General features: G+C 74.0%; 108 protein-coding genes (2 of these 108 cut by a window edge). 63 read left to right on the forward strand and 45 right to left on the reverse strand.

Annotated features, from left to right (window positions below; translation table 11 throughout):
- On the forward strand, positions 1-909 hold the end of the coding sequence (locus PP1_RS21160; RefSeq protein ID WP_075314697.1) for an error-prone DNA polymerase. Its footprint begins 2448 nt before the window's first position; 909 of the gene's 3357 nt are visible here — the last part of the coding sequence; the start codon falls outside the window, past its left edge; its stop codon occupies positions 907-909.
- A gap of 81 nt (positions 910-990) precedes the next feature.
- Here PP1_RS21160 and PP1_RS21165 read toward each other — a convergent pair whose 3' ends face one another.
- Positions 991-1650 carry a GPR1/FUN34/YaaH family transporter gene (locus PP1_RS21165; protein WP_033200406.1) on the reverse strand — a complete coding sequence of 220 codons (660 nt, stop codon included), beginning with the start codon at positions 1648-1650 and terminating at the stop codon, positions 991-993.
- Between the two features lie 231 nt (positions 1651-1881).
- Between PP1_RS21165 and PP1_RS21170 the strand changes: the two genes are divergently transcribed.
- Both PP1_RS21170 and PP1_RS21175 read left to right on the forward strand, forming a co-directional pair.
- Positions 1882-2733, forward strand: a complete 852-nt coding sequence (locus tag PP1_RS21170; protein WP_029239886.1) for a bifunctional methylenetetrahydrofolate dehydrogenase/methenyltetrahydrofolate cyclohydrolase — start codon at positions 1882-1884, stop codon at positions 2731-2733.
- 34 nt (positions 2734-2767) lie between these two features.
- Positions 2768-3076 (forward strand): DUF3017 domain-containing protein, encoded by a 309-nt coding sequence (locus PP1_RS21175; RefSeq protein ID WP_060574872.1) that lies wholly within the window; start codon positions 2768-2770, stop codon positions 3074-3076.
- Positions 3077-3502: 426 nt separating this feature from the next.
- Here PP1_RS21175 and PP1_RS21180 read toward each other — a convergent pair whose 3' ends face one another.
- The gene (locus PP1_RS21180; RefSeq protein WP_010234095.1) at positions 3503-5734 is read right to left on the reverse strand and encodes an NADP-dependent isocitrate dehydrogenase; all 2232 of its coding nucleotides are present in this window, start codon (positions 5732-5734) and stop codon (positions 3503-3505) included.
- A gap of 252 nt (positions 5735-5986) precedes the next feature.
- On the opposite strand from PP1_RS21180, the gene PP1_RS21185 reads away from it, so the two are divergent.
- From PP1_RS21185 to yhjD, 9 genes are all read left to right on the forward strand, one after another.
- Positions 5987-6319 carry a hypothetical protein gene (locus tag PP1_RS21185; RefSeq protein WP_010234099.1) on the forward strand — a complete coding sequence of 111 codons (333 nt, stop codon included), beginning with the start codon at positions 5987-5989 and terminating at the stop codon, positions 6317-6319.
- Positions 6320-6361: 42 nt separating this feature from the next.
- Positions 6362-7207, forward strand: a complete 846-nt coding sequence (locus tag PP1_RS21190) for an exodeoxyribonuclease III (RefSeq protein WP_010234102.1) — start codon at positions 6362-6364, stop codon at positions 7205-7207.
- Positions 7204-8037 carry a protein kinase domain-containing protein gene (locus PP1_RS21195; protein ID WP_060574875.1) on the forward strand — a complete coding sequence of 278 codons (834 nt, stop codon included), beginning with the start codon at positions 7204-7206 and terminating at the stop codon, positions 8035-8037. Before PP1_RS21190 ends, PP1_RS21195 begins: the two co-directional genes overlap by 4 nt.
- A gap of 41 nt (positions 8038-8078) precedes the next feature.
- The gene (locus PP1_RS21200) at positions 8079-8588 is read left to right on the forward strand and encodes a YbaK/EbsC family protein (protein ID WP_010229365.1); all 510 of its coding nucleotides are present in this window, start codon (positions 8079-8081) and stop codon (positions 8586-8588) included.
- 81 nt (positions 8589-8669) lie between these two features.
- Positions 8670-11258: a bifunctional FO biosynthesis protein CofGH gene (locus PP1_RS21205; protein ID WP_010229368.1), complete on the forward strand. Its 2589-nt coding sequence runs from the start codon at positions 8670-8672 to the stop codon at positions 11256-11258.
- Between the two features lie 50 nt (positions 11259-11308).
- Positions 11309-11542 (forward strand): hypothetical protein, encoded by a 234-nt coding sequence (locus tag PP1_RS21210; protein ID WP_033199464.1) that lies wholly within the window; start codon positions 11309-11311, stop codon positions 11540-11542.
- 204 nt (positions 11543-11746) lie between these two features.
- Positions 11747-12649 (forward strand): winged helix-turn-helix transcriptional regulator, encoded by a 903-nt coding sequence (locus PP1_RS21215; protein WP_010229374.1) that lies wholly within the window; start codon positions 11747-11749, stop codon positions 12647-12649.
- 21 nt (positions 12650-12670) lie between these two features.
- On the forward strand, positions 12671-13687 hold the full coding sequence (gene trpS, locus PP1_RS21220) for a tryptophan--tRNA ligase (protein WP_010229375.1): 1017 nt from the start codon (positions 12671-12673) through the stop codon (positions 13685-13687).
- Positions 13688-13730: 43 nt separating this feature from the next.
- On the forward strand, positions 13731-14795 hold the full coding sequence (yhjD, locus tag PP1_RS21225) for an inner membrane protein YhjD (protein WP_010229378.1): 1065 nt from the start codon (positions 13731-13733) through the stop codon (positions 14793-14795).
- A gap of 214 nt (positions 14796-15009) precedes the next feature.
- On the opposite strand, the gene PP1_RS21230 is transcribed toward yhjD, so the two are convergent.
- Positions 15010-16332, reverse strand: a complete 1323-nt coding sequence (locus tag PP1_RS21230; protein WP_249266048.1) for a D-alanyl-D-alanine carboxypeptidase family protein — start codon at positions 16330-16332, stop codon at positions 15010-15012.
- Positions 16333-16358: 26 nt separating this feature from the next.
- The gene (locus PP1_RS21235) at positions 16359-16811 is read right to left on the reverse strand and encodes an SRPBCC family protein (protein WP_010230155.1); all 453 of its coding nucleotides are present in this window, start codon (positions 16809-16811) and stop codon (positions 16359-16361) included.
- Positions 16812-17014: 203 nt separating this feature from the next.
- On the opposite strand from PP1_RS21235, the gene PP1_RS21240 reads away from it, so the two are divergent.
- The 8 genes from PP1_RS21240 to PP1_RS21275 all read left to right on the forward strand — a co-directional run bounded on the left by PP1_RS21240 (position 17015) and on the right by PP1_RS21275 (position 26866).
- A complete protein-coding gene (locus PP1_RS21240; protein ID WP_010230153.1) occupies positions 17015-18166 on the forward strand; it encodes a BMP family lipoprotein in 1152 nt (383 codons plus the stop codon).
- On the forward strand, positions 18163-19674 hold the full coding sequence (locus PP1_RS21245) for an ABC transporter ATP-binding protein (RefSeq protein ID WP_010230151.1): 1512 nt from the start codon (positions 18163-18165) through the stop codon (positions 19672-19674). The genes PP1_RS21240 and PP1_RS21245 overlap by 4 nt, the downstream gene beginning before the upstream one ends.
- On the forward strand, positions 19671-20750 hold the full coding sequence (locus PP1_RS21250) for an ABC transporter permease (RefSeq protein WP_010230148.1): 1080 nt from the start codon (positions 19671-19673) through the stop codon (positions 20748-20750). Before PP1_RS21245 ends, PP1_RS21250 begins: the two co-directional genes overlap by 4 nt.
- A complete protein-coding gene (locus PP1_RS21255; protein WP_010230145.1) occupies positions 20747-21985 on the forward strand; it encodes an ABC transporter permease in 1239 nt (412 codons plus the stop codon). The genes PP1_RS21250 and PP1_RS21255 overlap by 4 nt, the downstream gene beginning before the upstream one ends.
- 36 nt (positions 21986-22021) lie before the next feature.
- Positions 22022-22426, forward strand: coding sequence for a cytidine deaminase (locus PP1_RS21260; RefSeq protein WP_033199552.1), 405 nt, complete (start codon positions 22022-22024; stop codon positions 22424-22426).
- Positions 22427-22454: 28 nt separating this feature from the next.
- Positions 22455-23783, forward strand: coding sequence for a thymidine phosphorylase (locus tag PP1_RS21265; RefSeq protein ID WP_010230140.1), 1329 nt, complete (start codon positions 22455-22457; stop codon positions 23781-23783).
- Between the two features lie 85 nt (positions 23784-23868).
- Complete coding sequence (gene murJ, locus PP1_RS21270; RefSeq protein ID WP_075314691.1) at positions 23869-25719, forward strand: murein biosynthesis integral membrane protein MurJ; 1851 nt, start codon at positions 23869-23871, stop codon at positions 25717-25719.
- 22 nt (positions 25720-25741) lie between these two features.
- Entirely contained in the window at positions 25742-26866 is a 1125-nt protein-coding gene (locus PP1_RS21275; RefSeq protein WP_010230134.1) for a MalY/PatB family protein, read from the forward strand.
- Positions 26867-26943: 77 nt separating this feature from the next.
- On the opposite strand, the gene PP1_RS21280 is transcribed toward PP1_RS21275, so the two are convergent.
- On the reverse strand, positions 26944-28281 hold the full coding sequence (locus PP1_RS21280) for a hypothetical protein (RefSeq protein WP_010230131.1): 1338 nt from the start codon (positions 28279-28281) through the stop codon (positions 26944-26946).
- Positions 28282-28545: 264 nt separating this feature from the next.
- Here PP1_RS21280 and PP1_RS21285 point away from each other — a divergent pair, with 264 nt between their 5' ends.
- Positions 28546-29712: an adenosine deaminase gene (locus PP1_RS21285; RefSeq protein ID WP_010230129.1), complete on the forward strand. Its 1167-nt coding sequence runs from the start codon at positions 28546-28548 to the stop codon at positions 29710-29712.
- Here PP1_RS21285 and PP1_RS21290 read toward each other — a convergent pair.
- Positions 29709-30983: a hypothetical protein gene (locus tag PP1_RS21290; RefSeq protein ID WP_029239536.1), complete on the reverse strand. Its 1275-nt coding sequence runs from the start codon at positions 30981-30983 to the stop codon at positions 29709-29711. The two genes, PP1_RS21285 and PP1_RS21290, sit on opposite strands and share 4 nt — an antisense overlap.
- Before the next feature lie 200 nt (positions 30984-31183).
- On the reverse strand, positions 31184-31420 hold the full coding sequence (locus PP1_RS21295; protein WP_010230125.1) for a hypothetical protein: 237 nt from the start codon (positions 31418-31420) through the stop codon (positions 31184-31186).
- A gap of 421 nt (positions 31421-31841) precedes the next feature.
- On the opposite strand from PP1_RS21295, the gene upp reads away from it, so the two are divergent.
- Entirely contained in the window at positions 31842-32465 is a 624-nt protein-coding gene (gene upp / locus PP1_RS21300) for a uracil phosphoribosyltransferase (RefSeq protein WP_010230123.1), read from the forward strand.
- Between the two features lie 5 nt (positions 32466-32470).
- The gene (locus PP1_RS21305) at positions 32471-33241 is read left to right on the forward strand and encodes an SGNH/GDSL hydrolase family protein (protein ID WP_029239535.1); all 771 of its coding nucleotides are present in this window, start codon (positions 32471-32473) and stop codon (positions 33239-33241) included.
- A 1-nt stretch (position 33242) separates the two neighbouring features.
- Here PP1_RS21305 and PP1_RS21310 read toward each other — a convergent pair whose 3' ends face one another.
- The 4 genes from PP1_RS21310 to PP1_RS21325 all read right to left on the reverse strand — a co-directional run bounded on the left by PP1_RS21310 (position 33243) and on the right by PP1_RS21325 (position 38079).
- Positions 33243-33701 carry a flavodoxin family protein gene (locus tag PP1_RS21310; protein ID WP_010230119.1) on the reverse strand — a complete coding sequence of 153 codons (459 nt, stop codon included), beginning with the start codon at positions 33699-33701 and terminating at the stop codon, positions 33243-33245.
- On the reverse strand, positions 33698-35320 hold the full coding sequence (locus PP1_RS21315) for a phospho-sugar mutase (RefSeq protein ID WP_075314689.1): 1623 nt from the start codon (positions 35318-35320) through the stop codon (positions 33698-33700). The genes PP1_RS21310 and PP1_RS21315 overlap by 4 nt, the downstream gene beginning before the upstream one ends.
- A 2-nt stretch (positions 35321-35322) precedes the next feature.
- On the reverse strand, positions 35323-36117 hold the full coding sequence (locus PP1_RS21320; RefSeq protein WP_033198972.1) for a purine-nucleoside phosphorylase: 795 nt from the start codon (positions 36115-36117) through the stop codon (positions 35323-35325).
- A 255-nt stretch (positions 36118-36372) separates the two neighbouring features.
- Positions 36373-38079 carry a serine/threonine-protein kinase gene (locus tag PP1_RS21325; RefSeq protein WP_249266047.1) on the reverse strand — a complete coding sequence of 569 codons (1707 nt, stop codon included), beginning with the start codon at positions 38077-38079 and terminating at the stop codon, positions 36373-36375.
- 439 nt (positions 38080-38518) lie between these two features.
- Here PP1_RS21325 and PP1_RS21330 point away from each other — a divergent pair, with 439 nt between their 5' ends.
- Positions 38519-39763 (forward strand): amidohydrolase, encoded by a 1245-nt coding sequence (locus PP1_RS21330; protein WP_060574886.1) that lies wholly within the window; start codon positions 38519-38521, stop codon positions 39761-39763.
- 78 nt (positions 39764-39841) lie between these two features.
- Here PP1_RS21330 and PP1_RS21335 read toward each other — a convergent pair whose 3' ends face one another.
- Positions 39842-40300: a gamma-glutamylcyclotransferase gene (locus tag PP1_RS21335; protein WP_010241154.1), complete on the reverse strand. Its 459-nt coding sequence runs from the start codon at positions 40298-40300 to the stop codon at positions 39842-39844.
- A 143-nt stretch (positions 40301-40443) separates the two neighbouring features.
- Between PP1_RS21335 and PP1_RS21340 the strand changes: the two genes are divergently transcribed.
- Entirely contained in the window at positions 40444-41847 is a 1404-nt protein-coding gene (locus PP1_RS21340; RefSeq protein ID WP_010241156.1) for an NAD(P)H-quinone dehydrogenase, read from the forward strand.
- A gap of 189 nt (positions 41848-42036) precedes the next feature.
- Here the strand turns inward: PP1_RS21340 and PP1_RS21345 are convergent, their stop codons facing one another.
- The 14 genes from PP1_RS21345 to PP1_RS21410 all read right to left on the reverse strand — a co-directional run bounded on the left by PP1_RS21345 (position 42037) and on the right by PP1_RS21410 (position 54125).
- The gene (locus PP1_RS21345; RefSeq protein WP_010241159.1) at positions 42037-42519 is read right to left on the reverse strand and encodes a hypothetical protein; all 483 of its coding nucleotides are present in this window, start codon (positions 42517-42519) and stop codon (positions 42037-42039) included.
- A gap of 273 nt (positions 42520-42792) precedes the next feature.
- Complete coding sequence (locus tag PP1_RS21350; RefSeq protein WP_029239951.1) at positions 42793-44568, reverse strand: acetyl/propionyl/methylcrotonyl-CoA carboxylase subunit alpha; 1776 nt, start codon at positions 44566-44568, stop codon at positions 42793-42795.
- Positions 44569-44722: 154 nt separating this feature from the next.
- Positions 44723-45196, reverse strand: a complete 474-nt coding sequence (locus tag PP1_RS21355) for a hypothetical protein (protein ID WP_212592122.1) — start codon at positions 45194-45196, stop codon at positions 44723-44725.
- A complete protein-coding gene (locus PP1_RS21360) occupies positions 45193-46044 on the reverse strand; it encodes a DUF692 domain-containing protein (RefSeq protein ID WP_075315229.1) in 852 nt (283 codons plus the stop codon). Before PP1_RS21360 ends, PP1_RS21355 begins: the two co-directional genes overlap by 4 nt.
- 141 nt (positions 46045-46185) lie before the next feature.
- The gene (locus PP1_RS21365; protein WP_075315227.1) at positions 46186-47127 is read right to left on the reverse strand and encodes a TIGR04222 domain-containing membrane protein; all 942 of its coding nucleotides are present in this window, start codon (positions 47125-47127) and stop codon (positions 46186-46188) included.
- A 163-nt stretch (positions 47128-47290) separates the two neighbouring features.
- Positions 47291-47740, reverse strand: a complete 450-nt coding sequence (locus PP1_RS21370) for a SufE family protein (RefSeq protein ID WP_010224170.1) — start codon at positions 47738-47740, stop codon at positions 47291-47293.
- Positions 47737-48627, reverse strand: a complete 891-nt coding sequence (locus tag PP1_RS21375; protein ID WP_010224172.1) for a sulfurtransferase — start codon at positions 48625-48627, stop codon at positions 47737-47739. Before PP1_RS21375 ends, PP1_RS21370 begins: the two co-directional genes overlap by 4 nt.
- 29 nt (positions 48628-48656) lie before the next feature.
- On the reverse strand, positions 48657-49115 hold the full coding sequence (locus PP1_RS21380; RefSeq protein ID WP_010224174.1) for a nuclear transport factor 2 family protein: 459 nt from the start codon (positions 49113-49115) through the stop codon (positions 48657-48659).
- Positions 49112-49741: a Maf family protein gene (locus PP1_RS21385; protein ID WP_010224176.1), complete on the reverse strand. Its 630-nt coding sequence runs from the start codon at positions 49739-49741 to the stop codon at positions 49112-49114. The genes PP1_RS21380 and PP1_RS21385 overlap by 4 nt, the downstream gene beginning before the upstream one ends.
- Before the next feature lie 10 nt (positions 49742-49751).
- Entirely contained in the window at positions 49752-50405 is a 654-nt protein-coding gene (locus tag PP1_RS21390; RefSeq protein ID WP_029239140.1) for a response regulator, read from the reverse strand.
- Positions 50402-51574, reverse strand: coding sequence for a sensor histidine kinase (locus PP1_RS21395; protein WP_010224180.1), 1173 nt, complete (start codon positions 51572-51574; stop codon positions 50402-50404). The genes PP1_RS21390 and PP1_RS21395 overlap by 4 nt, the downstream gene beginning before the upstream one ends.
- 21 nt (positions 51575-51595) lie before the next feature.
- On the reverse strand, positions 51596-52081 hold the full coding sequence (locus PP1_RS21400; protein ID WP_010224182.1) for a hypothetical protein: 486 nt from the start codon (positions 52079-52081) through the stop codon (positions 51596-51598).
- A gap of 155 nt (positions 52082-52236) precedes the next feature.
- Positions 52237-52485 carry an acyl-CoA carboxylase epsilon subunit gene (locus tag PP1_RS21405; protein ID WP_075314685.1) on the reverse strand — a complete coding sequence of 83 codons (249 nt, stop codon included), beginning with the start codon at positions 52483-52485 and terminating at the stop codon, positions 52237-52239.
- Entirely contained in the window at positions 52485-54125 is a 1641-nt protein-coding gene (locus PP1_RS21410; protein ID WP_029239302.1) for an acyl-CoA carboxylase subunit beta, read from the reverse strand. Before PP1_RS21410 ends, PP1_RS21405 begins: the two co-directional genes overlap by 1 nt.
- A 143-nt stretch (positions 54126-54268) precedes the next feature.
- Between PP1_RS21410 and PP1_RS21415 the strand changes: the two genes are divergently transcribed.
- The 3 genes from PP1_RS21415 (at position 54269) to PP1_RS21425 (ending at position 56766) form a co-directional block, all read left to right on the forward strand.
- Complete coding sequence (locus PP1_RS21415) at positions 54269-55138, forward strand: biotin--[acetyl-CoA-carboxylase] ligase (protein WP_010226377.1); 870 nt, start codon at positions 54269-54271, stop codon at positions 55136-55138.
- Between the two features lie 69 nt (positions 55139-55207).
- A complete protein-coding gene (locus PP1_RS21420; protein WP_010226375.1) occupies positions 55208-55834 on the forward strand; it encodes a PH domain-containing protein in 627 nt (208 codons plus the stop codon).
- Positions 55831-56766, forward strand: coding sequence for a hydroxymethylglutaryl-CoA lyase (locus PP1_RS21425; RefSeq protein ID WP_010226373.1), 936 nt, complete (start codon positions 55831-55833; stop codon positions 56764-56766). Before PP1_RS21420 ends, PP1_RS21425 begins: the two co-directional genes overlap by 4 nt.
- Here PP1_RS21425 and PP1_RS21430 read toward each other — a convergent pair.
- Both PP1_RS21430 and PP1_RS21435 read right to left on the reverse strand, forming a co-directional pair.
- Positions 56754-57215, reverse strand: coding sequence for a MaoC family dehydratase (locus PP1_RS21430; protein ID WP_010226370.1), 462 nt, complete (start codon positions 57213-57215; stop codon positions 56754-56756). The genes PP1_RS21425 and PP1_RS21430 overlap by 13 nt on opposite strands.
- Positions 57208-58032: an inositol monophosphatase family protein gene (locus PP1_RS21435; protein ID WP_010226369.1), complete on the reverse strand. Its 825-nt coding sequence runs from the start codon at positions 58030-58032 to the stop codon at positions 57208-57210. The genes PP1_RS21430 and PP1_RS21435 overlap by 8 nt, the downstream gene beginning before the upstream one ends.
- A gap of 65 nt (positions 58033-58097) precedes the next feature.
- Between PP1_RS21435 and PP1_RS21440 the strand changes: the two genes are divergently transcribed.
- Positions 58098-58754 (forward strand): response regulator transcription factor, encoded by a 657-nt coding sequence (locus PP1_RS21440; RefSeq protein ID WP_029239298.1) that lies wholly within the window; start codon positions 58098-58100, stop codon positions 58752-58754.
- Here PP1_RS21440 and PP1_RS21445 read toward each other — a convergent pair.
- Complete coding sequence (locus PP1_RS21445) at positions 58741-59040, reverse strand: hypothetical protein (RefSeq protein WP_010226367.1); 300 nt, start codon at positions 59038-59040, stop codon at positions 58741-58743. The two genes, PP1_RS21440 and PP1_RS21445, sit on opposite strands and share 14 nt — an antisense overlap.
- A 165-nt stretch (positions 59041-59205) precedes the next feature.
- On the opposite strand from PP1_RS21445, the gene PP1_RS21450 reads away from it, so the two are divergent.
- Positions 59206-60480: an ATP-binding protein gene (locus tag PP1_RS21450; RefSeq protein WP_010226366.1), complete on the forward strand. Its 1275-nt coding sequence runs from the start codon at positions 59206-59208 to the stop codon at positions 60478-60480.
- Here the strand turns inward: PP1_RS21450 and PP1_RS21455 are convergent.
- The 4 genes from PP1_RS21455 to PP1_RS21470 all read right to left on the reverse strand — a co-directional run bounded on the left by PP1_RS21455 (position 60477) and on the right by PP1_RS21470 (position 65045).
- The gene (locus tag PP1_RS21455) at positions 60477-61151 is read right to left on the reverse strand and encodes a response regulator transcription factor (RefSeq protein WP_010226365.1); all 675 of its coding nucleotides are present in this window, start codon (positions 61149-61151) and stop codon (positions 60477-60479) included. The genes PP1_RS21450 and PP1_RS21455 overlap by 4 nt on opposite strands.
- The gene (locus PP1_RS21460) at positions 61148-62440 is read right to left on the reverse strand and encodes a sensor histidine kinase (protein WP_139323958.1); all 1293 of its coding nucleotides are present in this window, start codon (positions 62438-62440) and stop codon (positions 61148-61150) included. The genes PP1_RS21455 and PP1_RS21460 overlap by 4 nt, the downstream gene beginning before the upstream one ends.
- A 40-nt stretch (positions 62441-62480) precedes the next feature.
- Positions 62481-64451, reverse strand: a complete 1971-nt coding sequence (locus tag PP1_RS21465; protein WP_010225133.1) for a serine hydrolase domain-containing protein — start codon at positions 64449-64451, stop codon at positions 62481-62483.
- An 84-nt stretch (positions 64452-64535) separates the two neighbouring features.
- Positions 64536-65045 carry a GtrA family protein gene (locus PP1_RS21470; RefSeq protein WP_010225131.1) on the reverse strand — a complete coding sequence of 170 codons (510 nt, stop codon included), beginning with the start codon at positions 65043-65045 and terminating at the stop codon, positions 64536-64538.
- 64 nt (positions 65046-65109) lie between these two features.
- On the opposite strand from PP1_RS21470, the gene PP1_RS21475 reads away from it, so the two are divergent.
- Both PP1_RS21475 and purE read left to right on the forward strand, forming a co-directional pair.
- Positions 65110-66318 (forward strand): 5-(carboxyamino)imidazole ribonucleotide synthase, encoded by a 1209-nt coding sequence (locus PP1_RS21475; RefSeq protein ID WP_010225128.1) that lies wholly within the window; start codon positions 65110-65112, stop codon positions 66316-66318.
- Positions 66318-66839 carry a 5-(carboxyamino)imidazole ribonucleotide mutase gene (gene purE / locus PP1_RS21480; RefSeq protein ID WP_010225126.1) on the forward strand — a complete coding sequence of 174 codons (522 nt, stop codon included), beginning with the start codon at positions 66318-66320 and terminating at the stop codon, positions 66837-66839. The genes PP1_RS21475 and purE overlap by 1 nt, the downstream gene beginning before the upstream one ends.
- Before the next feature lie 288 nt (positions 66840-67127).
- Here the strand turns inward: purE and PP1_RS21485 are convergent, their stop codons facing one another.
- Positions 67128-67820 (reverse strand): TetR family transcriptional regulator, encoded by a 693-nt coding sequence (locus PP1_RS21485; RefSeq protein ID WP_010225124.1) that lies wholly within the window; start codon positions 67818-67820, stop codon positions 67128-67130.
- A 51-nt stretch (positions 67821-67871) separates the two neighbouring features.
- Between PP1_RS21485 and PP1_RS21490 the strand changes: the two genes are divergently transcribed.
- Both PP1_RS21490 and PP1_RS21495 read left to right on the forward strand, forming a co-directional pair.
- Positions 67872-69035 carry an acyl-CoA dehydrogenase gene (locus PP1_RS21490; protein ID WP_033198772.1) on the forward strand — a complete coding sequence of 388 codons (1164 nt, stop codon included), beginning with the start codon at positions 67872-67874 and terminating at the stop codon, positions 69033-69035.
- A 123-nt stretch (positions 69036-69158) separates the two neighbouring features.
- Positions 69159-70211, forward strand: a complete 1053-nt coding sequence (locus PP1_RS21495) for an alpha/beta fold hydrolase (RefSeq protein WP_010225122.1) — start codon at positions 69159-69161, stop codon at positions 70209-70211.
- On the opposite strand, the gene PP1_RS21500 is transcribed toward PP1_RS21495, so the two are convergent.
- Positions 70189-70752, reverse strand: a complete 564-nt coding sequence (locus PP1_RS21500) for an XRE family transcriptional regulator (protein WP_010225121.1) — start codon at positions 70750-70752, stop codon at positions 70189-70191. The genes PP1_RS21495 and PP1_RS21500 overlap by 23 nt on opposite strands.
- Positions 70753-70808: 56 nt before the next feature.
- Between PP1_RS21500 and PP1_RS21505 the strand changes: the two genes are divergently transcribed.
- Positions 70809-71996 (forward strand): benzoate/H(+) symporter BenE family transporter, encoded by a 1188-nt coding sequence (locus PP1_RS21505; protein ID WP_083697230.1) that lies wholly within the window; start codon positions 70809-70811, stop codon positions 71994-71996.
- Here PP1_RS21505 and PP1_RS21510 read toward each other — a convergent pair.
- Together PP1_RS21510 and PP1_RS21515 are read right to left on the reverse strand one after the other, a co-directional pair.
- The gene (locus tag PP1_RS21510; protein ID WP_010225118.1) at positions 71977-73842 is read right to left on the reverse strand and encodes an alpha/beta hydrolase family protein; all 1866 of its coding nucleotides are present in this window, start codon (positions 73840-73842) and stop codon (positions 71977-71979) included. The two genes, PP1_RS21505 and PP1_RS21510, sit on opposite strands and share 20 nt — an antisense overlap.
- A gap of 29 nt (positions 73843-73871) precedes the next feature.
- On the reverse strand, positions 73872-74492 hold the full coding sequence (locus PP1_RS21515; protein WP_010225117.1) for a DUF3159 domain-containing protein: 621 nt from the start codon (positions 74490-74492) through the stop codon (positions 73872-73874).
- A 216-nt stretch (positions 74493-74708) separates the two neighbouring features.
- Between PP1_RS21515 and PP1_RS21520 the strand changes: the two genes are divergently transcribed.
- Complete coding sequence (locus PP1_RS21520) at positions 74709-75365, forward strand: GOLPH3/VPS74 family protein (RefSeq protein ID WP_010225116.1); 657 nt, start codon at positions 74709-74711, stop codon at positions 75363-75365.
- Between the two features lie 4 nt (positions 75366-75369).
- Here PP1_RS21520 and PP1_RS21525 read toward each other — a convergent pair whose 3' ends face one another.
- Complete coding sequence (locus PP1_RS21525; protein ID WP_227012855.1) at positions 75370-75642, reverse strand: MSMEG_0570 family nitrogen starvation response protein; 273 nt, start codon at positions 75640-75642, stop codon at positions 75370-75372.
- A gap of 186 nt (positions 75643-75828) precedes the next feature.
- Here PP1_RS21525 and PP1_RS21530 point away from each other — a divergent pair, with 186 nt between their 5' ends.
- Positions 75829-77094 carry an HNH endonuclease gene (locus PP1_RS21530; protein WP_010225114.1) on the forward strand — a complete coding sequence of 422 codons (1266 nt, stop codon included), beginning with the start codon at positions 75829-75831 and terminating at the stop codon, positions 77092-77094.
- Between the two features lie 20 nt (positions 77095-77114).
- On the opposite strand, the gene ilvA is transcribed toward PP1_RS21530, so the two are convergent.
- From ilvA to PP1_RS21545, 3 genes are all read right to left on the reverse strand, one after another.
- Positions 77115-78350 carry a threonine ammonia-lyase IlvA gene (ilvA, locus tag PP1_RS21535; RefSeq protein WP_010225108.1) on the reverse strand — a complete coding sequence of 412 codons (1236 nt, stop codon included), beginning with the start codon at positions 78348-78350 and terminating at the stop codon, positions 77115-77117.
- 89 nt (positions 78351-78439) lie between these two features.
- Positions 78440-79186 (reverse strand): TIGR03089 family protein, encoded by a 747-nt coding sequence (locus PP1_RS21540; protein ID WP_010225107.1) that lies wholly within the window; start codon positions 79184-79186, stop codon positions 78440-78442.
- 24 nt (positions 79187-79210) lie between these two features.
- Entirely contained in the window at positions 79211-80797 is a 1587-nt protein-coding gene (locus PP1_RS21545) for an LCP family protein (RefSeq protein ID WP_249266046.1), read from the reverse strand.
- 392 nt (positions 80798-81189) lie between these two features.
- Between PP1_RS21545 and PP1_RS21550 the strand changes: the two genes are divergently transcribed.
- Genes PP1_RS21550 through PP1_RS21575 form a run of 6 tightly spaced genes read left to right on the forward strand, consistent with a single transcriptional unit; the run spans position 81190 to position 87057 of the window.
- Positions 81190-82095 carry a glycosyltransferase family 2 protein gene (locus PP1_RS21550; protein WP_050802461.1) on the forward strand — a complete coding sequence of 302 codons (906 nt, stop codon included), beginning with the start codon at positions 81190-81192 and terminating at the stop codon, positions 82093-82095.
- A 36-nt stretch (positions 82096-82131) separates the two neighbouring features.
- Positions 82132-83202: a sugar phosphate nucleotidyltransferase gene (locus PP1_RS21555; protein ID WP_010235131.1), complete on the forward strand. Its 1071-nt coding sequence runs from the start codon at positions 82132-82134 to the stop codon at positions 83200-83202.
- 4 nt (positions 83203-83206) lie between these two features.
- Entirely contained in the window at positions 83207-84136 is a 930-nt protein-coding gene (locus PP1_RS21560) for a DNA-3-methyladenine glycosylase family protein (RefSeq protein WP_010235128.1), read from the forward strand.
- Positions 84137-84156: 20 nt separating this feature from the next.
- Complete coding sequence (gene cofD / locus PP1_RS21565; RefSeq protein ID WP_010235125.1) at positions 84157-85167, forward strand: 2-phospho-L-lactate transferase; 1011 nt, start codon at positions 84157-84159, stop codon at positions 85165-85167.
- A complete protein-coding gene (locus tag PP1_RS21570) occupies positions 85157-86521 on the forward strand; it encodes a coenzyme F420-0:L-glutamate ligase (RefSeq protein WP_075314681.1) in 1365 nt (454 codons plus the stop codon). The genes cofD and PP1_RS21570 overlap by 11 nt, the downstream gene beginning before the upstream one ends.
- Entirely contained in the window at positions 86515-87057 is a 543-nt protein-coding gene (locus tag PP1_RS21575) for an NUDIX hydrolase (RefSeq protein ID WP_010232847.1), read from the forward strand. The genes PP1_RS21570 and PP1_RS21575 overlap by 7 nt, the downstream gene beginning before the upstream one ends.
- Here the strand turns inward: PP1_RS21575 and PP1_RS21580 are convergent.
- Positions 87048-87818, reverse strand: a complete 771-nt coding sequence (locus PP1_RS21580; RefSeq protein ID WP_010232845.1) for a site-2 protease family protein — start codon at positions 87816-87818, stop codon at positions 87048-87050. The two genes, PP1_RS21575 and PP1_RS21580, sit on opposite strands and share 10 nt — an antisense overlap.
- A 203-nt stretch (positions 87819-88021) precedes the next feature.
- On the opposite strand from PP1_RS21580, the gene PP1_RS21585 reads away from it, so the two are divergent.
- Positions 88022-88321: a WhiB family transcriptional regulator gene (locus PP1_RS21585; RefSeq protein WP_033199906.1), complete on the forward strand. Its 300-nt coding sequence runs from the start codon at positions 88022-88024 to the stop codon at positions 88319-88321.
- Positions 88322-88407: 86 nt separating this feature from the next.
- Here PP1_RS21585 and PP1_RS21590 read toward each other — a convergent pair whose 3' ends face one another.
- Entirely contained in the window at positions 88408-88881 is a 474-nt protein-coding gene (locus PP1_RS21590; RefSeq protein WP_010232840.1) for a metallopeptidase family protein, read from the reverse strand.
- 91 nt (positions 88882-88972) lie between these two features.
- Between PP1_RS21590 and PP1_RS21595 the strand changes: the two genes are divergently transcribed.
- The 6 genes from PP1_RS21595 to PP1_RS21620 all read left to right on the forward strand — a co-directional run bounded on the left by PP1_RS21595 (position 88973) and on the right by PP1_RS21620 (position 94515).
- Positions 88973-89326 (forward strand): DUF3499 domain-containing protein, encoded by a 354-nt coding sequence (locus PP1_RS21595; protein WP_010232838.1) that lies wholly within the window; start codon positions 88973-88975, stop codon positions 89324-89326.
- Positions 89327-89412: 86 nt separating this feature from the next.
- Entirely contained in the window at positions 89413-90834 is a 1422-nt protein-coding gene (locus PP1_RS21600) for a phosphomannomutase/phosphoglucomutase (protein WP_010232835.1), read from the forward strand.
- 133 nt (positions 90835-90967) lie between these two features.
- Positions 90968-91180: a Trm112 family protein gene (locus tag PP1_RS21605; protein WP_010232833.1), complete on the forward strand. Its 213-nt coding sequence runs from the start codon at positions 90968-90970 to the stop codon at positions 91178-91180.
- Complete coding sequence (locus PP1_RS21610) at positions 91177-92274, forward strand: SIS domain-containing protein (RefSeq protein ID WP_227012774.1); 1098 nt, start codon at positions 91177-91179, stop codon at positions 92272-92274. The genes PP1_RS21605 and PP1_RS21610 overlap by 4 nt, the downstream gene beginning before the upstream one ends.
- A gap of 29 nt (positions 92275-92303) precedes the next feature.
- The gene (gene manA, locus PP1_RS21615; protein WP_010233929.1) at positions 92304-93518 is read left to right on the forward strand and encodes a mannose-6-phosphate isomerase, class I; all 1215 of its coding nucleotides are present in this window, start codon (positions 92304-92306) and stop codon (positions 93516-93518) included.
- Positions 93519-93564: 46 nt separating this feature from the next.
- Positions 93565-94515 carry a cation diffusion facilitator family transporter gene (locus tag PP1_RS21620; RefSeq protein ID WP_010233927.1) on the forward strand — a complete coding sequence of 317 codons (951 nt, stop codon included), beginning with the start codon at positions 93565-93567 and terminating at the stop codon, positions 94513-94515.
- Here the strand turns inward: PP1_RS21620 and PP1_RS21625 are convergent.
- Positions 94509-95012: an Lrp/AsnC family transcriptional regulator gene (locus PP1_RS21625; RefSeq protein WP_050802438.1), complete on the reverse strand. Its 504-nt coding sequence runs from the start codon at positions 95010-95012 to the stop codon at positions 94509-94511. The genes PP1_RS21620 and PP1_RS21625 overlap by 7 nt on opposite strands.
- A gap of 89 nt (positions 95013-95101) precedes the next feature.
- Between PP1_RS21625 and ald the strand changes: the two genes are divergently transcribed.
- The 3 genes from ald to PP1_RS21640 all read left to right on the forward strand — a co-directional run bounded on the left by ald (position 95102) and on the right by PP1_RS21640 (position 99630).
- Positions 95102-96202 carry an alanine dehydrogenase gene (gene ald, locus PP1_RS21630; RefSeq protein WP_010233920.1) on the forward strand — a complete coding sequence of 367 codons (1101 nt, stop codon included), beginning with the start codon at positions 95102-95104 and terminating at the stop codon, positions 96200-96202.
- 153 nt (positions 96203-96355) lie between these two features.
- Positions 96356-97933: an amino acid permease gene (locus tag PP1_RS21635; protein ID WP_010233917.1), complete on the forward strand. Its 1578-nt coding sequence runs from the start codon at positions 96356-96358 to the stop codon at positions 97931-97933.
- A 104-nt stretch (positions 97934-98037) separates the two neighbouring features.
- Positions 98038-99630, forward strand: a complete 1593-nt coding sequence (locus tag PP1_RS21640; RefSeq protein ID WP_010233914.1) for an amino acid permease — start codon at positions 98038-98040, stop codon at positions 99628-99630.
- 86 nt (positions 99631-99716) lie between these two features.
- On the opposite strand, the gene PP1_RS21645 is transcribed toward PP1_RS21640, so the two are convergent.
- On the reverse strand, positions 99717-101345 hold the full coding sequence (locus tag PP1_RS21645; RefSeq protein WP_010233911.1) for a long-chain fatty acid--CoA ligase: 1629 nt from the start codon (positions 101343-101345) through the stop codon (positions 99717-99719).
- A 160-nt stretch (positions 101346-101505) separates the two neighbouring features.
- Here PP1_RS21645 and PP1_RS21650 point away from each other — a divergent pair, with 160 nt between their 5' ends.
- From PP1_RS21650 to secA, 10 genes are all read left to right on the forward strand, one after another.
- The gene (locus PP1_RS21650; protein WP_075314679.1) at positions 101506-102885 is read left to right on the forward strand and encodes a glutamate mutase L; all 1380 of its coding nucleotides are present in this window, start codon (positions 101506-101508) and stop codon (positions 102883-102885) included.
- A 295-nt stretch (positions 102886-103180) separates the two neighbouring features.
- Entirely contained in the window at positions 103181-104683 is a 1503-nt protein-coding gene (gene ahcY / locus PP1_RS21655) for an adenosylhomocysteinase (protein ID WP_010240528.1), read from the forward strand.
- A 90-nt stretch (positions 104684-104773) separates the two neighbouring features.
- Positions 104774-105250 carry an NUDIX hydrolase gene (locus PP1_RS21660; protein ID WP_010240531.1) on the forward strand — a complete coding sequence of 159 codons (477 nt, stop codon included), beginning with the start codon at positions 104774-104776 and terminating at the stop codon, positions 105248-105250.
- Positions 105251-105266: 16 nt separating this feature from the next.
- Positions 105267-105905, forward strand: coding sequence for a dTMP kinase (locus PP1_RS21665; RefSeq protein WP_010240534.1), 639 nt, complete (start codon positions 105267-105269; stop codon positions 105903-105905).
- 25 nt (positions 105906-105930) lie between these two features.
- The gene (gene mtrA / locus PP1_RS21670) at positions 105931-106608 is read left to right on the forward strand and encodes an MtrAB system response regulator MtrA (protein ID WP_010240537.1); all 678 of its coding nucleotides are present in this window, start codon (positions 105931-105933) and stop codon (positions 106606-106608) included.
- A gap of 19 nt (positions 106609-106627) precedes the next feature.
- On the forward strand, positions 106628-108451 hold the full coding sequence (gene mtrB, locus PP1_RS21675) for an MtrAB system histidine kinase MtrB (protein WP_010240540.1): 1824 nt from the start codon (positions 106628-106630) through the stop codon (positions 108449-108451).
- On the forward strand, positions 108448-110193 hold the full coding sequence (locus PP1_RS21680; RefSeq protein ID WP_010240542.1) for an LpqB family beta-propeller domain-containing protein: 1746 nt from the start codon (positions 108448-108450) through the stop codon (positions 110191-110193). The genes mtrB and PP1_RS21680 overlap by 4 nt, the downstream gene beginning before the upstream one ends.
- A gap of 157 nt (positions 110194-110350) precedes the next feature.
- Positions 110351-111082 (forward strand): ComF family protein, encoded by a 732-nt coding sequence (locus PP1_RS21685; protein WP_075315221.1) that lies wholly within the window; start codon positions 110351-110353, stop codon positions 111080-111082.
- 360 nt (positions 111083-111442) lie between these two features.
- The gene (gene hpf, locus PP1_RS21690) at positions 111443-112102 is read left to right on the forward strand and encodes a ribosome hibernation-promoting factor, HPF/YfiA family (protein WP_010239734.1); all 660 of its coding nucleotides are present in this window, start codon (positions 111443-111445) and stop codon (positions 112100-112102) included.
- 220 nt (positions 112103-112322) lie between these two features.
- Positions 112323-114716, forward strand: partial view of a preprotein translocase subunit SecA gene (gene secA, locus PP1_RS21695; RefSeq protein ID WP_249266045.1) — the 5' portion only. It continues 462 nt past the right edge of the window; only the first 2394 of its 2856 coding nucleotides appear in the window; the start codon lies at positions 112323-112325; its stop codon lies off the right edge, out of view.

A 114716-nucleotide genomic window follows, 5' to 3' on the forward strand; every position in this document is an offset into this window, starting at 1 on the left:
TGGTTCAAGCTCTATCACCCGGCGGCGTTCTGCGCGGCGCTGCTCAACGCCCAGCCGATGGGGTTCTACTCGCCGCAGTCGCTGGTCGCCGACGCCCGCCGGCACGGCGTGCGGGTCCGCCGTCCGGACGTGAACGAGGGCCGGGCCGACGCGATCCTGCAGCCCGACCCGGACAGCACCGGGGGGTGGGCGGTCCGGCTCGGGCTGTCCGGGATCCGCACGATCGGCACCGACCTCGCCGGTGCGGTCGACGCCGTGCGGGCGTCCGCGGGGCCGTTCGCCGATCTCCCCGACCTGGCCCGCCGGGTCCGGCTGACCGGGCCGCAGGCCGAGGCGCTGGCCACCGCGGGGGCGTTCGGCTGTTTCGGGGTGGAGCGCCGGGAGGCGCTGTGGGCGGCCGGCGTCGTCGCGGGGGTCCGGCCCGAGCACCTGCCCGGCACCGCCGTCGGCTTCGACGCACCGGCGCTGCCCGGGATGACCGACGCCGAGCTGACCGTCTCCGACGTCTGGGCCACCGGCGTCTCACCGGACAGCCACCCGGTGCAGCACCTGCGGGGGAAGCTCGACGGGCTCGGTGCAGTCCGGATCGACCGGCTCGACGACGTCGGCCGTCGCGCCGGGCCGGACGCGCCGCCCCGGGTCCTGGTCGGTGGCCTGGTCACGCACCGGCAGCGCCCGGCGACGGCGCGCGGGGTGACGTTCGTGAACCTGGAGGACGAGTCCGGGATGCTGAACGTGACCTGCTCCGAGGGCCTGTGGGCGCGGTACCGGTCGGTGGCGCTGGGCAGCGCCGCGCTGCTGGTGCGCGGACGGCTGGAACGCAGCCCCGAGGGCGTCCTCAACCTGCTGGCGGACCGGCTCCAGCGGATGCCGCTGGCCGTCCCCGTGCAGTCCCGCGACTTCCGCTGACCTGCACCGGACACGGCTCGAGGAGCCCAGGTCCGGTGACACCGGACCGGAGCTCCTCGAGCCGCGGACCCCGCGGATGCGTCAGGACTTGACCAGCGGGTTGCCCATCGCCATCGCGCGTCCACCGAGGGTCTGGCCGAAGGCGTCGAACAGGATGTACGCGAACACGATGCAGAACCCGAAGGTCGTGATCCCGGCGATCGGGAACAGCCCCGCGTTCCCGGCCGTGACGCCGAGGTAGGCCAGCACGAAGGTGATGTCCACCAGTACGAAGCCGATCGTGAACATCAGCGGCAGGCGCAGGGTGGCCAGCGTCAGCAGGATGAAGACCAGGGTGAACGACAGCAGGTAGGCCGACTGGATCGACCCGATCTGGTCGGTCGCCAGCGGTCCGCCCGTGCCGGCGTCGATGATCCAGCCGTTGTTCAGCGCCATCAGGAGGACACCGAAGCTGGTCCAGAACGCGGAGAACACCCCGAAGATCGCGGCGGTGACACTGTCCCCGACCCGCAGTGCGGACATCGCGGCCAGCAGCAGGAACAGGCCCGCGGAGAAGGTGACGATCGGGATCATGCCGCCGGGCAGCGCGGTGGTGTCCAGGTAGCCGACGAACCAGAGGCCCAGCGTGATACCCGAGGGCAGGAAGCAGATCAGGCCCATCAGGGCGGGGTTGGCGGCCGGCGCGGCCGCCGCGGGCGGGGCGGCCGTCTGGGCCCCAGCGGTCTCGCTCTCCACACTCATCGCAGACTCCTCGTCGAGTTCGGTCACCGGTCCGGCACCGGCCGTGTGATTCTGCTCTCGTCGAGATCGTTTCCGGCCCCTCCGGACGACCAGACCGCATCCCCTACCCCGGTTGCACGCAGAAAGCCTGTTCTCCCAGGTCGGATCGCCCGGATCCTCTACCTCGGCGGCACGTCCGCGTCCTTCGGTCAGGTTCGGCGGCCCGTACCCGCACCTGCGAGGATGCCTGATGTGAGTGCAACGGTCATGGACGGCAAGGCGACCCTGGCGGAACTGCTCGAGGATCTGCGGGTCCGCGTCGAGAAGCTGACGGCGGCCGGGCGGACCCCCGGCCTGGGAACCGTCCTGGTCGGTGACGACCCCGGATCACACGCCTACGTCCGCGGCAAGCACCGCGACTGCGCGAAGGTCGGGATCACCTCCCTGCAGCGCGAGCTGCCGGCCGACGCGAGCCAGGCCCAGGTCGACGACACGATCGACGAGCTGAACGCCGACCCGTCGTGCACGGGGTTCATCGTCCAGCTCCCGCTCCCTGCCGGGCTGGACTCGGGTGCCGCGCTGGAGCGCGTCGACCCGCTCAAGGACGCCGACGGCCTCCACCCGGTCAACCTCGGCCGGCTGGTGCTCGGTGAGCCCGGTCCGCTGCCGTGCACGCCGCGCGGGATCGTCGCGCTGTGCCGGCGCTTCGGTGTCGAGCTGGACGGCGCGCGGGTCGTGGTCGTCGGGCGCGGGGTCACCGTCGGCCGTCCGCTGGGCCTGCTGCTGACCCGGCGCAGCGAGAACGCCACCGTGACCCTGTGCCACACGGGTACGACGGACCTGACCGCGCACCTGCGGGAGGCCGACGTCGTCGTCGCGGCCGCGGGCAGGGCGGGACTGATCACCGCGGACCAGGTCAAGCCGGGGGCGGCGGTGCTCGACGTCGGCGTGACCCGGACCGATCTCGGCCTGGTCGGCGACGTCGCACCGGAGGTCGCGGAGGTGGCCGGGCTGCTGGCGCCGATGCCGGGTGGTGTCGGCCCGATGACCCGCGGGATGCTGCTGACGAACGTGGTCGAGGCCGCGGAGCGCGCGGCGGGCTGAGCGTCCGGCACCCGGCCGGGGCGGAGGAGCACCGATGGCGACGACCCGGAGCGGGTTCGGGCTGCGAGCGCGGCTGCGCGCGTACTGGCCGCTGCTCACCGTCCTCGCGATCGCCCTGATCGGGCTGCAGCGGGTGGCCACCGAGCACTGGCGGGAGGGATCGGCCGCCCTCGGTGTCGCGATGCTCGTCGCGGCCGTGCTGCGGGTGGTGCTGCCGCCGGACCGGGTGGGGCTGCTCGCCGTCCGCGGCCGCTACGTCGACGCGCTCGTCTACGGCGGGTTCGGCCTCGCCGTGCTGGCGCTGGCCCTGACGATCACCCGGGGCTCGCTGACCGTCAGCTGAGACCGCTCAGCGCCGGGCGCCGCCGGGAGTGGCGGGTCCGGCCGGGCGACGGGTGGGCGGGCGCCGCGGACCGGCCGGGCGCTTGCTGCCCGGGCGCCCGGGGCCGGTGCTGGTGGCCCGGGGGCCGTGCGACGTCCCGGGCGTACGACGGTCCGGCCGGGCGGGGCCGGTGGCCCCGGGCGGCACGGCGGTCGGCTGCTTGATAATGATCATCGCTAACAGAATTCTACCGGGCGCTACGCACGCTGGGTGACGGGGGATGCCGCCGGACGGGTCCAAGATCGTCCCCGTCGGCCTCAGGGTCACCCGATGATCGCAATGGTGATCATCCGGGTGGCCGTATGTGAGCAGGGGTCGCCCCGGATGCGCCGAGGGCCCGTCCCGGCGATGCGGGTACGGGCCCTCGTGCGGAGGTGGTGCGCGGGATCAGCTCCTGCCGGCGAACCCGTCGATCGCGGCGTTGAGGGTCGCGCTCGGACGCATCACCGAGTCGGCCTTCGCGCGGTCCACGTAGTAGTAGCCGCCGAGGTCGACCGGGTCGCCCTGCGCGCCGTTCAGCTCACCGAGGATGGTCTCCTCCTGCTCGCCGAGGGCCTTCGCGAGCGGGGCGAACACCGCGGCCAGCTCCGGGTCCTCGGTCTGCTCGGCGAGCGCCTGGGCCCAGTACCACGCGACGTAGAAGTGGCTGCCCCGGTTGTCCAGCTCGTCGACCTTGCGGGACGGCGACTTCCCGTTCTCCAGGAGCAGGCCGGTCGCGTCGTCGAGCGCCTGGCCCAGCAGCTTCGCGCGCAGCGGGTCGGGCGACTTCGACGCCAGCATCTCCAGCGAGACGGCCAGCGCCAGGAACTCGCCGAGGGAGTCCCACCGCAGGTGGTTCTCCTTCTGCAGCTGCTGGACGTGCTTCGGCGCCGAACCGCCGGCGCCGGTCTCGAACAGGCCGCCACCGTTCATCAGCGGGACGATCGAGAGCATCTTCGCGGAGGTGCCCAGCTCGAGGATCGGGAACAGGTCGGTCAGGTAGTCGCGCAGCACGTTGCCGGTGACCGAGATGGTGTCCTCGCCCTTGCGGGCCCGCTCCAGGGTGTACCGGGTGGCCTCGCCGACCGGGAGGATCTCGATGGTCAGACCGTCGGTGTCGAGCTCGCCCAGGTAGGTCTCGACCTTGGCGATCAGCTGCGCGTCGTGGGCGCGCGAGGAGTCCAGCCAGAACACGGCCGGGGACCCGGTGGCGCGGGCCCGGTCGACGGCCAGCCCGACCCAGTTGCGGATCGGGGCGTCCTTGGTCTGGCAGGCGCGCCAGATGTCGCCCTCGGCGACCTCGTGGGAGAGCTTCTCCTCGCCGGAGGCGGCGTCGACCACGCGGACGGTGCCCGCGGAGGCGATCTCGAAGGTCTTGTCGTGCGAGCCGTACTCCTCGGCCTTCTGCGCCATCAGGCCGACGTTCGGGACGGTGCCCATCGTCGTCGGGTCGAAGGCACCGTTGGCGATGCAGTGCTTGACGGTCTCGTCGTACAGGTCGGCGTAGGACGAGTCCGGGATGACGAACTTGGCGTCCTGCGTCGCGTCGTCGGCGTTCCACATCTGGCCCGAGGACCGGATCGCGGCCGGCATCGACGCGTCGATGATGACGTCGCTGGGGACGTGCAGGTTGGTGATCCCGCGCGACGAGTCGACCTGGGCCAGCGCCGGGCCGGTCTCGTACGCGGCGGTGATCGCCTTCTCGATGGCCTCGCGCTTGTCGGCGGGCAGCTTCTCCAGCGCGGACAGGACCGAGGCCAGCCCGTCGTCCGGGTCGGCGCCGACCGAGGCGAGGTCGTCGCCGTAGGCGGCGAACACGTCGGCGAAGTAGGCGCGCACCGCGTGCCCGAAGATCTTCGGGTCGGAGACCTTCATCATCGTGGCCTTGAGGTGCACCGAGAACAGCACACCCTTCGCCTTCGCGTCGGCGACCTGCTCGGCGAGGAACGCCTGCAACGCCTCGCGCCGCATGACCGAGCCGTCGATCACCTCGCCGGCCAGGACCTTCACCGCGTCCTTGAGGACGGTGACGGTGCCGTCGGCGGCGACGTGCTCGATCCGCAGCGCGCCGTCGGCCGCGACGGTGAAGGACTTCTCGGAGTGCCGGAAGTCACCGTCGGACATGGTCGCGACGTGGGACTTCGAGTCGGAGCTCCAGGCGCCCATCGAGTGCGGGTGCTTCCGGGCGAAGTTCTTCACCGACGCCGGGGCGCGGCGGTCGGAGTTGCCCTCGCGCAGGACGGGGTTCACCGCGGAGCCCTTGACGGCGTCGTACGCGGCGCGGGCGGCCTTCTCGTCGTCGGTCCGCGGGTCCTCGGGGTAGTCCGGGACGTCGTAGCCGGCGCCCTGCAGTTCCTTGATCGCGGCCTTGAGCTGCGGGATCGAGGCGCTGATGTTCGGCAGCTTGATGATGTTGGCGTCCGGGGTCTTCGCCAGCTCGCCGAGCTCGGCGAGGGAGTCCGGGACGCGCTGCGCGTCGGTCAGCCGGTCCGGGAACTTCGCCAGGATGCGCGCGGCCAGCGAGATGTCACGGGTCTCCACGTCGACCCCGGCCTGCCCGGCGAAGGCCTCGATGACCGGCAGGAAGGAGTGGGTCGCCAGTGCCGGCGCCTCGTCGGTGTACGTGTAGATGAGCTTCATCGCGTGTCTGGCCTGCCTCGGGCTCGTCGGGTGTGTGCTGCGGCCCTGCCGCGACGCCGACGACCTGCCCGGGGTGACCGGGCGGGGGCCCCGGCGCGGCGGCCCGCTTTCCGCGGCACACGCTATCCCGTTCGGACCCCCGTCCGCCCGCAGGAGTAACCCGTCCGACACCCCGGCCGGTGGATCTGCGGAACGTGCCGGACCGGCTACCGTACGCACGACGACGACGACGGCGGGGAGGGGACGGACCGCGTGGCGAAGGTGAAGATCCCGGGGCTCACGAGGACGACGTTCCTGAGCGGATGGCCCCTGGTGGCGCTGATCGCGGTCGGGCTGACCGCCGTGGCCCTGCTCTACGGCGGCGCCACCGACGAGTTCGGCAGCACCTGCCGGGTGACCGTGCAGGCCGCCGAGGTGACGGTCCGTGCGGCGCCCGCGGCGTCCGCGCAGCCGGTCGACACGCTCACCCGGGGCGAGGAGGTCGGCGCCGAGACGATCGTCGACAGCGGCTTCCGCAAACTCACCGGCGGCGACCGGTGGGTGCCGTCGAACAGCGTCGCCGCGACCGCGGGCAGCGTGTGCTGAGGGGGTTGCAGCGCGTGACCTCCGGTACGGGAGGGTAGGGGCGTGCCTCCTCCCGTCCGTGCCCTCGCCACCGCGAACGTCAACGGTGTCCGGGCGGCCACCGGCAAGGGGCTGCTCGACTGGCTGGCGGTCGCCGACGCCGACGCCGTCTGCCTCCAGGAGGTCCGGGCGCGGCCCGAGGAGCTGCCTGCGGCCCTCACCGACGCGCTCGCGGCCGCCGGATGGCACCTGCGTCTCGCGCCGTGCGAGACGGCGAAGGGGCGCAACGGCGTCGCCGTCCTGAGCCGGTCCGAGCCGGAGGCGGTGCGCATCGGCTTCGGCGACCCGGCCACCGACCTCGATGGCCGCTACCTCGAGGTCGACCTGCCCGGTGACCTCACCGTCGCCTCGCTGTACCTGCCCAAGGGCGTCGCGGGCACGGACAAGCAGGACGCCAAGGACGCGTTCCTCAAGACCTTCGGCGACCACCTGCGCACCGCGTTCGCGCGGTGCGCCGCCACCGGCCGCGAGATGGTCGTCGCCGGTGACTGGAACATCGCTCCCACCGAGCAGGACCTGCGGAACTGGCGCAACAACCAACGCAACTCCGGGTTCCTGCCGCACGAGCGCGAGTGGTTCGCCGGGCTCCTGGAGCACGGCTGGACCGACGTCGTCCGCGCCCTGCACCCCGGCACCGACGGGCCGTACTCGTGGTGGACCTACCGCGGCCGCGCGTTCGACAACGACGTCGGCTGGCGGATCGACCACCTCCTGACGACGCCGGGGCTCGCCGCGGCCGCGCACGAGGCCGTCGTGGAGCGCGCGCCGTCGCACGACACCCGCTGGTCGGACCACGCGCCCGTGGTGGTCCGGCTCGGGGCCGGCGCCCCGGCCGGGGGTACCGAGTGATCGAGAGCAGGGTCGTCGGGGGTCGCTACCTCCTGCTCGACGAGCTCGACCGGCGCGGGTTCGGCCCGTCCCGGCGTGCCGAGGACCGGATCACCGGCCGGACCGTGGCCGTCACCGAGATCGTGATGCCCGCCGACGGTGCCGCGCGGCAGCGGCTGCTCGCCGAGGTCCGGGCCGCGGGCCGGCTGCGGCACCCGGGCGTCGTCGGCGTCCTGGACCTGATCACCGACCGGGCCGCGGACGGCGGCATGCGCGAGTACCTGGTCACCGAGCACCCCGACGCCCGCCCGCTCGGGCGGCTCGTCGCCGGTGACGATCCGCCGTCGCTGCGCGCCGTCGCCGGGATCGGCCGCGAGGTGCTGGCCGCACTGCGCGACGTGCACGCCGGCGCGGGCACGCACGGTGGTCTCGACCCGGACTGCGTCCTGATCACGCCGGACGGCCGCGCGCTGGTCACCGACGTCGGGCTGAGCCGGGCCGTCGGACCGCGGGCCGCCGGCGCCGACACCGGGGCCTTCACCGCGCCCGAACGCGACGGCGGCACCGGGGACACCCCGGCCGCGGACCTGTGGAGCCTCGGCGCGGTGCTGCACCACGCCGGCGGCCGGGAGGCCGCCCCGGGCAGCCCGCTGGCGCAGGCGATCACCGGTTTGACCGCGGCCGACCCTGCGGAGCGACTGGGGCCGGACGACGCCGACGCGCTGCTGGGACGGGCCGCCGGGCCCCGTGGGAGCGGCGGTGACCTGGGGCGGAACCGGTGGATCCTGCTGGTCGTGGCCGCGTTGCTGGCCGTCGCCGTCGTCGCGATGCTCCTCTGGGTCGTGCGTTAGGCCACCCGGAAACCGCTCGCCCGCACCACCAGGATGGAGTCATGAGCGAGACCACCGGCGCCGCCGAGCACCCCGCCGACCACCCCCGCGTCGCGTCCGTGAAGGAGTCGTTGCGTCGGGCCGGCGCCGACCCGGCGTCGATCGCCGGGCTCGTCCTGCTGCCCGACGCGGTGACGACCGCGGCCGCCGCGGCCGCCGCGCTGGACGTCGAGGTCGGCCAGATCGCGAACTCGCTGGTGTTCGACGCCGGCGGGGAGCCGCTGCTCGTCCTCACCTCGGGCCGGCACCGGGTGGACACCGACCGGGTCGCGGCACTCCTGGGGGTGGCCGTCGGGCGGGCCGACAAGGAGTTCGTGCGGACGGCGACCGGGCAGGTCATCGGCGGTGTGGCGCCCGTCGGGCACCCGGCGCCGCTGCGCACCCTGGTCGACGTCGCCCTCGACGACTACGACCGCGTCTGGGCCGCGGGTGGTGTCGCGCGGTCGGTGTTCCCGACGACCTTCGCCGAACTCGTCGCGGTCACCGGTGGCACGGCGGCCGAGGTCGCCTAGATCTATTCCCGGCAGTGAGGAGATGCTCCGTAGTCGATCGGAGGGTCGCTGCGCCGTTCCGGGGTACCTAGTGTGGATCCCATGGCCGACACTCCTGCCGCCCCCGTCCCGGCCGAGGCCGCCCCGTCGGACTCCGCCCTGCGCCGGGCGCTGCGCCGGGTACGGGACGGGTCCACGCTGGACGTCACCGAGGCCGCCGTGCTGCTCGCCGCGCGTGGTGAGCATCTCGACGAGCTGCTCTCCCACGCCGGCCGCGTCCGCGACGCGGGCCTGGTCGAGGAGGGGCGCCCGGGCGTCGTCACGTACTCCCGCAACGTCTTCATCCCGCTGACCCGGCTGTGCCGGGACCGGTGTCACTACTGCACGTTCGCGACCGTCCCGCACCGGCTCGACTCGATGTTCCTGGAGCGCGACGAGGTCGTCGAGATCGCCCGGCAGGGTGCGGCGCAGGGGTGCAAGGAGGCGCTGTTCACCCTCGGGGACCGGCCCGAGGAGCGCTGGCCGCAGGCCCGTGAGTGGCTCGAGGCCCGTGGCTACGACTCGACGCTGGACTACGTCCGGGCCTGCGCGATCGCCGTGCTCGAGGAGACCGGGCTGCTGCCGCACCTGAACCCGGGCGTCATGTCCTGGGAGGAGATCACCCGGCTCAAGCCGGTCGCGGCCAGCATGGGGATGATGCTGGAGACCACCTCGCAGCGGCTGTTCGAGAAGGGCGGCCCGCACTTCGGCAGCCCCGACAAGGAGCCCGCGGTCCGGGTGCGCGCGCTCGCCGACGCCGGCCGCGTCGGCGTCCCCTTCACCACCGGGATCCTGATCGGGATCGGGGAGAACCGCACGGAGCGGGCCGAGTCGCTGTTCGCGATCCGGTCCGCCGCCCGCCAGCACGGGCACGTGCAGGAGGTCATCGTCCAGAACTTCCGGGCCAAGCCCGACACCGCGATGGCGAACGACCCGGACGCCGATCTCGACGACCTCGCCGCCACCATCGCCGTCTCCCGGCTCGTCCTGGGGCCCAAGGTCCGGCTGCAGGCACCGCCGAACCTGGTCGGCGACGAGCAGGCGCTGATGCTGCGCGCCGGGATCGACGACTGGGGCGGCGTGTCCCCGGTGACCGTCGACCACGTGTCCCCGGAGATGCCGTGGCCCGCCGTCGACGAGCTGGCCCGGGTCACCGCGGAGGAGGGCTTCGAGCTGCGCGAACGCCTCACCGCCTACCCGAAGTACGTGCGGGCAGGGTCGCCCTGGATCGACACCCGGCTGCACGGCCACGTCGCCGCGCTCGCGACGCCGGACGGCCTGGCCGACCCCGGCGCCGTCGTGCAGGGGCTGCCCTGGCAGGAGCCCGACGGCGGCTTCGAGTCGACCGGGCGGACCGACCTCCACACCGCCGTCGACACCGAGGGGCGGACCGACGACCGGCGCAGCGACTTCGGTTCGGTCTACGGCGACTGGGACGAGGTCGCGGCCGAGCTGGAGTCCCAGCGGGCGCGGGCGCCCGAGCGGCTGGCGGGCGACGTGAAGGCGGGGCTGGAGCTCGCCGCGTCCGACCCGGCCGCCCTGCTGGACCCGGCGAACGAGGCCGCCGCGATGGCCGTCCTGACCGGCGAGGGGCCCGCGCTGCGGGAGCTGACCCGGCTCGCCGACGACGTCCGCAGGCAGGTCAACGGCGACGACGTCACCTACGTCGTCAACCGCAACATCAACTTCTCGAACGTCTGCTACGTCGGCTGCCGGTTCTGCGCGTTCGCCCAGCGCGAGCGCGACGCCGACGCCTTCCGGCTCTCGCTCGACGAGATCGCCCAGCGTGCCGCCGAGGCCGCCCGCGACGGTGCGACCGAGGTGTGCGTGCAGGGCGGCATCGACCCGCAGCTGCCGGTGTCGTTCTACGCCGACCTGGTGCGCGCGGTGCACGAGGCGGTGCCGGGGATGCACGTGCACGCGTTCTCCCCGATGGAGATCGTCTCCGCCGCCGCGAAGGCCGGGGTGTCGATCCGGGAGTGGCTGAGCGAGCTCAAGGCAGCCGGGCTCGGGTCGATCCCGGGCACGGCCGCGGAGATCCTCGACGACGAGGTCCGCTGGGTGCTGACCAAGGGCAAGCTGCCGGCGTCGCAGTGGATCGAGGTCGTGTCGACCGCGCACGAGCTGGGGATCCCGTCGTCGTCGACGATGATGTACGGCCACGTCGACGAGCCCCGGCACTGGCTGGGACACCTGCGCACGCTCGCCTCGGTCCAGGACCGGACCGGTGGGTTCACGGAGTTCGTCCCGCTGCCGTTCGTGCACCACAACGCGCCGATCTACCTCGCCGGGATCGCCCGGCCGGGGCCGACGGAGCGCGACAACCGGGCCGTGCACGCGTTCGCCCGGCTGGCCCTGCACGGCCGGATCGACCATGTCCAGGTGTCCTGGGTGAAGCTCGGTGACGAGCTGGCCGGCCAGGTGCTGAACGGCGGCGCCGACGACATGGGCGGCACGCTCATGGAGGAGACCATCAGCCGGATGGCCGGGTCGGAGAACGGCTCGGAGCGTTCGGTGGAGGAGCTGACGGAGATCGCGCACGCGGCCGGGCGCCCGGTGCGGCAGCGGACGACGACCTACCGCGGCGAGCCGTCGGTGCTCACCCCGGCGCGTCCGTCGGGGCCGCGGATGCTGCCGCTCGCCCCGGCCTGACCTCGTCGCGGACGGACGCGGCCGGGCGCCGTGTCCGTACCGTGGCCTGCATGGGTGTACTCGGAGAGATGTTCCCGCGGAAACGGATCCACGAGGACTCGGACGCGGCTCAGGGCGGGGAGCAGTGGCGCCTGGGGCCGATCGACCTCGACAAGGGTGTCGTGACGGTGGAACCCGCTGCCGCGTCCGGCAGCGCGGACGACGACACCGACGACACCGACGCCGCCGACGACGCGGCCGGTGACGGCGGCGACGAGACGGCCCCCCGGAACCGTCCCGCCTGACCGCACGACCGGCGGGAGTGCGGCGGCGTCCCCCTCTGCGCCGCCACGCGTCCCGACCGGTCGTGGACGGGTGGACCGCGCGCTCGGCGCGGACCCACCTTCCGCTCACACCCGGCGCGCGCTCCCCGCTGCACACCCGGCTTCGATGAGCAGAGTCAGACGCAGAGTACGATCATGGTCGGTCCAGGTCAAGGAGGAGGGTGCGTGCAGTCGCAGGCGCTGGGTGCCGTCGGGCGCGGTCTCGGGCTGCTCGCCGACACCTGGACACTGCTCATCCTGCAGCGCGCCTTCCTGGGAGTCCGCAGGTACGCGGGGTGGCGCGAGACCCTCAACATCTCCGACGCCACCCTGTCCGCACGGCTGCGCTCGCTCGTCGAGGCCGGCCTGCTGGAGACCCGTCCTTATCGTGAGGGTGGCCGCGAGCGGCGCGAGTACGCGCTGACCCCGCGCGGCGAGGACGTCTGGAAGCTGTTGATCACCACGTGGGACTGGGAGAAGACCTGGGTGCCGCGGGAGGTGCCGCTGCCGGACATCGTGCACCGGGCGTGCGGCGAGCCGTCGCGGCCGCAGCTGCGGTGCGTCTCGTGCGGGGACGTCGTCGGTCCGCGGGACACCGAGTTCCACCGGGTCCCGGGGTCGCCCGGCCTGGAGGTACTCGCCCGGCAGCACCCCCGGCGCACCCGCGGGACGCTGCCCGACGACCCGCTGTCGTTCCTCCCCGGTGCGATGGAGATCATCGGCGACCGGTGGGGGGTGACGGTGCTGGGGGCGGCGCTCACCGGCATCACGTCCTTCAGCTGCTTCACCACCGAGCTGGGGATCTCGCCGGAGGTGCTCTCCGACCGGCTGCGCCGGTTCGTGGAGCTGGGCGTGCTGGTCCGCACCGGGACGGGCAGCTACCGGCTGACGGACAAGGGACGCGCGTCGTTCCCGCTCCACGCCTGCCTCGTCGACTGGTCGCACCGCTGGATCGGCGGTGACGGCGCACCGATCGACATCGTCATCCGGCACGTGGGTTGCGGCGAGAACCTGCAGGTCCGGCTGGACTGTGACCGCTGCGGCCGGGCGTTCGACCGGGGCTCGGTGTCCCCGGTCCAACCCCGTTGATCGGGCTGGAACGATGGGGCCATGACCGACGCCCACCGTCCGCGCGTGCTCTCCGGGATCCAGCCCACCGCCGACTCGTTCCACCTCGGCAACTACCTGGGCGCGCTGCGGCAGTGGGTGGCGCTGCAGGAGGACCACGACACCTTCTACTGCATCGTCGATCTGCACGCGATCACCGTCGAGCACGACCCGAAGGAGCTGGCCCGGCGCACCCGGGTCGCCGCCGCGCAGCTCCTGGGCCTGGGGCTCGACCCGGAGCGGTCCGCCCTGTTCGTGCAGTCGCACGTCCCGGAGCACGCCCGCCTCAGCTGGGTGCTGGAGTGCATCACCGGCTTCGGCGAGGCCGGCCGGATGACGCAGTTCAAGGACAAGTCGGCCAAGCAGGGCACCGACCGCGCCACCGTCGGACTGTTCACCTACCCGATCCTGCAGGCCGCGGACATCCTGCTCTACCAGCCCGACCGGGTGCCGGTCGGTGAGGACCAGCGCCAGCACCTGGAGCTGACCCGCAACCTCGCGCAGCGGTTCAACCACCGGTTCGGCGAGACCTTCCGGGTGCCCGAGCCGCACATCCCGCAGGCCACGGCGAAGATCTACGACCTGCAGGACCCGACGGCGAAGATGAGCAAGTCGGCGTCGTCGCCGTCGGGGATCGTGGAGCTGCTCGACCCGCCGAAGACGTCCGCGAAGAAGATCCGCTCGGCCGTCACCGACAACGAGCGGGAGATCCGCTACGACCCGGAGGGCAAGCCGGGCATCGCGAACCTGCTCACGATCAACGCGGCGATGACCGACCGCAAGGTCGCCGAGGTCGAGGCGGAGTACGCCGGTCGCGGGTACGGCGACCTGAAGAAGGACCTCGGTGAGATCGTCGCCGGGTTCGCCGAGCCGTTCGCCGAGAAGGTGAACGGCTACCTGGCCGATCCGGCCGAGCTCGACCGGGTCCTCGCGACGGGCGCCACCCGGGCGCGCGAGGTGTCCGGCGCGACACTGGCCGCGGTTCACGAGAGGATCGGGCTCCTCCCGCCCACGGTGTGACCACCGCCCGGGGCGGGCGAGCACGACCGAACCCGGGGGAACCATGGCCGACAACCGTCCGACCACGACGGCGCACCGGTTCGACGAGGACGAGGAGGAGGGCCCGACCTTCCTCGAGCGGCAGCGGGAGCAGCGCCCGTGGCTGGACCACCTGGTGCGCGCCGGTGCGCGGTACACCGAGAACCACGGTGACCACTACGCGGCGGCCATCACCTACTTCTCGGTCCTCGCACTGGTGCCGCTGCTGATGGTCGCGTTCGCCGCGGCCGGGTTCGTGCTGCGCGGGAACGAGGAGCTGCTGCAGTCGCTGCAGGACGGGATCGCGTCGGCCGCGCCGGGGGAGATCGGACAGCTGCTCAGCGGCGTCGTCGACACCGCGATCAAGCAGGCGGGGGCGATCGGCCTGATCGGCCTCGTCGGTGCGCTCTACTCCGGGATCGGCTGGATGAGCAACCTCCGCGAGGCGCTCACCGAGCAGTGGGGACAGCGCGACGACGCGCCGCCGATGATCAAGCGGCTGGCGTTCGACCTGCTCTCCCTGGTCGGGCTGGGGCTGGCCCTGGTCGCCTCGTTCGCGATCGCCTCGGTCGGGGGCGCGGCCGGTGCCTACCTGCTCGACCTGGTCGGGCTCGGCGAGGTCGGGTGGGCCCGGTTCCTGCTGGGGGTCGCGGCGTTCCTGCTCGGTCTCGCCGGGAACTGGCTGGTCTTCCTCTGGGTGATCGCCCGCCTGCCGCGCGAGCCGGTCAGCTTCCGCAGCGCCGCCAAGGCCGCGCTGATCGGCGCGATCGGCTTCGCGATCCTGCAGCAGGTCATGGTCGTCTACCTGGGGACGATCGGTAACTCGCCGGCCGGTGCCGCGTTCGGGTCGATCCTCGGTCTGCTGATCTTCATCTTCTTCACGTCGCGGTTCCTGCTGTTCGTCACCGCCTGGGCGGCGAGCGCCGAGGAGAACGACCAGGGCCCGCGCGACGTCCCGGCCCCTGCCGTCATCCGCCCGCAGTACGTCGTGCGGGAGGGGCCCGGCGCGCTCGCGTCGGCGGGGCTGGTCACCGCCGGACTCCTCGGCGGGGTGCTCGGCCTGCGGGCCTGGGGCCGGCGCCGCCACTGAGCGGTACTCGTCCCGGCCCCACACCCGTGTTGATCGGCATCGCCGCACACGGAGGGGGTACTCCGCACAGGTAGAGGGATCACCGCACAGGTTGACGGCATGCCGCACAGGACTAGCCCTGTGCGGCTGCCGCAGATGGTGTGCGGCTGACGGGGAAGAAGCGCGGCTGACACAGAGGGTGTGCGGCTGGCGCGGACGGGGGCGGTCCGGCGGGTCAGCCGCGGCGGCGACGGGTCAGCGTCAGGAGGAGTGCCACAACCCCCACCGCCGCGGCCACCGCGCCGACGGCGATCGCGGATCCGGGGTCGGTGCCCTCCCGATCCGGATCGGAAGCAGGATCCGAGCCCGAGCCCGAGCCCGAGCCCGAGCCCGAGCCCGAGCCCGAGCCCGGAGCCGGAGCGGGGGCCGGCTCCGCCCCTGCCGCGAGATCGGCGACGGGCGTGTCGTCGCCCGGTGCGACGAGCGTCCCGAGCGAGTCCTGCGGGGCGCCGAAGCCCCAGTCCAGCAGCGATCGTGCCTGGTCCACCATCCGCACCGGCTGCGACTCGCCGCGGACGAGGGCGACGACCAGTCGTCGTCCGTCGCGTTCGACGGCGCCGACGAAGGTGTGCCGGGCGGCGTCGGTGAACCCGTTCTTCCCGCCGAGGAAGCCGGGGGTGCCGAGCATGCGGTCGTCGTTGCCGAGTTCGAAGCCCGGACGGTCGGCGAACCCGGGGAAGGGGATGCTCGGGGTGCGCAGCGCCGCCGCGATCCGGGGCCGGTCGAGCGCCGCCCGCAGGATCAGTGCGAGGTCGTATGCCGATGACGACATCCCCGGACCGTCCAGCCCGGACGGCGTCGCGGGCCGGGTGTCGCGGGCCCCGAGGTGCGCGGCGGCGTCCTGCATCGCGGCCAGCGTCGCCTGGTCCCCGCCGAGCTCGCGGGACAGCGCGTGCGCCGCGTCGTTGCCGGAGGCCAGCAGCAGGCCGTGCAGCAGCTGGTCGACGGTGTAGCGGCCGCCGGGGCCGACACCGGCGCGGCTGCCGTCGATGTTCGCGTCCTCCACCGTGCCGACGACGACCCGCTCCGGCGGGAGCACCTCGTCGGCCACGAGCGCGAGCAGCAGCTTGATCGTGGACGCCGGCCGCTCCCGGGCGTGCGGGGCGCGTGCGGCGAGGACCTCGTGCGAGTCCAGGTCGGCGACCACGTAGGACGCGACGCCGACCGGGGGCGGCGGCACCGGGCCGACGTGGGCGTCGGCGCAGACGGCCAGGCCGCCGACGGGCGGCGACGGCACCGGGAGCGGCGCCACGGGGACGGTCTCCTCGGCCGCGGGCGGACCGGGCGGGGCGGCCTGACCGGGACAGCCGGCTGCGGCGGCCGGGACCGGGCCGACGAGCCGGGTACCGCCCGGTGCGAGGTCGGCGAGCCAGGTACCGCCCGGCCCGGAGGCGGAAGCGTCCGGTGCCGCGACCGCCGCACCCGCCGTCAGCAGGAGCAGCCCGGGCACCAGCAGGGCCGTCGCGCACCGCCGCCACCGGCGGGCCGTCGTCGTCACACGCGCAGCATGCCCCATGGTGGGGCTCAGCCCTCGACGATGCTCCGCACGCGGTCGAGGCTGCGCTGCAGGCCGTCCCGCATCATCCCCTCGCGGTCCCGCCCCAGCAGACCGCTGCGCTGCAGCAGCCGGACCGGCAACGGGGGCCGCCCGACGCTCTCCCGCCAGGCGGTGAGCTGCGTGGCCGCGCCGCCGTCGGCCGGGGTCAGCACCCAGCCCCACGCGGTCCGCGACTCGGAGACGACGAAGGTGAACCGGCGGGCCGGCTCGCACTCGGTGACCCGGCAGTGGGTCGACCAGCGGATCGCGCCGTGCCGGTTCCCACCGACGAACCGCCCGCCGACGGCGGGTCCGGTCGCGCCGTCGCGCCAGCGCCCGCCGGTGGCCTCCGGGCTCCACTCGCCGGCCCGGGTGATGTCCGAGACCAGGTCCCACACCTTCTCTGGCGGGGCGTCCACGGTCACTTCGGCACGGTCCACGACGGTTCGTCCTCCTCGACGAGGCATACGGCGGCACCCGGCCCAGGAGCTGCTCCGGGTGGGTGAACCGTACCGTCCGTCAACCGCTCGACGATTCCGCGTCACGACGATGTTTCGACTCTGCCGCCGGACCCTGTGAACGATTACCGTCCCGCGGGAACGTGCGCCGCCGACCGAGCGGTGCCGGAACGGGGAGGACGTTCGTGCGGATCAACCAGCGCATCGGACGGCGTGGCCGGTTCGCGACCGCGATCGCCGTCGCTGCCGTCGCGGCACTCGCACTGTCGGGCTGTGCCCGCGACACCGGCGGCGGTGGGGGGACCGCGCAGGGCGGGGAGTGCGAGCGCGTCGCGCCGCCGTCCGTCCCGGCGGCGAGCGCGCAGCCGGCACCGGAGAAGCCGAAGGCGGACGCGAGCCCGCTCAAGGTCGGCCTGGCCTACGACATCGGCGGGCGGGGCGACGCGTCGTTCAACGACGCCGCCGCGGCCGGCCTGGACCGGGCCGTCGCCGAGCTGGGCCTGCAGAAGGCCAACACCCGCGAGGCGACCGCGCAGCAGGGCGAGAGCGAGGACGCCGGCACGAACCGGCTCCGTCAGCTCGCGCAGGGCGGTTTCGACCCGATCATCGCGGTCGGCTTCAACTACGCCACCGGCGTGGGCACGGTCGCGAAGGAGTTCCCGCAGACGCAGTTCGCGATCGTCGACGACGACACCGTCGACCTCCCCAACGTCACCCCGCTGGTGTTCGCCGAGGAGCAGGGCTCCTTCCTGGTGGGTGCCGCAGCCGCGCTCAAGACGGCGACCTGCAAGGTCGGTTTCGTCGGCGGCGTCGACAACCCGCTGATCCAGAAGTTCGAGGCCGGGTACGAGCAGGGCGCCACGGCCGTCGCGCCGGACGTCCAGGTCGACGCGTCCTACATCTCGCCGGCCGGAGACTTCTCCGGCTTCAACGACGCCACCCGCGGCACCGAGATCGCCTCCGGCCAGTACGACAGCGGCTCGGACATCTCCTTCGCCGCCGCGGGGCAGTCGAACCAGGGCGTCTTCGCGGCCGCGCAGACCGCGCAGAAGAAGGCGATCGGGGTCGACTCCGACCAGTACAACTCGCCGCAGCTGACCGAGGTCCGCGACACGATCATGACGTCGATGATCAAGCGGGTCGACGTGGCGGTGTACGACTACGTCAACGCCGTCGCCGGCAACACGGTCGACCAGCTGCCCGAGCGGTTCGACCTCAAGAACGACGGCGTCGGCTACTCCCTCTCCGGTGGACAGGTCGACGACATCCGGCCGCAGCTCGAGGCGTACAAGGCCGCGATCATCGCCGGGCAGATCCAGGTCACCTCGACGAAGTGACACAGGAGCCGTACGCGGTCGAACTGCGCGGGATCACCAAGCGGTTCCCCGGCGTCGTCGCCAACGACGGCGTGGACCTCGCCGTGGCCACCGGTGAGGTCCACGCCCTGTGCGGCGAGAACGGGGCCGGCAAGTCGACCCTGATGAAGATCCTCTACGGGATGCAGCCGCCGGACGAGGGCACGATCGCCGTCGGTGGGGCGGAGATCCGCTTCCGCAATCCCGCCGACGCGATCGCCGCCGGGATCGGGATGGTCCACCAGCACTTCATGCTGGCCGACAACCTCACCGTCGCCGAGAACGTGCTGCTCGGGGCGGAGCGGTTGCACGGCATCGGGCGCGCCGGCCGGGCCCGGATCGCGGAGCTGTCCGCGACCGTCGGGCTCGGGGTGCGGCCGGACACGCTCGTCGAGCACCTCGGCGTCGCCGACCGGCAGCGCATCGAGATCCTCAAGGTGCTCTACCGGGGCGCCCGCACGGTGATCCTCGACGAGCCGACCGCGGTGCTGGTCCCGCAGGAGGTCGACGAGCTGTTCGCGACCGTGCGCTCGATGCGGGCCGACGGCTACACGTTCCTGTTCATCTCGCACAAGCTCGACGAGGTGCGCGCCATCGCCGACCGGATCACGGTCGTCCGGCGCGGCCGCACGGTCGGCACCGCCGACCCCGGCTCGGTCACCAACCGCGAGCTCGCCGAGATGATGGTCGGCTCCGAGCTGCCGTCGCCGGAGACCCGCGACTCGACCGTCACCGACCGCGAGGTCCTCCGCGTCGAGGGGCTCGGCCTGCCCGACCCGCACGGCGGCCGGGACCTGCTCGACGGCGTCGATCTCGTCGTGCACGCCGGTCAGGTCGTGGGCATCGCCGGCGTCGAGGGCAACGGCCAGACCGAGCTGGTCGAGACGGTCATGGGGATGCGCAGGCACGCCCGCGGCCGGGTCCTGCTCTCCGGCGACGACGTCTCCGGGCTGTCCACGATGGCCCGCCGCGAGCGCGGCGTCGGCTACGTCCCCGAGGACCGGTCCCGGCACGCCCTGCTCGGCGAGCAGCCACTGTGGGCGAACCGGGTGCTCGGCTTCCAGTCCCGGCCGCCGATCGGGCGGCGCGGGCTGATCGACCGGGCCGCGGCCCGCGCCGACACCGCACGGATCGTGAGCGACTTCGACGTCCGCACGCCCGGCATCGACGTCATGGCGTCGGCGCTCTCCGGGGGCAACCAGCAGAAGCTCGTCGTCGGGCGGGAGCTGTCCGGTGAGCCGGTGCTGCTGATCGCCGCGCACCCGACCCGCGGCGTCGACGTCGGCGCGCAGGCCGGGATCTGGGCCGAGCTGCGCCGGGCGCGGGCCGCGGGCCTCGCCGTGCTGCTGGTCTCCGCCGACCTGGACGAGCTGATCGGGCTGTCCGACACGCTCGCCGTCATCCTGGACGGGCGGCTGGTCGGCACCGCCGATCCCGCCACCGTCACCCCCGAGGAGCTGGGCACGAAGATGACCGGGGCCGCGACATGATCCGGCTGCGGGGCGCGATCGTGGCGCCCGCGCTGGCGATCGGCGTCGCCGCGCTGCTGTGCGCGGTCGCGCTGCTGATCAGCGGCGCCTCACCGTGGACGGCGATCACCACGATCCTGTCCCAGCTCGGTTCGGGCACGGTCGCGGTGGACACGGTGAACTCCGCCGCCGTCTACTACATCGCCGCGCTGGCGGTCGCGATCGGCTTCCAGATGCGGTTGTTCAACATCGGCGTCGAGGGGCAGTTCCGGGTCGCCGCCTGCGTGGCGGCGATCGTCGGCGGGACCGTGGTCCTGCCGCCGGTGCTGCACACGCTGCTGATCATGGTCGTGGCGGTGCTGACGGGGGCGGCGTGGATCGCGATCCCCGCCCTGCTCAAGGCCTACCGCGGCGTCTCCGAGGTCATCTCGACGATCATGCTGAACGCGATCGCCACCGGGCTGATCGCCTTCCTGATCCGGGCCGAGACCTTCGGCGAGCTGCGCGGCAACAACATCACCACCCCGCCGATCCCGGAGTCCGGCTGGTTCCCGGGTATCTCGGTCGGCAACGGGACGATCTTCGGGATGGTCTTCGTCGCCGGGGCGCTGGGAGCGGGCTACTGGTTCCTGCTGGCCCGCACCCGGTTCGGCTTCGAGCTGCGTGCCTCCGGCGAGTCGGCGACGGCGGCGTCGGCGGGCGGGGTGAACGCCCGCCGGACGATCGTCGTCGCACTGCTGCTCTCCGGCGCCGTCGCCGGCCTGATCGGGCTGCCCGAGCTGCTCGGCCGCGACCACGCCTACACGCTCACGTCGCCGCAGGGGTACGGCTTCACCGGCATCGCGATCGCGCTGCTGGGCCGCAACCACCCGGTGGGCATCGCGCTCGGCGCGCTGCTCTGGGCGTTCCTGGACAAGTCCGCGGTGGCGCTCGACGTCGTCGGGATCCCGCGGGAGATCGTGCTGATCATGCAGGGGCTGATCGTGCTGTCGGTGGTCGTCGCCTACGAGCTGGTACGACGGGTGGAGCGGCGCGCCGAGCAGCGGCGGGTCGCGGACTCCGCACCCGCTCCGGAACGGGTGGAGGCGACGACATGACCGCCGCCGTCCTGGAACGCGCCGGGCGGCTGCCCGGCTGGGCGCGGTCCGCGCTGATCGCGGCGGGGCTGGTGCTCGTCCTGTCGATCACGGTGACGCTGACCGGGCAGACCCAGCTCGCCTCGTCCGGCACGTCGGAGGCCGCCGTCCGGCTCGGCCTGCCGATCCTGTTCGCGGCGCTCGGCGGGCTCTGGGCCGAGCGCGCGGGCATCATCAACATCGGTCTCGAGGGCATGATGGTGCTCGGGACCTGGGGTGCCGCCTGGGCCGGCTACCAGTGGGGGCCGTGGGCGGCGATGCTCGGCGGGCTCGCGTTCGGCGCGCTCGGCGGGCTGGTGCACGCGGTCGCGACGGTCACGTTCAACGTCAACCACATCGTCTCCGGGGTGGCGATCACGCTGCTCGGCACCGGGATCACCAAGTACCTGGCGACGCTCGTCTTCGCACCGGTCTCGCAGAACCCCCGCCAGTCCCCGCGGCTCGACGGGTTCACCGAGTTCTCCGTCCCCGGAGTCTCGCAGGGGTTGCAGGCGCTGGAGGCACAGCAACGGGTGTTCGTGTCGGACCTCGCCGGGCTGCTGTCCGGCCTGGTCACCGGTCTGACGCCGATCGTCGTCCTCGGGTTCGCGCTGGTCCCGTTCAGCTTCTGGGTCCTGTGGCGGACACCGTTCGGGCTGCGCCTGCGGTCGTCGGGCGAGTCGCCGGTGGCGGCCGAGTCGCTGGGCGTCGACGTCGTGCTGCACAAGTACGCCGCGGTGATCGTCTCCGGCGGGCTCGCCGGGCTCGGCGGCGCGGCGCTGGTGCTCAACCCCGGCCAGCTCGGCTACCTGGAGAACCAGGTGGGCGGCCGCGGCTACATCGGCCTCGCCGCGATGATCTTCGGCAACTGGCGGCCCGCCGGGCTGCTGGTCGGCTCGGCGCTGTTCGGCTACGTCGACGGCCTGCAGCTGCGGGCCGGCGGCGAGGCGGTGCACGCGCTCCTCTACGCCGCGACCCTCGTCGCGGTCGTCGTCGCCGTGCTGTGGGCGATCCGGCGGATGTGGACGGCCGCCGCGGTCGCGCTGGGCGCCGGCGTCGCGGTCTACGCGCTGTACTGGTCGATCGAGTCGGTGCCGTCGGAGTTCGCGTCCTACGCCCCGCAGCTGGTCACGCTGATCGTGCTCGCGGCAGCGTCCCAGCGACTACGACCACCGGCCCGGCTCGGCGATCCGTACCGGCGCGGGGAGGGCCGCTAGGTGGTGGGCGGCGGACCGTCCGGCGCCGGTGCGGACATGGTGCGCCCGGACCCGCCGGTGCCCGGCTGGGACGCGTTGCGCGCGGCCGCGGTCGAGGCCGCGGCCTGGGCGTACGCCCCGTACTCGGGCCTGCGGGTGGGCGCCGCGGCACTCGTCGACGACGGCCGGGTGATCACCGGCTGCAACGTCGAGAACGCCTCCTACGGCCTCGGCGTCTGCGCCGAGGTGACCCTCGCCGGGCAGCTGCGGCTCTCCGGCGGCGGACGGCTGCTGGCGGTCGCGTGCCGGTCCGGCGGCGGCGACCTGCTGATGCCGTGCGGCCGGTGCCGGCAGGTCCTGTACGAGTTCGGCGGACGGGAGCTGCTGTGCGACACCCCCCGGGGCGTGCTGCCCTTCACCGAGGTGCTGCCCGACGCGTTCGGCCCGGAGCACCTGCCGTGACGGTCGACGGGGACGCCGGGAGGTCGCGATGATCCGCGGGGTGGGATGGGCCGACGCGCCGGAGCCGGCGCCGTCGTTCAGCGCGGTCGAGATCATCGCCGCCAAGCGGGACTGCCGCGAGCTGACCCGCGACCAGATCGAGTGGGTGGTGGGCGCCTACACCCGCGACGAGGTCGCCGACGAGCAGATGTCCGCGCTCGCCATGGCGATCCTGCTCAACGGGATGCACGCGGCCGAGACGGCGCACTGGACCCAGGCGATGATCGACTCCGGGGACGTCCTGGACTTCGGCGACGTCGGGCGCCCGCTGGTCGACAAGCACTCCACCGGCGGGGTCGGCGACAAGATCACCCTGCCGCTGGCGCCGCTGGTCGCGGCCTGCGGTGCGGCCGTCCCGCAGCTGTCCGGGCGCGGGCTCGGGCACACCGGCGGCACCCTGGACAAGCTGGAGGCGATCCCCGGCTGGCGGGCGTCGCTGTCCACCGCGGAGATCCGGGAGCAGCTCGCCGAGGTCGGCGCCGTGATCTGCGCGACGACCCCGACGCTGGCACCGGCCGACCGGCGGCTCTACGCGCTGCGCGACGTCACCGGCACCGTCGAGTCGGTCCCGCTGATCGCCAGCTCGATCATGAGCAAGAAGCTGGCCGAGGGCACCGGCGGGCTGGTGCTCGACGTCAAGGTCGGGTCCGGTGCCTTCATGAAGAGCCTCGGCCGCGCCGGGGAGCTGGCCGACGCCATGACCGGGATCGGCGCCGCGCACGGCCTCCCGACGACGGCGCTGATCACCGACATGGCCCGCCCGCTCGGCCGGTGCGTGGGCAACGCGCTCGAGGTCGGGGAGTCGGTGGAGGTGCTCCGCGGCGGCGGACCCGCCGATCTCGTCGAGCTGACGGTCGCGCTGGCCCGCGAGATGCTGGACCTGGCCGGGATCACCGACGCCGATCCGGCCGCGGTGCTCGCGTCCGGCAAGGCCCACGCGGTGTGGGAACGGATGATCGCCGCGCAGGGCGGCGACCCGGACGCGCCGCTGCCGGTCGCCCGGCACGTCGAGCAGGTCACCGCGGACCGGTCCGGCGTGTTCTCCGGAGCCGACGCGCTCGCCGTCGGCACCGCGGCCTGGCGGCTCGGTGCCGGGCGGGCCCGCAAGGAGGACCCGGTGCAGGCCGCGGCAGGGGTGCGGTTGCTGGTGGAGCCCGGCGACGAGGTCCGGGCCGGGACGCCGCTGCTGGAACTGCACACCGACACCCCGGAGCGGATCCCGGACGCACGGAGGCTGGTCGCCGGTGCGGCGCTGCTGATCACGGCGGACCCGCCGCCGGAGCGGGACCTCGTGCTGGACGTGCGCCGGGCGGAGTGACCCGCGGGCCGGCGTCCGGACGGGGCCACGGTCCTGCGCCGGGCGGCTCGGGGCGGACGATTCCGATCCGGCACGATGGTGCGCGATGCGTGAGGACCGACGGGTGGAGCGGGACCCGATACCCCGACCGGTGATGCCGGAGCGGGGCCGCCCTGCACCCCCGGAGACCGCCGGGGAGGTCACCCGCCCGGTCGGGCGACCGGTGCGGCCGGACGACGGCCCGGAGACCACTCCGATCGACCCGGTCGCCGCCCCCGGTCGGCGCGAGCCGGAGACCCCGACCCAGGGGATCCCGGCCGCGGCACCGGGCGCGGACCCGGGGACCCCGGCGAAGGGGACCGAGAACGCGGGCTCCCTCGTCCGGTCCTCCGGGATGATCGCGATCGCCAGCCTGGTCAGCCGGGTCACCGGGTTCGTCCGGAACCTGGCGCTGGTCGCGGTGCTGGGCCTGGCCGTCGTCAACGACTCGTACAGCGTGTCCAACACGCTGCCGAACATCGTCTACGAGCTGCTGCTCGGCGGTGTCCTCACCAGCGTGATGATCCCGGTGCTGGTCCGGGCCCAGGCCGAGGACGCCGACGGCGGCGAGCACTTCACCCGCAAGCTGCTGACGGTCGTCGGTGCGGCGCTGCTGGTCGCCACGGCGATCGCCATGCTCGCCGCGCCGCTCCTCACCGCGCTCTACATCAGCTCGGACACGGGCCGGGCCAATCCCGAGCTGGCGACGGCGTTCGCCTGGCTGCTGCTCCCGCAGATCTTCTTCTACGGCATCGGGGCGCTGCTCGGCGCGATCCTGAACTCCAAGCAGGTGTTCGGGCCGTTCGCGTGGGCGCCGGTGCTGAACAACGTCGTCGTGCTGGGCGTGCTCGCCGTCTACGTGCTGGTACCGGGGGAGATCTCCACCGACCCCGTGCAGATGGGCGACCCGAAGCTGCTCGTCCTGGGGCTGGGTACGACGCTGGGCATCGTCGTCCAGGCGCTCGTGCTGATCCCCTTCATGCGGCGGATCGGGTTCCGGTACCGCCCCGTGTGGGGCTGGGACCCGCGCCTGTCGCTGGCCGGCGGGATGGCGTTGTGGATCGTCGGCTACGTCCTCGTCGGGCAGGCCGGCTACGTCGTCACCACCCGGGTGGCCACCCAGTCCGACGGCGGCTCGTTCGCCACCTACATGAACGCGTGGCTGCTGCTGCAGGTCCCGTACGGCGTGCTCGGCGTCTCGCTGCTGACCGCGCTGATGCCGCGGATGAGCCGGGCCGCCGCGAACGGGGACACGGCGCAGGTCGTCACCGATCTCTCGCTCGGTGCCCGGCTCTCCACGGTCGGGCTGCTCCCGATCGCGGCGATCATGACGGCGTTCGGCGGAGCGCTGGGCACCGCGCTGTTCTCGGTCGGCGCGGGCAGCGGCACGGGGGCGGCCCGGCTCGGCGAGACCGTCGCCTGGTCGGCGTTCGGGCTGCTGCCGTACGCGGTGACGATGCTGCAGATGCGGGTCTTCTACGCGATGACCGACTCGCGGACCCCGACGCTGATCCAGGTCGGCATGGTCGGCGTGAAGATCCCGCTGCTGCTGCTGTGCCCGCTGCTGCTGCCCCCCGAGCAGGTCGTGCTGGGCCTCGCCGCGGCGAACGGGCTGTCGTTCGTCGGCGGTGCCGTGATCGGGCAGTGGCTGCTGCGCAGGCGGCTGGGCCGGGTCCGCACCGCCGAGGTGCTGAACACCCTGTTCCGGGTCGCGTTCGCGTCCGCCGCGGGCGCGGCGATCGCCTGGGGTCTCGCGCAGCTCGCGGAGCCCGCGATGGCCGACTGGCCGGTCGTCGCCCGGGCCTGGACGATCCTGGTCGGCGGCACCCTGGTCGCGCTGCCGCTCGCGGTCGTGGGCATGCGGCTGCTGAAGGTCGCCGAGCTCGACGCGGTCTTCCGGCGCCTCGCACGGCGGTGACGGCCGTGCCAGCATCGGGCCGGTGGACCCTCTCGAGTTCCCGCCGCTGAGCGAGCTGCGCCGCCGCACGAGCATGAAGTGGCGGACCTACGACGACGACGTCCTCCCGCTGTGGGTGGCGGAGGCCGACGTCGGGCTCGCCCCCGCCGTCGTCGACGCGGTCACCGGGGTGCTCCGGCGCGGCGACACCGGCTACCCGGCCGGCTCCGGCTACGCCGAGGCGTTCGCGCGGTTCGCCCGGGACCGGTGGGGCTGGGACCTCGACCCGCGGCGGGCGCTGGTCGTGCCGGACGTGATGCAGGGTGCCGTCGAGACGCTGCGGGTGGTCGCCCCGGACGGCGGTGTCGTCGTCACGCCGCCGGTGTACCCGCCGTTCCACTCCCACCTGCGTCAGGCGGGCCTGGAGCCGGTGCCGGCGCCGCTCACCGCCGAGGGCCGGCTCGACCCCGACACCCTCGCGACGGCGTTCGCCCGGGCGGGCGTGGGTGCGTTCCTGCTGTGCTCGCCGCACAACCCGACCGGCACCGTGCACACCGCCGCCGAGCTCGCGGTCGTGGCGGAGCTCGCGCGCCGGCACGGGGTCACCGTCGTCGCCGACGAGATCCACGCCCCGCTGGTCGACCCGGGCACGCCCTTCACACCGTGGCTGACCGTGCCGGGGGCGGAGGACGGCGTCGCACTGCTGTCGGCGTCGAAGGGATGGAACCTGGCCGGGCTGAAGGCGGCGATCGCCGTCGTCGGGCCGGAGGCCGATCCGGGACGCCTGCCCGCGGAGATCCTGGAGGTCGGGGCGAGCCACGTCGCCGTGCACGCGCACGTCGCGGCGCTCGACGACGGCCGGGACTGGCTCGACGGCTTCGTCACCGCGATCGCCGGTAACCGGGCGCTGCTCGGCGAGCTGCTGGACGGGTGGCTCCCGGACGTCCGGTACCGGCCGGGAGCCGCGTCGTTCCTGGCGTGGCTGGACTGCCGGGCCCTCGGGCTCGGCGACGATCCCGCGGCCGTGTTCCTGGAGCGGGGCCGGGTGGCACTCAACGCGGGCCTGCCGTTCGGGGTGGGCGGAGCCGGGCACGCCCGCCTGAACCTCGCGACGCACCCGGACGTCCTCACCGAGGCGGTGCGCCGGATGGCCGGCGCGCTGCGCTGACCCGCCCGGCACCGGCCCGGGACGCACGAACGCCGCGCCCCGGGTGCGGGACGCGGCGTTCGCGGGGATCGACCGGCTCAGTCGTCCGGGTCGTCGTTCACCAGGTCGGCCGCCGAGGCGCCGTTCTGGCTCTTCACCGCCACCTTCTGGCGGCCGCGGCGCTGGGCCGGGCGCGGCGGGGGCGGCGGGGCCGACTGCTGGGCGTACTGGCCGCCCCGGCCCATGATCAGCTCCGCGAACGTGGCCATGGCCTCGTCCAGCTGGCTGGCGTTGCGGCGCTCGGACTCCGCGTTGGCGCGGGTCACCAGGTCGGTCACCGAGCCGGCGTCCGGGCGGTCCCGCAGCACCGCGTCGAGCTCGCCGAGCCGGGTGCCGACGTCGCCCGACACCTTGTCGACGTCGCCGGAGAGCTTCTCCAGACGGGAGTCGACGTCACCGGTGAGCTTGTCCAGCCGCCCGTCGACGCTCTCGGAGAGCCCGTCGAAGCGGCCGTCGACGTCGGTCGAGAGCTTGTCGAGCCGCTGGTCGAAGCCGGTGAGCTTCTCGTCGACGCCGGTGAGACGGTCACCGACCGAGCCGTCGAGCTCGCCGAGGCGGTCCTTGAGCGAGCCGCCGAGCTTGCCGACCCGCTCCTTGACCGACCCGTCGAGGTCGGCCAGCTTGCCGTCGAGCCCGGTCTCGACCGAGTCCAGACGGGTGCCGACCTCCTCCAGCCGTGCGGACAGCGCCTCGAGACGCTCGGTGAGGCCGTCGAACGCGGGGGTCGGGTCGACCGCCGGGCGCTGGGACAGCTCCTCCAGCCTGCGGTGCAGGCCGACGGAGGTGTCGCCGAGCAGGTTGCGCAGGCCCTCGCCGGTCTCCTCGAACGAGCTCACCGCGCCGTCGAGCTGCTCCTTGACCTGCCGCTCGATGCCGTCGACGCGCTCCTTGATCGGGGAGGCGACGGCGTTCGGCATCGCGTCCAGCCGCATCTCGTGCCGGTCGAGCCGGTTGTCGAGGTCGTCGAGGCGCTTGTGCAGGCCGCCGAGGCGGTCGTCCAGGCCGTCCATCCGGCCGGAGACGCCTTCGAGGCGGCCGCCCATGCCGTCGAGCCGGCCGTCGAGCTGGGCGATCGGCTTGGCCAGCTTGTCCGGCAGCGACTCGATCGCCCGGGTGATCGCGCCGAGCACGATCTCCTGGTTGTCGAGCTTCGTGACCGTCTCGTCGAGGCGCTCGGACAGGACGTTGAGCTCGGTCCGGTCGGGGAGCTCGGTGAGCTTCTTGCGCACGGTGCCGATGGCGTCCAGTGCGGCCAGCCGGGCGTGGATCTCGTCGAGGGAGTCGAAGATCTGTTGCTGTTCGCTGTCACGGATCTCGGCCGCCCGCATGAGCATGCCGCGCATCCGGTCGAACGAGAGGTTCGAAGTGTCGCTCATGGCACCTGCTGCGCTTCCTCTGAGCCAAGTGGGGAGTGCCCAGAGGGTAGCGACCGCCGTTCGAGCGTCGACGGACGGTGTTGGGTTGAGCCGTCCGGGGCATGTCTCGCGCCCGGATCGGGGACGATCATGGCAGGTCGGGGCGGCCGGTGGCACGCGCCACGCCGGTCCGGGGCGGATCCGGGCCGGGACCGGCGTGGGGTCGGTCACGGTCGCGGCCCGGCCCGTGCCGTTGCGGCCGGGTCCGCTCGGTACCGTCTGGCCGTGGCAGATCCCGCGGACCCGAGCCCGACGCCCGTCAGCCGCGAGACCGTGCGCGAGGCGCCCAAGGTGCTGCTGCACGACCATCTCGACGGCGGCCTGCGCGTCGGGACGGTCGTCGACCTGGCCCGCGAGATCGGCTACGACCGGCTGCCGACGACCGACCCCGGCGAGCTCGCCGCGTGGTTCCTCGGCGCCGCCCACTCCGGGTCGCTGGAGCGGTACCTGGAGACGTTCGGCCACACCGTCGCCGTGATGCAGACCCGGGAGGCGCTGAGCCGGGTGGCGGCCGAGGCGGCCGAGGACCTCGCCGGCGACGGCGTCGTCTACGCCGAGGTGCGGTTCGCCCCCGAGCTGCACGTCGAGGGCGGCCTCGACGTCGACGCCGTCATCGACGCCGTGCTCGACGGGTTCCGGATCGGCACCGAGCGGGCCGCCGCGGCCGGGCGGACGATCCGGATCGGCGTCCTCCTCACCGCGATGCGGCACGCCGCCCGGTCACGGGAGATCGCCGAGCTGGTGGTGCGGCACCGCCCGCCGCTCGACGCACCGGCGCCGGGCGGTGTCAGCGCACCGGCCCCGGTCGCCGTCGTCGGCTTCGACATCGCCGGGGCCGAGAAGGGGTTCCCGCCCACCCGCCACCTCGACGCCTTCGAGTACGTCCGCCAGCAGAACGCGCACGTCACCATCCACGCCGGCGAGGCGTTCGGGCTGCCGTCGATCTGGGAGGCGATCCAATGGTGCGGCGCCGACCGGCTCGGGCACGGCGTCCGCATCGTCGACGACATCGAGGTCCGTGCCGGCGAGGCACCCCGGCTGGGCCGGCTGGCCGCCTACGTCCGCGACAGCCGGGTGCCGCTGGAGATGTGCCCGACGTCGAACCTCAACACCGGCGCGGTGGCGTCGCTGGCCGAGCACCCGATCGGCCTGCTCACCGAGTTGCGGTTCCGGGTCACCGTGAACACCGACAACCGGCTGATGTCGGGCTGCACGATGACCAGCGAGATGACCGATCTCGCCGAGACCTTCGGCTACGGCTGGGACACCCTGCAGTGGTTCACGGTGAACGCGATGAAGTCGGCCTTCATCGGCTTCGACGAGCGGCTCGCCCTGATCGACGAGGTGATCAAGCCGGGGTACGAGGCGCTGGCGCGCCCGCTCGCGCCCTAGTGCTCCCGGAGCCGGGCCTCGAGCCCGGCGACCAGCTCGCCCCAGGACTGCGCCTCCTGGCTGAACGGTGGGCTCGGAGCCATCCGGGTCGGGTCCGGGCGGACGACGAACGACACCAGCCAGCCCAGGCTGTTCGACTCGGCCAGCGAGTCGGCGGGCTCGGGGTCCCCGGCCCACTCGCCGACGTCGGTCAGCAGCTCGGACGCCAGGTCCAGCTGCACCGGGTCCAGGTCGAGCACGCCCTCGGCCAGGTCCGGGCCGATGCCGGTCAGCACGTAGGTGTTCATGTCGTCGACGCCCTCGTCGAGGTCGCCGGTCCCCGCGGCCTCCAGCACGTCGGTGAAGGTGACGGCCGCCGCGAGATCGGTGCCGTGCACCGCGGGGTGCTCCGGATCGGCCAGCGCGCGGAACATCGCCCGCTCGGAGCCGAAGACGTCGATCTTCCCGTCGGAGCCGAGGAAGACCGGCTTGTCGTCCAGGTAGCACCGCAGGGTCACGACCGAGCGGTCGCCGGACTCGATCCGGATCGGGTCGATGCCGACCCGCGTCCAGAACCCGTCCGGGGCCTCGTCCTCGTCGTCGGCCTCCGCCGCACCGGCCTCGAGCGCGGCGGCCTCCAGGGCCTCGTCGTCGTCGGCCTCCGCGGCGCCGAAGGCGGCCTCGCGGGCCGCCTCCCACTCGGCGGCCTCGGTCCGCGCCTTCTCCAGCGCGCCGGCGTCGACGTCGGGGGTGGAGACGAGCCCGTCGACGGTGTCGACGATCTCGTCCCAGTGCCGGGTGAGCGCCTCGGAGAGGGCGGACCAGTGCTTCGCGCCCTCGCGGCCACCGAAGGCCTGCTCGCCCTCGCGCAGCAGCGCGAACGACGGCTCACCGTCCAGCGCGGTGATCACGTTCTCGAGATCGCAGACGTCGGCGAGCGAGCGGACGATCGAGACGGCCTCGTGCAGCTCCTGCACGGTGAACGCGTCCGGGTCGCCCGCGGCGAGCTCGGGCAGCCCGACGAGGTCGTAGCGGTGGGCCTCGTCCGGGGTCAGCTCCCCGACGGCGAGACCGGGGACCGCGGCCCACGCGGGATGGTCCTCGAGGTCGTGCCCGGACGCGGTACGGACGAACGCGGCGAGGCCCGCGACCTCGTCGAAGACGAACACGTGTTCGTCGTCGCCGAGGAAGGCCTCCCACTCCTCGCCGTCCTCGCGCCACGGAGGTGCCCACAGGGTGACCACGTCGCCCCGTGTGAGGGCGAGCCGGATCGGGACGATGTCGCTTGCCACGTCGCCGACCCTATCGTCGGTGCGGACGACCGGCCGGGCCGACCGCCCGGGTGTCGCCGACAACGGCTGCGGCACCGGTCACCGGTGCCGCAGAAGTCGGTGCGCGCCCGCCGTCGCGGGATCGGGGCCCGGTGGTGCGGCGGGACGCGCGTCTGTTCTCCGTGTGTCTCCGCGGGGCCGCGGGGCGGCCCCGCCGGGGGTCAGGCCTGGCTGTGCAGTCGGACCACGCCGATCGAGACGTCCTCGAGACCGCCACGGTCGAAGTCCCGCCGCAACTGGTCGGCCTTGATGGTCGCCGTCATCCCGTCGAACGGGCCGTGCGCGTCCACCTCCCCGGTCTGCGGGTCCACCGCCAGAACGACGTACCCGTCGCACTGCGTGAGCTTTTCCGCAGCAGCGATCAACGTCTGCTCCTCGGAAGTCGTGTTCTCCGGCATCGGATCACCTCCTCGTCATCTAGTACAGCGTCGCCGGAGGCCTCGGTGTGACACCGTTTCGGCCATACCACCCGTTCGGGTCAGGTGAATCCCGAAAATCAGCGACCACGAGTGCTGATCGTGGCACCGGGCGTACAGGGTCACGCGAAGAGGGGAACGCGGCGTGTCGCGAGCGCCACCCGTGGTGATCACGAGATCGATCGGGGATCGACTGTCACGCAAGGTCTGCGGAGGTGTCCGGGGCCTCACCCGGGCGGACGAGAAGGGTCCGTGGAGGTGTCTCGACATCACCCGTCGGTGCAGGTCCAGGCCTCACTCTTCGTGAACCGTGACACGCATCCGTGTCAACGTCGTGCCGGTGGTCGAGGGCACCGATCGCGGGGGCTCCGCCGGCGGCCGGGCGTCCGTAGGCTGTCCGCTCGTGGACACGATCGTCGTCGACCACCCGCTGGCGCGGGCTCGGCTGAGCACCATGCGGGACGCGCGGACCGACAACGCCACCTTCCGGGCGGCGCTGCGGGAGCTGACCCTCATGCTGATCTACGAGGCCACCCGCGCGGCCCCGCTCGCGGAGGCCCAGATCCACACCCCGGTCTCCCGGACCGTCGGCTACCGGCTCGCGACGCCGCCGGTGCTCGTCCCGGTGCTGCGGGCGGGACTGGGGATGGCGGAGGCCGCGCTGAACCTCGTCCCGGAGGCCCAGATGGGCTTCGTCGGCATGGCCCGCGACGAGACGACCCACCAGCCGGTGCCGTACATGGAGTCGCTGCCCGACTCGCTCGTCGGGCGGCCGGTGTTCGTGCTGGACCCGATGCTGGCCACCGGCGGGTCGATGGTGCACACCGTCGAGCTGCTGACCCGCCGCGGCGCCGACGACGTGACCGTCGTCTGTGCACTGTCCGCGCCCGAGGGGGTGCGGCGGCTGGAGGAGTCGGGGCTGCCGGTCCGGATGGTGACGGCCAGCATCGACGAGCGGCTCAACGACTCCGCCTTCATCGTCCCCGGCCTCGGCGACGCCGGGGACCGCCAGTTCGGCTCGGTCTGAGCCCCGTGCCCCGCCGTCCGGGGCGCCGCTGGGTCCGGCGTCTCCTCTCCGCCGCGGTGGTCCTCGCCGTCGCCGGCACCGTCTCGGTGCTGCCCGCGGCGGACCGGCCGGAGGAGATCGACGTCCCGGCGGCCTCGGCGCCGGGGACCCTCAAGGTGATGCCGCTCGGGGCGTCGTCGACGGTCGGGGTCGGCAGCACGGCCACCGCCGGGTACCGGCTGCCGCTGTGGGAGCGGCTCACGGCACGCGGTGTCCGGCTCGACTTCGTCGGCTCCCGGAACGGCGGCCCGGACGCACTGCCCGACGGCGACCACGAGGGCCGGTCCGGCTGGACCGCCGCCCGGATGCTCCCCATGACCGGCGGGTGGGTGCTGGCCGCCGAGCCGGACGTCGTCCTGCTGCACGCGGGCACGAACGACCTGCTGAACGGTGTGTCGGCCCGGGACACCGCGACGACGCTCGACCGGATGCTGGACCGGATCTTCGCCGCGGCACCCCGCACCCACGTGATCATGGCGGGGGTGTGGGCGCCGCTGACGAAGCAGCGCGCGCAGCGTGCCGAGCTCGGACGGCGGCTGCCCGGCGTCGCGGCGAAGCACCGGGCGGCCGGTCACTCGGTGGAGTACCTGGACGTCTCGGGCCTGTTCCCGGCCACCCGCACCGCCGACGGCCTGCACGCCGGGCAGGCCGCCTACCGGGAGATCTCCGAGGCGTGGGCCGAGCGGATCGAGGCGTGGCTGGAACGCCCGCCCGACCGCCGCCGCGCCGCCGGGTAGCTCAGCCGTCGGGCATGACGGTCGCGGCGAGCACCGCCCCCAGCTCGCGGCAGGCCTCCCGGGCGGCCCGGTCCGGCGCCCCGGTGACCTCGACCGGGGCGGTGGCCGCGCTCCAGCCCATGCCCTCGGCGATCGCCGTCACCGACCGGGTGGCCCCCGAGGTGTCCGACCCGCCGTGCACCCACAGGCCGTAGGGCAGGCCCCGGGTGTCCTCGCCGCAGACGTAGTAGACCTGGTCGAGGAAGTGCTTCAGCGCCCCGGACATGTAGCCGATGTTGGCCGGGGTGCCGAGCAGCACCGCGTCGGCGGCCAGCAGGTCCGACGCGGTCGCGGCGAGCGCGGCGCGGGCGACGGTCTCCACCCCGGTGATCTCCGGGTCGGCGGCACCGGCCGTCACCTCGGCCAGCAGCTCGGCGGTCGCGGGGGACGGCGTGTGGTGCACGATCAGCAGCGTCGTCACGGCCCCAGCATCCCCGCGACCTCGGCCCGCAGCGCGGCGAGCCGCCCGGCGGCCCGCTCCCGCGACCCCGGCACCAGCGCGACGTCACCGACCGGCTCGCCGACGACCTCCAGGTACGCCTTGAGCTTCGGCTCGGTCCCGGACGGGCGGATCACCACGCGGACGCCGTCGCGCCGCAGCCGCAGCACGTCCGGGGCCGGCCGGTCGGCATCCCACCCGGCGGGCGGGGCGTCCCGCAGCCGCCGCACCGCCGCGTCCCGGACGGCGGGGTCCATCCGCAGCGAGATCCCCTCGGTGAGGTGCACCCCGAACTCGGCAGCCAGCTCGTCGAGCCGTTCCGGCACCGACGACCCGTCGGCCGCCAGCCCGCGCACGAGGTCCGCGGCGACGACGGCGGCGGAGATCCCGTCCTTGTCCCGCACCCCGCCGGGGTCGACGCACAGCCCGATGGCCTCCTCGTAACCGAAGACGAGGCCGTCGCCGCCGCGGACGATCCACTTGAACCCGGTCAGCGTCTCGGCGAAACGGGCCCCGCGGGCGGCGGCGACCCGGCCCAGCATCGACGACGACACCACGGTCGTCGCGACCAGCGGATCGGAGTACGTGCCGGTGCGCAGCAGGTGGTCGCCGAGCAGGACGCCGGTCTCGTCGCCGGAGAGCATCCGCCACCCGTCACCGGTCGGGACGCCGATCGCGCACCGGTCGGCGTCCGGGTCCAGGGCGACCGCGAGACCGGCCCCCGACGACGCGGCCAGCTCCAGCAGCGCGTCGGTCGCGCCGGGCTCCTCCGGGTTGGGGAACGCGACGGTCGGGAAGTCGGGGTCGGGCCGCGCCTGGCTCGCCACCACGCGGACGTCGTGGACGCCGGTGCGGGCCAGCGCGGCCGTCGCGAGGGCGCCCCCGACGCCGTGCATCGGGGTCAGCGCGATCCGCGGTGCCGGGCCCCGCGGCGTCCGCGGGAGCGTCGCGACCCGGTCCAGGTAGGCCTCGGTGACGTCCAGCGGCGCGGGTGCGGTGCCGAGCGGCACCGACACGGCGGCCGGGGCGGCGTCGATCGCGGCCTCGATGCCGGCGTCGTCCGGCGGGACGAGCTGCGCCCCGTCGGCGAGGTAGACCTTGTAGCCGTTGTCGGCGGGCGGGTTGTGCGAGGCGGTCACCGCGATGCCCGCCGCCGCCCCCAGGTGCCGGACGGCGAACGCGACGACCGGCGTCGGCACCGGCCCGTCCAGGACGACCGGGGTGAACCCGGCCCCGGCGAGCACCCGCGCGGTGGCCTCGGCGAACGCGGCGGACCCGTGCCGCGCGTCCCGCCCGACGACGACCCGGCCGCCCGGTCCGCCGTCGCGCGCGGCGAGCCAGGACGCCAGCCCCGCCGTCGCCCGGGTCACCACGGCGACGTTCATCCCGGACGGGCCCGCCCGCACCGGGCCGCGCAGGCCCGCCGTGCCGAACCGCAGCGGCCCGGACATCCGCCCGGCGAGCTCGGCGTCGGCCTCGACGGCGGGCGGACCGCCCGCCAGCGCCGTCGCGAGGACCCGCTGCAGCTCGGCGCGGGTGGCGGGGTCCGGGTCGTCGGCGATCCAGCGCAGCGCGGCGTCGCGCAGCTCGGGGGCGGGCACGGTCAGATCCGGCCGATCAGGTCGCGGAGCAGCGAGCCCATCCGGGTCGCGGCGGCCTGCCCGGCGTCGAGGACCTCCTGGTGGTCCAGCGGCTGCCCGGACAGCCCCGCCGCGAGGTTCGTGACCAGCGAGATCCCGGCGACCTCGCACCCCTCGGCACGGGCGGCGATCGTCTCCATCACCGTCGACATGCCGACCAGGTCGGCGCCGAGGGTGCGCAGCATCCGGATCTCCGCGGGCGTCTCGAAGTGCGGGCCCGGGAGCCCCGCGTAGACGCCCTCGACCAACGACGGGTCCAGCGCGCGGGCGGCGGCGCGCAGCCGCGGCGAGTACGCGTCGGTGAGGTCGACGAAGTGCGCGCCCTCCAGCGGGGAGCGGGCCAGGAGGTTCAGGTGGTCGGAGATCAGCACCGGCTGCCCGACGGACAGCCCGTCGGTGATCCCGCCCGCGGCGTTGGTGAGGACGACCGTGCCCACCCCGGCGGCGGCCGCGGTGCGGACGCCGTGCACGACCGGATCGGCGCCGTGGCCCTCGTAGAGGTGGGTGCGGCCGAGCAGGACCAGGACCTTCGTCCCGCCCACGGTCAGGGACCGGACGGTGCCGCCGTGTCCGACCGCGGACGGCGGCACGAACCCGGGCAGCTCCGACATCGGCACCTCGGCGTCGGCGGGGCCCAGGACGTCGGCGGCGGGGCGCCAGCCGGAGCCGAGCACGACCGCGACGTCGTGGGAACCGGACCCGGTGCGACGGGCGAGCTCGGCGGCGGCCTTCTGGGCGAGCGTCACGGGAGCGGACATGCGGCCAGCCTAGATCCGCCCCGCGGCGGCGATCTCCCGCCGCACCCCGCGCCGGGCCGCCGCACCCCGTGCCAGGCCGCCGCACCCTGCGCGTGGGGGTGCCGCAGGCGGCGAGGGGGTGCGCGGCGTCCCCGGGGGGCCCGGCACCGCGTGCCGGGTCGCCGCACCCCGTTGCGGGTCGGCGCACCCTGCGCGTGGGGTGCCGCGGGCGGCTACGGGGTGCGTGGGGCGGTCGGAGCGGGTCCGGGCCTCGGGTCAGCTCGACGTCGTCCGGAAACCGGCGGCGATCGCGGCGAACAGGCCGGAGGCGGCGGACTCGGCCTGTCCGGCGGGGGACGTCAGCTGCAGGACCCATACGCCGTCGGGGGTGCGGCCCGGGACGATCCGCAGCAGCGTGCTGCGCTCCGCAGGACCACTGGTCGTGGTGAGCGTGACCTCGCTGCTGCCGTCGGGCTCCTGGGTGGCGGGTGTCGCGTCGACGGTGTCGACGCCGAGCGCCTCCGGGGTGAGGGCGTCGGTCACCGCGGCCGCCGCCGCCGCCGCGCGGACCGACAGCTCCTGCCGGCCGTCCGGGCTGACGAACCGCACCACGGCGGAGCCGTCGCCGGCGGGGGACCGGTACTGCGTCCAGTCCTGCGGGACGGCCACGGTGAAGCCCAGCGGGTCCGGGTGCGCGACCCGCGGCGTGCGCTCGGTCGCGACGGTGATCGTGCTCAGCGCCTCCTGGCCGGCCAGGGTACGGACGCCGGTGAACCCGCCCAGCGCTCCCAGCAGCACCAGCAGCGCGCCACCGAGCACCAGCGGGATCCCGCCGAGCACCCCGGCGACACCGCCGGGCCGCCCCGACGGGGCCCGGGTACCGGCGGCGCGGGCGCGCGCCGGGGCCGACGGAGCCGGTCGCGCGGGCGCGGGGCGCGGCGGTTCGGGGGCCGCGACGGGCGGCGGCGGAGGGGCCGGGGCCGGCTCGGCGAGCGGCGCCCCGCCACGCGGGTACGTGCCGGTCCCGGTGGGGGTCACGCCGCGGGGCGGCCGCTGGACCTGCGGGCCGGACGGCGTGGTCGGCGCCGGGACCCTCGCCATGATCGTCGGGACGTCCGGCGACCCGGGGAAGATCGGGTCGTCGGGGTCGGCGAGCAGCGGCCGCAGCCGGGCGCGGACCTCGTCGAGCGGCATCCGGCCGGCCGGCTCCTTGACCATGAGACCGCTGATGACCTCGGCGATCGGCCCGGTCATCGTCGGGACGGGCACCGGGCCGTCGACGACCTCGGTGATCGTCTTGACCGGGTCGCCGTCCACGTCGTAGGGCGGGCGGCCCTCGACGGCGGCGTACAGGGTCGCGCCGAGGCCCCACAGGTCGGCGGCCGGCGTGACCGGCTGACCGGCGGCGACCTCCGGTGCGATGTAGGCGGGCGAGCCGAGCACGAGGCCGGCCGACGTCATCGGTGCGTCGGACTCGTTGCGGGCGATGCCGAAGTCGGTGAGCTTGATCCGGCCGTCGTCCGAGATGAGGACGTTCCCGGGCTTGACGTCGCGGTGGGTGATCCCGGCGCGGTGCGCCGCGCGCAGGGCGGCCGCGGTGCCGAACCCGACGACGCCGGCCTGCGCGGAGTCGAGCCTGCCCAGCTCGGAGATCGCCGACGCGAGGTTCTTCGACGGCACCAGCTCCATGATCACCAGCGGCTCCTCGCCGCCGGAGTCGAGCACGTCGAAGACGGTGACCACGTTGGGGTGCGAGAGCCCGGCCAGTGCACGGGCCTCGCGCATGATCCGCTCGCGCAGCTCCTGCTTCTCGCCGTCGGGGATCCCGTCCGGGATCTTCAGCTCCTTGAGGGCGACCCGCCGCTGCAGGACGTCGTCGAAGCCGGACCACACCGTGCCCATCGCGCCGCTGCCGAGCGGGCCGTCGACGCGGTACCGCCCGGCTATCTGGCGGCGCTGGACCTCGCCTTCGGAAACGGACACGTCGACGATTGTCCCATCGCACGCCGAGCGGCCCGCCGCCACACCTGCCGTCACGGCCCGTTCCCGCTGGTCACGATGTGTCACTGGTCCGGTCGGTCCACGACGCCGGACGGTGCGCGCCGCGGGCCGGGCGCCGGTCGCCGCGTCGAGCGTCCGCGCCCGGGCCGACGCGGGGACCGGCCGTCGCGCGACGAGGCCCCGCACCGCCGGTGAACGGCGAAAACGGCCGCTCGTCGCGCCTCCGCCCGCCCGCTCGTCAGAACTGCCGATCCCGCTGGCAGCACCCCGCCGACCCCTCGCCGCCCGGAGCCGTGAACGGCCGATTTCGACTGGAACACCGCCGGACGGGTGAGCACCATTTCTCTCGTACGGGTGCCGTGGTGCGACGTCGGAGTCGACACCGCACCGGTCCCGGACTTTCCCTGACGAGGAGGACAAGGTGACTGCGCTGCAGACCCGCACCGAGCTCCCCGAGATCGCCGATCTCGCTGTCGACGACCTCGGTGAGGGCACGGGTCCGGCCTGGCTGGAGTCGTGGATGCGGGCGCACAAGGGCGAGATCGTCGGCTGGCGCCGTGCGATCCACGCCCAGCCCGAGCTCGCCCGGCGCGAGCACCTCACCACCGCACGCGTGTCCGAGACGCTGCGGCGCGCCGGTCTCGAGCCGCGGACCCTGGCCGGAGGCACCGGCGTCGTGTGCGACGTCGGGCACGGCGGTCCGCTGGTGGCGCTGCGCGCCGACATGGACGCGCTGCCGCTGCAGGAGCAGAGCGGTGTGTCGTTCGCGTCCGAGATCCCCGGCGTGATGCACGCCTGCGGGCACGACGGGCACACCGCGATGCTGCTCGGTGCCGCGCTGGCGCTGAACTCGGCGCCGTCGCTGCCCGGGCGGGTGCGGCTGGTGTTCCAGCCGGCCGAGGAGGTGCAGCCCGGCGGCGCGCTCGACGTGTGCGACCAGGGCGTCATGGAGGAGGTGCAGCGGATCTTCGCGCTGCACTGCGACCCGCGCCTGGAGGTGGGGAAGCTGGGCACCCGGGTCGGCCCGATCACCTCGGCGTGCGACCTCATCGAGGTGCGCCTGACCTCCCCGGGCGGGCACACCTCGCGCCCGCACCTGACAGCCGACCTCGTCCAGGCGCTCGGCCTGCTCGCCACCCAGGTCCCGCTGCTGCTGACCCGGCACGTGGACCCGCGGTCGGGCACCGTCCTGACCTGGGGCGCGGTGCACGCCGGCGACGCGGCGAACGCGATCCCGCAGTCCGGGATGCTGCGCGGCACGCTGCGCACCGCCGACCACGCGACCTGGACCGAGCTCGAGGACACGCTGCGCGCGCTCGTCGCGTCGGTGCTGGCCCCGACCGGCGTCGGGTACGTGCTGGACCACGTCCGCGGCGTCCCGCCGGTCGTCAACGACGAGGCCTCCACCGGGATGCTGCGTGACGCAGCGGTCACCGTCGGGGGCGACGCGGCCGACGCGAGCACCGAGCAGTCCTCCGGCGGCGAGGATTTCGCCTGGTACCTGGAGCACGCGCACGGCGCGATGGCCCGGCTCGGCGTGTGGTCGGGCAGCGGCCCGAAGCGCGACATCCACCAGCCGACGTTCGACCTCGACGAGCGGGCGCTCCCGTTCGGGTCCCGGGTGCTGGTGCACGCCGCGCTGGCGGCACTGGCCGACGCGTCCTGACGCCCCACGGCCCCCCGTACGACGACGAGCGGCCCGGTCCCGGATCACTCCGGGCGGGGCCGCTCGGCCGTTCGCGGGTCAGGTGCCGGGCGAGGACTTGCGGCTCGGCCGGCTGCGGAGCTCGTTGACGTAGTCGTCGGGCGCGCCGGCGGTCTCGGCCGCGTCGGCGATCACCCCGAGGTAGCGGGCCGACGGCTCGCCGCCCTCGTAGGCGTTCAGCACGTAGATGAAGGCGAGCACGCTGCCGTCGAGGGTGGCGACGCGCAGGCGCAGCTTCTTGTGCATCCCGAGCTCACCGCCCTCCCAGCGGTCGAGCTGACGCTCGTCGTGCTCGGGGACGTCGTAGAGCACGACGAAGACCTGCGAGCCCGGCTCCTCCACCACGGTGGAGAGCGCGCCCTCCCAGGTGTAGTCCTCACCGCCGAACGTCAGCCGCCAGCCCTGGAGCCACCCCGTCCCGGCCATCGGCGAGTGCGGGGCGCGCTCCTTCATCTGCTCGGGGTCCAGGTTCGACCCGTACGCGGCATACAGCGGCACGTGAGAAGGGTAATGGCCGTCGTCCGGGCGCTTCGACCCGCCCGGCCGAAAGAATCGGACACGCGTACTGTGAGCGGCGTCGACGCCGGTGGCGAGGCCGCCATCGGCCCACCACCACCGACATCTCCAGGGGGAACCTTCCCGTGACCCGCATCGTCATCATGGGCGGCGGACCGGCCGGGTACGAGGCCGCGCTCGTCGCGGCCCAGCACGGCAGCGACGTGACCGTCGTCGAGCGGGACGGGATGGGCGGCGCGTGCGTCGTCCACGACTGCGTCCCGTCGAAGACCTTCATCTCCTCCGCCGCCGTGCGGGTGGACCTGCACCGCGCCGAGGACCTGGGCGTGCTCGTCGACCGCGGCAACTCCGCCGTCGACCTGCCCGCGGTCAACGAGCGGGTGAAGTCGCTCGCGCTGGCCCAGTCGGCCGACATCCGCGCCCGGCTGGAGGGCGAGGGTGTGCGGATCGTCCCCGGCACGGCACAGTTCAGCGGGCCGGCCGAGGCCCGGGCGGCGCACGAGCTCGTCGTCACCCACCCGGACGGCTCGACCGAGGCCGTCCTGGCCGACATCGTGCTCGTCGCGACCGGCGCCACCCCGCGGGTGCTGGACTCCGCCCGGCCGGACGGCGACCGCGTCCTCGACTGGCGCCAGCTCTACGACCTCGAGGAGCTGCCCGAGCACCTGATCGTCGTCGGCTCCGGTGTGACGGGTGCCGAGTTCTGCTCCGCCTACGTCGAGCTCGGCTGCCGGGTCACCCTGGTCTCCAGCCGGGACCGGGTGCTGCCGCACGAGGACGCCGACGCCGCCGCGGTGCTCGAGGAGGTCTTCGCCGAGCGTGGCGTGGAGATCCTGCCGAACACCCGCGCCGACAAGGTCGAGAACACCGGCGACGGGGTGCGGGTCACGCTGTCCGACGGCCGCACCGTCGAGGGCTCGCACGCGCTGATGACGGTCGGGTCGATCCCGAACACCGGCGACCTGGGGCTGGAGAAGGTCGGCATCGAGACCGACCGCGGCGGCTTCGTCCCGGTGGACAAGGTCTCCCGGACGTCCGAGCCCGGCGTCTACGCGGCCGGTGACTGCACCGGCGTGCTGATGCTCGCCTCGGTCGCGGCGATGCAGGGCCGGATCGCGATGTGGCACGCGCTCGGCGAGGGCGTCGCCCCGATCCGGCTGCGGACCGTCGCGGCGAACGTCTTCACCCGCCCGGAGATCGCGACCGTCGGCATCAGCCAGAACGCGATCGACTCCGGCGAGGTCCCGGCGCGGACCGTCATGCTGCCGCTGTCGACGAACCCGCGGGCCAAGATGCGCGGACTGCGGCGCGGCTTCGTGAAGCTGTTCTGCCGTCCGGCGTCCGGCGTGGTGATCGGCGGCGTCGTCGTGGCCCCGGTCGCCAGCGAGCTGATCCTGCCGATCGCGATGGCCGTCCAGAACGGACTGAACGTGGACGACCTCGCGCACACGTTCTCGGTGTACCCGTCGCTGTCCGGGTCCATCACCGAGGCCGGTCGTCAGCTGATGCAGCACTCCGACCTGGACTGAGCGCCCACCGGTGGAATCGCTGCCTGAGGCAGCGATTCTGCCCGGCCCCACGGCGTGGTCTCGTCCCAGATCGGCGCCCCGCACCCCGTCCCGCGCACCGGCCGCCGTCGTGAACCGGCCCGGACACGGCGACACCCCCGCCCGCGCCGGTCGCGAACCGGCGCGGACGGGGGTGCGTCCGTGGGTGACTCAGGCCGCCGGGGCGGTACGGAGGTCGCCGGCCGTCCGGCACCCGCTGAGCGGGCACGGTGGCGGCGACCACGACCGGTCCGGTCCGTCGGACGCGGGGACGAGCCCCGCAAACGGCCACCGGCCTGCGAACCGCTGCAGGTACCAGTAGCAGAACAGGTGGTCCGGGTCCTCCGGGGCGGTGACGAACACCGGCCGTCCGCCGAGGGACTCCACCCAGGCGGCGTAGGCGTGCGCGACCTGGGCCGGCGGGCGTGCGGCTCGCCGGGTCCAGAGCCAGTCCTCCGCCCGGTCCCGCCAGGTCTCCAGCGAGGACGGGTGCAGGGTGGCCCCGGGCAGTTCCCGGAGGTTGGCGGTGAAGGTGCCGATCGGGACACCGTCCGCGCGGTACGCGGACGAGGCCAGGGTGAGCAGGGAGTGCGGGCCCGGGATCGGGCCGTCGGTGTGGACGTGTGTCGTCACGTACAGCGATGTGGGGGGCATGACGGATCCTGTGCGTCTCGGTCGAGCTGATGACGGCTCACGGCGCGGCCGGGCTGCGTGGTGAGTGGATCCGCGGCGCGGTACTCCGCGTGGCGGTGGTTCCGGGCCCCGTGGATCGGGCACACGGGTCGGCTCTGTGCAGTTGTGGTGCAGTCGTCGTGCTGCTGCCACGGGCACCTGCGCGGTGTGCGTGGCAGCAGCACGCTAGATCGACCGGCGCCGCCGGTCAACGGGGATGGACCGGCGCCGCCGGTCAACGGGCGTCGAGCCGGCTCAGTCCTTGATCTCGCAGATCACGGTGCCCTGGGAGATCGAGGCGCCCTGCTCGGCGTCGAGGCCGGTCACGGTGCCGTCCTTGGAGGCGGTGACCGGGTTCTCCATCTTCATCGCCTCGAGGACGACGATCAGGTCGCCCGCCGAGACGGTGTCGCCGTCGGCCACGGCGACCTTGATGATCGTGCCCTGCATCGGCGCGGTGACGGCGTCGCCGGACACCTTGGTCCCGCCGCCCTTGCCGGTCCGCTTGCGCGGCGCGGCCTTCGCCTGGCCGCCACCGCCGCTGCCGCCGCCCAGGGCGAGATCACCGGGCAGCGAGACCTCGAGCCGCCGGCCGCCGACCTCGACGACCACGGACTGCCGCTCGCCGGTCTCGGCGTCGGCTCCGGCGCCGCCCTCGAACGGGGGGACCGTGTTGTCCCACTCGGTCTCGATCCACCGGGTGTGCACGGCGAAGTCGTCGCCGGTCTCCGCGGCGTAGGCCGGGTCGGAGACGACGAGCCGGTGGAAGTCGAGCACGGTGGCCATGCCCTCGACCTGGAACTCCGCCAGCGCGCGGCGGGACCGCTCCAGCGCCTGCTTCCGGTCCGCGCCGGACACGATCAGCTTCGCCAGCAGCGAGTCGAACTGCCCGCCGATGACGGAGCCGTCCTCGACACCGGCGTCCATCCGCACGCCAGGGCCCGACGGGTACCAGATCCGCTCGACGGTGCCGGGGGCCGGAAGGAAGTTGCGGCCGGCGTCCTCGCCGTTGATCCGGAACTCGATCGCGTGCCCGCGCGGCGCCGGGTCCTCGGTGAACTCCAGCTCCTTGCCCTCGGCGATGCGGAACATCTGCCGGACCAGGTCGATGCCGGTGGTCTCCTCGGAGACCGGGTGCTCGACCTGCAGCCGGGTGTTCACCTCGAGGAAGGTGATCATCCCGTCCTCGCCGACGAGGAACTCGACGGTGCCGGCGCCGTAGTAGCCGGCCTCCTTGCAGATCGCCTTGGACGCGTCGTAGAGCGTCTTCTCCTGCTCCTCGGTGAGGAACGGCGCGGGCGCCTCCTCGACGAGCTTCTGGAAGCGGCGCTGCAGCGAGCAGTCCCGCGTCCCGACGACGACGACGTTGCCGTGCTGGTCGGCGATCACCTGGGTCTCGACGTGCCGCGGGCGGTCGAGGTAGCGCTCGACGAAGCACTCGCCACGGCCGAACGCGGCGGTCGCCTCACGGACGGCGGACTCGTACAGCTCGGCGACCTCGGAACGCTCGCGGGCGACCTTCATGCCACGGCCACCGCCGCCGAACGCGGCCTTGATCGCGACCGGCAGGCCGTACTCGTCGGCGAAGGCGAGCACCTCGTCGGCGCCGGAGACGGGGTCCTTGGTGCCGGGCACCAGCGGGGCGCCGGCGCGGGTGGCGATGTGCCGGGCGGTGACCTTGTCACCGAGATCGCGGATGGACTGCGGGGACGGGCCGATCCAGGTGATGCCGGCGTCGATCACGGCCTGGGCGAAGTCGGCGTTCTCCGACAGGAAGCCGTAGCCGGGGTGGATCGCGTCGGCACCGGCCTGCTTCGCGGCGCCGATGACCTTGTCGATGTCGAGGTAGGACTCTGCGGCGGTGGACCCGCCCAGCGCGAACGCCTCGTCGGCGAGACGTACGAACATCGCGTCCCGGTCCGGGTCCGCGTAGACGGCGACACTTCCCAGGCCCGCGTCCTTCGCAGCCCGGATCACACGGACGGCGATCTCGCCGCGGTTGGCGACGAGCACTTTGCTCAGTGCGGGCACGGTCGAACTCCTCCGGTCGCGAGCGCCGGCCCGATGCTCCGGCGCAGGGTTACCGGGGAGTGTAGGAGCGAGATCCCGGATAAACCCCGGGAGGGAGTGTGGTGATGGCAACGTCACCACCCGTCCGTGGTCCCCGAACCTGGTCGTGATCGGTTCAGAGGTGAGACGGGCCACCCCGCCACCACCGGCGGAGCCTCCGGGACACCGCCGACCGGCGGGACGGGGCGGTGCGGCCGTCGTAGCGGAACGTGTGCTCCCGGTCGGCCAGCTCCCGCGACGCACCGGGACCGAGCGCCCCGGCGGCGTCGAGCTCGCGGGCCAGGTCCCAGCCCTCGCGCTCCGCGCCGTACGGCGGCACGCCCGCGAACCGGTCCGCGAACACCCGTGGCCACTCCGGGCCGATCCCGGCCGTGAGGAGCGGCCACACGGCCGCGGCGGCACCGGCCCGCTTCCGCAGCAGCGCCGTCCGGGTCGCGGTGAGGAGGTGGGTGGGGATGCCCGCGGGGTCCGGACCGCCGGCGACGAGTGCCGCGACGAGTGCGGCCTGCCGTCCGGCGAGGGAGCCGGCGGGCGGGGCCGGCCCGGGTGACCGCGGGTCGTCGGAGCCGGGGCTCCACAGGGCGTTCATCCCGGCCGCACCCGCCCGCGCCCGGCCGGGCCGCACGGTGACGGGTGACCGGCCGCCGCCGCGATCGCCGCCAGCTCCGCCCGCAGCTCGGCGGCCGGCGGGTAGCGGCCGTCGCGCTCCAGCATCACCGGCGGCGGCTCCGGAAGCCGGTCGACGGCGTGTGTCAGCAGGTCGAGGACGGCGGCCGGGACCGGATCGGTGTGCGTGTCGTGGACCAGGCCGTCGTGCTCGGCGCCGCCCGCGACGTGGCAGTACGCGATCGCCCCCGGCGGGAGCCCGGCCAGCAGCGCGTCCATCTCCGCCCGCGGTTCGCGACCCCGGTTGCGGGCGTTGACGTGCACGTTCGCCACGTCGAGCAGGAGCGGCGCGCCGGTCCGCTCGTGCAGGCGTTGCAGGAACTCGGCCTCGCCGAACTCGTCGTCGGGCCAGTCGAAGAGGGCCGCGATCGGTTCGAGGGCCAGCGGCACGTCGAGCTCGGCGCGGGTGCGCGCGACGTTCGTGGCCAGCACGTCGAGCACCTCCCGGGTCCGCGGCAGCGGGAGCAGGTGACCGGCCTCCAGGCCACCACCGCGGACGAACGCGACGTGCTCGCTGACCAGCACCGCCCGGGTCGCGGACGCGCAGGCGGCGAGGTGCGCGACCCGTGCCGGGTCGGGGGGCTCCGGCGATCCGAGCGACAGCCGCACCCCGTGGACGACGACGTCGCGCCGCACCAGCGACGCGGGCACGGCGTCCGGCCGGATCGACTCGGCGATCACCTCGTGGAACCCGAGATCCGGCACGTCGTCCAGGACGGCCGCGATCGGGCTCCGCCAGCCCGCGCCGGTGCCCCTCGGGCCCCCGCTCATCGCCGCCACCCGTGACCACGCGGACGTGCACGGCCCGGGCCGTCCCCGCAGCTCCACACCCCCCACAGGAGGAGCTGCGAGGACGGCCACCCCGATCCCCCGGGGCAGTCCGTCGGGCGGTGCCCGGTCGCGGCGCCCACGTCAGCCGCCGCACCCACCGCCGCCGCCACCGCAGCCCCCGCCGCCACCGCTGCTGCCGCCGTCGCCGCCGGAGAAGCCGGTCGAGCCACCGGAGCCGCCGGAGCCGGACCACCCGCCGCCGGTGCCGCCGCCGAGCGCCGCCATCTTCTGCGCGGCGAGCTCCTCGGCGAACGCGGGCTCGGCCGCGAGCATCGCCCCCATGCCGAACGCGCCGACGCTCAGCGCTGCGGCGGTCGCACCGGCCGCGGTCCAGTCCGGGCGCATCGTGGGGGAGAGCGACTCGTGCAGCACCCGGACGGAGCCGAGTGCGGCGGTCCCGGCCGCGGTCCGGTGCGGGACCCGCGCGGCCAGCACCGCCGTGACCGCACCCAGCACGACGACCGTCAGGAACAGGTAGCCGACCGGACGGCCTGCGCCGAGCCCGGCACCGATCCGCACCACCCCGACCAGCGCGACGGCCCCCGGCAGCCACGCCGCGGCCCGGTACCGGCGCCGGTCGGCGGGGGAGAGGAGCAGGCCGGCCGTCTCCAGCCGCTGCGCGATCCGGGCCAGCTCGGTGCGGACCGGCTCGTGGGTGCGCAGCGCCCGGCCGGGCGTCAGCCGCTGTGCCGAACGGTGGATGGCGCGCTGCAGCGGGGTCGCCGCCCGGGTGAGCGGGCCCCCGGCCCGGACCTGGCCGGTCGTGCGGCCGGAAGTGATCACGGTCCCGTCGACGTGCATCGCCGACAGCGCCGCGTACACGGCGAGATCGGGGCCGCCGTTGAGGTAGGCGACGTCCTCCGGGCGGGTGTCGAGTCCGCGCCCGCCGCGGCGGTCGCCCGCCGCGATCCGGTGCCGCCGGTGGACCGCGGCCACGACGGCGGCCGACCCGGCGACCAGGACGAGGACCAGGAACGTCGGACCCGGGATCCCCCAGGTCGCGTCGGTGAGGTTCGTGCCCATCTCCACCACCCCCTGCGGCGACGAGACACTTCGTCGTTCGAAGTAGTGTGCGCCCGGTCACGGCGGTGGCCATCCGATTTCACCGAGACTTGAGGTTCCGCGGAGACGAACGGGCGGGGCCGCATCTGCGGCCCCGCCCGTCGGCGTGAGGTGTCCTGCCCGGTCAGGCGGTGGCGGCCCGGACCTGGTTCTTGATCCGGGCGAGCATCGCCGAGATACCGCGGAGCCGCAGCGGACTCACGGCCTCGGCCAGGCCGAGATCGGTGTAGAAGTCGTCCGGGACGGCCAGGACCGTCGCGGCCGGCTGCCCGTCCAGGCCGGTGTACATGATCGACGCGAAGCCCCGGGTCGTCGGTGCCTCCTTGGGCGCCGAGAAGAACAGGTGGACCGGGCGGTCACCGCCGTCGTCGACCTCGACGGTGAGGAACAGCGGCGACTGGCACTCGTGCACCTGCTCCATCGTGTCCGCGGCGTCGGCGTAGCGCTCCGGCAGGTCCGGCAGCTCCTGGGACAGCTCCAGCAACAGCTGCAGACGGTCCTTCGGGCCGACGGCGGCGAAGTCGTCGACCAGCTCGGCGAGCTCCGGGGGGAGCGTCTCGGTACGGTCCGTCACGCCGACCCGCGCTCCTCACCCTGCACGATCGGGACCCGCACGGCGTTGCCCCACTCGGTCCAGGAACCGTCGTAGTTGCGGACCGAGTCGAAGCCCAGCAGGTAGGTCAGCACGAACCAGGTGTGGCTGGAACGCTCACCGATCCGGCAGTAGGCGACGACGTCGTCGGAGGGCTTCAGGCCCTGCTCCTGCTCGTAGATCGCCGACAGCTCGGCACGGGTCTTGAAGGACCCGTCCTCGGCGGCGGCGCGGGCCCACGGCACGCTCGCGGCGCCCGGGATGTGGCCGCCGCGGACGGCCCCCTCCTGCGGGTAGTCCGGCATGTGCAGCTTCTCGCCCGTGTACTCCTGCGGGGAGCGCACGTCGACGAGCGGCTTGCCCAGGTGGGCGAGCACGTCGTCCTTGAAGGCACGGATCCGCGCGTCGTCGCGCTCGACGACCGGGTAGTCGGCCGGCTGCGGGGAGGGCGTGTCGGTGGTGGTCTCGCGGCCCTCGGCGATCCACTTGGCGCGGCCGCCGTCGAGCAGCCGGATGTCGGCGTGGCCGAACAGCTGGAACACCCACAGCGCGTAGGCGGCCCACCAGTTGTTCTTGTCGCCGTAGACGACGATCGTGGTGTCCCGGCCGATCCCGCGCTCGGACATGATCTCGGCGAAACGGGTGCCGTCGACGTAGTCGCGGGTGACGGGATCGTTCAGCTCGGTGTGCCAGTCGACCTTCACCGCGCCGGGGATGTGGCCGGTCTCGTAGAGCAGGACGTCCTCGTCGGACTCCACGACCACGAGGCCGGGATCCTTCAGGTGCTCGGCCAGCCAGTCCGTGGTGACCAGGCGCTCGGGGTGCGCGTACTCGGCGAGCTTCGGGTCGGAGTCGTTCGCGACAGCCATGGCGCGAGGGTAACCGCGGGGCCCGACACTCACACCGGGATGTCGGAGTCGTCATCCTCGGCACGCGGCCCGTGGATGCGCCGCTCGGACGCGTCGATCCGTACGTCGTTGATGCTCGCCTCACGCCGGTGCATCAGGCCGTTCTCCGCGAACTCCCAGTTCTCGTTCCCGTAGGAGCGCCACCACTGCCCGCTCGCGTCCCGGCACTCGTACTGGAACCGGACGGCGATCCGGTCGCCCCGGTAGGCCCAGAGCGACTTGCGCAGCGCGTAGTCGAGCTCCCGCTCCCACTTGGCGGTCAGGAACGCGACGACCTCCTCGCGACCGTGCACCCAGGTGTCGCGGTTCCGCCACACCGTGTCGGGTGTGTAGGCGAGCGCCACCTTCCGCGGGTCCCGGGTGTTCCAGGCCGCCTCGGCGGCGAGCACCTTCGCCCGTGCGGACGCCTCGTCGAACGGCGGGAACGGGGGACGCGACTCGTCGGTCACGGGTTCTCCTTGCTCCAGAGGTCGACCACGCTCACGCCGATCCCGCCGAGCAGCCGGCGGACCAGCGGGAGGCTGATCCCGATCACGTTCGACGGGTCGCCGTCGATGCCCTCGACGAACCACCCGCCCAGCCCGTCCAGTGTGAAGGCCCCGGCGACCTTCAGCGGCTCGCCGCTCGCGAGGTAGGCGTCGAGCTCGGCGTCGGTCGGCTCGGCGAAGCGCACCCCGGTGCCCGCGTGGCCCTCGGCCTCCCGCACGACGGCGCCGCCGGACAGCCGGAGCACCGAGTGCCCGGTGAGCAGCTCGCCGTCGCGGCCCGCCATCGCCTTCCACCGGCGTCGTGCGGTCTCGGCGTCGTGCGGCTTGCCGACCAGGTCGCCGTCGACGAGCAGCATGGAGTCGCAGCCGATCACCACGGCGTCCGGGTGGTCCCCGGCGATCCGCTCCGCGACGGCGGCGGCCTTGGCGGCGGCCAGCAGCGTCACGGTGCGGGCGGGGTCGGCGTCCTGGTGGGCGGCGAGGAGGGCGTCCTCGTCGACGTCGGAGACCTCGACGAGCGGGTCGGCGCCCGCGGCGCGGAGGACTCCGAGGCGGGCGGGGGAGGCGGAGGCGAGGACCAGGCGCACCCGCCGGACGCTACCGGGCGCGCGTGAGTCCGTGCCGGTAGGCGTACCCGACGGCCTGCGCGCGGTCCCGCAGCCCGGCCTTCGCGAACAGGTGGTTGACGTGCGTCTTCACCGTTGCCTCGCCGACCACGAGCCGGCGGGCGATCTCGGTGTTCGACAGCCCCTCCGCGATCAGCGCGAGCACCTCGACCTCGCGCGGGGTGAGCCCGTCCGGGGGCTCCCGCTCCGCGACCGGCGCTCCGGCCGGGCGGGACGCCACCAGCCGGGCGAGCACCGCGGCGTCCACGGTGGACACCCCGTCCGCTGCCGAGCGCAGCGCCCGGCCGATGGCCTCGGCGTCGGCGTCCTTGGACAGCCAGCCGGACGCACCGGCGGCGATCGCGTCGACCACGGCGTCGTCGTCGACGTAGGTCGTGAGCACGACGACGGCGGTGCCCGACCGGCCCTCCCGGACCCGCCGGGTCGCGGACACGCCGTCGCCCGCGGGCATCCGCAGATCGGTCAGCAGGACGTCCGGGGCCAGCGCCGCGACGAGCTCGACGGCCTCGTCGCCGCCGGCCGCGGTCCCGACGACCTCGATGCCGTCCAGCAGCCCGAGCACCGTCGCGAGCCCGTCCCGGACGATCCGCTGGTCGTCGGCCAGCACCACCCGCAACGCGCTCATCCGGTGATCCTCCCGCCCGCCGGCAGCCGGAGCCACACCCGCCACCCGTCGTCCGACGGGCCGGTCTCCAGCTCGGCGTCGGCGAGCGCTGCACGCTCGGCCATGCCGGTGAGACCGGACCCGGCGCCGTCGCCGGGTGGGGGCGGGCCGCCCGCGGAGTCGAGGACCTCCAGCTCGGCGGCACCGTCGCGGGTGCGCAGCGACACGGTCACCGGTGCCCCCGGTGCGTGCTTGCGGGCGTTGCTCAGTGCCTCCTGCGCGGTGCGCAGCACCGTCTCGCCCTCGCGCGGCCCCAGCCGCAGACCGTCCTCGACGCGGACGGTCGCGTCCGGGTGGGCGGCCGCCAGCTCGTGCAGTTCGGCGGCCAGGTCCACCGGGCCCGGCCCCTCGCGCAGTGCCCGCACCGCGCGCCGGGCCTCGGTGATGCCGTCCGAGGCGAGCCGCTGCGCGCGCTCGATCTGCGCGATCGTGTCCTCGGCGGCGCCGTCGCGCAGGGCCATCAGCCGGGCACCCTGCAGCTGGACGGCGAGCGCCGACAGCGAGTGCGCCAGCACGTCGTGGACGTCGCGGGCGACCCGCGCGCGGTCGGCGATCGCCTCGGCGCGGGCGTGCTCCTCACGGGCCCGCGCACCGTCGACGAGCGCCTGCTCGTGCTCCTCGGCGCGACGGGCGGCGTCCCGGCGGGCCATCCCGAACAGCATCAGGACGATCGTCGTGCCGGCGACGAGCATCGGGTCCCAGACCGAGTCGTAGGGCCCGACGACGACCACGAGGGCGACGGTGACCAGCCCGCCGAGGACGGCCGCCTGCCGGGTGGGCAGCCGGATCCCCGCGCAGAACGCGGCCAGCAGCGGGAACGCCGCGGACGTCGTCCACCCGGCGGAGCCGTACAGCAGGACCAGGCCGCCGGCCGCGAGGGCGACGACCGTGGCGACGGTCCACCGCTGTCCCGGCGCCGGGACGAACGCGAACACCAGCCACCCGCCGACGGCCGGGACCAGGCCGGCGTACAGCCAGGGCGGGGAGACGTGCTGGTTGGGGACGAGGAACAGCAGCCCGACGATCACCGGCAGCCAGAACAGCGACAGCAGTCGCCGCGGCAGCCCGGTGCCCAGCGCGCGGTCGTACTCGCGCCGGGCACCGGGCCCCGGGGGCGTCGCCGGGTTCACCGTTTCACCCTGGCACACGGTTCAGGCGGCGGCCCGGGACCGGCCCGGCCGGATCGGGACCCCGCTCGCGGCGGCCCGGCGCCGCAGGACGACCGCCTGCACGGCGAGGCTCGCCCCGAAGACGAGCGCGGACGTCGTCGCGATCAGGGCACCCGCACCGGCGGGCCCGCCCAGCAGCTCGGCGCCGATCCGGACGGCGATCGTCAGCGCCCAGGCCCCGAGCAGGGCGGCCGAGCCGCTGCGGAAGAGGTACCCGTCCCGCGCCTCCAGCCGGAACGCGTACCCGCGGACCACGCCCAGCCCGGCGGCGAGCACGATCTCGGCGGCGAGCAGCGCGATCCCCGGCCCGGTGACGGCCGGGTGCGCGGTGGCCAGGGTGACCAGGCCGATCCCGACGACCACGAACGGCAGGACCGTGTCGCGGCCGCCGACGAACCGGCCGGAGAACTGCTTGTAGAGGACGAGGCCGACGACGGCGACGGTCACGACGAGCGAGGTGGGATCCATGCCGACGACGATCGCCCGCGGGGCCCGCCGTCCGCGTCGGCCCGGGCGCCGATCCCGGGTGGATCCCCGCCCTCCACCCGGGGGTGGAGATCAGCCGTCCGGTTCACGTCGAACGGGTGCGGCCGGGCCGCACGGCGAGCGGGACGGAGGGTGGGTCAGCGGGGCAGGCCGGAGGCGCGCCAGGCGCCGGGGCCCGCGACCAGCGGGGCGCGGAGCTGGGCCGCGGGGTGCGACCACAGGTCCGGCGCCCGCTCCGTCTCCGCCGGCCCGCCGGCGCTCGCCGCGGCGGCGAGGACCGCGGTCAGCGCGGCCAGCTCGTCGTCGGCGGGGGTGCCCCGGACGACCCGGAACAGCGCACGCCGCTCCTCCGGGGTGGCCTCGGCGGTCTCCTGCGACTCGGCCATCAGAGCGGGATGTTCCCGTGCTTGCGGGTCGGTCCCTGCTCCCGCTTGGTGGACAGCATCCGCAGCGCCCGGCCGACGTAGCCGCGGGTGTGCGACGGCGGCACGACCGCGTCGATGTAGCCCCGGTCGGCGGCGATGTAGGGGTTGCAGAGGGTGTCCTCGTAGTCCTGCTGCAGCTCCGCGCGCCGGGCGGCGAGCTCGTCGCCCTCCAGGCCCTTGAGCTCCTTGCGGTACAGGATGGACACCGCACCCTGCGCGCCGGTGACGGCGATCTGCGCGGTCGGCCAGGCGATGTTGACGTCCGCGCCGAGGTGCTTGGACCCCATCACGTCGTACGCGCCGCCGTAGGCCTTGCGGGTGATCACGGTGACCTTCGGGACGGTCGCCTCGGCGTAGGCGTAGATCAGCTTCGCGCCGCGGCGGATGATGCCGTTCCACTCCTGGTCGGTGCCGGGCAGAAAGCCGGGCACGTCGACGAAGGTCAGCACCGGGATGTTGAACGCGTCGCAGGTCCGCACGAACCGGGCGGCCTTCTCCGAGGCGTCGATGTCGAGGCAGCCGGCGAACTGGGTCGGCTGGTTCGCGACGATCCCGACGCTGCTGCCCTCGATACGGGCGTAACCGACGACGATGTTCGGCGCCCACAGCTCCTGGACCTCGAGGAAGTCCTCGTCGTCGACGACCCGGTTGATGACCTCGCGGATGTCGTACGGGGTGTTCGGAGAGTCCGGGATCAGCGTGTCGAGCTCGCTGTCGGAGTCGGTGATCCCGTCGGTGATGGAGCCCTCGGTCGGCTCCGGGGCCGGGAACGTCGGCGGCTCGGACAGGTTGTTCGACGGCAGGAAGCTGAGGAGCTGCTTGACGTAGTCGAGCGCGTCGGACTCGTCGCCGGCGAGGTAGTGCGCGACGCCGGACTTCGAGTTGTGCGCCCGGCCGCCGCCGAGCTCCTCCATGTCGACGTCCTCACCGGTGACGGTCTTGATGACGTCCGGGCCGGTGATGAACATGTGGCTGGTCTCGTCGACCATCACGGTGAAGTCGGTGATGGCGGGGGAGTAGACCGCACCGCCCGCGCACGGGCCCATGATCAGCGAGATCTGCGGGACCACGCCGGAGCTGCGGACGTTGCGGGTGAAGATCTCGCCGTACAGACCGAGGGCGACCACGCCCTCCTGGATCCGGGCCCCGCCGCCGTCGTTGATCCCGATCATCGGGCAGCCGATCTTCTCGGCGAGGTCCATGACCTTGACGATCTTCTCGCCGTAGACCTCGCCGAGCGCTCCGCCGAACACCGTCGCGTCCTGGGAGAACACGGCGACCGGTCGGCCGTCGATCGTCCCGGACCCGGTCACGACACCGTCACCGAACGGGCGCTTCTCCTGCATCCCGAAGTTCGTGGACCGGTGCCGGGTCAGGGCGTCGAGCTCGACGAACGAACCGGGGTCGAGCAGCTGGTCGATGCGCTCGCGGGCGGTCTGCCGCCCCTTCGCGTGCTGCCGCTCGACCGCGGTCTCCGATCCGGCGTGGATCGCGTCGTCGAAACGCTGGTACAGGTCGGCGAGCTTGCCCGCCGTGGTGTGGACGTCCGGGGTCGCTTCACCGTCGTCCGGGGTCGCCATCGGCTCCGTTGCGGCGCTCATGGGCTCGGACTCTAACCCGGTGGGTGCCGATCATCAGGGGTGACGTCCGCCGCAGCCGATCGTGCGAGGCGCGGTGAGTCGTTACCGATCCGCGTCCCTGCCGTGGGCCACGCTGCGGTGCCCGACGGTTACGGTGCGCGGTGATGACGACCGGGACGAACTCCGATCCGAGCGGGTGCGACGACCACACCGACGGCCGCTTGGACGTCTACGCGCTGCGCACGGCCGTACTCCGTCCGGCGGGTGGCTGGACGGCGCTCGACGTGGTCGGGTCCACCGGTTCGACCAACGCCGACCTGCTCGCCGAGGCAGGCCGTGGTGCCCCCGACCGCTCCGTGCTGATCGCCGAGGAGCAGGTCCGCGGTCGTGGACGGCTGGACCGCACCTGGACCTCCCGGCCCGGCGCGGCCCTGACGATGTCGGTGCTGTGGCGCCCCGAGGGCGTGCCCGCCGACCGGCTCGGCTGGCTGCCGATGCTCGCCGGGGTGGCGCTGATCGACGCGATCGCCGAGCTGGCCCCGGACCTGCCGGCGGCCCTGAAGTGGCCGAACGACCTGCTCGCGGGTCCGTCGCTGGGCAAGGCGGCCGGGATCCTCGCCGAGATGACGGCGGTCTCCGGCGGTGGGCCGGGTGTGGTGCTGGGCATCGGGCTCAACGTCTCCACGCCGTCGACCGACCTGCCGTGGGGGGCGACGTCGCTGGCCGCGCACGGGCTCGCCGCGACCCGCTCCGAGGTCGCGACGACCCTGCTCGCCCACCTCTACCGGCGCGAGGCCGACTGGCGCGACGCCGGCGGCGACGCCGAGGCGTCGGGTCTGCGGCGCGACTACCGGTCCCGCTGCGCCAGCCTCGGTGCCCGGGTCCGGGTCGAGAAGCCCGGTGGTGACCAGCTGATCGGCATGGCCGAGGACGTCGACCCGCAGGGCAGGCTGCTGGTCCACCCGGACGGCGGGCAGCGTGTCGCGGTGGCGGCCGGCGACATCGTGCACCTGCGTCCCGCGGATCACCCGTAGCGCTGACCTGGGCGTTCCGCTCCGCGCGTCGCGGGCGCGGCCGCCGGTGACCGGCCTACCGTGTGGCTCATGGCGTTCCCGGACGACGCGCTCGACGACGACGAGCGTCTCGTGCTGCACGGACGCCCGCACTGGCGGCTGTGCCTGTGGCCGGCCGCCGTCCTCGTCCTGCTGACGGCGCTCGCCGGGTTCGGCGCCGCCGTCGTCCGGCTGCAGACCTGGGCGCCGTACGCCTGGGCGCTGCTCGCCGCGGTCGCGGCACTCGCGGCGCTGCGCTGGAGCGTCCTGCCGATCCTGCGGTGGCGGTGCTCGCACCTGGTCGTCACGAACCACCGGTTCCTGGTCCGGGAGGGCGTCGTCGGCCGGGACGGCCTCGACGTCCCGGTGGACCGGATCGACGCCGTCCGCGTCCGGTCGACGGTGGCCGGGCGGGTGCTCGGCTACGGCACCCTGCTGCTCGACGTCGCCGGTGAGCGGCTGCGGTTCGCCGACGTCTCCGCCGTCGAGCGGGTGCAGGCCCGGCTGCACCGGGAGATCGGCCGGCTCGCCGAGACCCGCCGCACGGCGGAACGGGAGAGGCAGCACACAGCCCTGCGGGGGCACGCCGACGCCGCGGTCCGGGGCAGGATGGCCGAGCCACCGCAGCGAGGGAGCACGGAGGAACCGCGGGCCGTGCCGGAGAGGACAGCGTCATGACGAGCCTGCCCGTGACCGTGCGCGACCCCGGGCTCCCGGAACGGGTCGAGATCTACGAGGTCGGCCCGCGGGACGGCCTGCAGAACGAGAAGGCCGTCGTCCCGGTCGCGGTGAAGGCCGAGTTCCTCGACCGGCTCGCCGACGCCGGGCTGCGCACGCTGGAGGCGACCAGCTTCGTGCACCCGAGGTGGGTGCCCCAGCTCGCCGACGCCGCGGAGCTGCTCGCCGTCCTGGACCGGCGTGACGGACTCGACTACCCCGTGCTCACCCCGAACGAGCGCGGGCTGGACCGTGCGATCGAGGCGGGCTGCGACCACGTCGCCGTGTTCGCCTCCGCCACGGAGACGTTCGCGAAGCGCAACCTCAACCGCACGCTCGACGACCAGTTCGCGATGTTCTCCCCGACCGTCACCCGGGCGGTGCGGGAGGGACTGCGGGTGCGGGCCTACGTGTCGATGGTGTTCGGCGACCCGTGGGAGGGCGGGGTCGACCCGGACCAGGCCGCCGCGGTCGGCGCCCGGCTGATGGAGATGGGCTGCGACCAGCTCTCGCTGGGCGACACGATCGGGGTCGCGACCCCGGCGCACGTCGGGGCGGTGCTCGACGCCTGCGTGGGCCGTGGCATCGGGACCGACCGGCTCGCCGTGCACTTCCACGACACCTACGGACAGGCGCTGTCCAACACCCTGGCCGCACTGCGGCACGGCGTGACGACGGTCGACGCCAGCGCGGGCGGCCTCGGCGGCTGCCCGTACGCCGGGTCCGCCACCGGCAACCTCGCCACCGAGGACCTGGTGTGGATGCTCGACGGTCTCGGCATCGACCACGGCGCCGACCTGCGGAAGCTGGTCGACACCAGCGTCTGGATGGCCGGGCACCTGGGGCGCCCGTCGCCGTCGCGGGTGGTCACGGCGCTCGCTCAGGAGGACTGAGGCTCGCGGAGCCCGTACATCCCGACGAACCGGGACCGGTAGACGAGCACGTCGTCGGAGACCCGGGTCATCGTCCCGCGCAGCGTGATCAGGCCCAGCTCCGGACGGCTCCGGGAGACCCGCGCGTCGAGCACCTCCATCGCGGCCCGCAGCTCGTCCCCGGCGAACACCGGCGCCGGCCAGGAGACCTCGTCGCCGCCCGGTGACCCGAGCCCGGCCGAACGGCTGAGCAGGTTGTCGACGTAGGCGCGCATCCACAGACCCGCGGTGAACCAGCCGGACGCGGCCAGGTCCCCGAACACCGAGGCCCGCCCGGCCTCCGGGTCGAGGTGGAACGGCTGCGGGTCGAACCGGCGGGCGAACGCGATCATCTCCTCGCGGTCCACCAGCGCTGTGCCCAGGTCGAAGACGGTGCCCGGGGCGAGGTCCTCGAAGTGGATCTCAGCCACGGAGCACCTCCACGACGGTGTCGTGCAGGAGGCCGTTGCTGGTCAGTCCGTGCCCGCCGGACCAGGTCGGCTCCCCGGTCAGGTCGGTGAGCCGCCCACCGGCCTCGGCGACGACGACGGCCGGTGCGGCCAGGTCCCACGGGTTCGCGGCCGGCTCCACCGCCACGTCGAGGACGCCCTCGGCGACCAGCACGTGCTGCCAGAAGTCGCCGAACCCGCGGGACTCCCAGCACGCCTCGGTGAGCCGGGTCCAGCCGTCCCGGGGGACGGGGCCGGGCTCGGTGCGGAAGGTGTCCTGGTTCGTGGTGGAGACGTAGGCGTCGGCGAGGTCGGCGACCCCGGACACCGCGATCCGGCGCGGTGTCCCGGACGGCAGGTCCCGGGCCCACGCCCCGGCCCCCGCCGAGCCCCACCAGCGCCGCTGCAGCGCCGGCGCGCTCACGACCCCGGCCACCGGGACGCCGTCGACGACGAGCGCGATCAGCGTCGCCCAGGCGGGGACGCCGCGGGAGAAGTTCTTGGTGCCGTCGATCGGGTCGATCACCCAGCCGCGACCGGCCGCGCGGGCTCCGTCGACGTCGCCGCCGCGCTCCTCGCCGAGGATCGCGTCGCGCGGGCGCTCGTGGCCGAGCGCGGCGCGGATCGCGTCCTCCGCGGAGGTGTCGGCGTCGGTGACGGGCGTGCGGTCCGGCTTCCGGGTGACCCGCAGGTCGGCGGCCCGGAACCGGGGCAGGGTGATGGCGTCGGCGAGGTCCGCCAGCCGCAGCGCGAGATCGAGATCACTCGGGTCGGCGGGCACGTTCGGCTCGGGGTCCACGTTCGGCGAGCATGCCAGTTCGCACCGACACGGTTCCGGGCACCCGGAGTCCTATGCTGAGCGAGATGACCACCGTGGTTCTGGCCGAGGACGACGCGGCGATCGCCGAGCCGTTGTCCCGCGCCCTGCAGCGCGAGGGCTACGACGTCGAGGTCGTCGCCGACGGAGTCGCGGCCCTGGAACGGGTCACCGGTGATCCGGTGGACCTGCTCGTCCTCGACCTGGGCCTGCCCGGGATGGACGGCCTCGAGGTGTGTCGCCGGGTCCGGGCGACCCAGGCGGACCTGCCGGTCCTGATGCTCACCGCGCGCACCGACGAGGTGGACTTCGTGGTGGGGCTCGACGCCGGCGCCGACGACTACGTCTCAAAGCCGTTCCGGCTCGCCGAGCTGCTGGCCCGGGTCCGGGCACTGCTGCGCCGGCGCACCCAGGACGTCGTCGAGGTCGGGGGTCTCCGGATGGAGCTCTCCGGCCGGCGGGTCCTGCTCGACGGCGAGGAGGTGACCCTCGCCAACAAGGAGTTCGAGCTGCTGCGGGTGCTGATGCTGCACTCGGGGCAGGTCGTGACCCGCGAGGAGATCCTGCACTCGGTGTGGGGTGACGCGGACATGAAGTCGTCGAAGACCCTGGACATGCACATGTCCTGGCTGCGCCGCAAGATCGGCGGCGAGAAGCGGATCGCCACCGTGCGCGGCGTGGGGTTCCGCTTCAACCACGACTGAACGGCCGGCCGTGCCAGTGCGGGGTCAGGTGGCGCGGGGTCAGGTAGAGCGCCCACGTGCTGGGGTCGGACGGGCCGCCCCCGTCGGCGACGCAGATCCATCCGGACCATTTCAGCGGATTCCGGTGCGCCATCGACTCGCCGCGGATGTGGCAGCTCGACTGTGTCGAGTAGTTCCGGATGTACTCGCCCGGGCCATCCGGGTCCACGGCTCCCGGCAGCACGGCGCCCGCGGTCGCGGCGAGGGCGACCACGACGTGACCGAGGAACGGGCGGCGTGCTCCCACACGTCCTCCCCAGTACCGGACACCCGAGGACCGAGGTCGAGGGCGGGAGAAGGTATCGCCATCGGCAGAATTGCGTCAATCATCGGAACCGGGGTAATTGTCGTCCTGATCCCCGGCTGATCGATTCCCGGTGCGTCGGATGCCTATCCACTAGATTCACGGATCGTGCGCCGCCGGATCCTCGTCTCCACGCTGCTCACCGTCGCGGTGACGGCCCTGTTCCTCGGTGGGCCGCTGGCGCTGGCCACCTGGCAGCTGGTGGAGGACTTCACCCGTGCCGAGCTCACCCAGCGCCTCGAGTCGCTCACCAAGACCCTCGAGGACGTCGACAGCGACAGCCCACCGGTCAACGTCGTCCAGGCCGCGATCCCGCCGAACAGCAGGCTCACCATCGTCACGCCTGACGGGCCCCCGCTCGTCTTCGGCGCCGACGTCGTCGTCGACCCGGTCGAGGAGCAGCTGCCGTTCGGTCCCGGCGGGACGGTCACGCTGGCCCAGCCGACCGCCGTCATGCGGTCGCAGCAGACCCAGGTGGTCGGCGTCGTCGTGCTGCTGGTCGGGTTCTCGGTCACGGTGGGCACCGGCGTCGCGATCTACACCGCGCGGCGGCTGTCCGACCCGTTGCGCGACCTCGCGGCCCGCGCCGCCCGCCTCGGCGCCGGGGACTTCCGGCGGGCCCCGGCGCGCTACGACATCGCCGAGCTGGACCGCGTGTCCGAGGTGCTCGACTCGTCGGCGACGGCGCTGTCCCAGCTGCTGCAACGCGAGCGGTCGCTGGTCGGCGACGTCTCGCACCAGCTCCGCAGCCGGATCACCGCGTTGCAGCTGCGGCTCGACGAGCTGTCCACCCATCCCGACCCGGACGCCCGTCGCGAGGCACTGGCCGCGCTGGAGCAGACCGAGCGGCTGACCGGCGTCCTCGACGACCTGCTCCAGTCGGCCCGTGCCGCCCGCGCGGTCGGCGCGGAGCCGGTGGACCTGTCCGAGGCGATCGAGGCCGCCGCCGGGGAGTGGCGGGAGCCCCTCACGGCGGCCGGCCGTTCGCTGCGGCTGCGGGTGCCCGAGGGGATGCTCGCCCGGGTCACCGCCGCCCGGCTGCGGGAGGCCGTCGGCGCGCTCGTCGACAACGCCCTGCAGCACGGCGACGGCACCGTGACGATCACCGCGCGGACCGGTGACAACTCCCTGCAGGTGGAGGTATCCGACACCGGGCCCGGGGTGCCGGAGGAGCTCGTGCCCCACGTGTTCGACCGCGGCGTGTCCGCGCAGTCGTCCACCGGTCTGGGGCTCGCGCTGGCCCGGACCCTGATCGAGGCCGACGGCGGGCGGCTGGAGCTGTACCGGGCCCGGCCGCCGGTGTTCCGGATCTACCTGCCTGCCGCACGCACCGACGACGTCGCCGCCACCGCCTCGCCCGCCGACCGCACCGGGCCGCGTTAGGCGCCGGGCCGGCCGGGGACGTCCGCGATCCCGCTGCGGTAGGCCCACACGACGGTCTGCACCCGGTCCCGGGCACCGATCTTGGCCATGGCCCGCCCGAGGTGCGACTTCACGGTGCTGAGCTCGACGACCAGCTCGTCGGCGATCTCCGCGTTGGACATCCCGCGGGCGAGCAGCCGCACGATCTCGGACTCCCGCGGGGTGAGCGGGGTGACGGGGACCGGGGGCAGCTCGTCCGGGGCGGGCCTGCGGCGTGCGAACTCGGTGATCACCCGCCGGGTGACGGCGTGGTCGACCAGGCCGTACCCGGCGGCCAGCCTGCGGACGGCGTGCACCAGGTCGTCCGGGCCGGTGTCCTTGAGCACGAACCCGCCGGCCCCCGCCTCCAGCGCACCGAACACGTACTCGTCCAGGTCGAAGGTCGTCACGACGAGCACCGCCGGCGCCGGAGCCGGCCCGGAGACGATCTCCCGGGTCGCGGCCAGTCCGTTGCCGCCGGGCATCCGGACGTCCATGCAGACGACGTCCGGGGCGAGCTCGCGGGCCAGGCGGACCGCGCCCGGGCCGTCGGCCGCCTCGCCGACGACCTCGACGTCCCCCGCCAGCTCCAGGAACACCCGGAACCCGGCCCGGACGACCGACTGGTCGTCGGCCAGCACCACCCTGATCACGCCGTGCCCTCCGTCGTCGTGTCCGGCTCGTCCTGCTCGACGGGGACCGCGAGCCGGACCCGCCACCCGCCCTCCCTCGTCGGACCGGCCTCGAACGTGGCCCCCACCAGCTGCGCCCGCTCCCGCATGCCGACCAGCCCGTACCCGCGCGTGCCGTCCCGGGGCTCCCGGGCGGCCGCCGGGGACAGCGGCGGGTCGTTCTCGACCTCGACGAGCACCCGGCCGGGCGCCGTGGTGACGGCGACCCGGACCGCGGCCCCCGGCGCGTGCTCACGCGCGTTGGCCAGCGCCTCCTGCACGACCCGGTGGCAGGTGACGTCGGCGATCGGCGCCGGAGCCGGCTGCTCGCCGCGGCACTCCAGGACGACCGGGGTCCCGAGCGCGCGTACCTGGTCCACCAGCCGGTCCAGTCCGGCCAGGCCGGGGACGGGCGCGTCCGTGCCGGGGTCCTCGACGACGCCCGGCTCCCGCAACGTCCCGACGACCGTGCGCAGGTCGCGCAGCGTGCGCCGGCCCTGCTGCCGCAGCTCGCCCGCCGTGCGCCGGGCCGTCGGCGGGTCGCGCTCGACGAGCTGCTCCACCACGCCGGCCTGCACGACCATCGCGGACAGGTGGTGGGCGGCGATGTCGTGGAGCTCGCGGGCCATCCGCGTCCGTTCCCGCCGGACGGCCGCGTCGGCCCGGGCCCGCTGTACGGCGACGGCCTCGCCCGCCCGCAGCTCGACCAGCTCCAGGTAGCGGCGCCGGGTCGCGACCCACGACCCGGCGAGCGCGCCGACGGCGAGCACCGCGACCCCCGAGACGACCTCGGCCGGCGTCGATCCCGTCACCCCGCCGGCCCGGGCCGCCGCGAGGACGATCCCGCCGGTCTCGGCCAGGGCCGCGAGGGCCACCAGCCGGCCGGTACGCCGGGCGGGGAGCGCGGTCCCGCAGGTGTAGGCCGCCACGGCGGTGGCGGGCCCGCGGACCGTCACCTCCAGCGGTGCGAGCAGCGACAGGGCGGCCTGGGCCACCGCCACCAGCATCAGGCAGGAACCCGGCGCGACCCGGCGCAGGCACAGCAGCAGGGTCTGGCCCGCCACGAGGGCCTGGACGGTGGCGGGCACCGGGCCCACCAGGTCGGTGACGACCGGATCGGCCGAGGCCACCGCCAGCAGCAGCACCGTGACCGCGGCCAGCAGCACGGCGAGCGCGGCGTCCCGCCGGAACGGTCCGGTCAGCCCGGCCGCGGTGAGCGCGCGGTCGGCACGCACGGCGAGGCGGCCGGCGGGCGGTGCGGGGACGGTCATGGCGTGCGGTCTCCGTTCGGGCAGCACGATCGTAGAACGATCAGTAGCCGAGGTCGGGCGTGAGCAGCCCGAACGCGAGGGCCACCCAGGCCGTCCCGGCGAGCCCGAGCAGCACCAGGACCCGTCCGGCGGTCCGGGACCGGCCGATGCCGCCGCGGGCGCCGGTGACCACCGCGACCGCGGCGGCCACCGTCGCGCCGGTCGCCACCCACTGCAGCGCCTGCATCCCGTACAGCACCGGCACCGGGACGTCGACGAGGCCGGACACGGCGCCGACCACCGCCGCCCACCCGGCGACCGCGACGACGGCGCACCCCGCGCCGAGCCGGGTCAGGCCGGTGGCGACCCGGTCCGTGCGGCCCGGGGACACCGGCGCCACGACGCCGTACCGGCGGCGGGCCAGCGCGCCGGCGGGCCACGCCACGAGGGCCCCCAGCAGCAGCACGACCGAGGCGGCGAGCACCGGCAGCACGACCGCGGAGTCCCGCACGGGCGTGGTGCGCAGCAGCGTGAACGCCGACTCCGCGCCGAGCGCCGTGACCCGGTCGTCCTCGGTGCGTGCCGACACGACCTGCTCCCCGCCCGCCTCCTGCCAGACCCACGGCCGGATCTCCCGGTAGACGACCGGCTCGGTCCGCGCGACGCCGGGGGACAGGACCAGCGTGCCGTCCGGCCCGGCCGACGCCCGCGTCTGGCCCATGAGGTTCAGGACGTCGAGGAACGTGCTGAACGGCGACCGCGCGCTCTCGTAGCGACCGGCGACGGCGGCGGCCCGCTCGGCCGCGCCCGGCCCGGGCTCCGCGGGCACGGTGGTCTCCGCGGGCACGGTGGCGGGCGCGGGCACGTACCGGTCGGTGAACCCGTCGAGCAGCGCCGAGCGCAGCTGCAGACTGTCCGCCGGGGCACGGCCGGTGCCGTTCAGCGTCACGAACACGCCGACCCGCTGCTCCGGGTGCAGCTGCAGGTGGGAGTGGAACGCCGTGGTGTCCCCGCCGTGCCCCAGGACGGTGCGCCCGTCGCGCCCCTCGTCGAACAGGCCCAGTGTCATCCGCGGGCCCTCGGCCAGCGGGCCCAGGGTGCCCGCGTCCAGGGCGGGGCGCTGCATGAGGGCCAGGGTCTGCGGGGCCAGCAGCGGGGTCCCGGTGCCGAGCAGGGAGGACGCGAACCGGGCCAGGTCGGTCGCGGGAGCGGTGAGCGCCCCGGCGGGTACGTCCCGGAAGCTCTCGAAGCCGATCGCGGGCGTGCCCGCGGCGGCGTACCCGTCGGCGACCCGGCCGGCGAGCCGGGGTGGGAGCGGCTGCGTGAACGTCGACGACGTCATGCCCGCGCGGTCCAGCACCGCGTGCTGGACGTACTGCGCGAACGGCTCCCCGGTCACCCGCTCGACGACGTGTCCGGCCAGCGAGTAGCCGTAGTTCGAGTACGCGGGCGTGGTGCCCGGGGCGAAGACCTGCTCCGGGGGGTCGGTGGCGACGGTGTCGCGCACCGGGCCCGGGTCGCCGTCGAACACGATCATCCCGCGCACCCGCTCCTCGAAGCCCGCGGTGTGGGTGAGCAGGTGCCGCATCGTGACCGGCGGCTCGAACCGCAGGGGCAGCGGGAAGTCCAGGTACCGCCGGACGTCGGCGTCGAGGTCGATCCGGCCCTGCTCGACCTGCTGCAGCACCGCGACCGCGGTCGCGACCTTCGAGACCGACCCGACCCGGAACAGCGTGGCGGCCGGGTCGACCGGGGCCCCGTCGTCGCCGGCGACGCCGTAGCCGCGGGCGGCGACCACCTCGCCGTCCCGGACGACGGTGACCGCCGCCCCGGCGATCCCCGTGCGGTCCAGGGCGGCCGGGACCATGCCGTCCAGCCAGGCGCTGACGTCGGCGGACGTGAGCGGTGCGGTCGCGGCGGGCGGCGGCCCGGGCGGGACCGCGGGTGCGGCCGCGGCGCACCCGGTCAGGACCGGGAGCGCGACGGCGCAGAGGGCGGCGGCCAGCAGCCGTGCCCGTCGGGAGATCGTCATGTGACGAGCCTGTCCGGCGGCGCGGCCGGGCACATCGGGCCTGCGACGGCACTCCGGTCTCCGACCTCCGGAGGAGGCGGGGTGCTACGCGGGTGGGGGCTGGCGCCGCACGAACTGGTCCGGCCAGACGAACCGGCGGAACGCCCACCAGCGGAACGCCATCCCGACCAGGGTGCCGACGATCTGGCCCGCGACGAAGTCGGAGAACTCCTGGGTGACCAGCGACACGACCGGGACCTGCAGCTCGAACACGTAGCGGGAGACCCACAGCGGCGCCGAGTAGACCGCGACGCCGACCCCGCTGATCAGGAAGAACAGGGCGGCCTCGTGGTGCCGGTCGCGCCCGCCCCGGGTGCGGAACGACCACTCCCGGTTCAGGACGTACGAGACGATCGTCGCCACCAGCACCGCGATCACCTTCGCCGTCACCGGCTTGGTGTCGAGCACGAAGGCCTTCAGCAGCAGGAACACCGCCGTGTCGATCACCCACGTGGTGCCGCCGACCATCAGGAACTTGATGAGTTCCCGGTGCTTGATGGCCTTGTCGCGGTACGGCTGGGGGATTCGCCGGAGCGTCGCGTCCACCACCGTCACTCCCGAGATCGTGCCAGATTAGGCTTCCCGTCTCGTGGAGAGGGTTGAGACGTCGAGGAGCCCGATGCCCGGCAACGTGCCCACGGTGGGCATGGTCGGTGGGGGCCAGCTCGCCCGGATGACCGCCCAGGCCGCCGTCGCGCTGGGCCAGACGTTGCGCGTCCTGGCGGCGTCGGGCACCGACCCGGCCGCCCGGGTGACGCCGGACGTCGTGATCGGCGACCCGGACGACGGCGCCGCGCTCCGCGAGCTCGCCACCGGCTGCTCCGCGGTCACCTTCGACCACGAGGGTGTCCCGCAGGAGGTGCTCGCGCCGCTCGCCGCCGCCGGGATCCCGCTGCGCCCGTCGCCGGAGGCGCTGGTGCACGCCCAGGACAAGCTGGTGATGCGCAGGCGGCTGTCGGGGATGGGCCTGCCGGTCCCGGCGTTCACCGCGGTCACCGCGCCGTCGGACGTGTCCGGGTTCGGCGACGAGCACGGCTGGCCGGTCGTGCTCAAGGCGGTCCGCGGCGGGTACGACGGCCGCGGGGTCTGGTTCCTGCGCTCCGGCGGACCGGAGACCGACGCGCTGGTCGCCGACCTGCTGGAGAGCGGTACCCCGCTGATGGCCGAGTCAGCGGTGCCGATGACCCGCGAGCTGGCCGCGAGCGTCGCCCGCTCGCCGTTCGGCCAGGCCGCCGCCTGGCCGGTGGTGGAGACCCTGCAGGTCGACGGGCAGTGCGCCCGGGTCACCGCGCCCGCGCCGGGCCTGGACCCCGACGCCGCCGCCCGGATCCAGGGGCTCGCGCTGCGGATCGCCGAGGAGCTCGGCGTGACCGGGCTGATGACGGTCGAGCTGTTCGAGACCGGGGCCGGGGAGGTCGTCGTCAACGAGCTGGCGATGCGGCCGCACAACTCCGGGCACTGGACGATCGAGGGCTCGACGACGTCGCAGTTCGAGCAGCACCTGCGCGCGGTCCTCGACTACCCGCTCGGCTCGACGGCCCCGGTCGCGCCGGTCGCGGTGATGGCCAACGTGCTGGGCGCGCCGGAGGAGCCCGCGATGTCGATGGACGAGCGGCTGCACCACTGCTTCGCCCGCTTCCCGGACGCGAAGGTGCACCTCTACGCGAAGGACGGGCGCCCGGCCCGCAAGATCGGTCACGTGACCGTGCTGGGCACCGACGAGCCCGCGGTGCGCGGGCGTGCCGAGCTGGCCGCGACCTGGCTGGCCACCGCGACCTGGGCCGACGGCTGGTCGGTGCACGGCGACGACCCCCGAGAGGACTCCTGATGGCCGCTCCCACCCCCGCGTCCCCGCGCGTCGGCGTCGTCATGGGCAGCGACTCCGACTGGCCCGTGATGAGTGCCGCCGGGGCCGCGCTGGACGAGTTCGGTGTGCCGTGGGAGGTCGGTGTCTACTCGGCGCACCGGACCCCGCAGCGGATGCTCGACTACGCCGCGTCGGCCGCCGACCGCGGCCTGCAGGCCATCGTCGCGGGGGCCGGCGGCGCCGCGCACCTGCCCGGCATGGTCGCCGCCGCGACGCCGCTGCCGGTGATCGGCGTCCCGGTGCCGCTGAAGTACCTCGACGGGCTCGACTCGCTGCTGTCGATCGTGCAGATGCCGGCCGGGGTGCCGGTCGCGACCGTCGCCGTCGGCAACGCCCGCAACGCCGGGCTGCTCGCGGTCCGGATCCTCGGGGCCGGGGACGAGTCGCTGCGCGCGGCGATGCTCGAGTACCAGGCCGACCTGGAGCGGAGCGTGCTCGACAAGGACGCCGCCCTGCGCGCCACCGCCCGCGGCGAGGAGTGAACGGAGAATTTCCCGTGGCGTCGTCGCCGATCACGTGCGTACGGTGTCGGTACACGGGAAAGGAGGTGGTCCAGCAGATGAGCTACAGCAGGACACGTGAGGTGGCCGTCAGCTAGCACCACGTTCTGCTCCGGCGGGGAGAACCCGTCCGGAGAGACGGTCGTGGAAGCCGGTGTGGTGCCGGCGAGTTCCCGACGGTCACCCGTGATCCCCGGGCCCGAGCCTTGTCCGGTTCGGCTGCGCGCACCGCCCGGTGCGGCCCGGGGATCACGCACGTCCGGGCCCGGATCAGGGCTCGCGACCGCGCTCCAGCGCCCGTGCCGCCCGTTCCAGCCGGCGGGTCACGTCCTCCAGGTCCGGCTCGGCCGCGCGGTCCGTCTCCAGCGGCAGCATCGTCGCCACCTTGCGGAAGTGGTCCACGCAGTCCGGGAGGTCGGCCCCGCGGGCGCCGAGGGCCAGCCACCGGCGCAACGCCTGGTTGTGCGCCGCGACCAGCGCCGCCGCCGTCACCGCGGCCCGCAGCTCGCCGTCGGGACGGCCGGTCAGCCGCGCGGTGAGCTCCCGGGTGAACAGGCGGCGGTAGTGGTGCACCGAGGCCGCCTCCCGGTCGCGCAGCGCCTCCACCGACCCGACGAGGGCGAACCGCAGCCGGGCCACCCGGGAGTCGTCGGTGTAGAGGTCGAACACGGTCTCCGCGGCACGCAGTGCCAGCGACGGCAGCGGCTCGTCGGGGTGCGCGCCGTCGAACACCTCGGAGATCCGGGCGAGGCCGCGCTCGTGGTCGGGCGAGAGCGCGTCCTCCTTGCCGCGGAAGTACCGGAAGAACGTCCGGCGGCCGACCCCTGCCGCCGCAGCGATGTCGTCGACGGTCGTCTCGTCGTAGCCGCGCTCGGTGAACAGCTGCGCCGCGGCGGCGACCAGATCGCGCCGGACCTCGGCGCGCCCCTCGGCGGAACGCCCGCGACGCGTGCTGATCGTCATGGCACGGAGGGTAGCAAGGGACATTGCCCGGTGGCACGGAGTGCCGTTAGCATGAGCGTCGTGAACAGCGACTTCGACAGCTACCGGCTCAGCGACGAGCACCAGGCCCTGCGCGACGCGGTGCGGGACCTGGCGGACAAGGAGATCGCGCCGTACGCGGCCGAGGTCGACGAGGAGGGCCGGTACCCGTCCGAGGCCCGGGACGCGCTGGTCCGGGCCGGCTTCCACGCCGTGATCATCCCGGAGGAGTACGGCGGCCAGGGCGCCGACGAGCTGGCCGGCTGCATCGTGATCGAGGAGGTCGCGCGGGTCTGCGCGTCGTCGTCGCTCATCCCCGGCGTGAACGGACTCGGGCTCACCCCGATCCTGCTGTCGGCGTCGGACGAGCTGAAGAAGCAGGTGCTGCCGTCGGTCGCCGCGGGCGAGGCGATGGTCAGCTACGCGCTGTCCGAGCGGGAGGCCGGGTCCGACGCCGCGTCGATGAAGACCCGCGCCCGCCGCGACGGCGACGACTGGATCCTCAACGGCACCAAGTGCTGGATCAGCAACGCCGGCGAGTCGACCTGGTACACCGTGATGGCGGTGACCGACCCCGAGAAGAAGGCGAACGGGATCTCCGCGTTCGTGATCCACGCCGACGACCCGGGGTTCGTCGTCGGGTCGAAGGAGCGCAAGCTCGGCATCCACGGCTCGCCCACCCGCGAGATCCACTTCGAGGACTGCCGGATCCCCGGCGACCGGATCATCGGGGCCGAGGGCACCGGCTTCAAGACCGCGCTGCGCACCCTCGACCACACCCGTCCGACGATCGGGTCGCAGGCCGTCGGCATCGCCCAGGGCGCGCTCGACGTCGCGACCCGCTACCTCAAGGAGCGCAGGCAGTTCGGCCAGGCGCTCGCCGAGTTCCAGGGCCTGCAGTTCATGCTGGCCGACATGGCGATGAAGGTCGAGGCGGCCCGCCAGCTCTGCTACGTGGCCGCCTCCCGCGCCGAGCGGAACGAGCCGGACCTCGGCTTCGTCTCGTCGGCCGCGAAGTGCTTCGCCTCCGACACCGCGATGTCGGTGACGACCGACGCCGTCCAGCTGCTCGGCGGGGCGGGCTACACCCGTGACTTCCCGGTCGAGCGGATGATGCGCGACGCGAAGATCACCCAGATCTACGAGGGCACCAACCAGATCCAGCGCATGGTCATGGCACGCAGCCTGCTGAAGTGAGCTCCCCGGCGACACCGGGACTCATCACTATGACGCTTGAGGCGGGACCCGCCGCACCGGTCTGATGGCACACCGGTGTGAGCGGGGGACCGCGGTGCGGCCCTCCCCATGGAGGAGGGTCGGATGGCGACGGAGTACTACACCGAGGAGCTGCACGGCCCCCACGAGTACTTCGACCTGGGGCACTTCGCGCTGGAGCGGGGCGTCACGCTGCCCGGGGCCCGGCTCGCCTACAAGACCCTCGGCACGCTGAACGAGGCCCGCGACAACGTGGTGCTCTTCCCGCACATGTGGTCGGGCACGTCGAAGTCGATGGAGATGTTCGTCGGGGAGGACCGGCCGCTCGACCCGAACCGGTACTTCATCGTGTTCCCCGGCCAGTTCTGCAACGGGTTCTCGTCCTCCCCGAGCAACACCCCGGCCCCGTTCGGCGCGGGTGCTTTCCCGCACGTGACCATCGGCGACGACGTCCGGGCCCAGCACCGGCTGCTCACCGAGCGGTTCGGCGTCGAGCGGCTGGAGCTCGTGCTCGGCTGGTCGATGGGCGCCGAGCAGACCTACGAGTGGGCGGTGTGCCACCCGGAGATGGTCCGGCGGGCGCTGCCGTTCGCCGGCACCGCCCGGACCACCCCGCACGACGCCCTGTGGGTCCGCGCGCACGAGAACGCGTGGAAGTCCGATCCCGCCTGGGACGGCGGGTTCTACGCCGACCCGGCCGACGTGCACGTGGGAATGCGGCGGCACGCCGAGCTGTGGTCGGTGATGGGGCTGTGCCCGGAGTTCTACTCCGCCGAGGCCTGGCGGGGTCTCGGCTTCAGCTCGGTGGAGGACTTCGTGCAGGGGTTCTGGGAGGCGTACTTCGCCCCCATGGACCCCAACAACCTGATCTGGATGGGCTGGAAGTGGCGCCACGGTGACGTGTCCCGGCACACCGGCGGCGACCTCGCGGCGGCGCTCGGGCGGATCACTGCCCGGACGATGGTCGTCCCGTTCTCCCGGGACATGTTCTTCCCGCCCGGGGACTGCGAGGCCGAGCAGCGGATGATCCCGGACAGCCAGTTCCGGATCGTGGACAGCCTGTGGGCGCACTTCGCGATGTTCTGCTTCGGTGCCCGGGAGCGTGAACAGATCGACGCCTGCATCCGCGACCTGCTCAAGGAGCCGGCGCGGACCTGAGGGTTTCACCTGGGTGCGGCCCGGTGCGGATGACGAGGACGGCCTCCGCGGGGTGCTCGCCGAGCGCGGTGTAGGTGTGCTCGACGTCGCTGGTCCACGCCGTCCCGGCTCCGGCCGGCAGGTCGGCCTCCTCCCCGGAACGGCCCGCGCGGGCGGTCCCGCGGGTGACCAGCAGGTGCTCGACGACGTGCGGGCCGTGCGCGGCCGAGACGTGCACGGTGCCCGGTCGCAGCGTCAGCAGGTAGACCTCGACGGTGCCCTCGTCGTCGGTGCGGGTCTCCAGCAGCCGGGTGCCGATCCCGGGCGCACCCACCTCGGCGCCGACCGTCTCGGCGAGCAGGTGCGACACCGGCAGCCCGAGGGTGTTCGCCAGCGCGTAGAGGGTCGACAGGGTCGGGTTGCGGGAGCCGTTCTCGAGCTCGGACAGCGAGCCCTTGCCGATCCCGGCCCGCGCGGCGAGTGCCCCGACCGACAGGCCGTGCGCGGTGCGGGCGGACCGCAGCCGTTCCCCGACCGCGGCCCGCAGTGCTGCGTCCTCCACACCGGGGAGCCTAGCGACCGTTCTGTATACGGAACGTCTCGCGTAGGGTTCTGTTCGTGGAACGCTCGTGGATCCGGCCCGTGCCGGTCGGGATCGTCACCGCCGTCGTCGGCTTCACCAGCTCCTTCGCGGTGGTCCTCGCCGGGCTGCGCGGCGCGGGCGCGGACCCGGGGCAGGCCGCGTCCGGGCTGGTCGTGCTCACCCTGCTGCAGGGCGTGGGCACCGTCTGGCTCAGCCGCCGGTTCCGCCGCCCGCTGACCGTGGCCTGGTCGACCCCCGGTGCGGCGCTGCTCGCCTCGGCCGGGCCGGTCGCCGGGGGCTGGCCCGCCGTCGTCGGGGCGTTCCTCGTGACCGGCGTGCTGATCGTGCTGACCGGATTGTGGGGCCGGCTCGGACGGCTGGTCGGGGCGATCCCCGCGCCGCTCGCGCAGGCGATGCTGGCGGGGGTGCTGCTGCCGCTGTGCCTGGCGCCCGCGCGGTCGCTGGTGGAGCGGCCCCTCCTGGTGGCGCCGATCGTCGTCGTGTGGGTGGTGCTGCAGCGGTACGCGCCGCGCTGGGCCTCGCCGGCCGCGTTCTCGCTCGCGCTGGTGATCGTGGTGGCGACGGCGGACGGGACCGCCTGGCTGCAGCTCCCGGCCCTGGCGGTCACGGCGCCGTCCTTCGAGGTGGCGGCCGTCGTCGGTGTCGCGCTGCCGCTGTACGTGGTGACGATGGCGTCGCAGAACGTCCCGGGCGTCGCGGTGATGTCCGCCGCGGGCTACGAGGTGCCGTGGCGGTACGCGATGGTGCTGACCGGCGCCGGGACCGTCGCCGGGGCGCCGACCGGCGGGCACGCCGTCAACCTCGCCGCGATCACCGCCGCGCTGCCCGCCTCGCCGGAGGCCCACCCCGATCCCGCCCGGCGCTGGATCGCCGCGCAGGCCACGGGCTGGACGTCGCTGCTGCTCGCACCGGTCGCGACGACCCTCGCGGCGCTGGTCACCGCCGCCCCGCCCGGGGTGATCGAGGCGGTGGCGGGGCTGGCGCTGCTCGGGACGTTCGCCGCCGCGCTCGCCTCGGCGCTGACCACGACCCGGACGGATCCGGTGGCCCGGGTGCCGCCGATCGCGACGTTCCTGGTCGCGGCGTCGGGCACGGTCGTCGCCGGGATCGGGGCGGCGTTCTGGGGGCTGGTCGCCGGGCTGGTGCTGCACGCCGTGCTGCGCCCCCGGGAACCCGCCACCGCTACGGGCGACGGCCGGTAGCCAGGTGCTCGGCGAGGAACCGGTCCGCCGTCTCGAACATCGTCAGCAGGTTCTCGGGATCGACGATGAAGTGGCCCTCGTCGTCGAACACCAGGTACTCGACGTCGACCCCGCGCCCGCGGAGCGCGGCGACCATCGTGTCCGACTCGGCCCGCACGACGCGGACGTCGTTCGCGCCCTGCACGACCATCAGCGGGGTGCGGATGTCGTCGGCCCGGGTGATCGGCGAGCGGGCCAGCATGTCCGCCTCCTGCTCCGGGTCCGCGGGGTCGCCGACGTAGCGGTACCAGTTGTTGACCAGACCCGGCTTCGCGAACTCGGGAACGGTGCGCATGAAGTTCGCCAGGTTCGAGATGCCGACGTAGGAGACGGCCGCGGCGAACCGGTCCGGGGTGAAGGAGACGCCGACGAGCGTGGCGTAGCCGCCGTAGGACCCGCCGAACATCGCGATCCGGCCGGGATCGGCGTACCCCTGAGCCACCGCCCAGTCGACGGCGTCGATCAGGTCGTCGTGCATCGCGCCGGCGAGCTCGCCGACACCGGCCTCCATGTGTGCGCGCCCGAAGCCCGCGGAGCCGCGGAACTGCGGCTGCAGCACCGCGTAGCCGCGGTTGGCCCACAGCTGGACGCTCGCGTCGAGCCCCCACCAGTCCCGGGCCCACGGCCCGCCGTGCGGCATCAGGACCAGCGGCAGCCCGGCCGGTGCGACGCCGACGGGCAGGGTCAGGTACGACGGCAGCTCCCGCCCGTCCCGGGCGGTGACCGTCACCGGGGTCATGGGGGCCAGCGTGTCCGGGTCGAGGTCCCCGCGGGTGTGGAACAGCAGCCGTCGCTCGCCGGTGGCGTGGTCGTAGAACCAGGTCTGCGGGTCGCGGTCGTGCAGGAACGTGGCGACCCAGCGGTCGCCGCCGACGTCGCCGGAGACGGCGGAGAGGTCGCCGTCGGAGAGGTCCTCCAGCGCGGCGAGCACCTCGGCGAACCGCGGGTCGAGCGCGCGGGTGTGCTGGCGCATGCCGAGGTAGCGCACGCCGAGCAGCTCCCCGGTGCCGCGGTCTCGGATCAGTGGCGACGGCAGGTTCGGGAAGACCTGGGAGCGGGTGTCGACGTCGCACGACGGGTGCCGGTCGACCTCGGTCTCCTCGCCGGTGCGCAGGTCCAGCCGGGCGAGGTGCAGGTGGTCGGTGCCCCGGTAGGAGCCGAACCAGAGGCCGGTGCCGTCCGGCGTGGGTTCGTTCGGGAAGACGCCGACCGGGTAGGCGTCGCCGTCGAACGTGGCGATCCGCTCGTCGTCGCGCCAGATCTCGGCGGTGCCGTCCGCGGTCAGGGTCTCGCGCAGCAGCGTGTCGCCGGCGAGCAGCCACCCGGAGCCGGGGCCGGGGCTCTCGGCGAGCACCGTCAGCTCCCCGGAGGCGATGTCGAGCTCGCACAGGTCGAACTCGGTGGGGACGCGGGCGTTGAGCTGCAGGACCGCCCGCCCGGGGCGGCCGGGCCGCAGCTCCAGGCCCACCGCCGTCGCCCCGGGGTACGGGGTGAGGTCGACGGCGGGGGCGTCGGCGTCGTCGAGGTCGACCCGGTGGACGTGCCAGTTCTCGTCGCCACCGTCGTCCTGCAGGTAGAGCAGCCAGCGCGGGTCGTCGCTCCAGTGGTAGCGCTGGACGGTGCGGGTCTCGTCGGCGGTGACGCAACGCGGTTCGGTGCCGCCGTCGACGTCGGACACCCAGACGTTCAGCCGGCCCTTCCAGGGGGCGAGGTAGGCGATGCGGGTGCCGTCCGGGGAGATCGTGGCCGCGGTGCGCTCCGGCGGGCGCAGCATGTCCGCGACGGCGATCCGGTCGGGCAGGGCCATGGCGGGCTCCTTCGTCGGTGGTGCGGGACTCAGTGCAGGAGTGCCTTGCTGCTGCGGCGGAACGCCCACACCACGACGAGCGCCGCGAGGATGGTCAGCGGGGTGCCCATGACGACCCGGGCGATGCCCAGCCCACCGGTCTCCTCGGCGACGTAGAGCCACTGCTGGATCGCGAAGCGCGACCCGAACACGAGCACGGCGGCGGCGGTCGCGAGGTCGTGGGCGCGCAGCACGGTGCGGTTCTCCCGCCAGGCGTGCTTCCCGCCGTGCACGGCGTTCCAGATGACACCGGTCAGCGGGCGGCGGGCCAGCAGCGACCCGAGCGTGACGACGAATCCGGCCAGCGAGGCCCAGATGCCGATCACGAAGAAGTCCCGTGCGTTGCCGGTCCAGGCGACGAGCCCCGCTGCGACGGCGACGCCGAGCAGGCTCCCGATCGCGGACGCGAACTTCTCGCCGCGGACCATCCGGAACGCGAACAGGCCCAGCCCCACCGCGACCGAGATCCCGATCGTCAGCGGCAGGGACAGGAACGCGTTGGCCGTCACGAAGACGACCACGGGGATCGTCGAGTAGACGAAGCCGGCGGGGCCACCCATCTGGTCGAGCAGGGTCGGCTTGCTGCGGTCGGTGTGCTCGTCCGTGGTCACGATTACTCCTCGGTCGGGGTGTGGTGACAAGGAAAGGCCCTGCCGTTACGGCACACTCAAGCCGGAGCCGGTGTACGTGACCCACATCACCGGCGAGCCGGGAACTGCCGGGTGTCGGCGTGTCCCGGGTCACCGTCCGACGTCTGGACCGTGCCGCAACGGCCGGGTGTCTGCTGTGTCGCGACCGCCCGAGTCCGCGACCCGGAGGAGCCCGGCATGTCCCCGACGCTTCCGCTGCCCCACGAGCTGTACCTGCTCAGCCACGTGCCCGCGAAGTCCAGGCTGGACGACGACAGCGCGCTGGTGCGGGGGTCGCTGCTGCGTGCCGCCGCCGTCGCCGACCTGCGCATCGCCGGCCTGCTCCGCGACCGGGACGGGAAGGCGGAGCGCGCCCCGGGGCCGGTGCCGGGCGGGCTCGACCCGTTCCTCGCCGAGGTGCTCGACTCCGTCCGGCCGGACCGTCCGCGCCGTTGGTTCGGCGTCGTGGACCACCACTGGCACACGGCCGAGCGCGCCGTCCGGGAATCGCTCGTTGCCACCGGGACGATCACGGCGGAGCGCCGCCGCGTCCTGCTCGTCGTCCCCGCGCGCCGGATCGAGGTGCCCGACCGCGGGCCGGTGCAGGAGCTGCGGGACCGCGTGCGGGACGCGGTGCTGGGCGGGGGAGACCCCGGCGCCGTCCCGATCGGGGACGCCGTCCTGGCGGTGCTCGCCGACGAGGGGTACGTCCGGACCGTCTTCCGGCGCCGGGAGCTGCGGGCGCACAAGCCCGCCGTCCGGGCGCTGAACGAGCGGGTCGACCGGGAGCTCCCGGGGCTGCGCACGGCGATGTCCTGGTCGGTCGCCGCACGTCGGACGGCGGCGACCAGCTGACCCGCTACCGGCGGAAGGTCTCCACCCGCACCTCGTCGGTCGGGGCGAACCGCCGTGCGGCCGCGGAGATGAGGGCCATCGTGCGGGCGGACTGTGCGCAGCCGAAGCCGTACTTCGCCCGGACCCGCGAGTCGGCGATCTCCATGCACGTCCGGCTGCGGGAGACGAAGTCAGCCACCGGGTACGCCGTGCCGGTCGCGAGGTGTTCCTCGACGACCAGTGACGGTGAGTAGTAGCTGACCTCGGTGCCGTCCGGCCAGCGGACGTCGAACATCATCTCGGGCACGGAGCCGACGCTAGATCGCGCCCGTTACCCGGGTGTTGCGCCTGCGCGACGTCGGGTCGTTCGGTGTCCGGCCGTTGCTGTGGTGGTGCCGGGTCGCGGTCTCCCGTGCTGGTCAGGGGTTTGCTATCGCGAACGGTTACTAGCGGATCGAACATATGTTCGGATACTGTCTGGCTCATGACCGCGGTCCAGGAACCTCCACGCACCGGCCTGCCTGCCGGGGATCCGGGGTTCCCGCAGGTCGATCTGGCGCTGGTGCAGCTGGCGGTGGAGCAGGCCGCGCAGGACGACCTGTCCGGTGTGTCCGAGGCGGAGTTGATCGATCAGATCCAGCAGCTCGAATCCGTGCAGCACTCCCTCGCGGCGCTCCAGGCCACCCGGGTCCGCGCGTTCGCCCGGCTCCATGTCGAGAACGGCATCACCGCCGGGCGGACGGATCCGGATCGGCTGCAACGTGGGGTGGTCGCGCAGGTCGGGTTGGCCTGCCGGGTCTCACCGACCGAGGCCCGCCGACGGGTGAGTACGGCCCGGGACCTGCACGACGGGCTCGATCACGTCCGTGGGCTGTTCGCCGCCGGGGAGCTCTCGGCACTGAAGGCGGCGGCGGTGGTGAGCGCCTGCTCGGATCTCGACCGCGCCGAACGCGCCGCGGTGGATGTTCGTCTGGCCGGCCACGATCTGACCCGGCTGGGGATCCGGCGGTTGCAGGACCTCGCCCGCAAGTTCGCCGCCGAGGTGGCGCCGGAGAAGTTCCGCGCCCGCGCCGAGTCCGCCCGCGCCGAGCGGCGCGTGACCCTGCGCCCGGCACCGGACGCGATGACGTATCTGACCGCGTATCTGCCGGTCGAGCAGGGCGTGGCCTGCCTCGCCGCCGTGAACAAGGCCTTCACCGAGGTGTCGGTGAACCCCGCACCCCTGACCCGGACCCGCGGGCAGGTCATGGCCGACACCCTCGTCGAGCGCCTCACCGGCCAGGCGATCGCGACCGATGTGGGCGTCGAGGTCCAGGTCGTGGTGCCGATCGAGGCGCTGCTGGACCCGGACTCGCCACTCCCGGCGGAGGTCCCCGGCCACGGCCCGGTCCCGGTCGACCTCCTGGCCACGGGCGAGGGGAGGAAGACCCTGCGCCGCCTGGTCACCTCCGAGGGTGTCGTGATCGGCGGGGACTCCCGCCAGCGCACCTTCACCGGGCTGCTGGCGCGCCTGGTGCGGGCGCGGGCGGGGAACCGGTGCACCGAGCCGTACTGCGATGCCCCGGTGCGGCATATCGATCACATCCACCGGGATGCCGAGGGCGGGGCGACCGAGCTCGACAACGGCAGGGGTGTGTGCGAGTTCCACAACCATGTCCGGGAGCAGGCCGGGTGGCGCGTCGCGCGGGGCCCCGACGGTGGCGTGCGGACCACGACCCCCACGGGGCACACCTACCGGGCGCCCGGATGAGCCGCCCCGCTACCGCGAGGTCAGAGGAGGAACCCGAACAGCGGGCTGTCCGGTGGGATCGGCTCGATGTGCGGCGGAGCCTCGTCCATCCGCTTGAGCAGCGCGGCGAGGTCCTCGGGCGCCCCGAGCTCGATGCCCACCAGCGCCGGACCGGTCTCCCGGTTGGAGCGCTTGGTGTACTCGAACAGGGTGATGTCGTCGTCCGGGCCGAGGACGTCGTCGAGGAACCGTCGCAGGGCACCGGGCTCCTGCGGGAAGTCGACGAGGAAGTAGTGCTTGCGGCCCTCGAAGACCAGCGCCCGCTCGACGATGTCGGCGTAGCGGCTGACGTCGTTGTTCCCGCCGGAGAGCAGGCAGACCGTGGTCGCGTTCCGCGGGATGTCGAGCATGTCCAGCGCGGCCGGGGAGAGCGCCCCGGCGGGCTCGGCGATGATGCCGTCGGACTGGTAGAGCGCCAGCATCTCGACACAGATGCGGCCCTCGGGCACGGCCAGCAGCTCGACGTCCGAGTCGCGGACCACCTCGAAGGTCGCCGCACCGACCTTGCGCACCGCGGCGCCGTCGACGAACGGGTCCAGCGCGTCCAGCTCCACCGGCTCGCCCGCGCCGACCGCGGCGGCCATGCTCGCCGCGCCCGCCGGCTCGACGCCGACGATCCGCGTCGACGGCGCGTGCTCGCGCAGGTAGGTGATCGCCCCGGCGAGCAGGCCCCCGCCGCCGACGGGCACGACCAGCACGTCCGGCGGGTCGGCCAGCTGGGCCAGGACCTCGCGGGCGATCGTGCCCTGGCCCGCGACGGTGCGCGGGTCGTCGAACGCGGGGACCTGGGTCGCACTCGTGGAGGCGGCGTCGGCGCGGGCCGCTGCGGCGGCCTCGTCGTAGGTGTTGCCGACCACCCGGATCTCGACGGCGTCGCGGCCGAGCCGGGCGACCCGGTCGCGCTTCTGCCGCGGCGTGGTGCCCGGCAGGTACACCCGCCCGCGGACGCCGAGCCGCTGGCAGGCGAACGCGACGCCCTGGGCGTGGTTCCCCGCGCTGGCGCACACGACGCCCGCGGCACGGTCGGCCTCGGGCAACTGGGCGATCAGGTTGTAGGCGCCGCGGATCTTGTAGGAGCGGACCGGCTGCAGGTCCTCGCGCTTGACCCAGACCTCGCCGCCGAGCGCGTCGGACAGTCTCGGGTTGAGCTGCAGCGGGGTCGGGCCGATCACGGCGTGCAGTCGGGCCGCCGCGTCGTCGACGTCCCGGGCGCTCACCCGGGTACCGGGCGCGGGGGAGGGTGTGGCGTTCACGGTCGACCAGCGTCTCACGACGCCCGATCGGCCCTCACACCAGGGACGACGCGTCAGCCCAGCCGCGCCGTGCAGCGCTCGGTCTCCGCGCGGCGGTCGAGCACCCCGGCGTCGTCGGACGGGTTCACGACCTGCACCAGCGACCCCCCGCCGGCCAGGACGGCGAGCAGCCCGTCGCGCAGGCCGTCCGGCGAGTCCCAGGCCGCGGTCGACAGCACCCGGGCGCCCCCGCCGATCCCCAGCTCGCCGGCGCGGGCGCGGGCGGCGTCGAGGACCTCGGTGCCCGTCGCGCCGTCCCAGGCGGGGGCCGAACCGTCGACCGGGTCCCACGGCACGAAGTCGTCGCCGTGCACACGGACCTCGGAGGCGAAGTCGATCGTGCCGGACGGGAGGTCGGTCAGGCCGCGGCCGAACGCGTCGAGGGAGAACGCGACGACGGTCCCGGCACCGGCCGCGAGCGCGACGTCGAGGCGGGCCGCGTCGGCGAGCACCAGGTCCGCCGACGTCGGGTCCCCGACCAGCTCCGCGCCGCACGACCACAGCGCGAGCAGCGACGCCGCGGTCTGCCAGTGCGCGGGCAGCAGCACCGCGACCCGGGTCCCGGGCTCGGCGTCGCACTCGTCGCGCAGCAGGTTGGCCGCCTTCGCCGTCCAGTTCGCGGTGGTCGTGCCCGACAGCTCCATCCGCTCACCGGTGGCGTCGTCGTAGTGGGTGAACAGCGGTCGCGCCGCGGTGGCCCCGAGCGCGGGGCCGAGCAGGGCGTCGGTGAGGAACAGGCCGGAGCCGAACACGGTGGTCATCGTGGCCCGACGCTACCCGGGTGCTCAGTCGATGCAGGGCACCCCGCCCGCGGTGATCGGCGGTGTCGACGGCGCCCCGGACGACGCCGGAGCTCCGCCCCCGCCGGCCGCGGAGCCGCCGCCGCCCTGCTGGTCGAAGTCGGTGCCGATCAGCACCTGCACCCGGCCCTGGCCGACGGCGTCGGACTGCTCGACGCCGATCCCGCCGAGCGCCTCGGCGACCCGGCGGGCCGCGGCGTCGCCGTCGGCCTGGCTGTAGCGGACGACCGAGGTGGTCCGGTCCGGCGCGTTCCCGACGGCGCCGGGGGTGATGCCGTTCTGCCCGAGGGTCCCGGCCACCTGCGCGGCGAGACCGGTCGTGCCGGACCCGTTGCCGACGTCGGCGACCACGGGGGTGGGCGGCGGCGCCGCGCCCGCGTCGCTCTCCTCCGCGGCGGGTGCGGGGTCCTCGGGCGGTTCGGTGTGCCGGGCGACGAAGTCCTGCACCTGCTGCGGGTCGACGCTGAGGACGTCGCCGGAGGAGGAGTCCTCCGGGCCGCCGGTGGGGATCGTCAGGAAGTCCATCTTCCCGGCGGCGATCTGGGACGCCTCCCGGGCGAACGCGAGGATGTCCCACCCGCTGTCGATGACCACGGCCTGCTGCACGACGTCGATCAGCGCGCCGAGCTTCGCCGGGTCGGTGAGCGTGCCCGACGACAGCACCTTGTTCGCGACCGAGGCCAGGAACACCTGCTGCCGGTTGATCCGGGACAGGTCGCCCCCGGCGAGCCCGTGCCGCTGCCGGACGAACGCCAGCGCGTCGCCGCCGGAGATCGTCTGCGGGCCTGCCGGGAAGTCGGCGCCGGAGAAGGTGTCGGAGACCGGGGCCTTGAGGCAGACCTCGACTCCGCCGATCGCCTGGGTGAGGTTGTAGAAGCCGAGCAGGTTGACCTCGGCGTAGTGGTCGATGCCCAGCCCGGTCAGGTTCTGCACCGTCTCGATCAGCGCCTGCCGCCCGGCCTGGGACGACTCCTGGTCGATCCGCTTCGGGTCGGTCACGCCCTCGCCGGACAGCCGGGACGCGGTCTGGGCCTTGATCTGCGGGTACGCGGCGTTGACCTTGTTGCGGCCGATCCCGGGGATCTGCACCTCGGAGTCGCGCGGGATCGAGAACGCGGTCGCGCTGCCGCCGTCGTCCGGGACGTGGACGAGGATGATCGTGTCCGAGTTCAGGACGCCCGACTCGGCGCCGCTGCGCAGCTCGGCCAGGATCTCGTCGGGCAGCGGGTTGCCCTGGGCGTCGGTCCGGCTGTCCACGCCGACCAGCAGGATGTTCTGCTCGCCGCCGGACGAGCCGCCGAAGAGCAGGTTGCTGGTGGTGATGCCACCGGTCACGTCGCGGTACAGGGCCCAGACCCCGCCGGTGGCGAGCACGGTGAGCACGGACAGCGTCGCGACGGTCACCTGGAACCGGCGCAGCCAGCGCCGGCCCGCGGACGGCCGCCGGTCCGGCCCGGTGGATCGGGCCGGGTACGGCGGGTGGTTCCCGGGCGCCGGGGGGCGCGAGGCCCGGCGGGCGGCGGCCCGTGCGGCCGACGACGGGCGGGTACGGGACTCCCACGGCTCGCCCACGCGCGCCTCCCCTCGGGTCGTCCGGGCCCCGGGGGGCCGTCGTCGATGGTGGTGTTCCTCTCGGAGCCGGAGGCCGTCTCGTCACGGCCGGGAGCCCCCGCAGGTCCGGATGATCAGGACCCCGCAGGACCCAGGGTGCAGCATCGGACGGGCCGCCGCGGTCCCTCGGGGAGTGCGTGTCGGCACGGTCGCCCGGTCGCTGTACCCCGCACCACCTTGAGGGTGACGCTGCGTCCAGCACCATCGTCCCTGCTCGGAGGCCCGGACATGTTAGGGATGAGGTGTCGCAGTACGGTGGCCGGACACGGCGTGTGACGTTCGCGGCCGCGAACGGGCGGTCGCCGCCGGTCCCGCCGGACCGGCGGCCTCCCGGTCTCGCTAGCGTTCGGGTCGTGCAGGACGGCGGGGAGCAGCACGTGCAGGTGGACGGACCGACCTACGGCGACGACGTCGCCGTCGTCACCGTGACCTACTCGCCGGGCCGCACCCTCGACACCTTCCTCGACTCGCTCGCCGGTGCGACCGGCCGGACCGGTGTCCCGGTGGTGCTGGCGGACAACGGCTCGGTCGACGGCGCGCCGGAGCGCGCGGCCCGCGAGCGCGACGACGTCACGTTCCTGCCGATCGGCGAGAACGTCGGCTACGGCGCCGCCGCGAACCGTGGTGTCGCCTCGCTCGACGGGCGCTTCGGCTGGGTGGTCGTCGCGAACCCGGACCTGGAGTGGGGCCCCGGGTCGCTGGACGTGCTGCTGGAGGCCGGGCGCCGGCACCCGCGGGCGGGCTCCCTGGGCCCGCTGATCCGTGAGCCGTCCGGTGAGGTCTACCCGTCGGCCCGCGAGGTCCCGTCGCTCGCGGCCGGGGCCGGGCACGCCGCGCTCGGCCCGGTCTGGCCGGGCAACCCGTGGTCGGTCGCCTACCGCCGGTCCCGGGAGGACGTCTCCGAGCGCGACGCCGGCTGGCTGTCCGGCTCGTGCCTGCTGCTGCGGCGGGCCGCGTTCGACTCGGTCGACGGGTTCGACCCGCGCTACTTCATGTACTTCGAGGACGTCGACCTCGGCGAACGCCTCGGTGTCGCCGGGTGGCGCAACGTCTACGTACCCTCGTCGGAGGTCGTGCACGTCGGCGGGGTGTCCACCGGCAAGCCGGAGGTGTCGGCGCGGATGCTCGCCGAGCACCACCGCAGCGCCTACCGCTATCTCGCGGACCGGCACCCCGGTCCGCTCCGCGCACCGCTGCGCGCCGCGTTCAGGGCGGGCCTGGCCGTCCGGTCGGGTCTGGCGTCCCGGGGCGGCAACTGACCCGGGCGTGACGAGAACACCAGAGGGGGAACCGCGTTGCAGGACGTCGAGGCGGTCGTACTTGTCGGGGGCAAGGGCACCCGGCTGCGGCCACTGACCCTGTCGGCGCCCAAGCCGATGCTGCCCACGGCGGGGGTGCCGTTCCTGGCACACCTGCTGTCCCGGATCCGCGAGTCGGGGATCCGGCGGGCCGTGCTGGGCACCAGCTATCTGGCCGAGACCTTCGAGGAGCACTTCGGTGACGGCTCCGCGCTCGGTCTGGACCTGACCTACGTGACGGAGACCGAGCCGCTGGGCACCGGCGGCGGGATCCGCAACGTCGCCGGGAAGCTCTCCGCCGAGCACGTGATGATCTTCAACGGGGACGTGCTGGCCGGGACCGACCTGAACGCCGTCGCCGCGACCCACCGGGACTCGCGGGCCGACGTGACGCTGCACCTGGTGCGGGTGCAGAACCCGCGGGCGTTCGGCTGCGTGCCGACCGACGCGAGCGGCCGCGTGCTGGAGTTCCTCGAGAAGACCGAGGACCCGCCGACCGACCAGATCAACGCCGGGTGCTACGTCTTCCGGCGCGAGGTGATCGACTCCATCCCCGAGGGACGACCGGTGTCGGTGGAGCGCGAGACGTTCCCGGACCTCCTCGCCTCCGGGGCGCACGTGCAGGGGCACGTCGACGTCGCGTACTGGCGGGACATGGGCACCCCCGGCGACCTGGTGCACGGCTCGGCCGACCTGGTCCGCGGGGTCGCACCGTCCGCGGCGCTGCCCGGGCCGACCGGCGAGGCGATGATCCTCGACGGTGCCGAGGTGGCGTCCGACGCGTTCGTGTTCGGCGGCTCCACCGTCGGCCGCGGCGCCCGGATCGGCTCCGGCGCGAAGGTCGAGGGCTCGATGCTGTTCGACGGCGCGGTCGTCGCCGGCGGCGCGGTCGTCGAGAACTCGGTGATCGGCGCGGGCGCCGTCGTCGAGGAGGGCGCCAGCATCCGCGACACCGTGGTCGGGGACCGCGCGGTGATCGGGGCGCACTGCGAGCTGCGCAACAACATGCGGGTCTGGCCGGACGTGTCGCTGCCGCCGCACGGGATCCGGTTCTCCCCGGACGTGTGACGCCGTGCTCGACCGCGAGTGGCGCCCGCCGTTCGTGCTCGACCTGTACGGCGTGCTGTCCCCGCTGCGCCGGGGCCGGGGCGACCCGACCTGGCGCACCGCGGGCGACGGCGGGGTGATCTGGCGGGTCTCGACGACCCCCGACGGCCCCGCCACCGTCGCGGTCCGGCGCCGCGCGGACGGCGGCGAGCACGGCACCGTCCGGGCCACCGGCTGGGGGCCGGGCGCGGCCTGGGAGCTCGACCGGCTGCCGTCGCTGCTGGGGGCCGACGACGACCCGTCGTCGTTCGAGGCGCACCACCCGCTCGTCGCCGACGCCGTCCGCCGACGGCCGGGGCTGCGGCTGGGCTCGTCCGGGCGGGTGTGGGACACACTGCTGCCCGCCGTGCTGGAGCAGAAGGTCACCGGCACCGAGGCGCACCGCTCGTTCCGCGAGCTGGCGTGGCGCCACGGTGACCCGGCCCCCGGGCCGTCCGGGGTCGTCCCGGCCGGGATGCGGGTGCCGCCGACGCCCGCGCAGGTGCGCGACATCCCGGTCTGGCAGTGGCACCGGGCGGGCGTCGACCACGCGCGGCGCTCGGCGATCCTGCACGCCGCCGTCGTCGCGCACCGGCTGGAGGACGCCGCCGGGCTGCGCGGCGAGGCGGGCCGGGTGCTGCTGCGCCGGGTCCGCGGGATCGGCGTCTGGACCGCCGCCGAGATCGCCCAGCGGGCCTGGGGCGACCCCGACGCGGTCAGCTTCGGCGACTTCCACGTCCCGAACACCGTCGGCTGGGCGCTGCTCGGCCACGACCTCGACGACGCGGGCCTCCTCGAGGTCCTCGCGCCCTACGCGCCGCAGCGGCAGCGCGCGGTCCGCTACATCGAGGCGTCCGGGGTCCGGCGTCCCCGGTTCGGGCCCCGCTTCTCCCCGCGCGACTACCGCGCGATGTGACCGTCGTAGGGTCTGGATCCGTGAAGGTCACCGTTCTGGTCGGCGGGGTCGGTGGGGCCCGCTTCCTGCAAGGGGTCAAGGCCGCCCTCGGGCTGCCCCCGGTCGGGCCCGCCCCGGAGGATCATCCGCACTCGGTGGACGCCGTGGTCAACGTCGGCGACGACATCTGGCTGCACGGCCTGCGCGTCTGCCCGGACCTCGACACCTGCATGTACACCCTCGGCGGCGGCATCGACGTCGAGAAGGGCTGGGGCCGGTCCGACGAGACGTGGTCGGTCAAGGCCGAGCTCGAGGCCTACGAGGCGGAGCCGACCTGGTTCGGCCTCGGTGACCGTGATGTCGCGACGCACCTGGTGCGCACCCGGATGCTCCGCGCCGGATACCCGTTGTCGCAGGTCACCGAGGCGCTGTGCCACCGCTGGCAGCCCGGCGTGCGGCTGCTGCCCGCCTCCGACGACCGCGTCGAGACGCACGTCGTCGTCGACAACCCCGAGCCCGGCGACGGCGACGAGACCCCGCCCCAGGTCGCGATCCACTTCCAGGAGTGGTGGATCAAGCACCGGGCGGCGCCGAAGGCGCACCGCTTCGCCTCGGTCGGCGCGGACCAGGCCGGGATCCTGCCCGACGCCCGCGCCTCGATCGCCGAGGCCGACGTGGTGCTGGTCGCGCCGTCGAACCCGGTCGTCTCGATCGGCACGATCGTGTCGGTCCCCGGGGTGGCCCAGGTGCTGGCCGCGACGCCCGCCCCGGTCGTGGGCGTGTCCCCGATCGTCGGCGGGCGGCCGGTGCGCGGGATGGCCGACGCCTGCCTGTCCGCGATCGGCGTCGAGACCTCGGCCGAGGGCGTGGGCCGGCACTACGGCGGCCGCGGCGAGGGCGGCCTGCTCGACGGGTGGCTGGTGCACTCCGGCGACACGGCGACCGTGCCCGGCGCGACCGTCCGCGAGGTGCCGCTGCTGATGACCGACCACGACGCCACCGCCGCGATGGCGCGGGCCGCGTTCGACCTGGCGGGTGTGCGTGCCGGCTGACCCGTTCCCCGACCACGCGTCGGCCTCGCTGCAGGTCCTCCCGGTACCCGGGCTGCCCGAGTTCCGGCCCGGCGACGACCTGACCGTCGCGCTGGCCGGCGCTGCGGACTGGCTGCGCGACGGCGACGTCGTCGTCGTGACCTCGAAGGTCTTCTCCAAGGTGGAGGGCAGGCTCGTCCCGGCCCCGACCGACGACGAGGAGCGCGACGCGCTGCGCCGCCGCCTCGTCGACGCCGAGACCGAGCGGATCCTGGCCCGGCGCGGGAAGACCCTCATCGTCGCCGGGAAGCTCGGGATCGTGCAGGCCGCCGCCGGGATCGACGGGTCCAACGTGCGCCGTGACGAGCTCGCACTGCTGCCCGCCGACCCCGACGCGAGCGCCGCGGGCCTGCGCGCCGGGCTGCGGGAGCGTCTCGGGGTCGACGTCGGCGTCGTCGTGACCGACACGCTCGGGCGGACCTGGCGGATCGGGCAGACCGACGTCGCGATCGGGTCCGCCGGGATCCCGGTGCTGCACCGCTACGGCGGCGCCGTCGACGCCCAGGGCAACGACCTGCTGGTCACCGAGATCGCGCTCGCCGACGAGATCGCCGCCGCGGCGGACCTGGTGAAGGGCAAGCTCGGGGCGCTGCCCGTCGCCGTCGTGCGCGGCATGGCCCTCGACGACGACGGCAGCGCCGCCCGCGACCTGATCCGCCCCGTCGCCGACGACCTGTTCTGGCTCGGGACGGAGGAGGCGATCGCCCGCGGCCGCCGCGAGGCGGTCCTGCTGCGCCGCAGCACCCGCGCCTTCTCCGGCGAGCCCGTCGACCCGGCCGCGCTCCGGCGGGCCGTGGGCACCGCGCTCACCGCGCCCGCCCCGCACCACAGCACCCCGTTCCGGTTCGTGTGGCTGCGCGCCCCCGGCCGCCGCGCCGCCGTGCTGGACGCGATGCGCGAGCGGTGGCGGGCCGACCTGGCCGCCGACGGGCGCCCGGCCGACGAGATCGAGCGCCGCCTCGCCCGCGGGGACCTGCTGCACCGGGCCCCGGAGCTGGTGCTGGCGTTCCGGACCGGGGAGGGGATGCACTCCTACTCCGACGACGGCACGGACGCCCGCGACGCCGCCGAGCGCGACATGTTCACCGTCGCCGGCGGGGCCGCGGTGCAGGCGCTGCTGGTGGCGCTGGCCGCGGAGGGCCTGGCGTCGTGCTGGGTCGGCTCGACGATCTTCGCGCCGGACACGGCGCGTGCGGCGCTCGACCTGCCCGCGGACTGGGTGCCGCTCGGCGCGGTCGCCGTGGGCGTGCCGCACGAGCCCCCCGGCCCGCGCGATCCGCGTGACCCGGCGGGCGGGCTGGTGGAGCTGTGGTAGCTGCGGCGACGGCGGCCCGCGAGCTGGAGGCGTGGGACCCGCCCGGCGAGGCACAGCGGGCGTTGCAGCACGCGTTGCTGGCCTTCCTGGACGCCCGCCCGGACGACGCCTGCGACCGCTCGTGCGTGCCCGGTCACCTGACGGCGTCCGCGCTGGTGCTCGACGCGGCGGGCGAGCGCACGCTGCTCACCCTGCACCCGCGGGTGGGCCGCTGGATCCAGCTCGGCGGCCACTGCGAGCCCGGCGACGCCTCGCTGCGCGCCGCGGCCCTGCGGGAGGCCACCGAGGAGTCCGGCATCGAGGGCCTGGAGATCGCCGGGCAGCCGCTGCACGTCGACGTCCACCCGGTCACCTGCTCGCTCGGGGTACCCACCCGGCACCTCGACGTGCGGTACCTCGTCCGTGCGCCCGCCGGTGCCCGCGCCCGGATCAGCGACGAGTCGCTCGACCTGCGCTGGTGGCCGGTCGACGCGCTGCCCGACGGCAGCGACACGGTCCCCGCGATGGTCGCCGCGGCGACCGCCGGCTACAGGTAGCGCCAGAAGAAGAGCGCCCGGAACCCCTGGCCCGCGAGCTGGGAGTCGCCGCCCACCACCGAGTACAGGATCTGGGTGGCGGCGAAGAAGAAGGTGCTGATCCCCGGCACGAACAGCAGGACCGCCAGCAGCGCCAGCGGCGCCCACGGCCGGACCCGCTCACCGAAGCGCTGCGCGGGCACCGACAGGTAGGGCTCGATCGCGCCCCACCCGTCCAGCCCGGGCACCGGGAGCATGTTCAGCACGAACGCGACGATCTGGAACAGCGCGAGCGCGGACAGGCCGGCGCCGACGGGCGTGGGCAGCGACGGGAACAGCGCGACCGTGATGATCAACACCGCGCCGACCACGAGGTTCGCGGCCGGGCCCGCCAGCGACACCGCCGTGCGCCACCCGCGCGAGCGCAGTGCCCACTGGTTGATCCACACCGCGCCGCCGGGCAGCGGGAGGCCCCCGATCAGCAGGATGATCAGCGGCAGGACCAGCGACAACCCGGGATCGGTGTACCGGCGGACGTCGAGGGTGAGGTACCCCTTCAGCGCCACCGAGGTGTCGCCACCGCGGTACGCCGTGATCGCGTGCCCGAACTCGTGCAGGCACAGCGACACGACCCAGCCGGCGAGCACGACGACGAAGATCCCGAAGATCGCCAGCGCCTCGGACCGCACCGGGACCGCGGCCGCCGCCAGCACGGCACCGAGCACGGTGATGCCGACGAGGAGCAGGAACCACGGGCTGACACGACGGGTGAGCGCGGGCATGTACCCATCATCCCGAACGATCCAAACACCCGCGCGTGGGCCTTCACTCGTTCGGCAGAGCCGGCTTGCACGCAGCGAACGTCAGCGCTGTACTTACAGTGGTGTCATTCGCCGGTGCATTGCGGGGAGGTGGGCGAGTGGACGACGTCGAGGGTTTCATGCGGATGCTGCGGCCGGCGGAGGCCGACCAGGCACGGCAGCCGATGATCGAGGACCACGACCGGGTGGCGGAGGTCCTGGACCTGAAGGGCCTGCTGCTGGAGGAGTCACCCGGGGACGAGATCCCGGACTGGCAGGAGCGCGCGCTGTGCGCCCAGACCGATCCGGAGGCGTTCTTCCCGGAGAAGGGCGGTTCCACCCGGGAGGCGAAGCGGATCTGTTCCGGTTGCGAGGTCCGGGCCGAGTGCCTGGAGTACGCGCTGGCGCAGGACGAGCGCTTCGGCATCTGGGGCGGGCTCTCCGAGCGGGAGCGGCGCCGTCTGCGCCGCGGCGCCGCCGTTTGACGGGGGTACGAGACCACCGGCGCCCGGGACACCACTGGTGACCCGGGCGCCGTCGTCTGTGCCGCCGTGCGGGTGGTGGGCGGCGGTCAGCCGCCGTCGACCGCGTCGGGCTCGATGTTGAGGTACTCCGCGACCTGCTCGACGAGGACCTCGTGCACGAGATCGGCGAGGTCCTCCCCGTTGCGGGCCCTGGCCTCCAGCGGGCGCCGGTAGAGCACGATCCTGGCCCGTGTCGGGAGACCGGCCGGGTCGACGCCCGCCGGCACCAGGTGGGCGAGCGGGACGCCGACGTCGGCGAGCACCCCGGTGCCCCAGGTGACCTCGTCCGGCGAGGTCCGGTCGACGGCCGGGACGTCGTCGACGGCGAGGTCCAGGTCGGCCAGCTCCGGCCCCCAGCGCGCCTCGATCGGTTCCAGCGCCTCCAGCACCTTCGCGTCGAACCGTTCGGCGCGGGTGCGGAAGGCGGGAGTGGACACCGGGTACATCAGCCCGCGCAGTCCCCGGCCGCGGCGGTCCCGGCGGCGAGGGGTGCGGCGCAGCAGGCGGTTCGCGGTGGACACCGCCCCATCCTAGGCCCCCGTCACCGAGGCGGGTGCGCGTCGCAGTGCGGACGCGGTGGATGTACGGGCTATCGTCCGGTGTGTGTTGAGTGTGCGGAGATGTTCACGGACGGGCTGCACCGAGCTCGCCGTCGCCACGCTCACCTATGTCTACGCCGACTCGACCGCCGTCGTCGGGCCGCTCGCCACGCAGGCGGAGCCGCACTCGTACGACCTGTGCACCGGGCACGCGCACAACCTCACGGCTCCGCGCGGCTGGGAGGTCGTCCGTTTCGAGGGCGAGTTCGCCCCGCCCCAGCACACCGGCGAGGACCTCACCGCGCTCGCCGACGCCGTCCGTGAGGCGGGGCGGCTGGACCGGCCGGTCGAGGTGGTCGCCCGGCCGGGTGGCACCGGCCGGCGCGGGCACCTGCGGGCGCTGCCCACTCCCGGTGACGACGACTGAGCAGCGGGTGACCGGCCGCGCGCGTCCGGTCGCGAGGGCGGAGACCTGCGCGGACGGGTGACGTGCCTCCGCTAGGGTCAGGCGCCGTGCCCGACCTCTCGGCGATCGTGAAGGCCTACGACATCCGCGGTGTCGTCGGCGACCAGTTGGACGAGCCCACCGCCCGCGCACTGGGGGCGGCGACGGCGCGGCTGGTCGCGACCGACACCCCGGCTCCCGGCGCCGTGGTCGTCGGGCGGGACATGCGCGACAGCTCGCCGGCGCTGGCCGCGGCGTTCGCCGACGGCGTGACCGGGCAGGGGCTCGACGTCGTCGACATCGGCCTGGCCAGCACGGACATGCTCTACTACGCCTCCGGCTCGCTCGGGCTGCCCGGCGCGATGTTCACCGCCAGCCACAACCCGGCCCGCTACAACGGGATCAAGCTGTGCCGGGCGGGCGCGGTGCCGATCGGGCAGGACAGCGGCCTGGCGACGATCCGCGACGACGCGGCCCGCCTCCTCGGCGAGGGCGTGCCGGCGACCGGCACCGGGACCGTCCGCCGCGAGGACATGCTCACCGGGTACGCCCGGTACCTGCGCGAGCTGGTCGACCTGTCGACGCTGGCCGGGGCGCCCGAGCTGACCGTGGTCGTCGACGCCGGCAACGGTATGGGAGGGCACACCGTCCCGACCGTGTTCGACGGGCTCCACGTCCGCGTGGTGCCGCTGTACTTCGAGCTCGACGGGACCTTCCCGAACCACGAGGCGAACCCGCTCGACCCGGCGAACCTGGTCGACCTGCAGAAGGCCGTCGTCGCGGAGGGCGCCGACCTGGGCCTGGCCTTCGACGGCGACGCCGACCGGTGCTTCGCCGTGGACGAGCGCGGCGACGCCGTCAGCCCGAGTGCGATCACCGGGCTGGTCGCCGCCCGCGAGCTCGCCAGGGCGCAGGCGGCGGGGGAGACCGACGTCGCCGTCATCCACAACCTGATCACGTCGCGGGCGGTGCCGGAGCTCGTCGCCGAGCACGGCGGCCGCCCGGTCCGGACCCGCGTGGGGCATTCGTTCATCAAGCAGACGATGGCCGAGACCGGCGCCGTCTTCGGTGGTGAGCACTCGGCGCACTACTACTTCCGGGACTTCTGGAAGGCCGACTCCGGCATGCTCGCCGCCCTGCACCTGCTCGCCGCGCTCGGCGAGCAGCGGGCTGCGGCCGCCGCGTCCGGCACCGTGGCACCGCTGTCCGGCCTGATGGCGGGCTACGACCGCTACGCGGCGTCCGGCGAGATCAACTCCACGGTCGCCGACCAGGCCGCGAAGGTGGCCGAGATCGAGTCGCTCTACGGCCCCCGGGACGGGGTGGAGCTCGACCGGCTCGACGGCCTCACGGTGTCCCTGGCGGACGGCTCGTGGTTCAACCTGCGGGCGTCCAACACCGAGCCGCTGCTGCGGCTCAACGTGGAGGCGGCGGACGACGCCGCGGTGCGGGCGCTGGTCGACGAGGTGCTGGCGGTCGTGCGCGCCTGAGCGACACTCGCGGAGCGTGACGACAGCTCCGGAGCGTGCACCCCGGACGGCACCGCCGTACCCGGTCGGCTGCCGCGCGGTGTCGGGGCGTGGTGGCAGCATCGAACCGGAAGACATGACGACGAGGAGAACCGTGGCCGTACAGCTCGACCCCCAGCTGCTGGAGATCCTGGCCTGCCCGTGCGACGCGCACGCGCCGCTGCGGTCCGGCACGTCCGCCGAGCCCGGCGCCGACGCGCTCACCTGCGAGGCCTGCGGCCGGTCGTACCCCGTCACCGACGGGATCCCGGTCCTCCTGCTCGACGAGGCCCTGCCGGGCACCGGTCCCGCCGGGGACGACGGGTGAACGGGGTGCTGGACGACAGCCTGCTGGCCGATCCGGAGACGCTGATCGCCAGGGACACCACCGGTGTCCTGCGTGCGGCCGCGACCGCGGGCGCCCAGGTCCGGTCGGCCGCGCACGCGTGCGGCGAGGCCGGCCTCGACCGGCTGCGCGGGTTCCGGCCGCGGGCGCTGGTGCTGCTGCGCAGGCCGGGGGTCTCCGGTGCCGTCGCCGACCTGGTGACGGCGTTGCTGGGTGACCGTTGCCCGGTCCCGGTGGTGCACGCCGAGCGGGTGCCGGGCTGGATCGGCCCGCTGGACGTCGTCGTCGCGCACAGCACCGACTCCGCGGACCCCGAGCTGGCCGAGTCGATCGCCCTCGCGGTGCGCCGCGGCGCGGAGACCGTGCTGTCCGCCCCGGACCTCGGGCCGGTCGCACAGGCCGGTGCCGGCCGCGCCCGGCTGGTCGAGCCGCGCATCCCGCTGCCCGAGGGCCTCGGGTTCGCGCAGGCGCTCACCGTCGCCTTGACGACGGTCACCGAGCTGGAGCTGCTCGGCCCGGCACCGGACACCGAGGCACTGGCGGAGGTGCTCGACGAGGAGGCCGAGCGCTGCCAGCCGGGCCACGAGCCGTTCGTGAACCCGGCCAAGTCGCTGGCGCTGCGGATGGCCGAGCGGACCCCGCTGCTGTGGGGTGCCGACCCGGCGGCGGCCGCCGTCGCCCGGCACGGTGCGGACGCGCTCGCCACCCACGCGGGCGTCGTCGCGCAGGCCGACGGGCTCGGCCAGGCCGGCACGCTGGCCGGTCTGCGGGTCGCGATCGACCTGGGTGAGCGGGAGAACGACATCTTCCGTGACCCGTTCGACGACCCGGAGCCGGCCGCGGCAGCACTCCCGCCGCGGCTGGTGCTGCTCGGGACCGGCGAGGAGGACCCGCAGATGGTGAGCCGTCGCCTGCTCGGCCGGGAGTGGCCGAACGCCGACGTCGCGCACCCGGTGGAGGAGGTCCCGCGCGGGACCCGCGACGCCGTCCTGCGCCGGGCGCTGCTGCTCGCGCTGCGCGTCGACATCGCCGCCGTCTACCTGGGTCTGGCCACCCGGGCATCGATCGATCTCTGACCCCTCGCGCACCTGACACCGGGAGACCCGTGGAACTGCTGGAGAACCCGATCCGGACCTATGCCTGGGGATCGCGGACGGTCATCGCCGAACTGCTCGGCCAGCCCGTCCCGGCGCCCCACCCGCAGGCGGAACTGTGGTTGGGCGCGCACCCGGCCGCGCCGTCGAAGGTGCGCTCCGGGGACGCCGTGCGCCCGCTGCACGAGCTGATCGCCGCCGACCCTGCGGCGGCGCTGGGCCCCGGCCGCGGCCGCTGGGAGGGCAGGCTGCCGTTCCTGCTGAAGCTGCTGGCCGCGGACGAGCCGCTGTCGCTCCAGGCGCACCCGAGCCTGGAACAGGCCCGGGACGGCTGGGCCCGGGAGAACGCGGCGGGGCTGCCCGTCGACGCCCCGGACCGCAACTACCGCGACGCCAACCACAAGCCCGAGCTGATCTGCGCGCTCACCGACTTCGTCGCGCTGGTCGGGTTCCGGGAGCCGGCCAGCACCGTCGCGCTGCTCCGCGCGCTCGACGTGCCGGAGCTGGCGTCCTACGCCGAGCTGCTCGCCGGGCAGCCCAACCCGGACGGCCTGCGCGCGCTGTTCACCACCTGGATCACGCTGCCGCAGTCGCTGCTCGACGGGCTGGTGCCCGCCCTGCAGGGTGGTGCGGTCCGGCTGCTCGAGCGGGGGGCGGGGGAGTGGACAGGCGAGGCGAAGACGGTCCTCGACCTGTCCGAGCGCTACCCGGGTGACGCGGGCGTCCTCGCCGCGCTGTTGCTGAACCGGACCACCCTCGCCCCCGGCGAGGCGCTCTACCTGCCTGCCGGGAACCTCCACGCGTACCTCTCGGGCGCCGGCATCGAGCTGATGGCGAACTCCGACAACGTGCTGCGCGGCGGGCTCACCCCGAAGCACGTGGACGTGCCGGAGCTGCTGCGGGTCCTGGACTTCGCCGCACCGCCGCCCGCGGTCCGCCGGCCCGCCCCCGAGCGTGACGCCGACGGGTGGCACCGCTACGACGTGCCGGTCGAGGAGTTCCTGCTCCGCCGGGCCGACACCGGTGGCCGGGACAAGCTGGACGTGCCGGGCACCGGCGCCCGGATCATGCTGTGCACCTCCGGCGACGCCGCGGTCGAGGCAGGCGGCGCGGAGATCGAGCTGCCCCGCGGCGCCGCGGTGTACCTCTCGGCCGGCGACACGGGCGCCGTGCTCACCACCGGCGACGACGGCGCCACCGTCTTCCTGGCGGGCGACGCGCTCTGATCCGCGGGTCCCACGGCCCGCCGCGCCCGCCGATACGCTGCACCGCATGTCGGCCGGCGGCGGGACGAGGGCGATCATCGCGGCGTTGCTCGCGAACCTGGGGATCGCGGCGGCGAAGTTCGTCGGGTACCTGATCACCGGGGCGTCGTCGATGCTGGCCGAGGCGGTGCACTCGGTCGCCGACACCGCGAACCAGGGGCTGCTGCTGCTCGGCGGGAAGCGGGCCGCCCGGGCGGCCACGCCGGAGCACCCGTTCGGGTACGGGCGGGACCGCTACTTCTACGCCTTCGTCGTCGCGTTGCTGCTCTTCACCGCCGGTGCGGTGTTCGCGGTGTACGAGGGCCTGCACAAGCTGGCCGAGCCCGAGCCGCTGACCTCGCCGCTCGTCGCGGTCGTGATCCTGGTGGTCGCGATCTGCCTGGAGGGCTTCTCGTTCCGGACGGCGATGGCCGAGTCGCGTCCGCTCAAGGGCAACCGCAGCTGGTGGCTGTTCATCCGGCAGGCCAAGGCCCCGGAGCTGCCGGTGGTGCTGCTGGAGGACTTCGGCGCACTGATCGGCCTGTCGCTGGCGCTGGGCGGCGTCGGGCTGACCGTGCTGACCGGCGACCCGGTGTGGGACGCGGTCGGGACCCTGGGCATCGGGGTACTGCTCGGCGTCATCGCGATCGTCCTCGTCGTGGAGATGAAGAGCCTGCTCATCGGCGAGGGCGCGCTGCCGAAGGTGGTGGGCCGGATCGTCACCGAGCTGGAGGCCGGTGCGGACGTGCAGCGCTGCATCCACCTCAAGACCCAGTACCTGGGCCCGGAGGAGCTGCTGGTCGCGGCGAAGGTCGCCTTCACCCCCGGTATGACGCTGGAGCGGGTCGCCCGTGCCATCGACGAGGCCGAGGCCCGGGTGCGGGCGGCCGTGCCGGACGCGCGGGTCATCTACCTGGAGCCGGACCTGGACCGCAGTCCCGCCCCCGCGGAGGACGCCGGGGGCCTGGGAGCTCAGTAGGTGTCGGGCGCCCGGTGGTGCTCGAAGATCAGTGAGGTCCGGGTGCCTGCGACCTCTGGCCACGAGTTGAGCACCCCGACCAGCTGCCGCAGCGCCGCGGTGCCGGCGCTGGCGACGCGCAGCATGTAGTCGTCCTCGCCCGCCAGGAAGTAGACGTCGCGGACCTCGGCCAGCCCGGACGACCGGGTCACGAACTCGTCGAGCCGGTCGCGGGCGTCGGCCTGCAACGTCACGAAGATCATCGCCTGGAGCGGGTGGCCGGTGGCAGCGGGATCGACGTCGGCGTGGTAGCCGCGGATCACCCCGCGGTCCCGCAGGGCCCGGACCCGGCCGAGGCACGTCGACGGCGCGATCCCCACGGCCTCGGCGAGCGCGTTGTTCGGGGTCCGGGCGTCCTGCTCCAGCAGACGCAGCAGCCTGCGGTCGGTGCCGTCCAGCCGAACGACGTTCGGCTCGGCCGCCCATCGTGCCGCCGCCACCGAATCATCGTCACTCATGTCCACCGATCCGAGAATCTTCGTCGTTGGAGTTGGCACGATACCGCTTCTTCTTCATCCTTGACGGAGCCGATGGTGAGGAGAGGGACATGCGCGTCGCGGTGCCGAAGGAGACCAAGGACAACGAGTACCGGGTCGCGCTGACCCCGGCCGGGGTGCACGAGCTCGTCCAGCGCGGGCACGAGGTGGTCGTCCAGCACGACGCGGGCGCCGGCTCGGCCATCGCCGACGCCGACTACAAGGAGGCCGGCGCGCAGGTCCTCGCCGACCCGGCCGAGGTGTGGGGCTCCGCGGAGCTGCTGCTCAAGGTCAAGGAGCCGATCGGGTCGGAGTACGGCTTCCTGCGCCCCGACCTCACCCTGTTCACCTACCTGCACCTGGCCGCGTCCCGGCCGTGCACCGACGCGCTGCTCTCGGCGGGCACCACCTCCATCGCCTACGAGACCGTGCGCACCGCCGACGGCCGGCTGCCGCTGCTCGCCCCGATGAGCGAGGTCGCGGGCCGGCTGGCCCCGCAGGCCGGCGCCTACCACCTCATGCGCTCGGCCGGTGGCCGCGGCGTGCTGATGGGTGGCGTGCCCGGTGCCCCGGGCGCCGACGTCGTCGTGCTCGGCGCCGGTGTCGCGGGTGCGAACGCGATCGCCCTCGCGGCGGGCATGCACGCGCAGGTCACCGTGCTGGACATCGACGTCGACAAGCTCCGCGCGATCGACGAGCGCTACGCCGGCCGCGTCCGCACCGTGTACTCCACGCAGCTGGCGGTCCGCGAGGCCGTGACGAATGCCGACCTGGTCATCGGCGCGGTGCTGGTCCCGGGCGCGAAGGCCCCGACGCTGGTCCCGAACGAGCTGGTCGCGCAGATGCGCCCCGGCGCCGTGCTCGTCGACATCGCGATCGACCAGGGCGGCTGCTTCGAGGACTCCCGGCCGACCACGCACGCGGAGCCGACCTACGCCGTCCACGACACGGTCTTCTACTGCGTCGCGAACATGCCGGGCGCGGTGCCGCACACCTCCACCCGGGCGCTGACCAACGCGACGCTGCCGTACGTGCTGCGGCTGGCCGACCGTGGCTGGGAGGCCGCCACGGCCGACGACCCGGCGCTGGCGGCCGGCCTGTCCACGCACCGCGGCGCGCTGCTCTCGGCCGAGGTGGCCCAGGCCCACGGGCTGGAGCACGGGACGGTCTGACGCTCCCGGCGCACGGGATCACCGGTCCGGGGTCGCGACATGCCCGGGCGCGACACGGCAAACCGGACATATCGTTGCGCAATCTTATCGTGACCCTAAATCTGCTCCCCGGAGCGTGACGGGCACCGCACCACGGTCGTATTTTCACCGCTCATGACGGTCACGAACCGTGGTGGCGGAATCTTCCGCACCAAGACGGTCGAGCAATCCATCCGGGACACCGACGAACCGGACACCCGGCTGAAGAAGGACCTCGGGACGATCGATCTGATCGTCTTCGGGGTCGCGGTGGTCATCGGCGCCGGTATCTTCACCCTGGCCGCGAGTACGGCGGGCAACATCGCGGGTCCCGCGGTGTCGCTGTCGTTCGTCCTCGCCGCGGTCGCCTGCGGTCTCGCCGCACTCTGCTACGCCGAGTTCGCCTCCACCGTGCCGGTGGCGGGCAGCGCGTACACGTTCTCCTACGCCACGTTCGGCGAGTTCATCGCCTGGATCATCGGCTGGGACCTCGTGCTGGAGTTCGCGGTCGGCTCGGCGTACGTGTCGAAGGGCTGGTCGGAGTATCTGGCGCAGACACTCGGCCTGATCGGGCTCGACGTGTCGACCTCGTTCGAGCTGGGGAGCTTCTTCTCCTTCGACTGGGGCGCGCTGCTGCTCGTCCTCGTGCTGGCCTTCCTGCTGTACCGGGGCACCAAGCTGTCCAGCCGGGTCAGCCTGGTCATCACCACGATCAAGGTCGCGATCGTGCTGTTCGTGATCATCCTCGGGCTGTTCTACGTCAACGCCGCGAACTACACCCCGTTCGTGCCGGAGCCCACCCCCGGCACCACCGAGACCGGCACCGGCATCCAGCAGTCGCTGCTGTCGTTCTTCGGCGGGGCGTCGTCCAGCGTGTTCGGGATCTACGGCGTGTTCGCCGCGGCCGCCATCGTGTTCTTCGCCTTCATCGGCTTCGACGCGGTCGCGACCACCGCCGAGGAGACGAAGAACCCGTCCAAGGCGCTGCCCCGCGGCATCCTGGGCTCGCTCGCGATCGTCACCGTGCTCTACGTCGCGGTCGCGCTCGTGATCACCGGCATGGTGCCCTACACCGAGCTGGCGACCCAGCCCGACGGCACCCGCGCCACCCTGGCCACCGCGTTCGCCTCGCTCGGGGTGAACTGGGCGGCGACGATCATCGCGCTGGGCGCCCTGCTCGGCCTCACCACCGTCGTCATGGTGCTGATGCTCGGGCAGATCCGGGTCATCTTCGCGATGTCGCGCGACGGCCTGCTGCCCACCGGGCTGGCCAGGACGAACAACTACGGCACCCCCGGCCGGGCCACCTGGCTGATCGGCACCGTGATCGCGCTGGTCGCGACGTTCTTCCCGGCCGAGGACCTCGAGCAGATGGTCAACATCGGCACGCTGTTCGCGTTCGTGCTCGTCTCGATCGGCGTGGTCATCCTGCGCCGGACGCGGCCCGAGCTGCCGCGCGGCTTCCGGACCCCGCTGGTCCCGGTCGTGCCGATCCTGGCCGTGCTGGCCTGCGTCTGGCTGATGCTGAACCTGTCCGTCGAGACCTGGCTGCGGTTCGTCCTCTGGATGGTCATCGGTGTGGTCGTGTACTTCGCCTACTCGCGGCACCACTCCGTGCTGGCCCGCCGCGAGCGCGGCGAGCTCCCGGCCCAGATCGGCGGCTCCGGCGGGGCCGGCGGCGCCGGGGCCGGTGGCAGCTCCGGGGAGTCCTGACCCGCACCCGAACGACCTGCGACGGCGGCGTCCCGGCGATCGGGCGCCGCCGTCGTCGTACCTGGTTGTACGACCGAACGGTGCACTACGTATCTTTCCGCACCATGACGGCCAGAAGCCCCAATGGCGGGATCTTCCGCACCAAATCGGTCGAGCAGGCGATCAGGGACACCGAAGAACCGGAGTTCCAGCTCAAGAAGGCGCTCGGCCCGGTCCAGCTCACGATCATGGGTATCGGGGTGCTGATCGGCACCGGTGTCTTCGTCCTCGCCGGCGAGGCGGCTGCCCTGTACTCGGGGCCCGCGGTCGCGCTGTCCTTCCTGATCAGCGGCATCGTCTGCGCGCTGGCGGCGCTCTGCTACGCCGAGTTCGCGTCCTCGGTCCCGGTGGCGGGCAGCGCCTACACGTTCTCCTACGCGTCGATGGGCGAGTTCATCGCCTGGATGATCGGCTGGGACCTCGTCCTGGAGTTCACGCTCGGCGCGGCCACGGTCTCCAAGGGCTGGGGCGGCTACTTCGACACCGTGATGGCGGGCATCGGGCTGCCGGTCCCCGACGCGATCTCCGCAGGCCCCGGTGGCGGCGGGATCATCGACCTGCCCGCCGTCTTCATCGCGCTGCTGATGATGGCGGTGCTCATCGTCGGCATCCGGCTCTCGGCCTGGGTGAACGCCACCGTCACCTCGCTGAAGCTGCTCATCGTCGGCGGGATCATCCTGATCGGCTCGTTCTACGTGACCGGGTCGAACTGGACGCCCTTCATCCCCGAGTCCCGGCCGGCCGACTACTCGAGCGACGCCGGGACACCGCTGCTGCTCGACCTGTTCGGCATCGACACCGCCTTCGGCCTGACCGGCGTGTTCACCGGCGCGGCGCTGGTGTTCTTCGCCTACCTCGGCTTCGACATCGTCGCCACGCTGTCGGAGGAGGTGAAGAACCCGCAGCGGACGATGCCGATCGGGATCATCGCCTCGCTGACCATCGCGACGCTGCTCTACATCATCGTCTCGCTGATCTACACCGGGATCCTGCCGTACGAGCAGCTCGGCGTGGAGGCGCCGGCCGCCGCGGCCATGGCCGCCACCGGCCTGCCGGCAGCCGAGTTCATCATCTCGTTCGGCATCCTGATCGGGCTCACCGTCGTGATCATGACGCTGATGCTCGGCCAGACCCGGGTGGCGTTCGCGATGAGCCGCGACCGGCTGCTGCCGCCGTGGCTGGCCCGGGTGCACCCGACCTACCGCACCCCGTACCGGCTGACGATCATCACCGGTGTGACCGCGGCGGTCCTGGGCGGCTTCCTGGAGCTCACCGAGCTGGGGCAGCTGGTCAACATCGGCACGCTGGCCGCGTTCGTCCTGGTCTCGATCGGCGTGATCGTGCTGCGGAAGCGCCGTCCGGACCTGCCGCGCACGTTCCGGGTGCCGTTCATGCCGGTGCTGCCGATCGTGTCCGCGGTGGCCTGCTTCGGTGTCGCGCTGTTCCTGCCGGCCGACACCTGGATCCGGTTCTTCGGCTGGATGGCGCTCGGTGCGGTGATCTACTTCGCCTACGGCCGTCGTCGCAGCCGCCTCGCGACCGGGCAGACGCTGGCCGAGATCGCGTCCGAGGCCCGCGGGGGGAAGACCCCGCAGACCGCCGTGGGCTCCACCGACCGGTCGGCGGACGACGACGGCTCCACCGGCTCGTCCTCCTGACCGACCTCCCGACGACCACGGCGCCGGCGTCCCGGTGATCCCGGGGGCGCCGCCGCCGTCGTCGAAGCGGGTCCGTGCCCGGTCGGTCAGGTCGGCAGCGCGTAGCCCTCGAACCGCTCCCGCAGCGTCCGCTTCGAGAACTTCCCGACCGAGGTCTTCGGCACCTCGTCGATGAACTCGACCGCGTCGGGCAGCCACCAGCGCGCCACCCGCGGGGTCAGGAACTCCAGGAGCTCCTCGGCGGTGAGCGTGCTCCCCGGCTCGACGACCACGCACGCCAGCGGGCGTTCCACCCACTTCTCGTGCGGGACGCCGATCACCGCCGCCTCGGCCACCCGCGGGTGCGCCATGATCTCGTTCTCCAGCTCGACGGTGCCGATCCACTCGCCACCGGACTTGATGAGGTCCTTGGTGCGGTCGACCAGGCGGAACGAGCCGTACGGGTCGACGGCGGCGACGTCGCCGGTGCGCAGCCAGCCGTCGTCGGTGAACTGGGTGCCGCCGCCCTCGCCGCGGTGGTACCCGGCGGCGATCCACGGCCCGGACGCCTGGACCTCGCCGGTGGCATGGTCGTCCCAGGGCATCTCCTCGCCGGTGTCCGGGTCGGCGATGCGCATCTCCACCAGCGGCACCGGCCTGCCCTGGCGGACCCGGGCGGCGGCGAGCTCCTCCTCGGAGGCGCCGTCGAGGTGCGTGCCGAGGATGCCGACCGTCCCGACCGGCGAGGTCTCTGTCATGCCCCACAGGTGTGTCAGGGGCAGGCCGAGGGTCCGGCGGTACTCCTCGGAGAGCGCCTTCGGGACCGCCGAACCCCCGCAGATGATCATCCGCAGCGACGTCAGGTCGTGCTCGGCGAGCAGCGGGAGCGCGTTCATCCAGATCGTCGGGACGCCGCCGGTGATGGTCACCCGGTGCCGCTCGATCAGGTCCAGCAGCGAGCCGGGCGAGAGGTCCGGCCCGGGGAACACCATCGCGGTGCCGGCGAGCAGGCAGCCGTAGGGCAGCCCCCAGCAGTTCGCGTGGAACATCGGGACCACCGGCATGACGACGTCGCGCTCGGCCAGCGCCGGCCCGTCGGCGATCAGCGTGACCATCGAGTGCAGCATCGTCGAGCGGTGGCTGTAGACCACGCCCTTCGGGTTGCCGGTGGTGCCGGACGTGTAGCACATCGCGGCGGCCGTGTTCTCGTCCTCGACCTCGAACCGGCCCTCGTACGGCGCGGCGGCGGCGAGCAGCTCCTCGTAGTCGCGGATCCGCGGGTCGTCCGGGACCGGGGTGTCCGCGCCGTCGTCGAGCACCACCACGTGCCGCACCCCCGGCAGCCGGTCGACGTGCGGCCAGAGCAGCCCGAGCAGCGACCGGTCGACGAAGACGACCTCGTCCCCGGCGTGGTCGGCGACGTAGACCAGCTGGTCGGGGTGCAGCCGGATGTTGAGCGTGTGCAGCACCCGGCCGGTGCACGGTGCGGCCAGGTAGAGCTCCAGGTGCCGGGAGGTGTTCCAGCAGAACGTGCCGACCCGGCCGCCGTCCGAGATGCCGAGCGTGTCGAGGGCGGTCGCGAGCCGCCGCACCCGGACCGCCCACTCGGCGACCGTGACGGTCCGCTCCGTGCCGTCCGGACGGGCCGTGACCAGGGTCTTGTGGCCGAACAGCTGCTCGGCCCGGTGGAAGATGTGCGGGAGGGTCAGGGGCCGGTCCTGCATCAGTCCGAGCATCGTCGCTCCGTTCCGTCGCGGTGCGCACTCTCGTGCGGTCCACCGGTGACCGTAGCGTCGATCTGTGAGCCGCCTCACCACCTGACGGGGCCGGTCGGCTGGGGGAACGCTCCGTCCGGGCACTCCTGGTGACGGCCCGACCGCACTACGCTCGCCCCCCATGACCGATCCGCGTTCCGGCGCCCCGGATGATCCGGACACCGCCGCGGTCTGCCTGGACGTCGGCTCCAGCTGGACGAAGGCGGTGCTGGTCCACCCGGACGGCACACCCGCCGGTTTCGCCGAGCACCCGACGACCGCGGACGTGATCGAGGGGGTCGACGCGGCGGTCGCCGCCGCGGCGGCGTCGATCGGGAGACGGACCGGTGGGCCTGCCCTGGAGGTGCTCGCCTGCTCCTCGGCGGGCGGGCCGCTGCGGCTCGCCGTCGTCGGGGCGGACCGGCTCGCGGCGACCGAGGCCGCGCACCGGGCGTGCCGGTCGGCGGGGGCGCGGGTGGTGGGGGTGCACACCGGCCCGCTGGAGAGCGACGCGGTCCGCGAGCTCACCGATCAGCGTCCCGGCGCGGTCCTGCTGCTGGGCGGGGCCGAGGGCGAGGACCCCGGCGTCGTCCTGCACAACGCCGGGCGGCTCGCCCGGACCCGGGGTGGCTGGTCGGTGCTGCTCGCCGTCGCCGACGCCGCCCGGGACGAGGCCCTCGACCTGCTGCGGGCGGGGGGCCGGGACGTGACCTCGTACCCGAACGCGACGCCCCGTCCCGGGGAGATCGTGACCGGGCCGGTGCGCGACGCCGTCGCCGAGCTCTACGCGGGCCAGGCGCTCGGGGTGCGGTCGGGGCCCGGCGGGTTCGGCGACCTGGCACCCGTCCGCACACCGGTCGCGGTGGCGGCCGGTGCCGGGGTGCTGGCCCGGCTGACGGGGACCGGGGTGCTGGTCGTCGACGTCGGGTCGGCGACGACCGGGGTGCACCTGGGGACGCCCGGGCCCGGTTCCGGGGTGATGACGGTCGAGGGTGACCTCGGCGTCCGGGACGGGGCCGGCGGCGTGCTGGTGGAGGCGCAGACCGAGGGGCTCGTCGATCCGGTCGAGGCCGACCTGCTGGCCCCGGCCGTCGCGGCGCTGGAGGCGTCCGGTCCGGCGGTGCCCGCCGACCGGGGTGCGGCCGCCGAGGACCGCAGGCTCGCCGCGATCGCCGCCGTCGTCGCGCTGCGCCGGCACCTGCGGCACACCGGCCTCCTCCCCGCGGACGTCCCCGGGGCTGCGCCGGACCGGATCGCGCCCGTTCCGGCGGAGCCGGCCGCCGGCCCGGCCGGTGACATCGGTCTCGTCGTCCTCACCGGGGGAGTGTTCCGCCAGCGCGACCCCGCCGCGCTGGCCGCGGTCGCCGAGACGGTGCGTCGTGACCCCGTCCTGCCGGCGATGCTCGCGCAGGTCGAGGTCCGGGTGGACACCGAGTCCGTGCTCGCCCCGGCCGGTCTCCTGGCAGCGCACGGCCGGGAGGACGCCGCCCGTGCGCTGCTCGTCGAGCGCCTCGGCGGGTGAGCGTCGTCCGGTTGACACCCTCCGGGTCCCTGGGAACGATGGTTCCTGCGAGAGAGCCGGGCGCCGAGAGGCGCTGCAGCGGTCACGCACCCGCACGGGTGCCGCCGCCACGCTCGGGGCCCGGCCCGGCACGGACGAGGAAAGGGCGCCTGTCTCCGACGAGGAGGGAGGGCGCCGTGCTTCCGTGTACGCCGCACTTCGCCTCCGCCGGAGTCCTTCCCGTCCGGGATGCGGCCGGTAGCACCGGTCGCACGGATGAGTCCGACACGACCGCCCGAGGAGGCGCACCCACCCCATGACCGCATCCGAGACGACCGGCCACCCGAAGCTGCAGAACGTCAACGGCCTCGACTTCGCGATCGCCGACATCAACGAGGCGGAGTACGGCCGGAAGGACATCCGGCTGGCCGAGAACGAGATGCCGGGCCTGATCGACCTGCGCCGCGAGTACGCCGAGGCCAAGCCGCTCGCCGGGGCGCGGATCGCCGGGTCGCTGCACATGACCACGCAGACCGCGGTCCTCATCGAGACCCTGGTCAGCCTGGGTGCCGACGTGCGCTGGGTCTCCTGCAACATCTTCTCCACCCAGGACTACGCCGCGGCGGCCACCGTCGTCGGCCCGAACGGGACGCCGGAGAACCCGCAGGGCGTGCCGGTCTTCGCCTGGAAGGGCGAGACCCTGGAGGAGTACTGGTGGTGCACGGAGCAGCTGTTCAAGTTCCGTGACGCCAACGGCGACATCGTCGGCCCGAACATGATCCTCGACGACGGTGGCGACGCCACGCTGCTCGTGCACAAGGGTGTCGAGTTCGAGGAGACCGGCGTCGTGCCGACCGTCGCCGACGACGACGAGACCGTCGCCGACGAGGAGCGGGTCGTCCTGGCGACCCTGCGCCGCAGCCTCGCCGAGGACCCGAAGCGCTGGACCACCATCAACTCGGACATCCGCGGCGTCACCGAGGAGACCACCACCGGCGTCAACCGCCTGTACCAGCTCGCCGAGCAGGGCAAGCTGCTGTTCCCGGCGATCAACGTCAACGACTCGGTCACCAAGTCGAAGTTCGACAACAAGTACGGCATCCGGCACTCGCTGCTGGACGGCCTGAACCGCGCCACCGACGTGCTGATCGGCGGCAAGGTCGCGGTCGTCGCCGGCTACGGCGACGTCGGCAAGGGCTGCGCCGAGGCGCTGGCCGGCCAGGGTGCCCGCGTGATCGTCTCCGAGGTCGACCCGATCTGCGCCCTCCAGGCGCTGCTCGAGGGCTTCCAGGTGGCGAAGGTCGAGGACGTCATCCACACCGCCGACGTCGTGGTCACCACGACCGGCAACAAGGACATCGTCACGACCGAGCTGATGCAGAAGATGAAGCACCAGGCGATCCTGTGCAACGTCGGTCACTTCGACAACGAGATCGACATGGCCGGGCTGGGCCGCATCACGGGCATCAACAAGATCAACATCAAGCCGCAGGTCGACGAGTGGATCTTCCCGGACGGGCACTCGATCCTGGTGCTCTCCGAGGGCCGGCTGATGAACCTCGGCAACGCGACCGGCCACCCGTCGTTCGTCATGTCGAACTCGTTCGCGAACCAGACGATCGCCCAGATCGAGCTGTTCACCAAGCACGACGAGTACAACAAGGACGTCTACCGTCTGCCGAAGCACCTCGACGAGAAGGTCGCCAAGGTGCACGTGCTGGCGCTGGGTGGTGAGCTGACCAAGCTCAGCAAGGACCAGGCCGAGTACATCGGCGTGGACGTCGAGGGCCCGTACAAGCCGGAGCACTACCGGTACTGATCGGGAGGGCCCCTCGGGGTCCGGGTTTCTCCGTCCGACGGCGCGGTGGCTGCAGCCGCCGCGCCGTCGGCGTGTCCAGGGGGTTCGTCCGTGATCGACCGCGGTTCCGGGGACGGCTGGGTGCACTGCGCCCACGGTCACAAGCACTGGGGGGTGTTCGGCGCCGCGGGCCTGCTGGTCCGGCACCGCGCCGCGGAGGACCCGCCAGGGGTGGAACGGATCCTGTTGCAGCACCGGGCGGGCTGGAGCCACCACGGTGGGACCTGGGGCATCCCGGGCGGTGCCCGTGACCGGGGCGAGTCCGCGCACGACACCGCGCTGCGCGAGGCGGCGGAGGAGAGCACGCTCGACACCGCGGCGGTGGCCACGCTCGACGAGTTCGTCGACGACCACGGCGGCTGGACGTACACGACCGTGGTCGTGCGTGCCCTCGAGGCGCCGCCGGTCGGCGTGCGCGGTGCGGAGAGCACCGAGCTGCGCTGGGTGCGCACCGACCGCCTCGGCGAGCTGGACCTGCACCCCGGGTTCGCGACCACGTGGCCCGTGGTCCGGGCCATCGGCGCCTGACCTAGGGTCAGCGCCCGTGGGACGGCTGGTGGTCATCGAGGGGCTGGACGGTGCCGGGAAGCGCACCTTCGCCGGCCGGCTGACCGCTGCGCTGCGCGCCGGGGGCGCCACGGTCACCTCGGCCGCGTTCCCCCGCTACGACGACGACGTGCACGCCGAGCTGGCCCGCGACGCGCTCTACGGGCGGATGGGCGACCTCGCGTCGTCGGTGCACGCCATGGCGGTGCTGTTCGCGCTCGACCGGCGCGACGCCGCGGCCGGGCTGCGGGCGTCGCTCGGCACGCACGACGTCGTGCTGGTCGACCGGTACGTCGCCTCCAACGCCGCCTACAACGCCGCGCGGCTCGGCCAGGACGCCCGTGGCGAGGTCGTCGGCTGGGTCAGGGAGCTCGAGATCGACCGGTTCGGTATCCCGGTCCCCGACCACCAGCTGCTCCTCGCCCCACCGCGCGCGGTCGCCGCCGAGCGGGCCCGCGCGCGGGAGCTGACCGAGGCCCGGCAACGGGACGCCTACGAGAGCGACGACGCCCTGCAGGCCCGGACCGACGCCGTGTACCGCCAGCTCGCCGACGCCGCCTGGCTGAGCCCGTGGACGGTGCTGGGCGATCCGGCCGACCCGGCCGGGCTCGTCGCCGACCTGCTGCAACGACCCTGACCACCGGACTGGGATAGTGAGGAACATGAAGTCGCGCGTGCTGGTGGTCGACGACGACCCGGCCCTGGCCGAGATGCTCACCATCGTGCTGCGGGGCGAGGGATTCGAGACCGCGGTCGTCTCCGACGGCACGCGGGCGCTTCCCGCCGTCCGGGACATGCAGCCCGACGTGGTGCTCCTCGACCTGATGCTGCCCGGGATGAACGGCATCGACGTGTGCCGGGCGATCCGCGCGGAGTCGGGCGTCCCGATCGTCATGCTCACCGCGAAGAGCGACACGGTCGACGTCGTGCTCGGCCTGGAGTCCGGCGCCGACGACTACGTCGTCAAGCCGTTCAAGCCGAAGGAGCTCGTCGCGCGGATCCGGGCCCGGGTCCGCCGCATCGAGACCGAACCGGCCGAGCAGCTCTCGATCGGTGAGATCGACATCGACGTCCCCGCGCACCAGGTGACGCGCGGGGGAAGGCCGATCGCGCTCACCCCGCTCGAGTTCGACCTGCTCGTGGCGCTCGCCCGCAAGCCGCGCCAGGTGTTCACCCGGGAGGTCCTGCTCGAGCAGGTCTGGGGGTACCGGCACGCGGCCGACACCCGTTTGGTGAACGTGCACGTGCAGCGTCTGCGGTCCAAGGTGGAGCGCGACCCGGAACGCCCCGAGGTGGTCCTGACCGTCCGCGGGGTGGGGTACAAGGCCGGGCCCCCGTGACCGGGTCCGGTCGCCGGCGATGAGCCGGGGCGGACTGCGTCGCAGGCTCGCCGGCGTGCCCGGGGTGCGCCGGATCGCCCGCGCGCTGGCGCCGCTGCGGGCGCAGGCGCACGAGCTCGGCGCGCTGGTCGCGGCGTCCTGGCGGCGGTCGCTGCAGCTCCGGGTCGTGGTGTCGACCCTCGCGCTGTCGACGGCCGTCGTGCTCGTGCTCGGGCTGGTGCTGCAGAGCGAGATCACCGAGCGGCTGTTGCAGAGCAAGGCCAACGGCGCGTTCGTGCAGGCGGACACCAGCCGGGTGGTACTGGAGGGCGAGCTCTCGGGCGTCGACCCGGACCGCGAGGGCGCGCAGGAGACGCTCGACTCGGCGTTGCAGCGGCTGACGAACACCCAGTCCTCCGCGCCCGGCTCGTCGGCCGCCGGTGACTACCGCGCCGCACTGACGACCGGCTCCGGCAACGGGCCGGAGGTCTCGTCCGGTGACGTCGGACAGGTCACCTCCGAGCTGCGCGACACCGTCGCCGAGGGCGGCATGGGCCGCCAGTACGTGACGGTCGACGGCGTACCCACGCTCGTGATCGGGCAGCCGGTCGCGACGGCGGGCCGCGAGCTGCAGTTCTACCTGCTGTTCCCGCTCGAGGGGGAACGGCTGACGCTGAACCTCGTCCAGAGCACGCTGATCGTCGGCGGGCTCGTGCTCCTGGTCCTGCTCGCCGCGATCGCCAGCCTGGTCACCCGGCAGGTGGTGCGGCCGATCCGGCACGCCGCCGACGTGGCGGAACGCTTCGCGGGTGGCCACCTCGACGAGCGCATGGCGGTCCGCGGTGAGGACGAGGTCGCCCGGCTCGCCGAGTCCTACAACGAGATGGCCGGAAGCCTCGCGGCGCAGATCGCGCAGCTCGAGGAGTTCGGTGCGCTGCAGCGCCGGTTCACCTCCGACGTGAGCCACGAGCTGCGCACCCCGCTGACGACGGTCCGGATGGCCGCCGACGTGCTCTACGCCTCCCGCGACGAGCTCCTGCCCGCCCTGCGCCGCAGCTCCGAGCTGCTGGTCACCGAGCTGGACCGGTTCGAGGTGCTGCTGGCCGACCTGCTGGAGATCTCCCGGCTCGACGCCGGTGTCGCCGAGCTGGGTGCCGAGCGGATCGACCTGTCGGCCGTGGTGCGCCACGCCGTCGACGCCGTCCGCGGCCTGGCCGCCGACGCCGGCACCGAGCTGGTGCTCGACCTCCCCGAGGGCGAGGGGGTGGAGGCCGACCCGCGGCGGGTCGAGAGGATCGTGCGGAACCTGGTGGCGAACGCGATCGACCACGGGGAGGGACAGCAGGTGGAGGTGACGATGGCCGGCGATCCCGCGGCCGTCGCGGTCGTCGTGCGCGACCACGGTGTCGGGCTGCGGCCCGGCGAGGCGGACCTGGTGTTCAACCGGTTCTGGCGGGCCGAGGAGTCCCGCGCCCGGCGCAGCGGCGGCACCGGGCTGGGGCTGTCGATCAGCATCGAGGACGCCCGGCTGCACGGTGGCTGGCTCCAGGCGTGGGGCGAGCCCGGCAAGGGATCGGCCTTCCGGCTCACGCTGCCCCGGCAGATCGGCGGTCACATCTCCACCCCGCCGCTGCCGCTGGGCCCGCCCTCGGGCGACGACGAGGCCGGTACCCCGCGCGACGGACGAGCGGGATCGGTGCCCACCCCGCCCCGCGGGATCAGCGCCCGCCGCGACGACGTCCGCGGCCCGCGCGACGAGCCGCGCCCGGTGCACGCCGAGGACGCGTGGCAGATCCGCGGCGACGAGCACGCACCGGTGCAGCCCGCCGAGCGGGCCATCACCGACCCCGGTGGTGACCGGTGACCGCCCGGCGGGACACCGTGCCCGCGCTGCGATGGGCCGCCCGGGTCGGGATGGTCGTCTGTCTCGCGGTGCTGGCCGGCTGCGCCAGTGTGCCGGAGCACTCGTCGGTCCAGGTCCTGCGGCAGAGCGGCGCGGACGGTGCGGCGCTGCCGGACGGCCCGATCGAGGACGCCGATCCGCTCGGCCTGGTCCGCGGGTTCGTCTACGCCTCCGGCCGTCCCGACGACCGGCACGCGCTGGCCCGCCGCTATCTCGCCGCCCCGGCGTCGAGCTGGGACGACGGCGCATCGCTGACGGTGCTCACCGAGCGCTTCGACACCGTCTTCGCCCCGGACACCGCCGCGGCCGGCCCGGACCGCGCGGTCGTACGCGTGCGCGGTGCGCAGCTCGGCACGGTCAGCGCCTCCGGGGCGTTCGAGCCGGCCCCGCAGCCGGTCGAGGTCGACATCGGTGTCGTGCGCCAGGACGACCACTGGCGGATCGACCGGCTCCCGCCCGGGGTGATGGTCCGGCTCTCCGACTTCCGCGCGAACTACCGGTCGCTGCGGGCGTGGTTCGTCGACCCGCAGCGGGGCTCGTTGCTGGCGGATCCCCACTACGTCCCCAGCACCCGGCAGAACCAGCTGGCCGCCCGTGCGACCGAGGTCCTGATGCGCGGGCCGTCCGACGGGCTGGCCGGCGCGGCCACCACGCTGTTCCCCGCCACCGCCCGCCTGCGCTCGGCCGTCACGGAGTCGCCGGACGGCGTCGTGGTCGTCGACCTCGCCGGGGTGTCCGGGCTCTCCCCGCAGGACCGGCAGCTGCTCGCCGCGCAGATCGCGTCCACGCTGTCGGAGGTGAGCGTGCCGCGGGTGCGCGTGCTCTCCGACGGCGAACCGCTGCTGCCGGACCGGCCCGAGGTCACCCGGGACGACTTCGCGGCGCTCGTCGCCGGGCCGGAGCGGATGCCGACGTACCCGCTCGTCGTCGACGGCGGCCGGGTCCGCCGGCTGGTCGAGGGCGGGCAGGACGCTCCCGTCCCCGGCCAGGCGGGCAACGGCTCCTTCGACGTGGTCGACGCCGCGACCGCGACGCGGACCGACCGGATCGCCGTGGTCTCCCGGGAGGAGAGCGGCACCCAGCGACTCCTGGTCGGCCCGTCCGGCGGGACGCTCACCGCGACGCCGGTCTCCGGCGCGGTCGTCACCGCGCTGAGCTGGAACGCGGCCGGGGACGAGATCTGGGCGGTCGCCGACGGCAGGCTGCGCCGGGTCGCGGTGCCGGCGGCGGAGCCTCCGGCGGAGGCGCCGCTGGACACCAGGGTGCTCGACGGCGTCCGGGAGATCCGCGACATCGCACTCGCCAGGGAGGGCGGTCGCGTCGCGGTCGTCGCCGACGGGCGCGTGCTGGTCGGGCCGATCGTGCCCGGCCCCGGCGGTGCACAGGCGATCGGGCCGTTGCGCGAGCTGCGGCCCGACGACCTGGAGGACGCCGTGGCCGTCGACTGGCGGTCCAGTGAGCAGCTCGTCGTCGCCGCCGACTCCGACCGGCCCGTCTCGCTGGTGACCCTCGACGGCCTGATCCTCGACCAGTTGCCCGGCACCAACCTCACCTCTCCTCTGCGTGCGGTGACCGCCGCCCCGGGACGGCCGATCTACGTGACCGACCGGACCGGCCTGTGGAGCTTCTCCGGCGGGGAGCTGGACGCGTGGCGGCAGACGGTCGGTGCCACCACCGGCGCGCGCCCCTTCTATCCGGGCTGACCGGCCGCCGGTCCCTCAGCGGTGATCCTGCGGCACCGGGGCGCCGGCGGACCGCCCGATCCGCGGCCTGTGGACGGATCCGGCACTTGTGGACAACTCCTGGTCCGGGGCCGGCGACGGCCGACCGGTGCCGGTGCTCCGGTGCACTCTCCGGACCATGACGACCCACCGTGCCCCGACACCGTTCGCCGCCCTGCTGGACCTGCTGCTGCCCCGGACCTGCGGGGGGTGCGGCGCGGGGCCGCCGGGCAGTGGCGGCTGGTGCCCGGCCTGCGCCGACGACACAGCGGGCCCGATCGCGGTCCGGGTCCCGGGCGCGGGGCGGGTCGTGGCGGCCGCGCGCTACCGGGGGCCGTTGCGCCGGGCCGTGCTGGCCTACAAGGAGCGCGGGCGTCGTGACCTGGCGCCGGAGCTGGCGGCGCTGCTCGTCCCCGCGGTCGCCGCGGTCCTGCCCGGTGGGCCGGGAGCGGTGGGCCCGGCCCGGGCCGACCCGGGCCGGGTCTGGCTGGTGCCGGCCCCGTCCCGGCCGTCGGCGGCGCGGGCGCGCGGGGGAGACCACGTCCTTCGGCTGTGCCGGGCGCTGGCCCCCCGGCTGACCGCCGCGGGGCTCCCGGCACGGGTGCTCCCGGTCCTCGCGCTGGACCGGCGGGCGCGGGACTCGGTCGGGCTCGACGCCGCGGCCCGCGCGGAGAACCTCGCCTCCGCGCTGCGCCCGGCGGGCGGCGCCCGTCGTGGTCCGGGCCCGGACGAGCCGGTGCTGCTGGTCGACGACGTCGTCACCACCGGAGCGACGCTGCGTGCGTGCCACCCGGTACTGGCGCGGATCGGGGTGCCGGCGGCCGGGTCGGTGCTGCTGGCCGATGCGACGACCCCGGTCCGCTCGCGGTGAACCGCACGAACCAGTGACTGCCGTCATGTGATGGTCGTCACATACGACTGTTTGCCGCAGCATGTCCCGAACGGCTTCCGGAGATGACCACTGTGGACTCCACGTGTGTGTCCTCCCGGTGAGCGGGAGGAAGTGACGGGCGTGTGTCACTCGGCTGCCACGAGATCGTCGCGGAGTGCGGTGATCGCGAGTCGTACGTCCCCCGAGCGGGTCGGCGAACGACCTGTCGGGCAGACGGCTTTACCGATAACGTCCGGTGAACTCGCAGCCGCTACCACATCAGGAGGAGCGACCGATAGCCCACCCCCCGGGGCCGTCGTCGAGTCCCGGGTCAGCACGACTGAAGCGAGGGATGTCCGAGTGGAGATCGTCGTCACCGGCCGGAACGTCGAGGTTCCCGACCACTTCCGTGGTCTGGTCGAGGAGAAGCTCAGCCGCCTGGAACGTCACGACCACAAGATCGTCGGGATGGAGGTGGTGCTCTTCCACGAGCCGAACCGCCGTCAGCAGAAGTCCTGCCAGCGAGTGGAGATCACCGGCCGCGGCGGCTGCGGAGCCGTCGCCCGTGCCGAGGCGTCGGGGCCCGACTTCTACGCCGCCCTGGACCTGGCCGCGGGCAAGCTCGCCGAGCGTCTGCGCCGTTCCCACGACCGCCGTAAGCCCAGCCGTCGCGACCGCGTGCAGGCGTCCCGAGCCGCCGCGACCGCGTCCGCCGTCGCACTCATGGAGCAGGCCCCGCCGATCTCCGACACCATCCCGGCCCCCCGTGCGCACGACGAGACCCTTCCGGACGCCGAGATCGCCCGGCTCGAGGAGCAGTGGGACGCCGAGTACCGGCCCGGGCGGATCGTGCGGGAGAAGACCCACGGCGCCGCGCCCATGACGGTGGACGAGGCGCTGTCCCGGATGGAGCTCGTCGGTCACGACTTCTACCTGTTCTCCTGCAGCGAGAGCGGCCGTCCGTCCGTCGTCTACCGGCGGCACGGCTACGACTACGGCGTGATCCGGCTCGGCGGCTGACCGTCCGGCGCGGGTGCACGGCCGCCCACGGCGGTGCACCCGCGCCCGGCGGCTCCCGCGGTGGCCGGACCGGCGGGTCACGGGCGCGTGGAGCGTGCGGTGGCCGCAGCGGCGCGGGGCCGGACGTGGCGGGCACGTACGATGGCGCCAGGGCGGTGTGACCTCCTCCGGCGAGTGACGCCCGTCCCGTGTCCTGACCGCGACGTGAATGAGGTCGGCAGTGCCCTTCCTGAGTCGACTCCTCCGGGCCGGCGAGACCAAGCTGGTGAAGCGGCTCGGCAAGATCGCCGCGCACATCGACGGTCTGGAGCCCGAGTTCGAGGGCCTCACCGACGCACAGCTGCGCGCGAAGACCGACGAGTTCCGCCGCCGCCACGGCGACGGCGAGAGCCTCGACTCCCTGCTGCCCGAGGCCTTCGCCACGGTGCGGGAGGCCGCCCAGCGCACGCTCGGGCAGCGCCCCTTCACCGTGCAGCTGATGGGTGCCGGAGCGCTGCACATGGGCAACGTCTCCGAGATGGGCACCGGTGAGGGCAAGACCCTCACCTCGACCCTGGCCGTCTACCTGAACGCGATCCCCGGCGACGGCGTCCACGTCATCACGACGAACGACTACCTGGCCAAGCGCGACTCGGAGACGATGGGCCGGATCCACCGCTGGCTGGGCCTCACCGTCGGCGTGATCCTGGCCGAGATGACGCCCGTGGAGCGCCGCGAGCAGTACGCGCGCGACGTCACCTACGGCACGAACAACGAGTTCGGCTTCGACTACCTGCGCGACAACATGGCGTGGAACGCCGCCGACATGGTGCAGCGCGGGCACAACTTCGCCATCGTCGACGAGGCGGACTCGATCCTCATCGACGAGGCCCGTACGCCGCTGATCATCTCCGGCCCGGCCGAGCAGAGCGCCCGGTGGTACCAGGAGTTCGCGCGCCTGGCACCGATGCTGTCCCGCGACATCCACTACGAGGTCGACGAGCGCAAGCGCACCGTCGGCATCACGGAGGAGGGTGTCGCGCTCATCGAGGACCAGCTCGGCATCGACAACCTCTACGAGTCCGCGAACACTCCGCTGGTCGGCTACCTGAACAACGCGGTCAAGGCCAAGGAGCTGTTCAAGAAGGACAAGGACTACATCGTCAACAGCGGTGAGGTCCTGATCGTCGACGAGTTCACCGGCCGCGTGCTGTCCGGCCGTCGCTACAACGAGGGCATGCACCAGGCGATCGAGGCGAAGGAAAGCGTCGAGATCAAGCCGGAGAACCAGACCCTCGCGACGATCACCCTGCAGAACTTCTTCCGTCTCTACGACAAGCTCGCCGGCATGACCGGTACGGCCCAGACCGAGGCCGCCGAGCTGCACGAGATCTACAAGATGTCGGTCGTCACGATCCCGCCGAACAAGCCGCGGGTCCGGGCCGACCAGGCCGACCTCATCTACAAGACCGAGGCCGCGAAGTTCGAGGCCGTCGCCGACGACATCGCCGAGAAGCACCACGCGGGGCAGCCCGTGCTGATCGGTACGACGAGCGTCGAGAAGTCCGAGTACCTGGCGAAGCTGCTGCTCCGGCGCAGCGTCCCGCACGAGGTCCTGAACGCGAAGAACCACGCCCGTGAGGCTGCGATCATCGCGCAGGCCGGGCACGCCGGCGCCGTCACCGTGGCCACGAACATGGCTGGTCGCGGTACCGACATCATGCTCGGCGGGAACCCCGAGTTCCTCGCCGACCTGGAGCTGCGCAGCCAGGGGCTGGACCCGGTCGAGACCCGTGAGCAGTACGAGGCCGCGTGGGACGCCGTCCTCGACCGGATGCGCAAGCAGGTCGGCGCCGAAGCGGAGGAGGTCCGCAACGCGGGCGGCCTCTACGTGCTCGGCACCGAACGGCACGAGTCCCGCCGGATCGACAACCAGCTGCGTGGCCGGTCCGGCCGGCAGGGCGACCCCGGTGAGTCCCGGTTCTACCTCTCGCTCGGCGACGAGCTCATGCGCCGCTTCAACGGCCAGGTCGTCGAATCGATCATGAACCGGTTCAACCTGCCGGACGACGTGCCGATCGAGGCCAAGATGGTCACGCGCGCCATCCGCAGCGCGCAGACCCAGGTCGAGCAGCAGAACTTCGAGATCCGGAAGAACGTCCTCAAGTACGACGAGGTCCTCAACCAGCAGCGCAAGGTCATCTACGACGAGCGCCGCCGGGTGCTCGACGGCGAGGACGTGCAGCGCCAGACCCGGAACATGCTCGAGGACGTCGTCCACGGCTACATCACCGGCGCGACGGCCGAGGGCTACTCCGAGGACTGGGACTTCGAGAAGCTCTGGACCGCGCTGCGCGGCCTCTACCCGATCTCGATCGACTGGCGCACCCTCGCCGACGACGTCGACGAGATCTCGGCCGAGGAGCTGGAGAAGTCCGTCCTCGACGACGCCGAGCGGGCCTACGCCCGGCGCGAGGCGGAGATCGACGCGCTGATCGGCCCGCAGGGCGGCATGCGTGAGCTCGAGCGCCAGGTGCTGATGCAGGTCATCGACCGCAAGTGGCGCGAGCACCTCTACGAGATGGACTACCTCAAGGAGGGCATCGGGTTGCGGGCCATGGCCCAGCGCGACCCG

This window comes from Pseudonocardia sp. P1 (assembly GCF_000178675.2).
GTDB lineage: Bacteria > Actinomycetota > Actinomycetes > Mycobacteriales > Pseudonocardiaceae > Pseudonocardia.

Coding starts and splice junctions, on each gene's coding strand:
- PP1_RS21165 (WP_033200406.1), bottom strand. CDS start 1,650: ATGAGTGTGGAGAGCGAGACCGCTGGGGCCCAGACGGCCGCCCCGCCC.
- PP1_RS21175 (WP_060574872.1), top strand. CDS start 2,768: ATGGCGACGACCCGGAGCGGGTTCGGGCTGCGAGCGCGGCTGCGCGCG.
- PP1_RS21180 (WP_010234095.1), bottom strand. CDS start 5,734: ATGAAGCTCATCTACACGTACACCGACGAGGCGCCGGCACTGGCGACC.
- PP1_RS21200 (WP_010229365.1), top strand. CDS start 8,079: ATGAGCGAGACCACCGGCGCCGCCGAGCACCCCGCCGACCACCCCCGC.
- PP1_RS21205 (WP_010229368.1), top strand. CDS start 8,670: ATGGCCGACACTCCTGCCGCCCCCGTCCCGGCCGAGGCCGCCCCGTCG.
- PP1_RS21210 (WP_033199464.1), top strand. CDS start 11,309: ATGGGTGTACTCGGAGAGATGTTCCCGCGGAAACGGATCCACGAGGAC.
- trpS (WP_010229375.1), top strand. CDS start 12,671: ATGACCGACGCCCACCGTCCGCGCGTGCTCTCCGGGATCCAGCCCACC.
- yhjD (WP_010229378.1), top strand. CDS start 13,731: ATGGCCGACAACCGTCCGACCACGACGGCGCACCGGTTCGACGAGGAC.
- PP1_RS21250 (WP_010230148.1), top strand. CDS start 19,671: ATGATCCGGCTGCGGGGCGCGATCGTGGCGCCCGCGCTGGCGATCGGC.
- PP1_RS21255 (WP_010230145.1), top strand. CDS start 20,747: ATGACCGCCGCCGTCCTGGAACGCGCCGGGCGGCTGCCCGGCTGGGCG.
- PP1_RS21260 (WP_033199552.1), top strand. CDS start 22,022: ATGGTGCGCCCGGACCCGCCGGTGCCCGGCTGGGACGCGTTGCGCGCG.
- PP1_RS21265 (WP_010230140.1), top strand. CDS start 22,455: ATGATCCGCGGGGTGGGATGGGCCGACGCGCCGGAGCCGGCGCCGTCG.
- murJ (WP_075314691.1), top strand. CDS start 23,869: ATGCGTGAGGACCGACGGGTGGAGCGGGACCCGATACCCCGACCGGTG.
- PP1_RS21280 (WP_010230131.1), bottom strand. CDS start 28,281: ATGAGCGACACTTCGAACCTCTCGTTCGACCGGATGCGCGGCATGCTC.
- PP1_RS21295 (WP_010230125.1), bottom strand. CDS start 31,420: ATGCCGGAGAACACGACTTCCGAGGAGCAGACGTTGATCGCTGCTGCG.
- PP1_RS21320 (WP_033198972.1), bottom strand. CDS start 36,117: ATGTCCGCTCCCGTGACGCTCGCCCAGAAGGCCGCCGCCGAGCTCGCC.
- PP1_RS21345 (WP_010241159.1), bottom strand. CDS start 42,519: ATGCCCCCCACATCGCTGTACGTGACGACACACGTCCACACCGACGGC.
- PP1_RS21355 (WP_212592122.1), bottom strand. CDS start 45,196: ATGAACGCCCTGTGGAGCCCCGGCTCCGACGACCCGCGGTCACCCGGG.
- PP1_RS21360 (WP_075315229.1), bottom strand. CDS start 46,044: ATGAGCGGGGGCCCGAGGGGCACCGGCGCGGGCTGGCGGAGCCCGATC.
- PP1_RS21365 (WP_075315227.1), bottom strand. CDS start 47,127: ATGGGCACGAACCTCACCGACGCGACCTGGGGGATCCCGGGTCCGACG.
- PP1_RS21375 (WP_010224172.1), bottom strand. CDS start 48,627: ATGGCTGTCGCGAACGACTCCGACCCGAAGCTCGCCGAGTACGCGCAC.
- PP1_RS21390 (WP_029239140.1), bottom strand. CDS start 50,405: ATGAGCGCGTTGCGGGTGGTGCTGGCCGACGACCAGCGGATCGTCCGG.
- PP1_RS21400 (WP_010224182.1), bottom strand. CDS start 52,081: ATGGATCCCACCTCGCTCGTCGTGACCGTCGCCGTCGTCGGCCTCGTC.
- PP1_RS21405 (WP_075314685.1), bottom strand. CDS start 52,485: ATGGCCGAGTCGCAGGAGACCGCCGAGGCCACCCCGGAGGAGCGGCGT.
- PP1_RS21410 (WP_029239302.1), bottom strand. CDS start 54,125: ATGAGCGCCGCAACGGAGCCGATGGCGACCCCGGACGACGGTGAAGCG.
- PP1_RS21415 (WP_010226377.1), top strand. CDS start 54,269: ATGACGACCGGGACGAACTCCGATCCGAGCGGGTGCGACGACCACACC.
- PP1_RS21420 (WP_010226375.1), top strand. CDS start 55,208: ATGGCGTTCCCGGACGACGCGCTCGACGACGACGAGCGTCTCGTGCTG.
- PP1_RS21425 (WP_010226373.1), top strand. CDS start 55,831: ATGACGAGCCTGCCCGTGACCGTGCGCGACCCCGGGCTCCCGGAACGG.
- PP1_RS21440 (WP_029239298.1), top strand. CDS start 58,098: ATGACCACCGTGGTTCTGGCCGAGGACGACGCGGCGATCGCCGAGCCG.
- PP1_RS21460 (WP_139323958.1), bottom strand. CDS start 62,440: ATGACCGTCCCCGCACCGCCCGCCGGCCGCCTCGCCGTGCGTGCCGAC.
- PP1_RS21465 (WP_010225133.1), bottom strand. CDS start 64,451: ATGACGATCTCCCGACGGGCACGGCTGCTGGCCGCCGCCCTCTGCGCC.
- PP1_RS21475 (WP_010225128.1), top strand. CDS start 65,110: ATGCCCGGCAACGTGCCCACGGTGGGCATGGTCGGTGGGGGCCAGCTC.
- purE (WP_010225126.1), top strand. CDS start 66,318: ATGGCCGCTCCCACCCCCGCGTCCCCGCGCGTCGGCGTCGTCATGGGC.
- PP1_RS21485 (WP_010225124.1), bottom strand. CDS start 67,820: ATGACGATCAGCACGCGTCGCGGGCGTTCCGCCGAGGGGCGCGCCGAG.
- PP1_RS21490 (WP_033198772.1), top strand. CDS start 67,872: ATGAGCGTCGTGAACAGCGACTTCGACAGCTACCGGCTCAGCGACGAG.
- PP1_RS21495 (WP_010225122.1), top strand. CDS start 69,159: ATGGCGACGGAGTACTACACCGAGGAGCTGCACGGCCCCCACGAGTAC.
- PP1_RS21510 (WP_010225118.1), bottom strand. CDS start 73,842: ATGGCCCTGCCCGACCGGATCGCCGTCGCGGACATGCTGCGCCCGCCG.
- PP1_RS21520 (WP_010225116.1), top strand. CDS start 74,709: ATGTCCCCGACGCTTCCGCTGCCCCACGAGCTGTACCTGCTCAGCCAC.
- PP1_RS21525 (WP_227012855.1), bottom strand. CDS start 75,642: ATGATGTTCGACGTCCGCTGGCCGGACGGCACCGAGGTCAGCTACTAC.
- PP1_RS21530 (WP_010225114.1), top strand. CDS start 75,829: ATGACCGCGGTCCAGGAACCTCCACGCACCGGCCTGCCTGCCGGGGAT.
- PP1_RS21540 (WP_010225107.1), bottom strand. CDS start 79,186: ATGACCACCGTGTTCGGCTCCGGCCTGTTCCTCACCGACGCCCTGCTC.
- PP1_RS21580 (WP_010232845.1), bottom strand. CDS start 87,818: ATGCCCGCGCTCACCCGTCGTGTCAGCCCGTGGTTCCTGCTCCTCGTC.
- PP1_RS21585 (WP_033199906.1), top strand. CDS start 88,022: ATGATCGAGGACCACGACCGGGTGGCGGAGGTCCTGGACCTGAAGGGC.
- PP1_RS21620 (WP_010233927.1), top strand. CDS start 93,565: ATGTCGGCCGGCGGCGGGACGAGGGCGATCATCGCGGCGTTGCTCGCG.
- PP1_RS21625 (WP_050802438.1), bottom strand. CDS start 95,012: ATGAGTGACGATGATTCGGTGGCGGCGGCACGATGGGCGGCCGAGCCG.
- ald (WP_010233920.1), top strand. CDS start 95,102: ATGCGCGTCGCGGTGCCGAAGGAGACCAAGGACAACGAGTACCGGGTC.
- PP1_RS21635 (WP_010233917.1), top strand. CDS start 96,356: ATGACGGTCACGAACCGTGGTGGCGGAATCTTCCGCACCAAGACGGTC.
- PP1_RS21640 (WP_010233914.1), top strand. CDS start 98,038: ATGACGGCCAGAAGCCCCAATGGCGGGATCTTCCGCACCAAATCGGTC.
- PP1_RS21645 (WP_010233911.1), bottom strand. CDS start 101,345: ATGCTCGGACTGATGCAGGACCGGCCCCTGACCCTCCCGCACATCTTC.
- PP1_RS21650 (WP_075314679.1), top strand. CDS start 101,506: ATGACCGATCCGCGTTCCGGCGCCCCGGATGATCCGGACACCGCCGCG.
- ahcY (WP_010240528.1), top strand. CDS start 103,181: ATGACCGCATCCGAGACGACCGGCCACCCGAAGCTGCAGAACGTCAAC.
- mtrA (WP_010240537.1), top strand. CDS start 105,931: ATGAAGTCGCGCGTGCTGGTGGTCGACGACGACCCGGCCCTGGCCGAG.
- mtrB (WP_010240540.1), top strand. CDS start 106,628: ATGAGCCGGGGCGGACTGCGTCGCAGGCTCGCCGGCGTGCCCGGGGTG.
- PP1_RS21685 (WP_075315221.1), top strand. CDS start 110,351: ATGACGACCCACCGTGCCCCGACACCGTTCGCCGCCCTGCTGGACCTG.